Below are 114124 nucleotides of genomic sequence, written 5' to 3'. Positions count from 1 at the left end.
GGGGCCCGACTGCTGGGGCTGCGGATGGCCGTACGCGGGGCCGAAGCCCTGGCCCGGGTGCGGCTGGGCGGGCTGCTGCGGGTAGCCGTACGCGGGGGAGTGGGCCGGTGCGGGCGAGGCGGGGGGCGGGGCCGGGACCCCGGGCGCCGTGGGAAACGCGTGAACCGGGCGGTCCGCGGGAGACGCGGGAGAAGCAGGAGGGACGGGGGCGGTGGACGGTGTCGGGGGCGCGGCTGCCGCAGTGGCGGCAGCGGCGGCGGCCGGGGGCGCCTTGTCCAGTACGGGCCCGGGTCCGGGCGTGCCCTCGGGGTCCGCGGGGTCCTCGGGCTCCGCGGGGTCCTCGTAGTCCAGCAACCCGACGGCGTGGCGCCCGAGTTGGGCGATGAGTGCGCCGGGGAGCCAGGGTTCGGCGGTGTCGCCGTCGGCCAGGCGGTCCAGGATCGCGTCCGTCGTGGGACGGGCGGCCGGGTCCTTGTGCAGGCAGTCCCTGATCAGCTCGACGAGGTCCACGGGAACGCCGGTCAGGTCCGGGTCCTCCTGCGCGATCCGGAACATCTGGGCGTGCGCGCCGCTGTCGGAGGCGCCGAAGGGGAGCCGGCCGGTCGAGGCGTACGCCAGTACCGAGCCGAGACAGAAGATGTCGCACGCCGGGGTGACCCGTTCGCCCCGCACCTGCTCGGGCGCCATGAAACCGGGTGAGCCGATCAGGGCCCCGGTGCGGGTGACGCCGCCGTCGGTGACGGTGTGCAGGGCCCTGGCTATGCCGAAGTCGATGACGCGCGGCCCGTCGATCGTCAGCAGGACGTTGGAGGGCTTGAGGTCCCGGTGGACGATCCCGGCGGCGTGGATGTCCTGGAGGGCGTGCGCGAGGCCCGCGCCCAGGATGTGGACCGAGCGCTCGGGCAGGGGGCCGTACGCGTCGGACGGGATGCCCGGTGCGGGGCGGGACCGGCCGGTGACGGTGGCGTGGAGGGACGGCCCGGCGACGTAACCGGTCGCGACCCAGGGCACGTCCGCCTCCGTGTCCGCGTCCAGCACGGGGGCGGTCCAGGCGGAGCCGACCTGGCGGGCGGCCCGCACCTCGTGGCGGAACCGGTCGCGGAACTCCTGCCGGGCGGCCAGCTCGGGGCGGACGAGCTTCACCGCGACCGTGCGGCCGTTCGCCGACCTGGCGAGGAACACCTGCCCCATGCCGCCTTCGCCGAGCCGGGCGAGCAGTCGGTACGCACCGATGGCGCGCGGATCCTGTGGCGTCAGGCTCTGCATGGCGCTGGACGTCCTTCCCCCGGGGTCGAGCTGGTCTGAGCGGATGCCTGGCATGGCTCGCTCGATCATAGGGACCCACGCACGGCGCGGGCGGGACGGTTGCGGAGCGCGACTCCGTCCCGAAGCGTGTCCGGGACAGGTCCGGGACAACTTCCGCTGTTCTGGACCGAGTTGTTCCGCCCTATGGTCCGTCGACATGGACACCACACGGAGAACGATTCTGCGGGGGATGGCGGCGGCTCCGGTCGTCGCGGCGACGAGCGGGCTGCTGGTGCCGGGAGAGGCGGCGGCAGTGTCGGACGGGGTGACGGCGACGCCTGCCGAGCGCCCGATGGGCCTCACGTACGACGCGGCGCACTCCGCGCTGCTGGAGGAGTCGATCAGGGGGCTCCACGACAAGGAGAAGCTGGGCCGGATCGACGTGGCCGGCGTGCTGAGGGGGAAGCCGCAGCACGAGGGGCGGAACGGGGTTCTCCCTGGCTTGTGGCCCCGGTCGACGAGACGGCCCGACCGGGCGTTCCGGTGGAGCGGGAACGACAGGATCGCCAAGAGCCCGGAGTGGTGGCCCCAGGGCATCTCCACCGTCTATGACGCCACCGAGCAGCGGGGCCGGGACATCCTGCTGGTCTCCTGGTACCACGGGGTGGAGGACCACTCGGCGAACCGCGGCGGTCGCATAGCGATTATCGACCTGAGGGGGCGCACGCCGAAGTACTGGTACGCCCTGCTGGTGCTGCCGACCCGGAAGGCGGGCGGCCACAGCTTCGAGCCGCTGTACGGCCTGCACGCCGGGGGCCTGGCCTGGTACGGGACCAAGCTGTACGTCACCGAGAGCCGCACGGGTGCGCTCTACGTGTTCGACACCGCCGACATGTTCCCGATCAAGGGGGATGGGGCGAATCTCTGCGGCAAGGGCCCCGGAGGGGTCTTCCACGCGTTCGGGGCGCCGTACGCGATGCCGCTCAGGCGCGTCTACCGGGTGGACGCGCAGGGGCGGAAGCGGCTCAAGTTCTCCCAGGTATCGGTCGACCGGGACCCGGACCGCCCGTACCGGTCGCTCGTCGTGAACGAGTGGGAACCCGGCAAGGACCACGCGATCGTGGCCCGCTGGGACATCGGCCACAACAGCCCGTACCCGCGCATGGAGCCGGGCGCGGCGAGCGCGGTCTCGTCGGCCGTGTACCGCGTCGAGCGCGGGTCGAATCCGAAGAAGTCGGGGCTGCCGCAGGGGTACGGGATGCAGGGGGCGGTGAGTATCAGGGGCAGGCTCTACCTGTCGGTCAGCAGGGGGGAGCGGAACGGGTACTACAGCGGTGTGCGGCTCGATTCCAGGGGGGTCGGCACGGCGCGGAAGCTGTGGGAGCTGCCGAGGACGCCCGAGGACCTGAGCTACCAGGGGATCACCCGGAACACCGGACGGGTGTGGGGTCTCACCGAGGGCAGGGGGCAGCGCTTCGTGTTCGGGATGAGGGTGTCCCGGTAGCCCCGGTAGCCCCGGTAGCCCCGGTAGCCCCGGTAGCCCCGGTGGCCCCGGCGGTCACCCGGTCAGCCTCGGGTCTTTGGGCGGGGCGGCCTGCGGTTCGGCGAGGGTCTCCATGGCGGCGGACAGCCGTTCCAGGACCCGTACGGTCTCCGCGAACCGTTCCTCGCCCAGCTCGGCGGCGAGCCGGGCGGCGAGGTCGGCGTGGCCGGGGTCGATGCGCCGGACCGCGGCCCGCCCCTCGTCGGTGGGGCGCAGCAGCTTGGCGCGGCGGTGGGCGGGGTTGGGCACGTACTCGGCGAGGCCCTTGCCGACCAGCAGATCGGCGACGCGCTGCACGCTCTGCCGGGTGATGCCCATGGCGCGGGCGATCCCGGAGACGGGCAGGGGCTCGCGGAGCACGGCCCCGAGGACCTGCCACCAGGAGGCGGTGAGCCCGGCGGGCCCGGCCAACTGCTCGGAGACCGTGAGGAACTGGCCGTTCAGCCGGAAGACGCCGAGCGCGGTACGGCTCAGCAGCTCCTGGGCCGAGGGGACCCGGGGCGAGGACTCCCGCTCCGCCGGCTCCGGGCCCCGGTCCGTCGCTTCCCGGTCCACTGATTCCCGGCTCATGAGGCGGCGTTCAGGGTCTCGTAGGCGGTCGCGTCCGAGTCGTGGAACAGCCGGTACCAGGCGTCGAGCTTCTCGCCCCCGTACACGCCGAGCCGGGCGAGGACCTCGCGGGCGAACGCGACGGGCTCGGTCGGGCCGGCCGTGATGAGGTCGCCGTCGGTCACCGCGTCCGTCTCGACGTACCGCTCGCCCCCCTCGTACCCCGTGGCCGCGAGGTAGAAGGAGACCGCGCTCGTGTGCGCGCGGTCGTCGAGCAGTCCCTCGCGGGCCAGGCCCGCCGTCGCGCCGCAGATCGCGGCGACCGGCACCCCGGCGTCCAGGAAGCCGCGCGCCGTACGGGCGAAGGGGGCGAGCGAGTCGCCGGAGTCCCAGAGGCCGGCGCCGGGAAGCACCAGGAGCGCGCTGTCCCCGGGGCGCAGGTCCGCGAGCGCGAGATCGGGCAGGACGCGCATCCCGCCCATGGTGGTGACGGGATCGGTGGTGGGGCCGACCGTCCGCACGGTGAAGCCCGCCCGGGCGAGATGGGCGGTGGTGTGCCCCGTCTCCCAGTCGGCAAGGGTGTCGTACACGGCCAGGTGCACGGACCCGCGGGTGTCGTTCATGACGCCTCCTCCGGTGGACGCCCCGGCGGCACGGACCAGGTGCCGGCCGTCGTGAGCTGATGACAGCATGCTGTCAATTCGGCAGTGTGCTGTCAACCAATCGAGCGGTGCGGGGGAGGGCGCACGGGCGGGGTGCCCCTCGGAGTGCCGCCGGACCCCCGACACCCTGCCGACCCGGAAGGCCCCCACGTCATACAAGGTGGCCATGTCCGGCCGCTCCCCGCGCGACCTACGCTCGCCGCATGACCCCTCATGCCCCTCATGTCGACCCCGCCGCCGGCGCGGCCGTGAAGGCCGCCGACCGTGCGCACGTGTTCCACTCCTGGTCCGCCCAGGGCCTGATCGACCCGCTCGCCGTCGCCGGCGCCGAGGGGTCGTACTTCTGGGACTACGACGGCAACCGCTACCTGGACTTCACCAGCGGCCTCGTCTACACCAACATCGGCTACCAGCACCCCACCGTCGTCGCCGCGATCCAGGAGCAGGCGGGCAAGCTCGCCACCTTCGCCCCCGCGTTCGCGATCGAGGCACGGTCCGAGGCCGCCCGCCTCATCGCCGAGCGCACCCCCGGCGACCTGGACAAGATCTTCTTCACCAACGGCGGTGCCGAGGCCGTCGAGAACGCCGTCCGCATGGCCCGGCTGCACACCGGCCGCACGAAGGTGCTCTCCGCCTACCGCTCCTACCACGGCGCCACCTCCACCGCGATCAACCTGACCGGCGACCCGCGCCGCTGGCCGTCCGACAACGGCTCGGCGGGCGTCGTCCGCTTCTGGGCGCCGTTCCTCTACCGCTCGCCGTTCCACGCCCGGACCGAGGAGGAGGAGTGCGCCCGCGCGCTCCAGCACCTGGAGGACACCCTCGCCTTCGAGGGCGTCGCCAACGTCGCCGCGATCATCCTGGAGACCATCCCCGGCACGGCGGGCATCATGACGCCGCCGCCCGGCTACCTCGCGGGCGTGCGCGAGATCTGCGACCGGTACGGCATCGTCTTCATCCTCGACGAGGTGATGGCCGGATTCGGCCGTACCGGCAAGTGGTTCGCCGCCGACCACTTCGACGTGGTGCCGGACCTGATGACCTTCGCCAAGGGCGTCAACTCCGGTTACGTGCCGCTCGGCGGCGTCGCGATCTCGGCCGAGATCGCCGCGACGTTCGACACCCGCCCCTACCCGGGCGGACTGACCTACTCCGGCCACCCGCTGGCCTGCGCGGCGGCCGTCGCCACCATCCACGTGATGGAGGACGAGAAGGTCATCGAGAACGCCGCCCGCATCGGCGAGACGGTTCTCGGCCCCGGCCTGCGCGAACTCGCCGAGAACCACCCGTCGGTCGGCGAGGTGCGCGGCCTCGGCGCGTTCTGGGCGCTGGACCTGGTGCGCAACAAGGAGACCCGCGAACCGCTCGTCCCGTACAACGCCTCGGGCGAGGCCAACGCGCCGATGGCGGCCTTCGGCGCGGCGGCGAAGAAGAACGGCCTGTGGCCCTTCGTCAACATGAACCGCACGCACGCGGTTCCGGCCTGCAACATCACCGAGGCCGAGGCCAGGGAAGGGCTCGCGGCCCTCGACGCGGCGCTCTCGGTGGCCGACGAGCACACGGTGTGACCGGGGTGCGCGCGGCCCGGTAGCACGGCGCCCCTCCCCGCGTGGCGCGGCGCCCCTCCCACGCCCGGATCCCCTGCCCGGATCCGGGCACGGCGAGCCTGGCTTAAGGTGACCGGAGCCGAAGAACGGGGAGGGGCGCCATGGGCGCGAGCGGAGCTGTGACCCGCAGTACGCTGCGGCAACAGATCGCGGACGCGCTGAGTGACGAGGTGCTCGCCGGACGTCTGCGACAGGGACGGGAGTTCACCGTCAAGCAGATCGCCGAACAGTACGGCGTCTCGGCGACGCCGGTGCGCGAGGCGCTCTTCGACCTCTCCGCGCAGGGGCTGCTGGAGTCGGACCAGCACCGGGGCTTCCGGGTGCGCGAGTTCGGCGTCGCCGACTACCGGTCGATGGTCGAGGCCCGCACCCTGGTCATCGACGGCGTCATCCGCGACATCTTCTTCGCCCCGAGGCCCTCGGCGGCGCACGTGGCGGCGTACCGGGACTGCATGGTCTCCGTGCGCCGCCGGGCCCAGGAGGCGGCACGGGCGGCGCTGAGCGGCGACCTCGACATCCTCATCGGGTACGACCTGCGGTTCTGGCGCGAACTGGGCGCGATCGCGGGCAACCCGTACATCAACGACTTCCTGCACCGGCTGCGCGTCCAGGCATGGGTGTTCGCGGTGCCGTACCTGCGCCACGACGCACGCGCCAGGGACTGGCTCTGGAACCGGCACCCCGACCTGGTCGCGGCGATCACCGCCGGGGACCGCGACGGGGTGCGCGCGGTGATGGACGACTACAGCAGGCACGCGCTGACCTGGGCGGACCGGCTCGCGGCCGGTGAACTCGAACACCCTGGCCACGCCGCGCCCCCGGCCACGCACGAGCCGGGCGGCGGATCCGGCGGCGGGCCCGGCGGCGAACCGGCCGCACCGCGCCCCTGACGACGGGCCGGCCACGCCCCCGGGCGACGGGCCACTGTGCGCGGCGCGCCCCTCGCATTACGCTGTCCCGACCATCCCGAACATTCCGATGTGCACCCGTGGGAGAGCGAGACTTCGTGGCTTGTGACCTGTGGCTGGTCCCCCTCGTCGACGTGCTGTGCCACAGCCCCGACAACCCGTTCGCCGAAGAGATAGCCGTCTACGACAAGGCGTTGGGCGAGGCGGGACTGCCGCCCGTACCGGTGTACGCCTACATGCCGGGCCTGACGGGCGACGTCGCCCCGGTCGCGGGATTCGACTACGAGGCCCTGCACTTCCTGCGCCGCGCCTACCTGCTCCAGCTCAGCGGCCTCGCGGTCACGCCGGTCGACGAACTGGGCGGGGACTACGAGCAGTTGCTGGAGATGTTCGAGGCGACGGCCCAGCAGTCCCACCTGGTCTGGCACTACGACCACGCCGGGGCGTACGTCCCGCTGGACTTCGCCGCCCCGCTCTCCAACGACGACCTGCTCCAGGGCGGCGGCCCGCTCGGCTCCTCGCACGGACTGCTGCGGGAACTGCAGTACATCGCCCCGTCGATCGGCATCGACCCGGCGAACCCGCCGGCCGCCCCGCTGCCCCCGGCCGCGCCGACCGCCCTGGATGAACGGGCGGACCCGGCGCCGTACGAGGCCGGCCCGTTCGCCCGTGAACGGCACGTCTGGCTGGGCCTGCACGCGGCGGTCACCCGCAGCCTCGCCCAGGGCTCGATGATCATCTTCAGCTAGGGCGCGCCGCGCACTTCTCGTCATGCGTCGTGCGCCGTGCGCCGTGCGGCCCCGGTCCGGGAACGGGCCGGGGCCGAGGCGCGAACCGGGGCCGGGCCCCGGGCGGGTCTAGCGGGGGGACTCCGGGGGCCGCTGGCGCGGCATGTTCGGCCGGGTCATCGTCTGCAACGGGAACCGCCCCGGCAGCACGCCCTGATCCGCGCGCCCGCCGTTCCCGGCGGCCGAGGCGAGCGCCTGCATGCCCATCGGGGCGGGCCCGGCGCGGAACTCCACCATCCAGTCCGCGGTCTCGGTGCGCACCAGCTCCGTGACGTCCTCCGAGAACCGCCGCAGCACACCGAGGCACCGCTCGGCCGCCTCGCTGGCCGTCCCCTCGGTCGGGCCGAGCACCTCCCGCACGCACTCCGACGCCCAGTCGAACTGCAGCACCTGGAGGCGCCGTTGCACGGCCTGGGCGGTGGCGAGGTTCCTTATCCAGCCCGAGGTCAGGCCGAAGTACCGGTCGCACGCCATGCACGCCGCACCCAGCAGCAACGACAGATAGCCCCAGCCCGCAGCCCCGGCCAGCGCCCCGGTCAGGTCGAGCAGCGGCAGCGCGGCGCCCGCGACCGCCCCGAGCGCGGTGCCGATCCGCAGCGCCCTGGCCCCGCGCCGCTTCCATACCCGGTCGTTCAGATACCAGTCGGCGGTGCGCAGCGCGTCGGCCTCGACCCAGCGGTACAGCTCGTCGAGGCGGTCGGCGGGTTCGCCCCAGTCGCCGAGCGGAAACGGCGTACCGGTCAGATCCCTGACCCGGGCGTCCCGGTCGCGCCCGCCGGAGCCCGAGCCGGCCGGGCCGGGTTCGCTGCGGGACGGCCCCTCGGGCTGCATCTCCGGCTGGCTCACCGGGTACTCCTCTGTGTTCTGCGGGGCGGCGCCTGATGTGCGGCGGTGCGTTCCGGCGGTGGTCGTTCCGACGGCGGTGCGTTCCGACGGCGGGGCTCGTGGGTGCTGCGGGTGGTGCGGGACCGCCGTGCGGCACGCCTGCCGCTCTGCGGAGTGACCGAACGCCCCGAAACGTAACCTTGCGTGACGGTCTGTGTACTCGTACGTACCGATGCGCATGCCCTTCCTACCGCCGAATGGTGGGCCATGGGGTAGAAATCGCGGTATTCCCGGGTGCGCAGGGCCTGTGATCAGGTATAGGAGTCTTCCTGGCGTTGCCTGAAACTCACTCGAAAGAGTTGCCCGCCAGTGGGTAGGGCGCACGGCCCGGGGACCACGTAGGCTCGGCGTACCGAAACATTTTGTCGTCGAATTGCCAGGAGCAACCGTGATTCCCGGTGGTGGTCAGCCCAACATGCAGCAGCTGCTGCAGCAGGCCCAGAAGATGCAGCAGGACCTCGCCGCGGCCCAGGAGGAACTGGCCAGGACCGAGGTCGAGGGCCAGGCGGGCGGCGGTCTCGTGAAGGCGACCGTGACCGGTTCCGGCGAGCTCCGCAACCTGGTGATCGACCCGAAGGCCGTCGACCCGGAGGACACCGAGACGCTCGCGGACCTCGTCGTCGCCGCGGTCCAGGCGGCGAACGAGAACGCGCAGCAGCTCCAGCAGCAGAAGCTGGGCCCGCTCGCCCAGGGCCTGGGCGGCATGCCCGGCCTCCCCTTCTGACCCCCGGTCCCGGCCCCCGGGCCACCCGTCCGGACGGAACGACAGGGCAACAGAAGAGCAGAACGACCGAGCAGAAGCAGGACAGGAAAGGAAGGCGTTCCCGTTGTACGAAGGCGTGGTTCAGGACCTCATCGACGAGTTGGGCAGGCTGCCCGGCGTCGGTCCCAAGAGCGCCCAGCGGATCGCCTTCCACGTCCTGCAGGCCGAACCGACCGATGTGCGCCGCCTCGCCCACGCCCTCCTGGAGGTCAAGGACAAGGTGCGGTTCTGCACGGTCTGCGGCAACGTCGCCCAGCAGGAACAGTGCAACATCTGCCGCGACGCCCGCCGGGACCCGTCGGTGATCTGCGTGGTCGAGGAGCCGAAGGACGTCGTCGCGATCGAGCGGACCCGTGAGTTCCGCGGCCGGTACCACGTCCTGGGCGGCGCGATCAGCCCGATCGAGGGCGTCGGCCCGGACGACCTGCGCATCCGGGAGCTGCTCGCCCGGCTCGCCGACGGCTCGATCACGGAGCTGATCCTGGCCACCGACCCCAATCTGGAGGGCGAGGCCACCGCCACGTACCTGGCGCGGATGGTCAAGCCGATGGGTCTCCGCGTCACCAGACTGGCCAGCGGCCTGCCGGTGGGCGGCGACCTGGAGTATGCGGACGAGGTGACCCTGGGCCGCGCCTTCGAGGGGAGGCGGCTGCTCGATGTGTGACGTGCGTCCGATGTGTGACGCCTTCGTGTCGTCCGGTGTTCGGTCGATGACCGTTTTTGCGACTCACGACGGCTTTACGTTCAGCGCCGATATGTTCTACTCACCGTTCGCGACCGTGCCCACGGGAGGTCCCCTCGATGTCTGACGCCACGCTGAACTCCGTCACGCAGGACCCGGACGACTTCGCCGTCCAGATCGCCGACCAGATCAAGACGTTCATCGTCGCGGTCACCGAGGTGTCCAAGGTCGAGGAGCCCGAGGAGGCCGTCCCCGTCCTGCTGCTCCAGGTCTCCCAGCTCCTGCTGGCCGGCGGCCGGCTGGGCGCGTACGAGGACATCGTTCCCGACGAGCGCTACGAGCCGGACCTCGGCGCGGAGCCGGACGCCGACGGGCTGCGCGAGCGGTTCGCCGCCCTGCTGGAGCCGATCGACGTCTACTCCGAGGTCTTCGACCCGTACGAGCCCCGCAAGGCCCCCGTCCCGGCCCGGATCTCCGACGACCTGGCCGACCTGGTCACCGACCTGCGCCACGGCCTGGCCCACTACGAGGAGGACCGCACGACCGAGGCCCTGTGGTGGTGGCAGTTCTCCTACTTCTCCAACTGGGGCTCCACCGCCTCCGCCGCCCTGCGCGCCCTCCAGTCGCTGATCGCCCACATCCGCCTCAATCAGCCCCTCCAGGAGCTGGACGGCCTGGACACGGACTCGGAGACCCTCGACGACGACCTCGCCGAGGAGGCGGGCCGTGTGATGGCCGAGGAGATCGCGGGACCGCTGGGGCTGCGCCCGGTGCAGTAGCGGCGCGCCGCCGGACCGCCGGGTCCGACGGCGGGGCCTTCCCGCCATCCGCGCTCACCCCCCGTCGCACCGCAGGTCGCCCGCGCGCATGAAGCCCAGGGGTGCGCCGTCGTCGGTGCGCGAGACGCGCCACAGCTCGTCCGCGCCCCGGCGGGTGGCGTTCACCGCAATGCCCGGGTCCAGGTAGCCGACGATGTCGGTCCAGGGGTTCGCGCCCGCGTAGATCGGGGCGTCGGGGCGGGCGGCGGAGCAGGTGCCGCCCGCGTGGGCGGGGGACGCGGTCAGGGGAAGGGCGGCCAGGGCCAGGAGCACGGGAAGCGCGCGGAGCGGATTGCGCACGGTGGGGGCCTCCGAAGGGCGGATCATGGGGTTCCGGTCCACGCTAGAGGGGCGGGGCCGCCGGATCCGGGACCCGGCCCGCCGGGCGTGTGGGCTGGACCACATACGGGAGTGCGGGCCCGATCGGCGGGCAACAGACCCTGTGCGAGCGGCTTGGAACGAAACGCCGAAGATCACGTGTTGAGCGGAATATCTCACCATGTGGTATGGGCGGGGCGTTTTCGGGCTGCTCGTTAAACTGAGCCGACCGCAGTAACGGACTGAGCGAGGAGCGCACGTGGGCCTTGTCGTGCAGAAGTACGGAGGCTCCTCCGTAGCCGATGCCGAGGGCATCAAGCGCGTCGCCAAGCGAATCGTCGATGCCAAGAAGAGCGGCAACCAGGTGGTTGTCGTGGTGTCCGCGATGGGCGACACGACGGACGAGTTGATCGATCTCGCCGAGCAGGTATCGCCGATACCCGCGGGGCGTGAGTTCGACATGCTGCTGACCGCCGGGGAGCGGATCTCCATGGCCCTGCTGGCGATGGCGATCAAAAACCTGGGTCACGAGGCCCAGTCGTTCACCGGCAGCCAGGCGGGCGTCATCACCGACTCGGTCCACAACAAGGCGCGCATCATCGATGTGACGCCGGGCCGTATCCGTACGGCGCTGGACGAGGGGAACATCGCGATCGTCGCGGGGTTCCAGGGCGTGTCCCAGGACAAGAAGGACATCACCACCCTCGGCCGGGGCGGATCCGACACCACCGCGGTCGCGCTCGCCGCCGCGCTGGACGCCGAGGTCTGCGAGATCTACACCGATGTGGACGGGGTCTTCACCGCCGACCCGCGGGTCGTGAAGAAGGCCCGGAAGATCGACTGGATCTCCTTCGAGGACATGCTGGAGCTGGCCGCGTCCGGCTCCAAGGTGCTGCTGCACCGGTGCGTGGAGTACGCACGCCGCTACAACATCCCGATCCACGTCCGCTCCTCCTTCTCCGGACTGCGCGGAACCTGGGTCAGCAACGAGCCGCAAGGGGACCAGAAGGTGGAGCACGCGATCATCTCCGGAGTCGCCCATGACGTCTCCGAGGCCAAGATCACCGTCGTCGGCGTGCCCGACAAGCCGGGCGAGGCCGCCGCGATCTTCCGCACGATCGCGAACGCGGAGATCAACATCGACATGGTGGTGCAGAACGTCTCCGCCGCGTCGACCGGTCTGACCGACATCTCGTTCACCCTGCCCAAGGCCGAGGGTCGCAAGGCCATCGACGCCCTGGAGCGCAACCGCGGCGGCATCGGCTTCGAGTCGCTGCGCTACGACGACCAGATCGCGAAGATCTCCCTGGTCGGCGCCGGTATGAAGACCAACCCGGGGGTCACGGCGGGCTTCTTCGAGGCGCTGTCGGACGCCGGCGTGAACATCGAGCTGATCTCGACGTCCGAGATCCGCATCTCGGTGGTCACCCGTGCCGACGACGTCACCGAGGCCGTGCGCGCCGTGCACACCGCCTTCGGCCTGGACAGCGACTCCGACGAGGCCGTCGTCTACGGAGGCACCGGCCGATGACCGCGCGTCGCCCTTCGCTCGCGGTCGTCGGGGCGACCGGGGCGATCGGCGGCGTCATGCTCCAGATCCTTTCGCAGCACGCGGACGTCTGGGGCGAGGTGAAGCTGATCGCCTCGCCGCGCTCGGCCGGTCGCAAGCTGGTCGTGCGCGGCGAGGCGAGCGAGGTCCTCGAACTCTCCGAGGATGTCTTCGACGGCGTGGACGTGGCGCTGTTCCTGGTGCCGGACGACATCGCCGCGCGATGGGCGCCGATCGCCGCCGCCAAGGGCGCGGTCGTCGTCGACGACTCCGCCGCCTTCCGGCTGGACCCCGACGTCCCGCTGGTCGTGCCGGAGATCAACCCGCACGCCGTACGGATCAGGCCGCGCGGCATCGTCGCGAGCCCGAACTGCACCACGCTCTCGCTGATCGTCGCGATCGGCGCGCTGCACGCCGAGTTCGGGGTGCGGGAGCTGATCGTCTCCTCGTACCAGGCGGTGAGCGCGGCGGGCCGCGACGGCGTCGCCGCGCTGCGCGAACAGCTGACGGCGGTCGCCGGTACGGAACTGGGCACGAGGCCCGGGGACGTGCGCCGGGCGCTGGGCGACACGGGGAGCGGCCCCTTCGCCGCCCCGGTGGCCCTCAACGTGGTGCCCTGGGCGGGCACCGAGGTGGGGGACGGCTGGTCGTCGGAGGAACTGGCGATCCGCGAGGAGTGCCGCAAGATCCTGGACCTGCCGGCCCTACGGGTGGCGGCGACCTGTGTGTACGTGCCCGTCGTCGCGACGCACTCGATGTCCGTCCACGCCAGGTTCGAGAGCGAGATCGAGGTCGACCGGGCCCACGAGATCCTGGCGACGGCTCCGGGCGTGGTGCTGTACGACAATCCGGCGGCGGGGGACTTCCCGACGCCGTCCGACGTCGTCGGCACCGATCCGACCTGGGTCGGACGGGTGCGCAGGTCGATGGACGATCCCCGGTGCCTGGAGCTGTTCGTCTGCGGCGACAACCTCCGCAAGGGGGCGGCGCTGAACGTGGCGCAGATCGCCGAGTCGGTGGCCGCGGAGTTCCCCCGTGTCTGATCGAACCCGTTTTGTGGTTTCTGTGAACGCCCTGTGAGTAAGTTGAAGGTCTGAACATCTTGAGATGGGGTGCCGGGGTATCCGACGATGACCGTCCGGCCCGCTGCAACCGCCGGCCGGGGAATGCGCGTCTATGCGGTCATCTTCGGCGCGGCGGGGCGCTCATTCGGGGCACTTGGGGAAGAGCAGGTACGTATGAGGGCATGTCGCACAGCGCCGAACGAGGTGCCGCGCGCGTACAACCCTGACGGGGGGAAACGTGTCCAACTGGCGTGGCAGAGGTTCTCGATATCACAGTGGTGGGTCCCTTGCGGGGCGCTTCGGCGCGCCCGCTCCGACGGCCCCGCGCGCCCGGCGGCATGCCGGTGATCGCGCCCATGCCCGCCGCACGCCCCGCACGGTTGCCCTCGCAGCGCGAGGGCGCTGAGGAGAGCGTGGCTGCCGGAACCACGGTCGACCATCTCACCGAGACCTACCGCGCCCACTACCGGTCCCTGCTCGGGCTCGCGGCGCTGCTCCTGGACGACACGGCCTCGTGCGAGGACGTGGTGCAGGAGGCGTTCATCCGCGTCCACTCGGCGCGCAACCGGGTCCGGGACCCCGAGAAGACGCTCGCGTACCTGCGCCAGACGGTGGTCAACCTCTCGCGTTCCGCGCTGCGCCGCCGCATCCTCGGGCTGAAGCTGCTCTCCAAGCCGATGCCTGACATGGCGAGCGCCGAGGAGGGCGCGTACGACCAGCTGGAGCGGGACGCGCTGATCAAGGCGATGCGGGGGCTCCAGCGGCGGCAGCGGGAAGTGCTGGTGCTGCGCTACTTCGCGGACATGACGGAGGTGCAGGTGGCCGAGACGCTGGGGATATCCCTGGGCTCGGTCAAGGCCTACGGCTCCCGGGGGATCGCGGCGCTGCGCGTCGTGATGGAGGCTCAGGGATGAGCCGGAGCGACCGCACGTACGAGAACGGCCCGGGGCGTGAACAGCGCGACGGCGCCGGGCGTGAGCATCGGATTGACCGGACTGGAAACGGGATTGTGAACCACGACGGGCCGGAGAACGCCCTGCCTGCGAACCGGGACGCGGACGCCGACCCGGCCGGGTCGGCGGAGACCGCCGAAACCGGGACCACCAGGGCCGAAGCCGTGAACGCCGAGGACGGCGGGGACAGCGGGGACAGCGGGGACAGTGGTGAGGCCGGGGCCCTGGGAGCGGAAGCGGCTGCGGATGCGCCGGGTGCGTCCGATGCATCCGGTGTCTCCGATGCGTCCGATGCCTCCGACAACGCCGGGTCGACGGGGTCGGCCGGGACGGTCGGCTTCGGCAGTCTGAGCAGTCTCTTCGGTCCGGATTCCGGTTCGGGCGGCGCCCTGAACGGCGACGGGCTGAGCGGTGACGGGCTGAACGGCGGTGACGCGGAACTCGACGAGGTCGCGCTGCGCCGGATGCTGCACGGCGCCGTCCGGGACATCGAGCCCCGTGACGGCACGCTCGACCGGTTGCAGCGGGCGGTGCCCGTCCGGCGCGCCAAGCGGCGACAGGCCGTCGTCGGACTGGCCGCGGCGGCGCTGCTCATCGGCACCGCGGTGCCCGCCTTCGTCCACGTCGCGAACTCCGACGGTTCGAGCGCGGCCAACCCCGCGATAGCCGGGCACGGCGAGCAGGCGCAGGGCGGCAACGGCACCGAGGGCGGTTCGGAGCACGAGGGCAAGGACAGCGGCGGTCACACCGACGGGCGGACCAACGGCGACCCGGACCACCCCGAGAGCACCAGCAGCCCCGCCGACAGCCGGGGCCAGGGCGAGAACGGCAACCTGGCGGGCGGTACCGCGGACCCGGACCGCACCGAGGTGGCCGCCATGGCGGCCTGCGGACCGGGTCAGCTCGGGGTCGCATCGGCCGAGACCGGCGCGGCCGGGGCCGACGGCACGGTGTACGGCACCTTCCGCATCGCCAACGTCTCCGGCACGGAGTGCTCGGTCAACAACGGCGGCAGCGTGGGCTTCCAGACGATGGGCGCGGCCGACGAGACCAGGATCATGGTCGTCCACCACACCGCGGGTGACGCGGCCTCCGGGCTGCCCGACCCCTCGCAGGAGCAGCGGACGGTGCTGCTGAAGCCGTCCATGTCGTACGAGGTGAAGTTCGCCTGGGTGCCGAAGGAGACCTGCCCGACCGCCGGGGCCTCGCCGAGCCCGACACCGACCGAGGGCGGCGGGGGCGGCGCGGGCGGCGCCACGGTCTCCGGAGCCGGCAGCGGCGACGGGACGACGGACATGGACGCGCAGTTCCTCGGCGAGGACGGCGGCATCCAGGACGGCAGCGTCTCCGTGATGCACACGCCGGAGGCCGGGGCACCGGTCGCGGCGGCGACGATCCCCAACGCCTGCTCGGGCACGATCTACCGGACCGGGGTACTGGCCCCCGCGACGTGACGCGCACGCCCGAGCGGCGCATGTGACATGCGGGACGGGTGAGGGCCCGCCGGAATGATCCGGCGGGCCCTCACCCGTCCCACGCGCATGTGTACGTACCGGGGCGCCCCGGTACCGGACGGTTTCCGGCACCGGACTGCTCCGGGCTCAGACGGCTCCGCTGCCCACGGAGGGGCTGGCGTCCTCGTCCTTCTTCCCGCCGCCGTCGGTGGCAGTGACGGCGGCGGTACTGGTGCCGGTCCCGTCCGCCGTGCCCGCCCCGGTCTCCGGGACGAGGCCCAGGCGCAGGTCGCGCGCGGCCTCGGCCTCGCGGCGGACCAGGCGGAACCACATGAAGAGCACGAAGCCGGCGAAGACGAACCACTCACCGGTGTAACCGAGGTTCTGGAACGCCTTCAGGTCGAGCCCGGTGCCCTGCGCGGCGGCGGCCGGTACGGGGCGCAGCGCGCCGACCGCCCCGTCACCCGTGCCGGAGCCCGTGTCCTGGACCGTCACCCAGGCGTCGTAGACGTCGTACGGGACGAGGTTGATCAACGACGCGGCGCTGATGATGCCCAGCTGCCCGTCGGGGAGCCCGCCCCGCCCGTCGGCCCCCGCCGTGCCGGCGTTCTCGGACGCCTGGAGGTCGCCGGTCACCGTGACCCGGCCGGTCGGCGCGGCGGGCACGGGGGTGGTGCCGGGCTTGCCGGGCAGCCAGCCCCGTACCACCGGCAGGGCCTTGCCGGTGTCCGTGCGGAGCATGTTCAGGACGTAGAAGCCGCTCCTGTCGTCCAGCTCCCGCCCGGGCACCAGGAACTGATCGGCGTAGCGGCCGGTGGCGGTGGCGGGGCGGCCGGAGGTCACCTTGTCGACGGGCAGGAGGTCGTCGAGCGGCTCGGCGGCCCTCGTGCCGGGGGCGGGCTGCTCCGTGGCGGCGTCGTGCGTCTGCACGCGGTCCTCGAAGCGGCCGAGCTGCCAGGTGCCCATGAACACGCAGAACGGGATGGCCAGCACGACGAAGAGGTTGATCCCCCACCATCGCGGGGTCAGCAGGAACCGGTACACCCCTCCACGGTACGGTCCCCGCTCCGGCGGCCCGGCGCGGGGGCCGCCCGGCGGGCCGCCCGCGCCGCGCGGAGCCCCCTACTCGCCGGACGGAACCGGCTGCGGGGCCGACGGGGGAGCCGGCTGCGGGACCGGTCCGGGGGTCAGGTGGCGGCGGGCGAAGTCCAGCTCCAGGCGGACCTGCTTGATGCGCTCCTCCACGACGAGCGAGCCGTGCCCCGCGTCGTACCGGTACACCTCGTGCACCGCGTTCCGGTCCTTCAGCCGGTCCACGTAGTTCTCGACCTGACGGATCGGGCAGCGCGGGTCGTTGACACCGGCCGAGATGTACACGGGGGCCCGGACCTCGTCGACGTACGTCAGCGGGGACGAGGCCGCGAAACGCTCGGGCACCTCCTCCGGCGTGCCGCCCAGCAGCGTGCGGTCCATCGCCTTCAGGTCCTCCATCTCGTCGTGGTACGCCGTGACGTAGTCGGCGACGGGGACCGCGGCCAGGCCCAGCGCCCAGTCGTCCGGCTGCGTGCCGAGCCCGAGCAGGGTCAGGTAGCCGCCCCAGGAGCCACCGGCCAGGACCAGCTTCTCCGGGTCGGCGAGGCCGGACTTCACCGCCCACTCCCGGACCGCCGCGATGTCCTCCAGCTCGATCAGGCCCACCCGGTGCTTGAGCGCGTCCGTCCAGGCACGGCCGTACCCGGTGGAACCGCGGTAGTTGACCCGGACCACCGCGTAGCCGTGGTCCACCCAGGCGGCGGGGCCGGAGGCGAAGGCGTCGCTGTCGTGCCAGGTGGGGCCGCCGTGGATCTCGAAGACCGTCGGGAACGGGCCCTCGGCCGGGGCGGCGGGCCGCTGGACGAGCGCGTGGACGCGGCCGCCGGGCCCGTCCACCCACACGTCCTCCACCGGCACCGACCCCGGGGCCTTCGGACCGGGCGGATCGAGCACCACGGCACCCGAGGTGGACCTGATGACGGGCGGCTGCGCGGCCGAGGACCACAGGTACTCCACCGTGCCGTCGGGCCGGGCCGTGGCGCCCGACACCGAACCCGCCGGGGTCTCCACCCGGACGGGGGCGCCCGCGCCCGGCTCGTACCGCCACAGGTCGCTGCGGGCCTCGAAGCCGTGCACGACCAGCAGCGCGGAGGCGTCCGGATACCACTCGGCGCTCACGTCGCCGGGCAGGCCGAGCGCGAGGTCCGTCTCCTCGCCCGTCGTCGGGTCCCAGATCATCGGCTCCCAGCGGCCCCGCCGCTGATGCCCGACCAGCAGTCTGGTGTCCCCGGCCACGGGGGCGAAGCCCAGCACGGACAGGCCGAGCTCCTTGGTACCGCCCTCGGTGTCGTCCAGCTCGGCGACCGTCGTGCCGTCCGGCCGCACCACGCGCAGCGCGGAGTGCATCGCGTCGCCGTGCTCGGTGTGCTCCAGGACGATCAGCGTCCCGTCGTGGCTGAGGTCGCCGACGCCCGCCGACTCGCGGTGGCGGTAGATCTCCACGGGGGCGGCCCCGGGACGCACGAAATGGACCGTGGTGCCCTCCTCGTCGGTCGAGCGGCCGATCACCGCCGTGCCGTCCCGCCCGATCGCGAGCCCCGCGGGGTACGAGGGGGCGAGGCCGGGCACCGCCGGTTCGTCGCCCGACCCGGCCTCCCCGCCGTGGAACGGCCGGCGCATCCACACCCCGAACTCGTCCCCGTCGGTGTCGTCGAACCACCAGATCGACTCCCCGTCAGGGGTCAGCACCCCGTCCGTCGTGCCGTTCGGCCGGTCCGTCACCCGGCGCTGCTCGCCGGTGGCGCGGTCCCAGGCGTACAGCTCGTACGTGCCCGTGGCGTTGGAGACGAACAGCGCGCGGTCCGGCGCGTCCTCCGCCCAGTCGGGCAGCGACACCCGCGACGCCCGGAAACGCTGCTCCCACTCCGGCACGGAGGCGCTCTCCGGGGCGGCCGAGGCCGCGGGGGTGCTCTCCGGGGCGGTCTCCGGGGTGGAAGAGGCCGTCGTCGAACCAGTGATCTCAGTCATGCCCCCCATTCTGCGTCGGGCGCCGATAATTCGTTCGCTCCGTCCTCAGCCTGTGGATAACCTTCCCGCCATGCATGCACCGACCCCCGGCGACTGGCAAGAGGCGAACCGCGCGTTCTGGGACGAGCGGGTGCCGATCCACGTCGGCAGCGACTACTACGACCTCGCGGCCTTCCGCGCCGGGCAGGACGGCCTGCGCGACTTCGAACCCGCCGAGGTCGGGGACGTCGAGGGGAAGTCGCTGCTGCACCTCCAGTGCCACATCGGGGTCGACACCCTCTCCTGGGCGCGGCACGGCGCCGGGCCCGTCGTCGGCCTGGACCTCTCCGAACCGGCCGTCGAGACGGCGCGCGGCCTGGCCCGCGAGCTCGGATTCGACCAGGACCGGGCGGCGTTCGTCGTCGCGGACGTCCACGACGCCGCGGAAGCCGTCCCCGACACGTCGTACGACATCGTCTACACCGGGATCGGCGCACTGAACTGGCTGCCGGACATACGGCGCTGGGCCGAGGTGGCCGCGTCGCTCGTGGCGCCCGGGGGTTTCCTCTACCTCGTGGAGTTCCACCCGGTGACGGACTGCTTCGACGACGCCACGGGCACGAAGGTCGAGTACGACTACTTCACCCGCGACGCGTGGGTGGACGACACGCCGGGCACGTACGCGGACCGGGACGCTCCCACCGTCCACAACCGCACCGTCGAGTGGCAGCACCCGATCGGCGAGGTGGTGTCGGCGCTGGCCGCCGGCGGGCTGCGGATCGACTTCCTGAACGAGCACGACGTCTCGCTCGTCTCCCGCTTCGAGGCGCTGGAGCGGCAGGACGACGGCTACTACCGGTTCCCCGCCGGTCGGCCGCGCATCCCGCTGATGTACTCGCTCAAGGCGTCGAAGCCTGCCGGTTCCTGATGAAACGCCAGGTCGGGGCGATTGTCAGTGGTGGGGTACAGACTCGAACCATGACTACGACTGCCGAGCTGCGTGTCGCCGTGGAGACGTACTAGAGTGCGGCCGACTCCCGGGACTGGGACGCCTTCGCCGCCACGCTGGCCGACGACGTGCTGTACGACCTGCCGCAGACCCGGGAAAGGATCCGCGGCAAGGAGCGGTATCTGCGGTTCAACCGTGAGTACCCGGGGAGCTGGCAGGTCCGTGTCGAGCGGATCGTGGCCGACCGCGAGGGGCACCAGGCCGCCGCCCGGACGCTGGTGACGACCGACGCCGAGGAGTCGCACGCCATCCACTTCTTCACGTTCGACGGTGCGGGGCGGATCAACGGGATAACGGACTTCTGGCCCGAGGCGTACGAGCCCCCGGCGGGCCGCGATCACCTGGTGGAGCGGTACTGAGTCCGGGCTCCGGCATGTCCGGGGCCGGGGCCGCTCGGGGGCGGGACGGGTCCGGCCGGGGCGGGGGGTGTGCCCGGCCGGGTGTGCACGAGTGCGGCGGGCCCTCGGAGGTGATCCGTCGGCCCGCCGCCCCTGCACCCTCGTCGTCCGCGTCCTACGCGGCCGAGCGGAAGGCCGGAAGGTAACCACCGGACTGCCCGGCGGCCTTGGGGTGGTACGAGTTGTAGACCGGGAGGGTCACGCTGTGGAGCCACGCGCTGCCGGAGCACAGCTCGTGCCCGCTGAACTCGTCCACCACGCTGGAGTACGTGAACCCGGAGTTGGCCGCCTGCTTGGCGATGACGCCGTTCAGCACGTCGGACGCGTTGTTTATCGCCGACCGCTCCTTCTCGGAGAGACCCGCGATGCAGCTGCCGCTCAGCTGGTAGAAGCGCGGGTAGCCGAGCACCACGACGTGGGCCTGGGGAGCCCGCGACCGGATGGAGGTGTAGAGCGAACTCAGCTTGGACGGAAGCGAGTTCTGCGCCTGCGAGACGGCCGTGCCGACCCTGCTGAGGCAGGTGGCCTCGCCGGACAGCACGCAGGCCTGCATGACGTCGGCGAAGCCGACGTCGTTGCCGCCCGCGGTGACGCTGACCAGACCGGTGGAGGAGTTCAGTGCCCCCAGCTGGGTGCTTGCCACCGAGCTGGTCGTGGCGCCCGAACAGGCCACGAAGGCGAAGGAGGAGGGCGAGTTCGCAGCCGCCCAGAGGTAGGGGTAGGACTTGGTGCTGCGACGGCAGTCGCCGCTGTCGGACAGGTAGCTCCCCGCCCCGACACCGGACGAGTACGAGTCACCGAGAGCGACGTAACCGCTCGCGGCCGTCGAGTTCGCGAAGGCCGGCTGGGCAAAGCCCAGGGCGGCCACGGCGGCGAGCGCCAGGGTGGATGCGGACGCCCAGAATCTCCGTACCGACATGGCTGTCAGCCCTCCGAAGTGTGGGGGGTGGATGGGGGGTTGGGTTGAGCGCCATGTTTCTAGCAGCTGTCGGTACCAGCCGGTAATAGCCGCGGAAAAACTGGTCTGATATGCCCGAATGGCCGTTCGGCAGCCGAGCTCCGCGCGTAGATAAACCTCCGGGGGCGGTCCGAATGGACGTTATTCGGCCATGCGTTGGGGGTGCGCGGGAGCGGTGCGCGAGAGGCTCGCGGGTGGTGCGCGGACGGCGCGACGGGGGCGCGCTCCGTCGGGTGCGGCGGTTCGCGGGGGCTTCGCGAAGGGCCCGTCGGGGAGCCGGGGAGGCCGCGGAGGCGCGGTGGGCGCCGTGCCGGAATGGTGGCAAACGGTGCGGGGCGGCGGGGACGGGCGGCGCGGGTGGTTACGCGGAGTGATGTGCGGCGGGTGCGAGAGAGGCCGCGGGGGCGGGCGTGGCTCCGGGTGCGGGGGAGGGCGCGGGCGAGGGGCGGGGGGTTTCCTCAACGAAAAACGCCCTCCGCGGTGGCGTTCCCCTTGGGGGTGCCACCGCGGAGGGCGGTTGTCGTGTTGCCGGGAGGGTCAGTTGTGACCGAACCTCCGCTGCTTCCGGTGGGAGACCTGTTCTGAGATCGAGCGCACCGGGTCCGGGGTGGTGGTCGGCTGCGTCTGCTCCTTCGTCTCCGGAGTGGCGCTGCGTTCGTGGCCGCCGGTGCGGGCGCCGCGGTTCTGCCGACTCTGCTTCTTGCCCACGATCGTGCCTCCTGTTGCGGATCTCGGACGATGGGCCATGACCAGACTCGCACGCAGGTGGAAAAGGTGCATTTCGTGCCACGGTCGCCGAGTGCGGCTACTCCCGGGCCGTTCGGTCCGGAGCGCGGCGCACCGCCCGGTCCCTCCGGCCCGCGGGGTGGTGCGCCGCCCCGGCCGTCCGGTTCACGGGGCGGTGCGCCGTCCGGGGGCTCCGGTTCACGATGCGGGGCCGGCCGTGGCGTAGTCCGCGAGCGCCGGTTCGAGCAGGCCGAAGGCACGGTCCCCCTCCGTCGCGACGATCTCGGCGATCTCCGGATTGGTGAGGCCGGTGAGGGTGAGTTCCTGGACGCGCTGGAACAGGGTGCGCTGCACCGCGCCGAGCAGGGCCGCCGCCGTGCGCACGGTGATGTCGTCGGGGGCGGAGCCGGTGGTCTCGGCGAGGGCGGCGGCCAGCGCCTCCTCGCGCTGGTCGTGCATGCCGCGCAGGCAGGCGGAGAGGGTGGGGCTGTCGGCGATCATGCGTGAGAACTCCGGTCCCGCGAAGCCCTGGACCGGGTTCTGCGTCGCCACCGCGGCCCCGAAGTCCCGGCGCAGCGCGGAAAGGGCCGACTCGCCCTCCTCCCGGGAGGCCACGACGCGGGCCGAGCCGGCGATGAACGCCTCCTGGTGGTCGAGGGCCAGGTCCTCCTTGCGCGGGAAGTAGTTGGTCACCGTCTTCTTGGCCACGCGTGCCGCGACGGCGATCTCCGCGATGGTCGTCCGCTCGAAGCCCTGCTCGATGAAGAGCCTGGTCGCGTGGTCGGAGATCAGCTGCCGGGTCTCCCGCTTCTTGGTCTCCCGCAGGCCCGGTGCGCCCGGCGTTCCGGGGGGTGCCGCGGTGTCCGTCTTCGGTTCCATGTCGATGCTCATGGGGGAATCTTACCTCCGTAGCATTTTTATGTTGACACCCTGATGGGTCTCGTTCTAAGTTTACCTCCGTCGCAAGTTTCTCCCGATGGAAAGGAATGGTCATGCGAAAGACCGACCTCGTCACGCTCCTCGCGAACCAGGCGGCCGAGCAGGCCGGCCAGCCCGACAACAAGGGGAACCGTCGGTCCCGGTTCGCCGCCCCGCCCTCCGCCGGGCGCATCCCGGGCAACGCCCGCCCCATGCGCAACATCCCGCGCCGCCGCTCCTACTGACGCCCGGCCCCGCGCAGAGCCCCGGCCCCGCGCAGAGCTTCGTCCTCGCACGAAGCCCCGTCCCCGTACAGGCACCCGGCCCCGTACGGACCGTTCATCCCTCTCACGGACAGGAACCCGCCTTGCAGATCACCGCCACCACCGTCTCGCTCACCGTCGACGACGTCGCCGCGTCCCAGGACTTCTTCACCACGCACCTCGCCTACCAGGTGCAGGCGGCCGCCGACGGATTCGCCTCGCTCACCCGCCCGGACGCCGCCGCCGACATCGTCCTGCTGCAGCGCGGCACCGAGGTCCTGCCGGCCGACCAGCGCGACCGGCACGCCTCGGGCCTGATCCTCGCCCTCACCCTCACCGGCATCGAGGCGGAGGAGCAGCGGCTGCGCGCCGAGGGCGTCGAGATCACCATGCCGCTGCGCGAAGAGCCCTGGGGCGAGCGCCTGTTCCAGGTCGAGGACCCCAACGGGGTCGTCGTCCAGTTCGTCGAATGGGCCGATGCCGCGGCCACCGAAGCGGACGGGTCGTGAGGCCCGTCGGGGAGCGATCCCCGCAGCCGTACGGGGGTTCCGGCCCGTGCACCGGACCGGACCCCCGTACCGCGCCGAGCCCCGGCGCCCGGGTCGGCACGCTCCGCGGACCCTCCCGGAGCGTGCCGCCCGGACGGCATCGGCGGAGGTCACCTGGCCGGTGTGCGACCGGGGCCGGACAGTAGAGTTCGGCTGCGTCAGCCCCCGAGCACCGAGGTACCGGCCGTGACCCTCGCCCCACCCGAACCCCCCGCCCCACCTGCGGTGACCGTCGTAGGGATCGGCGCCGACGGCTGGCCGGGACTGTCCGGGCCGGCCCGCGAGGCGCTGACCGCCGCGCAGGTGCTGATCGGCGGCGGACGACAGCTCGACCTGCTCCCGCCGTCGTGCGCGGGACGCCGGGTGCCGTGGCCGTCACCGCTGAGACCCGCCGTCCCCGCTCTGCTCGCCGAGCACGCGGGCAGCAGGATCGCCGTCCTGGCCAGCGGCGACCCCATGTTCTACGGGATCGGCCGGGCCCTGACCGAAGTGCTGGGCGCCGCCGCGCTGAACGTCGTGCCGCACCCCTCGTCCGTGTCCTACGCCTGCGCCCGCGTCGGCTGGCCGCTGGAGGACACCGAGGTCGTCACCCTGGTCGGCCGCCCCACCGCCCGGCTGGCCGCCGCCCTCCACGACGGCCGACGGCTGCTGGTCCTCAGCGCGGACGCCACCACCCCCGCCGAAGTGGCCGCTCTGCTGCGCGAACGGGGCTTCGGCCCGAGCCGGCTGCGGGTGCTCGAACAGCTCGGCGGCATGGCCGAGTCCTGCGCGGAGGGCACCGCGGACCACTGGCCGCACCCGCCGGGCGACCCCCTGAACATCGTCGCGGTCGAATGCCGCCGCGCCCCCGGAGCCCTGCGCCTGGGCGCCGTACCCGGCCTGCCCGACGAGGCGTACGAGCACGACGGGCAGCTCACCAAGCGCCATGTGCGGGCCACCACCCTCGGCGTTCTCGCGCCCGCCCCCGGCGAACTCCTGTGGGACATCGGCGGCGGCTCGGGGTCCATCGCGATCGAGTGGATGCGGACCCACCCGTCCTGCCGTGCGATCTGCGTGGAACGCGATCCGGCACGGGCGGAACGCATCGCGCGCAACGCCGACCGCCTCGGGGTGCCCGCGCTGCGCGTCGTCACCGGCCGGGCCCCGGACGGACTGGCCGGACTGCCCGTGCCCGACGCCGTGTTCATCGGCGGCGGACTGACCGCGCCCGGCCTCCTCGACGCCTGCTGGGAGGCGCTGCCCGCCGACGGCCGGCTGGTCGCCAACACGGTCACGCTGGAGTCCGAGGCCCTGCTCGCCGGGGCGCACCGGCGGTACGGCGGCGAACTGGTCCGGCTCGCCGTCGCGCACGCCGTGCCGGTCGGCGGCTTCACCGGCTGGCGGCAGGCCATGCCGGTCACCCAGTGGTCCGTGCGCAGGACCTCGACCATTCCCGTCGCGGAACGCCCCGCACGGGTGTCCGCGGAAGATCCAGGAGACAACAGATGACCGTGTACTTCATCGGCGCGGGCCCGGGTGCGGCCGACCTGATCACGGTGCGCGGTGCCCGCACGCTCGCCGCCTGCGGGGTGTGCCTGTACGCGGGCAGCCTGGTGCCCCGCGAACTGCTCGCCGAATGCCCGCCGGACGCCCGCCTGGTGGACACCGCCCAGCTCGACATCGACCAGATCACCGCCGAACTGCTGGCCGCGCACGAGGCCGGCCAGGACGTGGCCCGGCTGCACTCGGGCGACCCGTCGGTGTTCAGCGCGGTCAACGAGCAGATGCGGCGGCTCGACGAGGCCGGGGTGCCCTACGAGGTGGTGCCGGGCGTTCCCGCGTTCGCGGCCGCCGCCGCGGCGCTCAAGCGGGAACTGACCGTGCCGACCGTCGGCCAGACCGTCATCCTCACCCGGATCGCCCAGCGCGCCACCGCCATGCCGGAGGGCGAGGACCTGGCCACGCTGGGCCGCAGCGGGGCGCTGATCGTGCTGCACCTCGCCGCCCGGTACGTGGACCGCGTCGTGGCGGAACTGCTGCCGCACTACGGGGCCGACTGCCCGGCCGCCGTCGTGGCGCTGGCCTCCCGCCCGGACGAACTGATCCTGCGCGGGACCCTCGACGACATCGCGGAGCAGGTGAAGTCGGCGGGAGTGATCCGTACCGCCGTCATCATGGTCGGCCGCACGCTCGGCGCCGAGCAGTTCCGCGACAGCCACCTCTACTCGCCGCACCGGGAACGGCACGTCTGCTGACGGACGGTCGGACGGCCCACCCGGCCGGTACGAGGGCCGGGGAGCCCTCCCCGTACCGGCCGGGCGGGCCGGGGAGTCCCCCGGCGGGGCATCAGCGCACGTCGCTGCGCCCGACGACCGTTCCCGCCCGGTCGATGCAGATGACGTCGACGGCCACCGGGGCGCCCCGCAGGACCGAGAGCGCCTGGTCCCGGGCCGCCACGGCCACCAGGTCCCCGAGCGGGACGCCCCGAGCCTGGCACGAACGGAGCGCGGCCAGCCCCGTGTTCGCGGTCGCCACCTCGGCCGCCAGCTCCTCGTCGGCGCCCCCGCGCCGGGCCAGTCCGGCCAGGAAGGGCTTGTCGACCTGGGACCGGGCCGAGTGCAGGTCGAGGTGGCCGGCGGCCAGCTTCGACAGCTTGGCGAACCCGCCGCAGACGGTGAGCCGGTCCACCGGATGACGGCGCACGTACTTGAGCACCGCGCCCGCGAAGTCGCCCATGTCCAGCAGCGCGATCTCCGGCAGGCCGTACTCGGCCACCACGGTCCGCTCCGAGGTGGAACCCGTGCAACCGGCCACATGGGTGTGCCCGGCGGCCCGGGCCACGTCCACGCCGCGCCGGATCGAGTCGATCCACGCCGAGCAGGAGTACGGCACCACCACGCCCGTCGTGCCCAGGATCGACAGGCCGCCCAGGATGCCGAGGCGCGGGTTCCAGGTGGAGCGGGCGAGCTCCTCGCCGTCGTCCACGGAGACGGTGACCTCGACGTCCCCCGAACCCCCGTGCTCCGCCGCGACCAGGGCGACGTGGTCGCGGATCATCTGCCGCGGGACGGGGTTGACCGCGGGCTCCCCGACATCGAGCGGCAGGCCGGGCAGGGTGACCGTGCCCACGCCCGGACCGGCCCGGAACACCACGCCCGCGCCCGGCCCCAGCCGCCGCACGGTGACCCGGACGAGGGCGCCGTGCGTCACGTCGGGATCGTCGCCCGCGTCCTTCACCACCCCGGCCGTCGCCCGGTCCGCCGCCAGCTCCTCCACCGCGAGCGCGAACGCGGGCGTCTGCCCCTTGGGCAGGGTGATCGTCACCGGGTCGGGGAAGTCACCGGTCAGCAGGGCCGTGTACGCGGCGGTGGCCGCCGCGGTCGCACAGGCACCGGTGGTCCAGCCGGGCCGCAGACCGGTGTGCTTCAGTTGGGCGCTGCGCCCGCCCTTCGCCTCACTCATGGATGGATCCGATGCACGTACTCGTTCTCGGCGGGACCACGGAGGCCCGCCGCCTCGCCGGACTGCTGGTGGGGACGGCCCCGGCCGGGGCCCGGGTGACCAGTTCGCTGGCCGGCCGGGTGGCCGGTCCGAGGCTTCCGCCGGGGGAGGTCCGCATCGGCGGTTTCGGCGGGGTCGACGGCCTCGCCGCGTGGCTGCGCACGCACCGGGTGGACGCGCTCATCGATGCCACCCATCCTTTCGCCGGGACGATCAGTTTCAACGCGGCCGCTGCCGCCGCCGCGACCCATGTTCCCCTGCTGGCGCTGCGCCGCCCCGGCTGGGTGCCCGGTGACGGCGACGACTGGCATCCGGTCGACTCGCTGGCCGGGGCCGCGGCGGCCCTGCCCGCGCTGGGGCGGCGGGTCTTCCTCACGACCGGGCGGATGGGGATCGCCGCCTTCGCCGGGTCGGACCCGCTGTGGTTCCTGATGCGCTCGGTGGACGCCCCCGACCCCGGAACCCCGTGTCCCGCGCGGATGGAGGTCCTGCTCGACCGGGGCCCGTTCACGCTCGATGGGGAACGCCGGCTGATCGACCGTCACCGCATCGACGTCCTCGTCACGAAGGACAGCGGGGGCGACGCCACGGCCCCCAAGCTCACCGCGGCCCGCGAGGCGGGCATCCCCGTGGTGGTGGTGCGCAGGCCGCCCGTGCCGCCGGGCGTGCCCGTGGTCGGGGCCCCGGAACCGGCCGTCGCCTGGCTGCGCGAACAGCCGGAAGTCCACTGGCCCTGACCGGCCGTCGTACGGGTACGGGTCCCGGCGGGCGGCCGGGACCCGTGCGTGCTCAGCCCTCCGGGTAGCGGCGGGGCGTCCAGACGATCTGGTCGCCCCCGTCGCCGCCGCGCCGCACCCACCGGGTCTGCGAGGAGCCGACGATCAGGATCGTCCGCATGTCCACCTCGGCGGGGTCGAGATCGGCCAGGCGCACCGTCCGTACGCTCTCGGCAGGCCCGCCCACGTCCCGGCCCAGGACCACGGGCGTGTCCGGCGAGCGGTGTTCGAGCAGCAGGTCGCGGGCCTTGCCGACCTGCCAGGTCCGGCTGCGCGAACCGGGGTTGTACAGTGCGAGCACCAGGTCCGCCGAGGCCGCCGCGCGCAGCCGCTCCGCGATCACCTCCCACGGCTTGAGCCGGTCGGAGAGCGATATCGTCGCGTAGTCGTGGCCCAGCGGCGCACCCGCCCGCGCGGCGGCGGCGTTGGCCGCCGTCACCCCCGGCAGCACCCGCACCGGCACCCGGGCGTACTCCTCCTGCGACGCCACTTCGAGGACGGCCGTCGCCATGGCGAAGACCCCCGGGTCGCCGCCGGACACCACGGCCACCCGCCGGCCGCGCCGGGCCAGGTCGAGGGCGAACTCGGCCCGCTCCGACTCGACCTTGTTGTCCGAGCCGTGCCGCACCTGCCCCGGACGGACCGGCACCCGGTCCAGATAGGTGGTGTAGCCGACCAGGTCGTCGGCGGCGGCCAGCGCCCCGCGGGTCTCGGGCGTCAGCCACAGCGGCCCGGCGGGCCCGGTGCCGACGACGACCACCTCGCCGCCGCCCGGCGCGTTCCCCGGACGGGGCGCGTCGACACTGCTCGGCAGGACCGCGACCGCGAAGTACGGCACCGACTCGGGGTCGACCCCGGCCAGTTCGGCCCGGCGCTCCCCGGCCATCGTGGCGCGTTCGACGTAACGCGCCTCCGGCAGCCGCCCGGACGCCTCGAAGGCCCGGCGCACGGCGGGGAAGGTGCGCCCCAGCTTCATGACCACGGCCGTGTCGGTGGCGGCGAGCCGGGCGGTCAGCTCCTCCTCCGGCAGGGTGCCGGGCAGGATCGTCAGCACCTCCTCGCCCTCCACGAGCGGGGTGCCGAGCCGGGCCGCGGCGGCGCTGACCGAGGTCACCCCAGGGATCACCTCGGTCGGGTAGCGGTCGGCGAGCCGCTTGTGCATGTGCATGTACGAGCCGTAGAAGAGCGGGTCGCCCTCGGCGAGCACCGCGACCGTGCGGCCGGCGTCCAGATGCTCCGCCAGCCGCGCCGCCGCCTGTGCGTAGAACTCCTCCATCGCGCCCCGGTAGCCGCCCGGGTGGTCCGTGGTCTCCGTCGTGACGGGGTAGACCAGCGGTTCCTCGATGTGGTCGGCGCGGATGTGCTCCGCCGCGATGGACCGGGCGATGGACCGCCCGTGCCGGGCGCTGTGGTACGCGACGACGTCCGCCCCGGCGATGACCTGCACCGCGCGCACGGTCATCAGGGCCGGGTCGCCGGGGCCGAGCCCGACCCCGTACAGCCGGCCGGTCCTCTGCTCGCTCACGGTCACTCCTCCTCGCTGGCGATGGCGTTGAGGGCGGCCGCGGCCATGGCGCTGCCGCCGCGCCGGCCGCGCACGATCAGGTGGTCCAGGGCGGACGGGTGGGCGGCCAGGGCGTCCTTGGACTCGGCCGCGCCGATGAAGCCGACGGGCACCCCGATGACGGCCGCCGGGCGGGGCGCGCCCTCCTCGATCATCTCCAGCAGCCGGAACAGGGCGGTCGGCGCGTTCCCGACGGCGACGACCGAACCCTCCAGCCGGTCGCGCCACAGCTCCAGGGCCGCGGCGCTGCGGGTGGTGCCCAGCTCCGCCGCGAGACCGGGCACCGCCGGGTCGGACAGGGTGCACACCACTTCGTTCGCCGCGGGCAGCCGCTTGCGGGTGACACCGCTGGCGACCATGGCCACGTCGCACAGGATGGGCGCACCGGCCCGCAGCGCGGCACGGGCACGGGCCACCACGTCCGGGCTGAAGGCGAGATCGCGTACGAGGTCGACCATGCCGCAGGCGTGGATCATGCGGACCGCGACCTGACTGACATCGGCGGGCAGACCGGACAGGTCCGCCTCTGCGCGGATGGTGGCGAAGGACTGGCGGTAGATCGCCGGTCCGTCCTTCTCGTACTCGTGCACGGCTTCTTCGCTCTCTTCAGGGGGTCATGGGTCGGGGAGTCACGGGTTACGGGGGCAGGAAGTCGTGGGGGCACGGGGGTGCGGAGCGGCCGGGTCCGGATGCCGCGACGTCGTCGGTCAGATGGGCAGGCCGCGCGTGCCACGGGCCGCCGCCACCACGGCGGCGAGCCTGTCGGAGCCACCTGAGCAGCAGCCGGAGCCACCTGAGTCGCCGGAGCCGTCCGAGCCGTCCGAGTCGCCGGAACGGCCCGATCCGCTGGAACGGCCCGATCCGCCGGGGCTCTCGGGACCCCCGGGGTTCTCGGGGCTCCCTGGGTTCTCTGGGTTCTTCGGGACGTCGTCCGGTACGGGGTTCCGGGCGGAGTCCCGTACGAGGGAGACCCGGTACCCGTCGGGGCCGGCGACGACGTCGACCCACTCGCCCCGGGGGTGCCCGCACCGGCGTTCGCACCCGGACCAGTACACCGGCAGGGCCCCCACCGGCCCCAGCGCGGCCGCCGCGTCGGCCCGCACGTCGGCCAGCGACTTCGCGCAGCCCGGCCGTCCGATGCAGGCGCCCACCCCGGTCCAGGGGGAGTCGGGGCCGGTGACGAGACCGGTGGCGGCCAGTCCGTCCAGCAGTTCCGGGGCCTGCGGCCGGGCCACCCCGGGGACGACGATCCCGCGCCACGGCGTCAGGCGCAGTTCGTCGCCGCCCCGGCGGGCCGTGTCCGTCAGCGTCCGCCACTGCCCGGCGGTGATGCGGCCCAGGGGCACGCCCACGGACAACGCGGCGGTGCCGTGGGGGGAGTTCACGATGCCCACCGCGGGGCCGGTGCGACCGGTGGGGCCCTGGACACCGTCGGGGACACGGGAGTCGGCAGTGGTACCGGTGGCGACGAGCCCCGCCCGGCGCAGTCGTTCGGCGACTTCGGCGTGGAGGCCCTCGGCCCCGCCGGGCAGGTCCGCCACCCGCCACGCGCCGTGGTCGCGCGTCCGTTCCAGGAACGTCCGGGCGGCGATGAGGGCGGCCTGCGGCGCCCGTTCGCCGGGTGTCCGGGTGGTGGCCCGCGCCGTGCCGATCCGCAGCAGCGCGGTCCCGTCCCGCTGTGCGACCAGGGTCACATCGGCGCCGAGCGCCGCCACGTCGCCGCGGCCGTCGTCGAGGGCGAAGAGGAACCGGCCGGACAGGCCCGCCGTCCCGTCGTCGGCGCACAGCAGCTCGTCCAGCCCGGACAGCCAGGGGCGGACGTCACCCGCCCCCGACCCGTCGAGGCCCGAGAGCGGCGACGCCACCACGTTGCGTATCCGCTCGTGGCGGGCGGAGGGCAGCAGTCCCGCCCCGCCCAGCCGGCGGGCCAACTCGGCGCCGCAGTCCGGGCCCAGGCCGCGCAGCTGCACGTTGCCGCGCGAAGTGAGATGCAACTCACCGTCGCCCAGCTCCTCGGCGGCCCTGCCCAGCACGTCCGCCTGCGCCGCGTCCAGCACACCACCGGGAACCCGGACCCGGGCCAGCGCGCCGTCGTCCGCGCCGTGCAGCCGCAGCGTGCCGGGGCAGGCGTCGTCACGGTCCCGGGGAGACGGGTCTCCCGGGGGCGGGGACGGAGCGACCGGCGAAGACATGGCGGCGAGCATACCGACCGCCCCATCGGAACCGTATGTCCCCCAATGGTTGGCCACCCCGCCCCGCCCGGTCCGCCCCGTCCGGCCCTTGCCCGGTCGGCGAACCACCCCGCCCCGGCCCGGCCCTCGCCCCGGTCGGCGAACAGCCGTCCCCGCCGGACGGGAACCACCCCCGGCCACCCGATTCCCGGCCTCCCGCCACCCGATTCCCGGCCTCACCGTCACCTGCTCTCCGGCCTCCCGCCACCCGCTCCCCGACCCCGGGTCATCGGTCGGCCGTACTATGCCCCGGGGGTGTTCGTGGTGCCCCGCCCCCGCGGCGGGGCACCACGAACACCCCCACCGACGGGCCATCCGGCACGTCGTCGCCACAGACGGCGACAGGGGAGGAAGTCCGGTGAGATTCCGGCACGGTCCCGCCACTGTGAGTCCGGCCCACCGGCCGGGCGAGTCAGGAACTCCCTTCCCCGAGCGCTCGGTCCGTGCCGAGCAGGGGAGACCCGTACCGACACCGCCCGGGGCGTGGACACCCCGAGGAAGGCCAGACGCCGCATGATCCTGCTCCTGTCGACGTCCGACACCGACCTGCTCAGCGCCCGCGCCTCGAACGGCCCGGTCCCCTACCGCTTCGCCAATCCCTCCCGGCTCCCGCTCCAGGACCTGCCGGAACTCCTGGAGGGCGCCGACCTGGTCGTCGTCCGCCTCCTCGGCGGGGTGCGCGCCTGGCAGGACGGCCTCGATCAAGTGCTCGCCACCGGACGCCCCGTGGTCGTCCTCACCGGTGAACAGGCCCCCGACGCCCAGCTGATGGCCGCCTCGACGGTGCCCATCGGCATCGCCGCCGAGGCCCACGCCTACCTGGCCCACGGCGGACCGGCCAACCTGGACCAGCTCGCCCGCTTCCTCTCCGACACCGTCCTGCTCACCGGCCACGGCTTCGCGCCGCCCGCCCCGGCCCCCGCCTGGGGACCGCTGGAGCGCACGCCCCGGCGCACGGACGGCCCGGCGGTCGCGGTCCTCTACTACCGCGCCCACCACATGAGCGGCAACACCGCGTTCGTCGACACCCTGTGCCGCGCCGTCGAGGACGCGGGCGGCCGGCCCATGCCGCTGTACGTGGCCTCGCTGCGCACCCCCGAACCCGAACTCGTCGAGGCCCTGCGCGACGCCGACGCGATCGTGACCACCGTGCTCGCCGCGGGCGGCACCCGGCCCGCCGAGGCGTCGGCCGGCGGCGACGACGAGTCCTGGGACGCGGGCGCCCTCACCGGCCTCGACGTGCCCGTGCTCCAGGCGCTCTGCCTCACCGGTTCGCGCGCCGACTGGGAGGGCAACGACGAAGGGGTCTCCCCGCTGGACGCCGCGAGCCAGATCGCCGTCCCCGAGTTCGACGGCCGCCTGATCACGGTGCCGTTCTCGTTCAAGGAGATCGACGCGGACGGCCTGCCGGTGTACGTCGCCGACTCCGAGCGCGCCGCCCGCGTCGCCGGGATCGCCGTGCGGCACGCCCGGCTGCGCCACATCCCGGCCGCCGAGAAGCGGATCGCGCTCGTCCTGTCCGCGTACCCGACCAAGCACTCCCGGATCGGCAACGCCGTCGGCCTCGACACCCCCGCCAGCGCCGTCGCCCTGCTGCGCCGCCTCCGGGCGGAGGGCTACGACTTCGGTGCGGAGGAGGTCCCCGGGCTCGCGTCGGGCGACGGCGACGAGCTGATCCGCGCGCTGATCGAGGCGGGCGGCCACGACCAGGAATGGCTCACCGAGGAGCAGCTGGCCCGCAACCCGGTCCGCATCCCGGCCGCCGACTACCGGCGCTGGTACGCGACCCTGCCGGCCGAGCTCCGCGAGGCCGTCGAGGAGCACTGGGGGCCCGCCCCCGGCGAGATGTTCGTCGACCGGTCCCGCAACCCGGAGGGCGACATCGTCCTCGCCGCCCTGCGCCGCGGCAACCTGCTGATCCTCATCCAGCCGCCGCGCGGCTTCGGCGAGAACCCGATCGCGATCTACCACGACCCGGACCTGCCGCCCTCGCACCACTACCTGGCCGCCTACCGCTGGATCGCCGCCCCGGCCGACGACAACGGCTTCGGCGCCGACGCGATGATCCACCTCGGCAAGCACGGCAACCTGGAATGGCTGCCCGGCAAGAACGCCGGGCTGTCCGCCGCCTGCGGCCCCGACGCCGCGCTCGGCGACATCCCGCTGATCTACCCGTTCCTGGTCAACGACCCGGGCGAGGGGACCCAGGCCAAGCGCCGCGTGCACGCCACCCTCGTCGACCACCTCGTGCCGCCGATGGCGCGCGCCGACAGCTACGGGGACATCGCCCGCCTCGAACAACTCCTGGACGAACACGCCCAGATCGCCGCGATGGACCCGGCGAAGCTCCCGGCGATCCGGGCCCAGATCTGGACCCTGATCCAGGCCGCGAAGCTCGATCACGACCTGGGCATCGAGGACCGTCCCGAGGACGAGGGCTTCGACGACTTCATCATGCATCTCGACGGCTGGCTCTGCGAGATCAAGGACGTCCAGATCCGCGACGGCCTGCACGTCCTGGGCGGCGCCCCCGCCGGTGCCGACCGGGTCAACCTGGTGCTCGCGATCCTGCGGGCCCGTCAGATCTGGGGCGGCACCGCCGCCCTGCCGGGACTGCGCGAGGCGCTCGGGCTCGACGAGTCCGCCGCGACCCGCGTCACCGCCGACGAGGCCGAGGAACGGGCCCGCGCCCTGGTCCAGGCGATGGAGGACGCCGACTGGTCCCCGGACGCCGTCGCCGGAGTGGCGGCCGGACACCCGCAGGCCGTCGCCGACATCCTCGCCTTCGCCGCCCGCGAGGTGGTGCCGAGGCTGGCCGCCACGACCGACGAGCTCGACCACGCGCTCCACGCGCTGAACGGCGGGTTCGTCCCCGCCGGACCCTCCGGCTCCCCGCTGCGCGGCCTGGTCAACGTGCTGCCGACCGGGCGCAACTTCTACTCCGTCGACCCCAAGGCGGTGCCCTCCCGGCTCGCCTGGGAGACCGGCCAGGCCCTCGCGGACTCGCTCCTGGAGCGCTACCGCGCCGACAACGGCGACTGGCCCACCTCGGTCGGCCTCTCGCTGTGGGGCACCAGCGCGATGCGCACCGCGGGCGACGACGTCGCCGAGGCCCTCGCGCTGCTCGGCGTCCGCCCGGTGTGGGACGACGCCTCGCGGCGCGTCACCGGCCTGGAGGCGATCCCGCCCGCCGAGCTCGGCCGCCCGCGCATCGACGTCACCCTTCGCATCAGCGGTTTCTTCCGTGACGCCTTCCCGCACACCATCGGCCTGCTCGACGACGCGGTCCGCCTCGTCGCCGCCCTGGACGAACCGGCCGAGCAGAACCACGTACGCGCCCACACCCAGGCCGACCTGGCGGCCCACGGCGACGAACGCCGCGCCACCACCCGCATCTTCGGCTCCCGCCCCGGCACGTACGGCGCCGGGCTGCTCCAGCTCATCGACTCCCGCGACTGGCGCACCGACGCGGACCTCGCCGAGGTCTACACGGTCTGGGGCGGCTACGCCTACGGGCGCGAACTGGACGGCCGCCCGGCCCGCGAGGAGATGGAGACCGCGTACAAGCGGATCGCGGTCGCGGCCAAGAACACCGACACCCGCGAGCACGACATCGCCGACTCGGACGACTACTTCCAGTACCACGGCGGCATGGTCGCCACCGTCCGGGCACTGCGCGGCACCGCCCCGGAGGCGTACATCGGCGACTCCACCCGCCCCGAGACGGTCCGCACCCGCACCCTGGTCGAGGAGACGTCCCGGGTCTTCCGCGCCCGGGTGGTGAACCCCAAGTGGATCGAGGCGATGCGGCGGCACGGCTACAAGGGCGCCTTCGAACTCGCCGCCACCGTCGACTACCTCTTCGGCTACGACGCGACGACGGGCGTGGTCGCCGACTGGATGTACGACAAGCTCACCGAGACGTACGTCCTGGACCCGACCAACCGCGAGTTCCTCCAGCAGGCCAACCCCTGGGCCCTGCACGGCATCGCGGAACGGCTCCTGGAGGCGGAGTCCCGCGGCATGTGGGCCGAGCCCGACCCGGAGATCCTCGCCGCCCTGCGCGAGGCGTACCTGGAGACGGAGGGCAACCTGGAGGGCGAGGACTGACCTCCGCATGCGCGCCCGGGGCAGCCCACTTCGCCGCGAACCCGGACGCCCCCGAGTACGACCTCCGCGTGCGCGCCCGGGGCCGCCCGTCCCGCCCGGACGGCCCCGGGCGCCCCGCCGGTGGGCGTACGCCGCAGTGCTCAGCCGGCGTTCCGCGCGCAGGCCGTCACCGCCGCGATCAGCCGGTGGTTCTCGGACGCGCCACCGCCCCCGCCGAACGAGAACCGCCGACGGGTGTAGCCGTAGGCGATCCCGCTGCCGGGATCGGCGAAGGCCTGCGCGCCGACCGCGCCGCTGTGCCCGAACGCGCGGGCGCCCAGCACCGGGTAGCGCACGCCCTGCGCCTCGAACCCGAGCAGGAAGTGCCCCGTCTCCCCGGTGACCAGGTCCGTTCCCGGCGTGTGCGGGGTGGTGAACTCCGCGAGCGCGTCCGGGCCCAGCAGTGGAGGCCGGCCGTCCACCTCGGAGATCGCCGCGGCGTAGAGCTTGGCGAGGCCGCGGGCGCTGCCGACGCTCCCGGACGAGGCGGGGCCCTGCGCCCGGACGGCCCGGGTGTTGGCGAACTCCGCCAGATCGGTGGGGGGTTCGGCGTGCAGGTTGAACGCGATGCCGGTGAGACCGCGCGGCGCCGGGGCCTGCCGCTCCGCCCGCGCCCGGAGGGCCGGCGGCAACGGTTGTACGGGCAGATAGCGCGGTTCCGCCGATTCGGGGAGCCCGAGGTGGAAGTCCAGTCCGTACGGTTCCCGGACCCGTTCGCGGTACAGCCGCTGGAGGCTCCGGCCCGTGGCCCGGCGCACGACCTCCCCGGTCAATGCGCCGATGGTGAAGGCGTGGTACCCGTACGCCTCCCCGGGCTCCCAGTAGGGGCGCGCGCCGGCCAGCCGCTCGGCCAGTGACCGGTCGTCGGCGAGCGTCGCGGTGCTCAGGCCCTCGTCGACGCCGATCAGCCCGGCACGGTGGGCGAGGAGATCTCGCAGGGTGAGTGCGCCCTTTCCCTCGGCCGCGAACTCGGGCCAGTGGTGCGCGACGGGCCGGTCCAGGTCCAGCACCCCGTCCTGCACCAGCAGCGCGACCACCAGATGGGCGGCGCCCTTGCCCGACGAGTACAGCGCGAACAGCGAGTCCCCGTCGACCCCGTCCCCCGTCCACAGGTCGACCACCTCCCGCCCGTGCAGGCGGACGGACAGCTGCGCGCTCAGCCCCGGTTCGTCGGCCGCGACGGCGTCGAAGGCCTCCCGCACCGCGGCGAACCCCTCGGCCACGGTGCCGGAACTCCCGGCTGACACAGGGTGGTCGAGCTGCTTCATGACGATTCGCTCCAGGGTGGCGAAGGCGTTCGGGCGCCATGAACTGTACGGTGCAGTTCAAGTGAACTCAACCGTACAGTGCAGTTCGCTGTTACGATGACGCCGATGAACGAACCCAGCACCCGGAACCGACCGTCGGGGGAGCGTGCCTCCCGCAAGCACACGGCGATCATCCGCGCGGCCCGCGAGCAGTTCCTCCAGCACGGCTTCGACGTCGGCGTCGACCGGATCGCCGCCGAGGCGGGCGTCTCCAAGGTGACCGTGTACAACCACTTCGGCAGCAAGGAGGGCCTGTTCGCCGAGGTGATCGGCGACGCCCTGGAACAGGCGCTGGGGGAGACCGCCCGGACGATGGGCCGTCGGCTCCAGGAGGACGACGGCATCCGCGAGATCCTGACCGCCACCGCCCGCGGCTGGGTGCAGGGCATCGCCCAGGAGGAGGTGCTGGCACTGCGCGCCCTGATCGCCGCCGAGGCCCGCCGCTTCCCCCAGCTGGGCCGCGCCTGGCGGGAACAGGGCCCCGAACGCTTCGCGGAACCGCTGGCCGCCGCCCTGCGCGCCTGCCCGGAGCTGGAGATCCCCGACATGGACGTGGCGATCATCCAGTTCTACGCCCTCGTGCTGTACCCCCACGTCGTCCACAGCACCTACGGCGACCGCCTGCCGCCGGCGCAGGCGGAGCAGCTGATCGAGCGGGGCGTGGACATGTTCCTGGAGTACTACCGGAACGGATAGGGAGGAAGCGCCACCCGCATGAAGGGGGAACCTTGCCGGCTCCGACGGGCGGCTGCCTCGGGCCCACAGGCTGACGGAAACCACTCAGGGGCCTGACCCGCTTTCGCGGATCAGGCCCCTGAACTGGTCTTACAGCTGTCGGGGTGGCGGGATTTGAACCCACGACCTCTTCGTCCCGAATGAGGTTCGGCCCAGTCCCTCACCACCCGCTCCGCCAACTTACCTGGTCGCAGCGTTGGTGCGCAGTGGGGGCGGGTGGTCTCACGAGGGCTCGGGCAGCAGGTCGGCTCCCAGGCGGCTCCCCGACCGGGTAGGTCGTCGGACGCGGGGCGACGGGGCGAGATCGAGTGCGCACTCTGACCTTGGGACCACCGACGCTTGGGCCTGTGAATGACTTCCGCCCCTGATGAAACGTTGTCAGCCACGCCACTCGAGCAGGACGAGAGTGGCGTCGTCAGAGGTGGCGTCGCCGCGTGCTCGCTTGAGCGTGTGGGACAGGTCCCGTGCCACCGCGCGGACGCTTCGGTCCGCCTTCTCCAGCTGGTTCACCCAGTCGATGAGCTGGTCCTCGCCGAACTGCTCCTGCCCGCTCTCGTGCTCCTCGACGAGGCCGTCGGTGAAGCAGAGGACGCGGTCCCCCGGTTCGAGCATCACACTGCTGACCTGTGGCTGGGCTCCTCCGAAGCCGACGGGGAGGGTGGTGGGGCTGTTCAGGCGGCCCATGACGCGGTGCTCGCGGATCAGGACGGGGGCGGGGTGTCCCGCGTTGACCCACTGGAGACGGCCGGTGGTCGTGTCGAGCCGCAGCATCTGCGCGGTGACGAAGTGGTCGGGGGCGAACTGTTCGGCGATGGCCCGGTCCATGAAGAGGTAGATCTCGGACAGTTCGACGCTGATGCGGCGGGCGTGCCGATACGCGCCGATGGCGACGGTGGCCATGGTGGCCGCGTCCAGGCCGTGGCCCATGGCGTCGATCATGGCGAGGTGGAGGGTGTCGCCGTTGAGGGCGTAGTCGAAGCTGTCGCCGGCCACGTCGTAGGCGGGCTCCAGGACTCCGGCGACGGCGACGCGCGGCATGGTCATGGTCAGCGGCGGCAGGAGCGACCACTGGATCTCCGCGGCGACGCTCATCGGCTCGCCGCGGCGGGTGCGGAAGAAGAGGTCGGTGAGGCGGTTCTTGGTCTGCAGCAGGTCGGCGACCAGTCCCGCGATCCTGCGCAGGAGACGGCGGTCGTCGTCGTCGACCGCGTCCAGGGTGACGGCCAGGACGCCGGCCTGGTCGCCGCCGTCGAGCAGCGGTACGTGGACGCGTACCCCGTCGGCCAGTGCCAGCTCGACCGGGAGCGACGTGAGGAAACACCTGCCGGCCTCCGAGCCGTCGATGGACAGCGGCTCGCCGCCCGTCAGCCCTTCCGCGAGCAGGGGAACGAGCCGCTGCTGTCCGTAGTCCTGAAGCAGGATCTGCGGGTCCATGCCCCCCAGCCGGCTCACCGTCTCGGCGACGACCAGCCCGACCCGGTCGGGTGGCAGCTCGTGCGCCCGGTCCAGGACCGTTCCCAGGAGTCCCTCCCCGAAGCTTTCCGAGCGATCCGGTTCGTCGAGCTGTCCGACGGTCATCCCGTTGCCTCCAACCGAGCGGCGATGACCTCGCCCCGCACCAGCGACATGGCCTCCAGGATGCTCCTCGGCGGCAGGTCACGCCACACATGGCCGTACCGCTGCCGCTCAAGGAGTGGCCCCGGTCAGGGCTCCTCGGGGTGATGGCCGTTGCCGGTGGGCGGTCTGCTGGTGGCGAGCCAGGTACGGGCGGGCCCGGCGGCGGTCTCGGTGTCGACGGTGAGGTGCAGCCGTGTGCCGCCGTCCGGCGCGGGGTAGCTGCGCTGTTCCGCCCCGGAGAAGCACCGGCGGATCACTTCGGCGACCGCACGGGCGGCCTCGGGTGTGGCGGAGACGATACGGATCTCGGCATAACCCCCCTGCGGCAGGGGCTCGTTCTCGGTGGGGTGCAAGACGGCGTGCTCCGTTCGGGACGAAGGCGAGAGGCCGGCGGGTGGGTTGTCCCTGGGGTCGGGTGCCCCACCCGCGGCCTTCGGCCGGAGGAGTGGTCTGGGGTCAGGGCCAGGTGCCCTCAGGTCGGCGACCGGCGATTCGCCCGAGAGGCCCAGGGTGGCTGTGACCGGGGGGACGGCTGAGGGAGGGGTAGGGGTCGCCGAAGCGGTAGGCCGCTATGCGTGCGTCGTGCCGGGCGTTCAGCCGGTGGATCAGGCGTGTGCCGAGCGCGATCAGAAACGCGCCGGCCAGGAGCGTGATCACGATCTCCATGTCGTCACCCGCATGTACCCCGGCAGGGGGATCATCCGCGCGCCGACGGGGTGCGCAGCTGGGTACGCCGCCGGGGGCGCCGACGGGTACGGCCGGAGCGCCGGGGCGGCCCCGCCATCGGTCTCCCAGGCGTCTTCGCTGCTCCGCGCCTCCCGCATACGGCGGCCGGTCGCGGCTTCGTCGGACATCAGCGAGCCCGCAGTGAGGGTGCTGCCGGGGAGGGCGGCGGCGGTCATCAGCCGGGTCGCGGAGGCGGCTTCGGTCTCCGGCGGAACCACGAGCAGGTCGCAGCGGCCGGTCGTGGAGGACAGCAGGATGATCTTGTCCGGGTCCTGCTCGATGAACCAGCCCACGTGCAGGACGTGGCCGGTGACGGCGGCCTTGTGTGGGACGACGGGCCAGTGGCCGGGGCTCACCAGGACGCGGGTGATGCGGCCCCAGCGTCCTTCGAGGGCGTCGGCCAGCGCCGGCAGCTCGGCTGCCAGGTCGCGTGAACGGGGCCACCAGGCGCCGTCGAGCCGACCGGCGAGGGTGGTCTTCGGGGTGAGCGACAAGCGGGCCGGAAGTCCTGGGGTGAGGGCGCGGTTCGCCGTCCTGTCGAGGGTGGTGGTCATCGCGCACCTGCCCCCGGGCTGCCCGTCGGCAGCCCGGTTTTTCGTGTTCCCCGGAAATGACACCTGCGTGGAAGCTGGTGCTCGAAGTACTTCCGGTACTTCCAGCGTACGTCCGCGCAGCCCGCTTCCCGCCTGATACGGGAAGATACTTCCCTTTCGCGCGAAGTAGTGTGTGGCGACGGGCGGACCCGCGGAAGCCGGGGTTACCGTGAGGTGACGGCACAGTCGCGCTGCCGGCGGCCCGCGGCCCCCACGGGTGCGGCCGTGGGGACCGCGGCCCCCTCACCCAGAGATGAGCGGATCCCTCATGGCCGACTCCGACATCCCGCCCCCGCCCCCGATGCTCCTGCCGGACGAGATCCACCGGGCGGTGCGCCCTGGCACGGCTCTGCTCCGGCTGGAGACGACGCACTCCCGGCAGGGCGTCCTCGACGGGGCGTGGTGGCCGCGCACGCGCGAGGTGGAGCAGGAGGTTCCCGCGCTGGTGTCCGTCCTGACCGAACACCTCGGGCCCATCACCCGGGTCGGCCTGGACGCGACCGCGTGGGACGGGATTCCGTCCCGGCTGATCGTCGACGACCGGGTCGTCCACCTCGACTCCTTCCCCGTCGGCGACGACACCGTCCTGATCACCCGCGGCGACAAGGACCACTTCGCGCTGATGGTGGTCCCGCCGGACACGGAAGCCGATGCCGCCCGCGCCGCCATGGCCCGCGCGGTCCACGCCGACAACATCACTCAGGCCACCGAGCTCCTCGTCGCCACGCCCCTCCCACCGACGACCGAGCAGGGCGGAGCGGCGTGAGGGGGACAGGGTGGGGAACTTCCAGGCGGTGAGGGTGGCCGTGGGGCGGACCTTCGCGGAGTGCGGTGGGTGGGGGCGCCGTTGTGGAGGGTGAGGCCCTCGTGCCAGGCCCGGGGGGCCGTCGATGCGGACGGCGAGGGAGCCGAAGAGCATGCCGGTGGTCAGCGCCATCGCCATCTCGGGGCCGGGCCGTGTCGAGCAGGGCGGCGCTCTCGCCGTGCCGCAGTTACACGGCGGAGGAGAGGCAGAAGTCGTGCCAGGTGCCGTTCTCGGCGGCGAAGGTGTCGGGAAGTCAGCCACCTACGAGTCTGGGAGGCACCTGGCCTGGGTCGGAGTCGCTGTTCATGAGATCGGGAGGCGCCCGGCTGCTCAGTCGTGACGGGCGAGCTTGACTGCTGAGACGAGCAGGATCACGGCCAGTGCGGGGATGAGCACCAGGTCGGGGAACACGCCGAGGAGCAGCCCGCCGAGCACCGCCCCGGCGATGGAGCCGGTGGCCATGACCGCCGTGAAGCGGAGGTGCGCGCCGAGGACGGAGAAGCTGCCGTCGCGGCTGTAGCGGGCGAACGCGACCAGCACGATCGTCAGGATCAGCAGCTCGCCGCCGGCCACTCCCATGATCGCGGCGACGACGCCGATGCCGAACCCGGCCGCAACTCCGGCGGGGATCTGGGCCCAGAGCGGCAGCGTGAGGGCGTCCAGGGTGGTGGTGTGGGTGACCACGAGCGCGGCGGCCATGAGGACCATCAGGGCCGCCAGCACCTTGTAGAGGGTGGCCGAGCGCATGCGAACCGCCCAGGACGCGCCGGCCCAGGCGCCGAGCAGGCTGCCGGCCAGCAGATTGACCGCGACGGGCCAGCGGGCGGCGACCTCGGCGGCCGGGACCGCCACCAGCCTGGCGGGCAGCGCGACCAGGACCATGACCAGGCTCATCGCCTTGTTCAGGATGACCGCCGAGAGCGCGGCGAATCCGAAGAGGCCGATCAGCAGCGGCAAGCGGAACTCGGCACCGCCCAGCCCGATCATCCCGCCCAGCACGCCGATGGCCGCTCCCGCACCGAACACCACAGGTGCCGAGTGCGTCGGCGCCGGCCGGAAGGAGCGGGAGGTCTGGTCCGCGCTCATGACGGGCATCCTCGCTGGTCGCCCGCCTCCGGCACTACTGCACGCCCCACCTTCGGGGCAAGACACCAGACGCCTGCACCTCACTCGTTCGGACCTCCGAGACCGGCTACGGCCCGCCTGCTCCGCTGCGCCGACGACGCCCGAGTGCTGTCTGGATCTCGTGAAGGTTCGGTGCCTGTCGCCACGAGGTTCCGTCAGTCGTCCCCGTCGTTCTGCTCTGGGCCGCGCGGAGTAATCAGGAGAATGCCTCCTGGCGGAAGGCGTTGCGAACGTCGGTCAGAGGCTGGCGGTCGCGGGTGTAGTAGAGCTTGTTGGTCAGCAGGGCCGCCCATCGGTCCTGGGCGGGGGAGATCCACATGCCGGTGCCGGTGAAGCCGTAGTGGACCCAGACGTCCTGCTCGCTGGTGGTGCCGGGGGCCGGGTGCCAGAACAGGCCGCGTTCCGGCTGGAGGCCCCCGGTCTGCACGGTGAGGGAGAGGGCGGTCCACTCGGCGCCGAAGCCGGCTGCGGTCGGGGCTGTGGTGGGGTTGAGCATGTAGCGGAGGAAGACGGCCAGGTCGTCGAGGACGGTGAAGGTGCCGGCGATGCCGCACACTCCGTCGAGGAGGCGGGCGGAGAAGTCGTGGGCGACGCCCTTGAGGTGAGTACCGGTGTCCTGGTCGAGTTCGGTGGGGGCGCATCGGGACGCGATACCGGCGGGCAGCGGGCCGAAGCAGGTGGTGTTCATGCCCAGCGGGTGCCAGGTTCTCTTCTCGCAGAGCTGGTCGAGGGGCCGGCCGGAGAGGTACTCGGCGAGGTAGCCGAGGATGAGGGCGGACCGGTCGGTGTACTCGACGGCCTCGCCGGGCGGCCGGTTGAGGGCCTCGTGCAGGACTCCGCGGCGGATGCCGGCGGGGTCGGTGCCGTAGAGGTTCTTCAGCTGGGCCCGGAGGGGGAGGCCAGCGGTGTGAGTCAGGAGCTGCCGGGCGGTCACGACCCCGAGCGGGTGGCCGGTCACCTCGTCCCAAAAGGTGCCGAGGGGGGCGTCGAGATTGAGGACGCCGTCCTCCCACAGAGCTCCGATGGAGGCCCAGACCGCGAGGATCTTGGTGAGGCTGGCGGCGTCGAAGACGGTGTCCGATCGCATCCTCACGTTCGGCTCGTCGGGGTCCAGGACGCCAGTAGTGCCCGTCGCCCGGACTCCACCGGCGTCGCCGACGGCCCATACCGCGCCCGGGTAGACCTTGTCGCGGACGCCTTCGCTCAGCAGGTGCTCGATGCGGTCGGTGCGGTACGGCATGGTCTCCCTCTTCGTGTGGGCATCCCAGCGGCCAGCGTAGTGAGCTGGTTCGGGCGGTCCGGGCAAGGCGTGCCGGTGGTCAGGCGAGCTGTTGGCCGAGGGTGGTCAGTTCTCGGGCGGTCTTCGACAGGGGATAGCGGCCGGCGTTGGCGTATCCGGCCTGTCGCAGAGCGGGCAGGAGGCCGGGTTCGGTCCGTAGGCGGTCCAGGTCCCGGGTGAGGGCGGTGGGGTGGGTGAAGTCGGTGGCCATACCGGAGCGGGCGAGGGCTTCGCTGAGGCCGGGGACGGGCTGGTAGAGGACGGGGAGGCCGCAGGCTTGGGCTTCCAGGGCGACCAGGCCCATGGCCTCCAGGGTCGTGGAGGGCATGACGAGCACGTCGTGCTCGGCGAACGTTTTCCACAGCTGGGGACGACGAAGCCAACCGAGATAGCGGGCCCTCACCCCGGCCCGTTGCAGCCGTGGGGCCAACGCGCGGAACTGGGCGCTGGGGGCGGCGATCGACAGCTCGACGCCTTGGAGTGGGGCGACGCTCCGGATGAGGGCCTCGATGCCCTTCTCAGCGGTCAGTCGGCCCGCGTACAGCAGGCGGAGGTGGCTCTTCGCCGGGCGGGTGGTACGGAGGGGTGGATGGCTGAGCAGCCGATCCGGAATGCCCCAGGGGATGTGGTTGATCTTGCGGCGGTCGGTCTGCGGGGCGAGCTTGAGGAGGTGGTCGGCCATGGCGCCGGTGGGGACGACGATGGCGTCGGCCGCCCGGGCGGTCGCCCGCAGGATCTGGAGCTGGTCGCGGTGGGCCTCGGCGAAGAGCAGGTCGGTGCCGTGGACGAGGGCGATGCGGGGGTGCGCGGGCAGGGCCCGGATCAGGGCGGGGGTGGCGCCGAAGGCGAGGTGGTGCAGGTGCAGGACGTCGATCTGGGAGGGGTTGATCGCAGCCGTCAAGGCTTGGCGGAGGTGAGCGACGTACCGATGGAAGGCAGGGCCCTCCAGGCACTTGCCGGTCGTGCTGAGCAGGTCGAGGCCGGGCGGTGTCCGGGGACGGGGTCCGGCCGGGGCGAGCATGAAGGCCCTGGCGGGGATGAGGGGTTCCTCGCCGGTGTAGAGATCGAGGAAGAGTTCGACGCTGCCACCGGGACTGCCAGCGGGCAGGTCCAGGAAGGTGGCGACCAGCGGATTCCGGTCAGGACTCACCGGCGGCCTCCGCCGATCTCCTCGTAGAGGCGGGAGATGTCGATGCCCTCGGTGGCCGCGTACTTCGCGGGCTGCTGCTGGTAGCTGGCCGGTGTGCCCTGCGCGGCAAGGAAGACCAGCTTGCCGAACGTCATGCCGGGATAGACGCGGACGGGCCGGGCGGCACGGATCTCCAGGGTCCAGCGGATGGCGTGGCCCTGGTGGCCGAGCGGGGCGGAGACGTGGACCCAGATGCCGAGGGCGCCGATGGTGCGGTCGCCGTTGAGCATCTGCGCGTACGTCTCCGAGCCGGTGCGCTCGTGGGTGACGCCGAGGTAGAGCAGGCCGGGCTGGAGGACCAGGCCGGTGGTGAGGATTTTCTGCTCGGTGTAGGTGGTGGGGACGGCGGCGTCGAGGTCGCCGGCGCAGACGCGGAGGGTGTCGCCGAGGCGCCAGTCGTAGGCGTTCGGGGAGACACGGGCGGGGTCGTACGGGTCGATGGTGATCTCGCCGGCGCGGACGGCGGCGCTGATGGCGGGGCCGGTGAGGATCACGAGACGACCACCCCGAGGCGGGCGGCGTCGCGCCAGTAACGCGAAGGCTGGGGGCCGTCGGCGGCCTGGTACTTGCCCGCGTACAGGTCGACGTCACCGGTGGAGACGAAGAACATGATTTGCCCGATCTTCATGCCCGCGTACACGCGCAGGGGACGGATCGGGGAGAGCATCAGCGTCCACTGGCCGTGGAAGCCGATGTCGCCGATCGGGGCCGTGATCTCGACGAATAGACCGAGCCTGCCGACGGAGGAGCGGCCGAACAGCAGCGGGACGAAGGTGTCGGAGCCGACCTGTTCGAGGGTGTGGCCGAGGTAGAGCTCACCGGGCTGGAGGACGTATCCGTTCTGACCGATCTCGACCGTGGTGGTCGGGTTCGGGTGGTGGGCGTCGATGACCGGAGCGGTGTAGGTCAGCAGGGTGGGGCCGAGGCGGACGTTGTAGCTGTTGGGGTTGACCTGGTCCGGCTCGAAGGGGCTGATCGTGAGGCGGCCGTCGCGGGCGGCGGCGGTGATCTCGGGGCCGGTGAGGATCATCGGGCGCCCTCCTCCTTCTCGGGCAGCGGGGTGGCGATGATGCGGCGGACGGCCTCGCCGAGGCGGAGGCCGGCCTGGTGGGTGCGTCCGCCGAGGTACGTGTCGGCGAGGTAGTCCGTGGTCAGTACAGACCGGACGCCCGGCGGCAAGGGCCCGGGGGAGACGGCCAGCGGGCCGGTCTGCTCGGTCAGGTGCGCGAGCAGGCCGTCGGGGTCCTGCGCGTGCCGGTCGGGCAGGAAGGCGTGGACGAGCTGGTTGTCGAACGGCTCGATGGCCAGCAGGTCCCCGAGCGTGAGGACATCGCCGAGGCGAATGGGCCGCAGGGCGGTGTCGTTGAGGATGACGGCGCCGGCGCCGAGGCCGGTGTGGAGCCGGGAGGCGATGTCCTTCAGGAGCTGGTGGCGGTCGAGGACGGTGTCGCGGTAGGGCTCGTTGACGGTGCCGAGGCGGGTGGCGAGCATCCGGCAGGTGGCGGTGATCTCCTCGTCCAAGGTGGCGAGGTAGTCCGGGACCGGCGTAGGGGCGGGGAAGAGGGCTGTACGGGCGGCCCAGCCGGAGCCGACGGGTTCGGCGGCGGCGTATCCGTCGGCCAGCTCGCGGCCCTTGACCACGAGGGTGTCTCCGACGTGCACCGGCCCGTAGGCGTCGCTGTGGCAGTGTCCGGCGAAGACGACGTCCACGAACGGGCAGGCGGCGGCGAGCTTGAGGTCCTCGTCGAAGCCGGAGTGGGACAGCACGATCCAGGAGTCCACGTGGTGGTGGTGCTCCAGCATCAGCTCGCGCAGCGCGGTCACAGGGTCGGTGACGCGGTGCTTCGCCCGCTGGTCGGCGGGGATGGTGCGGAACGCGCTGACGCCGATGACCGCGGTGACGGCGACCCGGCGGCCGTGTACGTCGACGACGCGGAGGCGGTTGAACAGCGGCTGTCCGGTGGTGGCGTCGACGGCGTTGGAGCAGATCGTCATCGCGCGTAGGCCAGGTTCGAGGTAGTGGGGCCAGCCGTGGTTGCCGGGCGCCAGCACGTCGTACAGCGTCGTCAGGATTTCCCGTTCGATGGCCCCCTTGCCCAGCCGGTAGTAGCCGGTGCCTTCGAAGAAGTCGCCGCAGTCGACGAGGAGCGAGTTCGCCTTGAGTTCGTGCAGGTGCGGCAGGAGCCTGTGGGCCTGGTCGAGGGCGGAGTGGAGGTCGGTGGTGGCCACGATCTGGCCGTACGTCCTGCTCATCGCGGTACGTCGGTGAGGTCGGCGCCGAGGGCGCGGAGCTTGGCGGGCAGGTCGGCGTGGCCGCGGCGCAGCTGGTCGAGGCCGCTGACGGTGGTGGCGCCCCGGGCACCGAGGCCGGCGATCAGGAGGGTGGAGCCGGTACGGATGTCGGTGGCCTTCACCGTCGTGCCGGTCAGGCGCTGGGGCCCGGTCAAGCGGCAGCGGGTGGGCGAGAGCTCTTCGATCACCGCTCCGAGCCGGGCGAGCTGCGGGAGGAGGTTGCCGTGGCGGCCGGGGTTGATGTCGTCGGCGAACATGTGGATGCCCGGCAGGGTGAGGGCCAGGGCCATCAGCGCGGGCTCGAAGTCGGCGTCCAGGCCGTCCGGGGTCAGCGAGGCGATCGCCCGAAGCGGCCGTCCGCTCACGGCGCGGGCCCGGTGGACGGTGATGGCGTCGGGGGCGAGGGTGACGGGGATCCCGGCCGAGTCCAGCAGGCCGGCCAGCGCCTTGAGGTCCGGCCCGTTGACGCCTTCGACGCGGCCCTCTCCGCCGGTGGCGGCGATCGCGCAGGCCAGTGTGCCCGCCTCGATCTTGTCGCCGGGGACCGTCCAGGCGACGGTTCCGGCCGGGACGCCCGGTGGCGGGGCCAGCGTGATCTTCTCGCTGTCGGCGTGGGCCGTCCATCCGGCGGACCGTAAGGCGGCGAGTACGCTCGTGGTCTCCGGGGACAGGTTGGGATTGCCCAGTTCCAGGCGGCTGCCGGCCACGACCGCCCGGCAGATCGCGGCGATGCTCGCTCCCCGCGAGCGGAACGGCAGCGTCAGGGCGACCCTGTCGCGGGGCTGATCGGCGGCCAGGACGCGGTACCCGGAATCGTCGACAAGGACGGTGTCGCCGAACGCCTCGTAGACGGTGAAGTGCAGCTCCATCCCGCGGTCACCGATCTGACAGCCGCCGGGCCAGGGAAGGGCCGTCTGCCCGTAGGCGGCAAGCAGCGGTGCCACCAGGTAGTAGGAGGCTCTGATCTGAGCGGCGTCCGTAAGGTCGGGTGCGGTGGCGGGATGCCCCTTGGGCGCCACGATCACGGTTCCCGGCTCGGCGACCGGGCGGGCGATGCGGTAGCCGGTCTGTTCCAGCAGGCCGAGCATCCTCTGGACGTCGGCGCTGGCCGGGACGCCGGACAGGCGGACTCCGCGGCCCAGGGACGCGGCGGCGGCCAGCAGCGGCAGCGCCGCGTTCTTCGAGCCGTCCACCCGGACTGTCCCGGCGAGCGGGCGGCCGGGGCGGACGGTGACGGTGTCGACGACTCTCGTACGGGCGGGGGCGAGATCCATCAGAACCTCCTGGTCGCGGGGCGGTATGGCTGGTCAGGGGCCGGTGGAGAGGTGCGGGGAGACGATGTCCGGCGCGGCCGCGGTCGCTCGGTGGACCGTGGCGTCGAGGAGCTGGGCAGCGTGGGAACGCAGCGTCCAGGTGGGCCCGGCCAGGCCGGCGAAGGCGAGGAACGTCAGGGCGATCCGGCCGCTGCGGTCCGCCCGCACGTGGGGTGGGGCGTGAGGGAAGCGATGACGGGCCCTGTTCACGAGGTCGCGCCGAGGGCGTTCTCGTGGGCGTCGAGGAGACGGCTGGTCTGCGCGTACAGCCGTTCCAGCTCGGCGGAGGTGAGGACGAGGGCTCCCTCGCGGGTCGAGCCGTCCTCGAAGTGGATCTCCACGGGCACCGAGCCCTGGCGGGCGCGCGGGTCGTAGACCGCGTCCCGGCCGGGCAGCAGCGTGGCGTGGGTGGCCTGCGCCGGCACCGGGCGCAGCGTCGTACCGTCCGCCGGCGCGGACCAGGCGGGGCCGCCGCCGGGCGGGCGCAGGTGGTAGGTGGTGGCGGAGTCCTCGCCGGGGAGGGTCACCACGACGCCGACCCGGCCGCTGCGGGCGGTGTCGGCGGCGAGGTCGCCGAGCTGAGGGAAGAAGGGAGCCGCTGTTCCTAACTCGGATCCCTGGGAGGGGAGATGGGCAGAGCGTCGTCCGGTCATGCCCCGAAGTTAGGGACGGACACAGCCCCGAATATGAGCCGGAGGAATACGACTCCTATCCGTCCAGGTGGAAGCGGTCGGACATGCGCCGCAACTTCTCTCGCGTGGCTGCACGTTCGGCGTGGACGATGCTGCGGAGGGTCGATCGGGCGATGGGGTGGTTCCGTACGAGCTGGGGTGCGATCCGTTCGGCGGTCTCCAGCTCGCCGAGTGCCTTGTCCCGGTTGCCGTCCCACAGCCACGCGCGAGCGATGTCCATGTGGTGGTGCCCCTGACGGGAGTTGGGCAGCGCGCCGACTAGCTCGGGGCTGGTGCGGCGGTTGATCTCCAGGGCCTTGCCCTGCTCGCCCATCTCTAGGGCCACGCTGATCGCGTGGATCTGCACGTTCCCGGCGGAGAACGTCAGCGAGTGCCGGTCGTACACCGGGGCCCCTGCGTACGCGTCCATCCGCTCGGCGGCGTCCTTCGCGTACCCGATCCGGTCCTCCGCCTCCGAGGCGCGGCCGGCACGGGCGGCGGAGACCGCGGCCCGGAGCTGGAGGGTTCCCCAGGCGCGTACGGCCAGCGGCTCGCCGTGCTCGTACGCCTGCTGCACCGATCCGATCGCCTTGTCCGAGAGCGTCAGCGCGTCCGACCAGTCGGCCGTCGCCCACATGTCCCAGACCCGCATCCAGTCCGCGACCGCAGGCAGCACCGGGTCCCCGGACAGACGAGCCGACCACGCGGCCCGCTCGCAGGCCATCGCCACCAGCTCGGGGTGGCCGAGGGAGTGGGCCGCGGTGTGCGCGAACTTGCAGCACACCGCGTAGATCGCGTACGCCTCCTCCCGCTCGTGCCCTTCCGACATCTCCGCAAGGGCCCGCGCCTCGCGAAACAGATCCGGTAGGACGCGGAGGATCGCCACGTTCGAGGCGGTGTCACGCAGCCGGTGCAGGCGGGTCACCTCACGCCACAGCTGCGAGGCTGACCTCGGCGTCCCGTCGAAGACCGGCGCGAGGTCGTAACGGCGCAGCTCACGCAGGATCGACGAGGCGGCGACCTGCCACTGGTTGTCCTCCGGGGAGCTGCTGTACGGGCGCCCGATTAGATCGTTCGGGTGGACGTGCAGCTCGGCGGCGATCTGGTTGAGCAGCCCGACCCGATCGAGCTCGATCAGACCCCGCTCCATCTTCGACACCCAGCCCTGCGACTTCCCCAGGGCCGTCGCCAAGTCCGCCTGCGGCATCCCCAGCCGCAGCCTCGCCCTGCGGACGCGCCGACCGATCTCCTCGGCTTCCTCCAGCATCAGGACACCTCCCAAGCTGCCGGGCGGCCTGGCTGATCACCAGGGCGTCCGTGCAGAGTTCGTCCCCAGCACGGTACCCAGACGGACGCGGGCCGCGAGAGCCTTGTGGAGATTCCCGCTAGGGCGTTCTCCGTCACGACGCCGGCTGACATCACGACCGAGAAGGCAGGAGTCCTGGGGGCCGACGTGTATGCGTCGGCCCCCAGAGCGCGGGAACGTCAGCCTCGGCCCAGCAGTTCGTCGATGAGGGCACGTGCCTCGGCTGTGAGGCCGTCGATGACCTCCTGGGCGTAGCGGGTGTCACGTCGGGCGGCGAGCTCCTGGACGGCGGGCCAGTTCGCCGTGATCTGTTCGATTGTCTGCTGCGCGTGGTGTACGGCCTCCTCCCAGCGGTCGACCGTGGCGATGGCGTCGTCGAGGGCGAGAACGCCTGCAGTCACTTGTTCGGCGAGGTCGGCGTCGTGCCGACGGAGTCGGTCGTAACGCTCCTGGAGAGCCTCGGCGTTGGCCTTGAGCCCGCAGGCGGTCTGGTAGGCGGAGTCAAGGCCGAGGGTGCCGGCGAGGGCCGGGGCATGCGTGAGGACGACGTTGGCAGCGGAGAGACGGCTGCGACTGAGCCCCTGGAGTTTGGCATGGGCCCGCATGGAGTGTCCCGAAACGGAACGCATGGCCATGGCGGTGATCATCGCCTGCTGGCCTTTGCTGATGTGCCGGCGGTACACGTTGCCGCTGTAGATCACGCGGATGGGGTCGTTGCCCGTGTAGGTGGTGAAACGGGGCTCGACGGCGGCGAGCTTGCAGGCGGCGAGACGGTTGCGGCCGTCGAGGAGGACGCCGTCGACATCGAGGACGATGTCCTCATGCTGGCACTCGGTCTTGATGGAATGGGCGAGGTCGAGCAGCTCGCCCTCGTTGAGCATCGGGAAGATGTCGGCGATGGGGTGGATCTTCAGGGTGTGCTCCTTGTCGGATGACGGGGTGGGGTTCAGCGCGTGCGGCGCTGATGGACGGTGTGGACGGGACGGTGGGGAGCCGACTGGGGTGCCGGGGCGCGGCTGGTGGTGCGCTGCGTCAGGTCGGCGAGGCGGTGCAGCCGCCAGGTCAGGACTTCGCTGACATTGGTGGCGGTGTCGAGTTCTCGCCCGGCGGCGGCTTCGACGAGGAGGGTTGTGGGGTTGTGGCCGGCGGTGCCGGCTTGGGCGAGGGTGGCTGCGAGGACGGGCCAGCCGGGCTCGGCGAGGATCTGGTCGGCTTGTTCCGGGAGCGCTCGGCGCACCGTCGCCACCTGCTGGCGACGAATCCACTCGGGCAGCTCGGTTCCTCGCCGGTGGGCCACGGCCAGCGGCTCGGCTGCCGTGGCCTGGTACGCGGTCCGGAGATGCTCGGCTGCCTGCCGTGCGGCCTCCGCCTGCTGGTTGTGGCCGCGGCTGCGGTGCCAGAGCTGCGCGGCAACGACCGCCAGCAGAACGGCGTCGATGACGGCTGCGAGGAGGGCTCCGTTCCTCGGGGCGGGCTCCCGCAGGATCGCCTTGACCGCCCGGCGTGTGGCCTGAGCCTGCTGGTGCTGGGCGCGGATGCGGGAGCGGCTGGCCCGCTCGAAGGCGGTGGCTGCCTGCAGGAGTCCGGGCCGCAGCGCCGGAGGGGCGGCGAGGGGCAGGATGTCGAGGGTTTCGGCGAGGACGACGATGTGCGCCTGCCCGGCCTCGTTCTCGCTGTGGTCGAGGAGCTCGGGCACCCGTTCGGTGGCCTGGGCGAGGCGACGCCAGGCACCGGACTCCGGCAGTGCCGCTGGACTGGTGTCGGTGGCGGTGAGGCGTTCGTGGATCTTGGGGTAGGACAGGTCGGGGGCGAGGGTGGAGCCGGAGTACCAGACGGGCTCGCCCTGGGCGTTGGTGTCGCCGGCGAGGGCGACCTTGTAACCGCGGATGTCTCCGGAGGGGAATCGCTGGATCTCCACGAGTGCCCCGGAGCCTTCGAGGATGCGGAAGTACTCCTCCGGTGTGGTGGCTGCTGCGAGAAGGGTTCGGGCGGTGGTGCGCAGGCGTTCGCGGGCGGTTGTGGCTCGGCCGGTCCGCTGGGCCTTCTCCTGTTCGGCGCGGGTGGGGCGCTTGGCGGCGGTGCGGTCGCCGCGCGGGACTTGGCGGAGCCCGTACTCCTTCTCGATGGCGACGAGTTCCTTGTCGGCACGCAGGAAGTCGTTCCAGTTGCGGGGCGGACGGAGGTCGCCTCGGACCTTGGTGGCGACGACGTGGATGTGGTCGTCGGCGTGGCGGACGGCGACCCAGCGGCAGGCGTCGGGGTCGCCGGCCGGGGCGATGCCGGTGGCGTCGAGGACGCGGCGGGCGATGGTGGCCCACTCGTCGTCGGTCAGGTGGCGGTCCTCGGGTGCGGCGCGGATCGAGCAGTGCCACACGTGGTTCTTCGGCGCCTTGTGGCCGGCCTGCTTGACCCGCAGATCAAGGACGTCGGCGAGCTGGGCGAGGGTGGCGGTGGGGTTGCGGCCGGGGTCGGGCACGAAGTCGTCCCACGCGGCGACGAGGTGGGGGTCGGTGTGTTCGTTGGCGCGGCCGGGCCCGTAGAGGTAGTTCAGGACGCCCCGGGTCTTGTGGCCGGGCTTGACGATGTTCGCGATCAATCAGGCCGCCCGGCGGTTTGTGGCGGCCACGATGGCGGCGGCGTCGACCTCCGTGACCGCCTCTTGGACCAAGGCCGCCAGCCGTCCGGCCTCGGCAAGCACAGCGGCGTCCATGGGGTGTGTCGTCCCGCCTTCGTTGAGGCGTTTGGCGATCTGGTTCGCGTTCGTGCCGACCCTGGAGACCTGCTTGCGCAGGGCGGCGTACTCGTCGATCAGGTCGTCGACGGGGGTGCGCTGCTCGGGCAGGGCGAGGTCGCCGTTCAGGTGGGCCATGACGATGGCGCCGACGAGGTGCGCGCCGGCCAGACCGAGTCGGCGGGCTTCGGCAAGGATTTCGGTCTTCTCGTCGGTGCTGTAGCGGACGTCGACACGCTCTTTTCGCTGTACGTCCTGGCGGGCGCGACGGCGGGCGACACGGCGCAGTGCGGCCTCGTCGGCGGCTCGCACGGCCCCTGTCCCCGGTGCGCCCTCGCGCCGGGGGCCCGCCTCCGCCACCCCCGGGGCGGAGGCTTCTGCGTGGGACCGGCCCTTGGACGGTCCAACGCCATACCTTGCTCCGCCCGGGGCTGAGGTGGTGGTCGGCTGCTGGACGGCGTACGGGGCGTTGGGGAGGGACTGTTCGTGCATGCGCGGGCTCTCTGATCAGGGGGATTGCGGAAGCGGTCTCGCCCCGGAGGGATTCCGGGACGAGCGTCTGGGGGAAGGGCTCTGGCCCTACACGGCGACCTTGATGGAGGACTGATCGCGCTCGGCCTGGAGCAGGGACTTGGCCTTCTCCAGGCGTTCGCGGCGGCCGGGCCGCAGGCCCTGCTCGCGTATGGCCGTTTCCATGTGACGGCGGGAGACGCGGCCGTCACGTCCTAGCGGAGCGGCACGTCCTATCTCGACCACCTGGTCCCACGTGGCCATCGGTCGCTGATCGCCACGTTTGGCGGTCGGCTTCCCGGACTGGGCCACTTGCTCGGGCGCCTCCTCGGGCTCCTCGGCCACGTCGTCGTCTGACGGCGGTTCCTTGGCGGCTGCTGCCGCGCCACCTTCCGAGGTGGTGGCCGCCGCCTCGATGTGGCGGCCTTCGTCGCGAGGCTCTGCGTGGGCGGGGCGGCGCTGGACGAGGAGGTAGAGGTGGACGGCGCCGGCGAGGGCGAGCGGGGCGATGGCGGAGATGACGCCGACGGTGATGTCGTCGAGGGCGAGCTCGCCCGGGCGGGTCTGCTGGTTGAGGCGGACGGCGTGCAGCACGTTGGCCCAGATGCTGGTGACGGTCGCGATGCCCACCAGGGCCGAGACGTACAGGCGGGGCTTCAGCGGCGCGCTGCGCAGGACGAGGAGGGCGCCGATGCCGATGGCAATGAAGCCGTCGATGACGAGGGGGAAGGCGTAGGTGAGCAGCCAGTGGATGTGGCTGGCCGCGGCCATCTGACGCAGGGCGTCGTAGGAGAGCGCGAAGGCGGCCAGGGCCAGGAGAGCTACGCCGACGCGGATGGCGAGTGCCAGGGGCGCTGGCACGGAGACGGCGGGGGTGGGCGGGATCAAGCGGCGTGCTCCAGGGGATGGGTACGGCCACCGGGGGCGTGGGTGGCCATGAGTGCTGGGACTCGTCCCACTCGTCCCGTCGCTGGTCAGGGCAGGTACGGGTGGGGCGGTGATGTCGAGTCGACTCGTTGCGGGTCGGTGACTCGTCCCCGCGCTGACCTGCGTGGGGACGGGTGGGACGAGTCGGGGAGGGTCAGGCGCCGGGTTCGACGGGGAGGGCGGGGGCTGCCTCGGGCGGGCAGTAGCGGGTCCAGGCGTCGGTGAACTGGGCGCGGGTGAAGCCCTTGGCCTGGTGGCCGCCGGGGAAGCGTCGGTTGGCCGACTTGATGCCGTAGTCCTGGAGCAGGATCTGCAGGCCGCGCGGGGTGAGCCCGTTGGGGCTGTGCTCGGCCCACGGTGCCTCGGGGTCGGCGTTGAGGATCTCCAGGAGGCGGCCGGTACGGATCGCCGGCTGGTCGCCCTCGGAGGCGAAGGCGCGGCGGATATCGGCGAGGATGCGGATCTTCAGCCCGCCGTCCTCGTCACGCCCGGCCTCGTAGTCCGTCATGGCAGTGCACGCGGTGCGGGCCAGGACGGGCCAGTGGCCGCCCGCGAGGTCGGCGACGCTGACCAGTGGCGCCCAGGTGTCGGCGGCGCGGTCCTCGACCGGCATCTTCGGCTCCAGGGCGAGCGCCTTCTCGCGTACGGAGGCCAGCCAGGCCGCCAGCCGGGTGCGGAGCTCGCGGACGGCCAGGTCGTCGCGGCCGTAGCGCCAGAAGCTGACCTTCTCGGTCTCGGCACGGCGGCGCATGCGGATGACGACCGACCGGTCCATGATCGTGTCGGGCAGGTCGCCGATGCCGGCGAGGGCGGCCATTGCGAAGGTGTCGAACTTGACCACCTCGTGGTTGGGGCCGGTGACGCGCAGGGTGGGCCGGTTGCGCTGGTGGCCGGCGTTGAGCAGGCCGCGCATCTCCTCGTTCTTCTCCGCGACCTTCGCGCTGCCGAAGATCGTGTCGACCTCGTCCACGAGCAGCGTGGGCGGGTCGCCCGCGCCGATCGACCGGAAGATCGCCGCAGCGGACGCGTTGACCGTGATCAGCGGTTCGTGGACGGCCTCGATCAGGACTTCGAGGAGCCGTGACTTCCCGCAGCGCTTGGCCGGTCCGACCACCGCGAGGCGGGGCGCATGCTGCCAGACCGTCTGTAGGTGGGTCGCCGCCGCCCACAGTGTGGTGGCGGTCAGGGCTTCGTCGCTCGGCATCACGACGTAGCGCCGGATGGCGTCCCGGAGCAGGTCCAGGACGTCTATGCCTTCGGGGTCCGCGGCGGGGGGCTGGCCGGGGATGGCGGTCGGCGGCCACTCGGCGGGAAGGGATGGCGTGTTCGGTGTGGCTTCGTCCATACTGGACATCGAGCTCCTCAATCTGCGGCCGTATGGGACGGCAATCCCGGCACTGCAGCTAGTCGTTCAGGGATGGGCGGCGTGAGGTTTGCGCTTTGAGCCCCTCGGTGTCGCAAGCACTGGGGGGCTTTTTGCATGTCTGGCTAGGTGCTGGCGTCTCCTGCGGGCAGCAGCGGTCCAGTACAACAACCATGCCATACGCATAGCAGCTATGCAAGCGGCAGGACATGGTGTACTGTTTAAACTGCTGCGAATTGCAGGGACATGCTGCGAGAGGAAGGAGGGGGTCAATGCCCGACGACGACGGCGAGGACGCATCCGAGGGCGTCCTGCTCAAGGGCGAGGACAACGCCGCCAAGAGGATCAAGGCCGAGCGCGAGCAGCGTGGCTGGAGCACCACCACGCTCTCCGACCGGCTTAACGAGGCCGGCTACGAGATGAATCCGTCGGCGGTGTGGCGGATCGAGAACGGCAAGCGCCGTATCAACCTCGACGAGGCAATCGGCTTCGCAGAGGTCTTCGGCGTCTCGCTGTCCAACCTCGTCGGCCCGCCGGGCCTGGCCGCCGCCGGCCGTGCCATGGAGCTGATCGACACGGTCGTGGCCGCCAACGCGGCCGCCCAGAGAGCCCAGCACGCGTACCGCCGGGCCAACGCCGAGCTCATCGCCTACCTCGACGAGCATCCGGACATCCGCGAGGCGGCCGACGTGATGGTCAGCAACGCCATCGCCGAGAACACCATGAAGATCAACCAGGAGGAGTTCGGCCTGCCGCCCCAGCCGTAGCCCGCCCTTCCGGCCGCCCTGGACCGCAAACCCCAGGATCCGGCCGCACCACACGCCCATCCCATCCCTGAACGACACCGGCCCGGCCGGGGTTGCCGCCCCACACGCCGAGGCCAGGAGAGGACCACGCTTGCGCCACGCCGCGATACCCCATGCCTACGTGCAGCCCCCGCACCCGGACACCGCCCCGCCACGCCTGTACCTCCCTGAGGACGTCGCCGCTGCGCTCGGCTGCTCCGCCTGGTGGGTCAAGGACCGCGCCCGCCGGCGACTGATCCCGCACACCAGGGTCGGCCGGTCCTACCGCTTCACCGGCGAACACCTCGCGGAGATCATCCGCATGCACGAAGCCCTGCCCGCCGTGCCTCAGCCGCCGACTCCGCCCGCCGTCTCCAAGGCGCCCCGTCTGGCCTCCCCGTCCACCCCACCCGTTCCCGTGACCCGGCTCCGAGCCAGGCCCCCGCGCCGGTCCGGCCAGGGCCTGTTCGGGACCGCCGCGTAGCGCGAGGGCACAAGGAGGGGAGAAACACATGGGATTCGCGGAGAAGCGCGGAAACTACTGGCGCGGCCGGTACAAGGTCGCGCCCGGCAAGCACCTCACGGTCGCCGACGACCAGGGCAGGACCATCAGGTTCGCCACCAAGGGTGAGGCCCAGCGCGCCGCGAGCGAGGCCGAGAACAAGTACCGGCGCGGCGACTGGCGCGACCCGGCCCTCGGCCAGGAGACGTTCGGCGAGTACGCGAGCCGCTGGTACGAGGCCCAGGACCTGGCCGCATCGACGATGCAGAACTACAAGCGCCACATCGAGGAGCACCTGCTCCCCGACTTCGAGGACAAGGCCCTGGTCGGCATCCTCCGCACGGACGTCGAGCTGTGGGAGAAGAAGGAGCGGGCCCTGTACGCGGCCTCCAGCGTCAAGACCTGGCGCTCGACGCTTCACCTGATCCTCGAAGACGCGATCGACGAGGGCCTGCTCACCTCCAACCCGGCCACCAGGCGGCGCGGGCGCGGCAAGCGCGCCGGCCGCTCACGCGACCGCGGACCGGAGAAGGTCATCACCGACGCACTCGGCATCCTGCTCACCGCCGAACGGGCCTCCCTGCTCTCCGGCCGCGACGACGAGTTCGTCGCCGTCGTGCACAAGGGCTACACCGGCGTGCGCTGGGCGGAACTGGTCGGCATGGAGACGGAGTTCGCCCGCCCCGGATCCTTCCGCGTCGAGTGGCAGCTGTACGAGCTGGACACCGGCGAGCTGGTGCGCGTCCCGCCCAAGGACGACAGCTACCGCACCCTCGACTCACCGGACTGGCTCTCCGCCCTGGTCGCCAGCCACATCGCCCGCACGAAGCCGACACCGTGTCCCTGCCACGGCAAGACCTACGTCTACCGAGGTCTAGGGGCTGCCCGTACCGGCGGCCACCAGGGGGCGAAGCTCACCGACGTCGCCCGCTGTGCCGGCGTCTCCACGGGCACGGTGTCCAACGTCCTCAACCACCCCGCCCGCGTCGCCGAGGCCACCCGGGCGAAGGTGGAGCAGGCCATCGCGGACCTCGGCTTCGTACGCGGCGGCACGGTCTCCGAGCATGCGCCCCACTGGCGCCGCAACGGCTTCGCCACCTGGCTCTTCACCCCGGCCGTCTCCGGCTGGTACCCGAAGAAGGCGCCCCAGGAGGCCCGCCCCGTCCCGCTCCTCGGCGAACCGTGGCCCGGCGTCCCCTCCCGGGGCCGCAACGCCACCGACCGGGCCGACGCCTGCTGGGTCCCCGTCGCCAAGGGCCTCACGCCCCACGGCCTGCGCCACACCCACCGGACGATGATGGAAGACCTCGGCACCGAGAAGGTCCTCATGGACGAACGCATGGGCCACATCGACGGCTCCGTCTCGGCCCGCTACGCCCACGTAACCCCCGGCATGCGCCGCCGCCTCATGGCCGGCCTGACCGAACAGTGGGAGGCGGCGCTCGACGCCCGTCTGGCCATGTGCCCGACGTCGCCAGTGCGCGTGCTCAACGACCTTCTGCGCACACGCCGGGACGCCCGCGAGCTGGTGCTACCAGGGTGACGCCCCATATGGGTGCCCCCACACGAACGTCGTGTGGGGGCACCCATGTTTCGTGGGCGCGTCAGGTCAGACTGCGAAGGCTTGGCCGCATACGAGACAGTGGTAGGGGCCTGACGTGTCTTCGGGAACCTTCACCGGCTCGTACGAGTGGCAGGGGGATGTCACGATGACCATGTCGTCAGGCTCGGTCAGCGGCGAAGGCACCCCGGGAGATTCCATGCCACCCTTGACGCTGACCTTCACGTACTTGCTGCGGGCCCCCTTGAAAGCGTTCTTCAGTTCGTCCTCCACCATCCGCACTGCGGCGGGAGCTATCGCGCCTTTGGTGTAGTCGAGCTGTTCCTGCGTCCACCAGGAGTCCAGCCCCGCCGGCTGCCCACAAAGAGGGCAGTAGTAGGCGGTGGGCGACGGCTGCTCCTCGGCCTCTTCATTCGCCGGTCCGTGGTGCCACTTGAACTGGCTGATGCAGTGGGGACACTCCCGACGCACGAAACCATCGTGGTCGAGAGGGAGGCTCATCGAAATCTCCATGTCAGGCCCCGTTCACGAACTCTTCGACCCTGATGGGCACCCCATCGGCGGTCTTGCCCGTCAGGACGACGTTGAAGTACGAGCTTGCGCCCATTCCCATGGAGCGGGCGCTCATTACGTGCACCGACTTACCGGCCGGCAACTTCGGCACCGGGAACTCACCCTCGTTGCGTGTGACCAGCTCGGCCTTCTCTTCGGCTTCCACATCAAGGTCGTAGACGTCCCCAGGGCCGTGGTTGGTGATCACGACCGTCCCCATCTTCCTCGAGCCGTTGTTGACGTATTGGGCACTCAGCCGAGGGACGCCGGCCGCTTGCGACGACGGCAGCTTCCGCCCCAGGGGAAGTCCGCCGCCCGGCGGCACTGGGGGAGTGAGGTCGCCGGCGTCATGCCAGTCCGTGCCAGTCAGGCGTACGGCGCACCCTGCTGTCTCCAGTCGGGTTGCGAGGTCCTGGCGCTTCTTCGTGGAGTTGTCGAGCCGGATCACATGCCGACCGTGAATGTCGCTGAAGGTCTTCACCTGGCCGAGTTCCACGATCACGGTGCGGTTCTCGTCCCGGCCCATGGCCATGCCCGCCTCGAACAGAACGTTAGGCCGGGGCTGCATCTGCGGGCTGCACTCGGGGTCGCCGGCGTACGTGAGGCTCTCGTGCAGGTAGGTGACGTCGTCGGGGGTCTGGAGGACGACCACTGCCTGCGCGTTCGAGAACGCCGTGTCCAGGACCTCGCCGATGTAGGGGGAGCCCTTGCCGGTCATCTGGATGGCCTCGGACCACTCGATGGGATCGAGGCCCAGCGCCCGCAGGAACTCGAAGAGCCCCTTGCGTGCGAGTTCGTTTCGTCCGTGGATCACGAACACCTTGCGAGGGTCTGCGCCGCCCTCGGCCACTCGGTCTGCCATGTCTTGCTCACCACTCACGGTCGAGGGAGAACTGTCCTCAGCGACGGTAGCGGCAGGCACTGACAACGAGGGGGCCCGATGCGGGGAGCCGGGATCCCGAGGTCGGCTCCCAAACGGCTCCCAAGCCGACCCCGGAAACCACTCAGGGGCCTGACCCGATTTCTCGGATCAGGCCCCTGACCTGGTCTTACGGCTGTCGGGGTGGCGGGATTTGAACCCACGACCTCTTCGTCCCGAACGAAGCGCGCTGCCAAGCTGCGCTACACCCCGATCGCCGCCGGTTTCCCGGCGACATCGATTACTTTAGCCCACCCGCGCCCGCAGACGAAATCCGGTTTTCGTGCCGCCGCGGGCGGGGGAGGGAACGGGGTCAGTCCCGGGCCGTCAGGGTCAGCAGGGTCGCCTCGGGCGGGCAGGCGAAGCGGACCGGGGTGTAGCGGTTGGTGCCGCAGCCCGCGGAGACGTGGAGGTAGGCGCGGTTTCCCCCGACGGAGTGGGTGGACAGGCCCTTGACCCGGTCCGTGTCCAGGTCGCAGTTGGTGACCAGGGCCCCGTAGAAGGGGATGCAGAGCTGGCCGCCGTGGGTGTGGCCGGCCAGGACCAGGGGGTAGCCGTCCCTGGTGAAGGCGTCCAGGGAGCGCAGGTAGGGGGCGTGGACCACGCCGATGGAGAGGTCGGCGCCCGTCTCGGGGCCGCCCGCCACCTCCGCGTAGCGGTCGCGCTTGATGTGCGGGTCGTCCAGGCCGGTGAAGGCGAGCTCCAGACCGTCGATCTTGAGGCGGCCCCGGGTGTTGGACAGGTTCAGCCAGCCCGCCTCGTCGAAGGTGTCGCGCATCGGCTCCCACGGGTTGTGGACGACGCCCACCGCGGGCGCGTTCCCGTTGAGGCCGTGCTTGCCCCGGGCCTTCTCCACCAGGTAGCGGGCGGGGTTGCGGAGCTTGGGGCCGTAGTAGTCGTTGGAGCCGAAGACGTACACGCCCGGGAACTCCATCAGCGGGCCGAGCGCGTCGAGCAGCTCGGGCACCGCCCCGGGGTCGGAGAGGTTGTCGCCGGTGTTCACGACGAGGTCCGGGCGCAGACCGGCCAGCGACTGCAGCCAGGCGCGCTTCTTGCGCTGCCCGCTCACCATGTGGATGTCGGAGACCTGGAGCACGCGCAACGGGCGTGCCCCCTGCGGGAGTACGGGGACGGCGACCCGTCGCAGCCGGAACGAGCGGGCCTCGAACCCGGCCGCGTAGGCGAGACCGGCCGCGCCGATCGCCGCGCCGACTGCCGTGACTTTCAGGGGTACTCCGTAGCGTGCGCGCATGCGCCCATCGTCGCAGACACCGCGCGGCGAGCAGAAAACCGGCGGGCGCGGGCTGCCCCGTACCTGCCACAATCAGCACATGACCACGCTCAAGTCCAAGCTCAAGGAAGACCTCACCTCCGCCATGAAGGCGCGTGACGAGCTGACCTCGTCCACGCTCCGGCTGACCCTCACCGCCATCACGAAGGAGGAGGTCAGCGGCAAGTCGGCGCGTGAGCTCTCCGACGACGAGGTGCAGAAGGTGATCGCCAGGGAGGCGAAGAAGCGCCGCGAGGCGGCCGAAGCCTTCGCCCAGGGCGGCCGGGCCGAGCAGGCCGAGCGTGAGAAGGCGGAGGGTGCGATCCTCGACGCGTACCTGCCCAAGCAGCTGAGCGACGACGAGCTGGGCGCGATCGTGTCCGCCGCCGTCGAGGAGGCCAGGGCCGCCGGGGCCGAGGGCCCGCGTGCGATGGGCGCCGTCATGAAGATCGTGAACCCGAAGGTCGCGGGGCGTGCCGACGGCGGCCGGGTGGCCGCCTCGGTGAAGAAGCTCCTCGCGGGCTGACCCGGGGCTCCGGCCCGCGCCCGCGGCCGGACGCCCCGATGCATGAGGCCCGGCGCATGACGCCGGCGCCCGGTCCCGCGTCCGTGCTCGCGCGGGGACGAACATGAGGGTGGGGCCCGGATCGACACCGATCCGGGCCCCACCCTCATTCATGTCGTGTACGGCTCAGGGGCCCTGCGTGCCGCCGTTGGTCCGGCCGCGGTGACCGCCGCCGTTGTTGCCGCCGATCAGGTCCGGCGAGATGGTGATGCCGGGGAACGGGGTCTTGTCACCGGGCTTCTTGCCGCCCGGACCCGGCCTGCCGCGGTCGTCGCCGCGGTCCTCCCGGTCGTCCTCGTCCTCCTTGTCCTTCGCGGGGTCGGGGATGTGGACGGTGTTGAAGGGGGGAGCGGCCACGCCGTTGAGGGCGCCCGTCATCGCGTCGCGCCAGATGGGCCCGGGGACCTGTCCGCCGTACACCTTGTCCTGGTACACGCCGCCGATCGTGATGCGTTCCATCTCGACGCTCTGGGACGGGCTGCCGACCCAGACCGCGCCGGACATGTTCGGCGTGTACCCGACGAACCAGGCGTTCTTGCGGGCGTCGGTCGTACCGGTCTTGCCCGCGTTGTCGCGGCTCTGGAGACCCGCCTCCTGACCGGTACCGGAGTCGACCACTCCGCGCAGCAGGGTGTTGATCGTGTCGGCCGTCGTCTGCGACATGGCCTGCGAGCAGGAGGTACGGGGCACGGGGAGCGAGCTGCCGTCCGCCTTCTTGACCGACAGGACGGCGACCGGCGTGCAGTACGTGCCGCGGTTGGCGAAGGCGGCGTACGCGCTCGCCATCGTCAGCGGCGACAGACCGTTGGAGCCGAGGGTCAGCGTCGACGGGTTCTGCGGCAGCTTGGTGCCGTCGCCCTGCACTATCCCCAGCTTGTCGGTCATCTTCGAGACCGGGCACATGCCGATGTCCTGGAGCATCTGCACGAAGTAGGTGTTGACCGACATCTCCATGGCCTCACGCAGCGCGTACGGGCCCTTCTCGGACTCGCTCTCGTTCTCCACGTGATACTTCGGCACGCCGTCGTTGACCCACGGCTTCCCGCAGGACTGCACGGTGTCCGGGTAGTCCATGTCGTACGGCGACGAGTAGACCTGGGTGGCCGGCTTGCCGCCCTCTATGGCGGCGGCGGCGAGGAACGGCTTGAACGTCGAACCGGTCGGGAAGCCGTAGTTCGAGCCGCCCATGCTCTTGTTGACCGAGTAGTTGTACTGCGTCTCGTCGGGCCCGAAGCCGTACGGCTTGGACTGGCCCATGCCCATGATCCGGCCGGTGCCCGGCTGGACCAGGGTGACGGCCGTCGCGACCTTGTCCTTCTTGTAGACGTGGCTCTTGATCGAGGCCTGCACCGACTGCTGGGACTGCGGGTCGAGCGTCGTCCTGATCGTCAGGCCGCCCTGGTTCCAGATCTTGGCCCGGTCCTCCTTGGTCTTGCCGAAGACCGGGTCGTTGAGGAAGACCTGGCGCACGTAGTCGCAGAAGAAGCCCGCGCCGTTGACGGCGGTGATGCAGCCGTTCTGCGGCTTCTTGACCTTCAGCTTGATCGGGTTCGCCTTCGCCTTGTCGGCCTCGGCCTGCGAGATGTTCCCGACGGCCGCCATGCGCTGGAGCACGGTGTTGCGGCGCTTGGTCGCCTCGGCCGCGTCGTTGACCGGGTCGTAGCGGCTCGGCGACTGCACGAGGCCGGCCAGCAGTGCGGCCTCCTCCAGGGTCAGGTCCTTCGCCCGCTTGGAGAAGTAGCGCTGGGAGGCGGCCTCGATGCCGTACGCCTGCTGGCCGAAGAAGGTGATGTTGAGGTAGTTCTCCAGGATCTTCTTCTTGCCGAGCTCCTCCTCGACCTGGATCGCGTACTTCAGCTCCTGGATCTTGCGGCCCATGGTCTGCTGGGTGGCCTGCGCGACCTTGTCCGGGTCGTCGCCCGCCTCCTCGACGAAGACGTTCTTCACGTACTGCTGGGTGAGGGTCGAGGCGCCCTGCGCGGTCCCGCCCGCCTGCACGTTGCGGTTCAGCGCGCGCAGGATGCCCTTGAGGTCGATCGCCCCGTGCTTGTAGAAGCGGGCGTCCTCGATCGCCACGATCGCCTGCTGCATGTACGGCGAGATGTCCTTCAGGGGGACCACCGTGCGGTCGCGCGAGTACACCGAGGCGATCGTGCCGCCCTTGCTGTCCAGGATCGTGGTGCGCTGGCTCAGCGGCGGGGTCTTGAGGTTGGCCGGGATCTCGTCGAATCCCTCGACCGTCCCCTTGGTGGCGAGCCCCAGTGCTCCGGCGGCCGGCAGCGCGATGCCCGCGAGCACGACTCCGGAGAGCGCGGCGACACCGAGGAACTTGGCGGCCTGCTGGGTCGTCGAGAGACCCCCGCCCGAGCGCTTCTTTGGCATGGGGGCAGCCTACGTTCTCATTCGCCGGACACACGTATATGCCTTGGCCTAAGCTGCTCTCAACTGTCACAGCAGTCCGGTCCCGCATCAACCCCCGTGCACGACCCGGCCACGAACCAAGGCGTTCCCGAATTCGCCTCGTGTGTCATTGAACGTCCGTTGTGATCCAGGTGAACTGTCCCTATTTCGCCGGGATGGTCGCGCATGTCCTCACCTCACTCCCCTGGGTGATCTGCCGCATACGCATAGTCCGTTCGGGCCATCCAAGATTGGGCCCGAAGGGGGTGTTGTGCTGTCGCCACCTTCCGTAACGTCCTCAACTGGCAGCGGTGAATATGCCGCTGTCGCCGTGGGGGAGCCTCGATTCGGGAGAGGACGGCGCCGTGATGGGCTGGGTAACCGACTGGAGTGCGCAGGCAGCCTGCCGCACTACCGATCCGGATGAACTGTTCGTACAAGGAGCAGCGCAGAACAGAGCCAAGGCGGTGTGCACCGGATGCCCGGTGCGGACCGAGTGCCTGGCCGACGCGCTGGACAATCGCGTCGAGTTCGGCGTGTGGGGCGGAATGACCGAGCGGGAGCGTCGCGCGCTGTTGCGCAGGCGGCCCACCGTCACGTCCTGGCGCCGGTTGCTGGAGACCGCGCGCAGCGAGTACGAGCAGTCCGCGGGCATCCTGCCCGTGGCGATCGGACTGGACGACGACGAACTGCACGAGAGGTACGCCGCGGTGGGATAGCGCGAACGAACGACCGGGCAGCTCAGGCCGGGGCGGAACCGGTCGTGAGCCGGTGCCCGATGGCCCGAAGGCCTTCGAGATCATGTACATCACCGGGCAGTGCGGCCACTTCGGTCACGGCGACCTCGGGGTGCATCGCGGTGAAGCGGTCGCGTGTGCGCTGTTCGCGCGCGACCACCTGCATCCGCTCGGCGTGCAGACGCAGCAGGCCGGCGGTCAGCTGATCGACGTGGTCCGTGGCGCTCGCGTGGTCCTCGTGGTCGGTGTGCTCGGGAGGATCGGGAGTGGTGTCGGGGGCGGCGACGGCTTCGGGCGGGGCGTCCGACCGGTCGGACGGCTCACGAAGTCCAGCCTTCCCGGTCGTCTGATCCACAATGCCGACCCCGTCAAGATTTTCTGCGGCGGCCAGGGCGTGCTCGGCCGAGAGCCGGGCGGCTTCGCTGCCGTGGACGCGGTTGAGCACCAGGCCGGCCAGCGGCATGTCCTCCGCGGCGAGCCGCTCCACGAAGTAGGCGGCTTCGCGCAACGCGTCCCGCTCGGGGGTCGCGACCACGAGGAATGCCGTGCCGGGTGCCTGGAGCAGGGTGTACGTGGCATCGGCCCGGGTCCGGAAGCCGCCGAACATGGTGTCCATCGCCGCGACGAAGGTCTGTACGTCACGCAGGAGTTGACCGCCGAGCAGCTTGCCGAGGGTGCCGGTCATCATCGACATGCCCACGTTCAGGAACTTCATGCCGGCCCGGCCGCCCATCTTCGCCGGGGCCATCAGCACCTTGATGAACTTTCCGTCCAGGAAGGAACCGAGCCGCTTCGGCGCGTCCAGGAAGTCCAGCGCGGAGCGCGACGGCGGGGTGTCGACGATGATCAGGTCCCACTCGTCGCGGGCGCGAAGCTGTCCGAGCTTCTCCATCGCCATGTACTCCTGCGTGCCCGCGAAACCGGCCGACAGGGACTGGTAGAAGGGGTTCTCCAGGATCGCGCGGGCCCGCTCGGCGTCCGTGTGCGCCTCGACGACCTCGTCGAAGGTCCGCTTCATGTCGAGCATCATGGCGTGCAGCTCCCCGCCGCCCTCGCTCTCGATGCCCGGGACCCGGCGCGGGATGTTGTCCAGCGAGTCGATGCCCATGGACTGGGCGAGCCTGCGGGCCGGGTCGATGGTGAGGACGACGACCTTGCGGCCGCGCTCGGCCGCCCGTACGCCCAGTGCCGCGGCGGTCGTGGTCTTGCCGACGCCGCCCGAGCCGCAGCACACGACGATCCGGATGGCGGGGTCGTCGAGCAGCGCGTCGGCGTCCAGCGCGGGTGCGGACAGCGGGGACGGCGGGGGCGGGGCGGTGGCCGCGGAGGAAGTCCGGGTCGCGGAGGAGCCCCGGGCCGCGGACGTGGTCGGCTTCCGGACCGCGGATGTGGCCGCGTCCGGTCCCGTGCGCTGTGTCATGTACCCACCCCTTGTCCCGCCCCTTGTCCCGTCCCCTCACCCACGCCCTGCTTGCGGAGTTCGGTCGCCAGGTCGTAGAGACCGGCCGAGTCGATGCCCTCGCCGATCAACGGGAGTTCGTACCCCGGCAGTTCCAGGCCAGCGAGCACCGCGCGCTGCTCGCGCTCCAGCTCGACCCGCTGGGCGTGCTCGGCGGCCTGCTCGACCAGGGGGCGCACCAGTGCCGCGGAGCCCGTCACCCCGGCCCGGGTCAGGGCCTTGGCGATCTCCTTGCGGCGGCCGCCCGAGGCGGTGCGCAGGGCCTCCTCGTCCAGCAGGTGCGGCCGCACCATGTTCACGATGACCCGGCCCACCCCGAGCCCGGCGGCCCGCAGCTCCGCGATGCCGTCCGCGGTCTCCTGCACCGGCATCTCCTCCAGGAGCGTCACCAGATGGACCTCGGTCTCGGGCGACTTGAGCACCCGCATCACGGCCTGGGCCTGATTGTGTATCGGGCCGATCCGGGCCAGCCCGGCCACCTCGTCGTTCACGTTGAGGAAGCGGGTGATGCGTCCGGTGGGCGGGGCGTCCATGATCACGTGGTCGTAGACGTACCGGTTCTGCTTGTCCTTGCGGCGGACGGCCTCGCAGGCCTTGCCGGTCAGCAGCACGTCCCGCACGCCGGGCGCGATGGTGGTGGCGAAGTCGATGGCGCCGAGTTTCTTGAGCGCCCGGCCCGCGCTGCCGAGCTTGTAGAACATCTGGAGGTAGTCGAGGAGCGCGCGCTCGGCGTCGATCGCGAGGGCGTACACCTCGCCGCCGCCCGGCGCGACGGCGATCTTGCGCTCCTCGTACGGAAGGGAATCCGTCTCGAAGAGCTGGGCGATGCCCTGCCTGCCCTCGACCTCCACGAGGAGGGTGCGCCTGCCCTCGGCCGCGAGGGCGAGCGCGAGGGCGGCGGCGACCGTGGTCTTACCGGTACCGCCCTTGCCGCTGACGACCTGGAACCTGCTCACGTATTCGAGCCTAACCAGTCACACCGCGGGCTACGCACGAGGCTGCGCGTGCCGGTAATCACGCAGGCACTACAGTCGGGCCATGACCAAGTGGGAATACGCGACCGTGCCCCTTCTCGTGCACGCGACCAAGCAGATTCTGGACACCTGGGGCGAGGACGGCTGGGAGCTGGTCCAGGTCGTTCCCGGCCCGAACAACCCCGAGCAGCTCGTGGCCTACCTGAAGCGGGAGAAGGCGTAGTGGCGGGCGCAGTCGAGGCGAGGCTCGCCGAGCTCGGGCTGACGCTGCCGGCCGTCGTCCCGCCGCTGGCCTCGTACCAGCCGGCCGTGCAGTCGGGGGTGTACGTGTACACGTCCGGCCAGCTGCCGATGGTGGACGGCAAGCTTCCGGTAACCGGCAAGGTGGGGGCGGAGGTCACGCCCGAGGAGGCCAAGGAACTGGCGCGGACCTGTGCCCTCAACGCGCTGGCCGCGGTGAAGTCCGTCGCGGGCGACCTGGACCGGATCGCCCGGATCGTGAAGGTCGTGGGCTTCGTGGCGTCGGCGTCCGACTTCACCGGGCAGCCCGCCGTGATCAACGGCGCCAGCGAGCTGCTGGGCGAGGTGCTGGGCGACAAGGGCGTCCACGCGCGCAGCGCTGTGGGCGTCGCGGTGCTGCCGCTGGACGCGCCGGTGGAGGTCGAGGTCCAGGTCGAGCTGGTCGGGGCCTGAGCCGTACGCCTGAGCCGGGCCGGGGCTGCCCGCCCGGGATCCCGTGGGCTCGCCGAGCCCGCTGGGCCCGTTGATCCCGTTGATCCCGTCCGGTCATGACGACCGGGCGGGATCAGCTGTGTACAGGGGCGCCTGCCGGGAGCGGATCAGTGCACCTCTCGAACATCGGCGCGGTTCCGGATAGCCTCCGGCCATGTCCAATGGTCAGTGGTACCCACCGGAATGGCCCGACCGGATCCGGGCACTCGCCGCAGGCGAGCTGAGCGCCGCGACCCCGAAGCGGGCCGCCACCGTGATGCTGCTCCGGAATCCCGCCGTCGGCACCGGGGGCGGTCCCGCCGTCCACATGCTGCGCCGCCGCGCCTCCATGGCTTTTGCCGGCGGGGCGTACGCCTATCCGGGTGGCGGGGTGGACCCGCGCGACGACGACCGGCTCGTCGCCTGGGCCGGACCCGGGCTGGACATCTGGGCCGACCGGCTCGGCGTCGGTACGCAGGCCGAGGCCCAGGCCATCGTCTGCGCGGCGGTGCGCGAGACGTACGAGGAGGCGGGCGTCCTGCTCGCGGGGCCGGGCGCGGACACGGTGGTCGGCGACATCACCGGCGCGGACTGGGAGGCCGACCGGCAGGCGCTGGTCGCCCGGGAGCTGTCCTTCGCCGAGTTCCTGGACCGGCGCGGCCTGGTGCTGCGTTCCGACCTGCTGGGCGCCTGGGCGCGCTGGATCACCCCCGAGTTCGAGCCCCGTCGCTACGACACCTGGTTCTTCGTCGCCGCGCTCCCCGAGGGCCAGCGCACCCGCAACGCCTCCACGGAGGCCGATCGCACGGTGTGGATCGCTCCCGGCGAGGCCGCCGACGGATACGACCGGGGCGAGCTGCTGATGATGCCGCCGACCGTGTCGACGCTGCGGGCGCTGAGGCCGTACGGGACGGTCGCGGAGGTCCTGAAGGCGGCGGACTCCCAGGACCTCACCCCCGTACTCGCACGGGCGAGGCTGGAGGGTGACGAGTTGGTGCTGAGCTGGCCGGGACACGACGAGTTCACCAAGCACATCCCGGGCAGGGCGGACGGCGGCGGGGCCGGTTCGGGTTCCGCCTCCGGCGAGGATGCCGGTTCCGGTTCCGCTTCGGGTGCGGAGGCCGGTGCGGGGGGTGGGTCCATATGAGCGATGCGGCAGCGCTGCCCGGACAGCCGCGCGGCGCGGTCCTGTCCGGCCCCGCCACCACCCGTGCCGTCAACGTCCTCGCGCCCAACGCCTCGCCGATGACGCTGGACGGCACCAACACCTGGATCGTCGCCGAGCCCGGCTCCGATCTCGCGGTCGTCATCGACCCGGGCCCGCTGGACGACGCGCACCTGCGGGCCGTCATGGAGACCGCCGAGCGGGCGGGCCGCCGGATCGCGCTCACCCTCCTCACCCACGGGCACCCCGACCACGCGGAGGGCGCGGCGCGCTTCGCCGAGCTGACCCGGACGAAGGTGCGCGCCCTGGACCCGGCGCTGCGCCTCGGCGACGAGGGGCTGACCGCGGGCGACGTGGTCACCACCGGAGGGCTGGAACTGCGGGTCGTGCCCACCCCGGGGCACACCGCGGACTCGCTCTCCTTCCACCTGCCGGCCGACCGGGCCGTGCTGACGGGCGACACGATCCTCGGCAGGGGCACCACGGTCGTCGCGCATCCGGACGGGCGGCTCGGCGACTACCTCGACTCGTTGCGGCGGCTGCGCTCGCTGACTGTCGACGACGGCGTGCACACGGTGCTGCCGGGGCACGGACCGGTGCTGGACGACGCGCAGGGCGCGGTCGAGTTCTACCTCGCGCACCGGGCGCACCGGCTGGCCCAGGTGGAGACGGCGGTCGAGGCCGGGCACCGTACGGCGTCGCAGGTGGTGGCGCACGTGTACGCGGACGTGGACCGGTCCCTGTGGCCCGCCGCGGAGCTCTCGGTACTGGCCCAGCTGGAGTACCTGGGCGAGCACGGGCTGATCGAGACGGCGTGAGGCCCCGCCGGGCGGCGGGGCCTCACGTACGGAGTCGACACGACCGGCGTCCGCCCGGGGCGTGCCCGAGGTCCGTCCGGCGCGGTCCGGGTCGGTCCGGACCGATCAGGCCAGGTCCTGGTCCGGGCCCGTGCCCGGCGGGACCGGGCGGTGGGACCGGTCAGCGGGACCGCTTCGCCAGGCGCTCCACGTCCAGCAGGATCACGGCGCGCGCCTCCAGGCGCAGCCAGCCGCGTCCGGCGAAGTCGGCGAGGGCCTTGTTGACCGTCTCGCGGGAGGCGCCGACCAGCTGGGCCAGCTCTTCCTGGGTCAGGTCGTGGACGACGTGGATGCCTTCCTCCGACTGGACGCCGAAGCGGCGCGACAGGTCGAGGAGGGCGCGGGCGACACGGCCCGGAACGTCCGAGAAGACCAGGTCGGACATCTGGTCGTTGGTCTTGCGCAGGCGGCGGGCGATGGCGCGCAGCAGGGCCGCGGCCACCTCGGGGCGGGCGTTCAGCCAGGGCTGGAGGTCGCCGTGCCCGAGGCCGAGGAGCTTGACCTCGGTCAGCGCGGTCGCGGTGGCGGTGCGGGGGCCCGGGTCGAAGAGGGACAGCTCGCCGATCAGCTCGCCGGGGCCGAGGACCGCCAGCATGTTCTCGCGCCCGTCGGGGGAGGTGCGGTGGAGCTTCACCTTGCCCTCGGTGACCACGTAGAGGCGGTCGCCCGGGTCGCCCTCGTGGAAGAGCGCGTCGCCGCGTGCGAGGGTCACCTCACTCATCGAGGCGCGGAGCTCCGCGGCCTGCTCGTCATCGAGCGCCGCGAAAAGCGGGGCGCGCCGCAGAACGTCGTCCACGAGTTCTCTCCTTGTCGGCCTGTTCCGGGAACCGTGGTCCCCATCATGCAGGACGGTAAAACAGTGCGATCAATCACAAACCAGTTTGACGCACGGACGTGCCGAATCGTGCGGCAGGGGGCCGATCGGGGGCGGATGTGCGGTGACCGGGGCGGATGTCGGTACGTGGCTCTAGGCTGGTCGGGTGTCCAAGTCGCCGGTGAGAGCGCAGGCCAAGGGGGCTGATGGGGTGTCGGAAGGCCGTGATTCCGCTGTGGGCGAACAGGGCGTGAATCGTTCGGAACGGGGTGTGATCCGCCCTGGGAAGGCGACAAAGGGCGCCAAGGAGGAGGTTGTGTCGAAATCGGCCTCCAAAGGGGAGAAGGCGCCGAAACCCGCCGCTAAGGGGAATAAGGCGCAGAAATCTTCCGCCAAGGGGGCGGGGCGGAAGCCGGAATCGCGCCTGGCGATGGTCCGCCGTGCCCGCAGGATCAACCGTGAGCTGGCCGAGCTCTACCCGTACGCCCATCCCGAGCTGGACTTCAGGAACCCCTTCGAGCTCCTCGTCGCCACGGTGCTGTCCGCCCAGACCACCGATCTGAGGGTCAACCAGACCACTCCCGCGCTCTTCGCCGCCTACCCCACCCCCGAGGACATGGCCGCGGCCGTCCCGGAGGAGCTGGAGGAGATCATCCGGCCGACCGGTTTCTTCCGGGCCAAGGCCAAGTCGCTGATAGGGCTCTCCGCGGCGCTCCGGGACGACTTCGGCGGCGAGGTGCCGGGCCGGCTCGCCGACCTCGTCACGCTTCCGGGTGTCGGCCGCAAGACCGCCAACGTTGTCCTGGGCAATGCTTTCGGTGTTCCGGGAATCACTGTGGACACCCATTTCGGGCGCCTCGTACGGCGTTGGAAGTGGACGGAGCAGGAGGACCCGGAGAAGGTCGAGGCGGAGATCTGCGCGATCTTTCCCAAGAGCGAGTGGACGATGCTCTCGCACCGCGTCATCTTCCACGGCCGTCGCATCTGCCACGCCCGCAAGCCCGCCTGCGGTGCCTGTCCGATCGCCCCGCTCTGTCCCGCGTACGGGGAGGGCGAGACCGACCCGGAGAAGGCCAGGAAGCTGCTGAAGTACGAGATGGGCGGTCGGCCGGGCCAGCGGCTGAGCCCACCGGCGGACTACCCGGGCAGACCCGCACCGGCTCCGGGGGCCGACTGATACGCGGCGCCCGTCACGGCGCCGCTGCGGAACGAAACGCGTGACCACAGGCGTTGTGAGACGAGGGGTGCTCATGAGGACGCACGAACAGAGCAAGGAACAGAGCGAGGAAGCGACAACCGGGCCCGCCGTATCCGCCGTACCCGCCGCGGGAAACCGTTCCCCGAACGGTCCCGCGGCCGGCACGGGGGCCGGCACCGCCGCCACGGCCGCCGCGCCCGGCGCCGGTCATGGCACCGGGGTCGCCGTCACGGCCGATGGCCTGCCCACCTGGCTCGGCCCCGTGGCCGACGCCGCACGGACCGTCGAGCCCGACCAGCTCAGCAGCTTCCTGCCGCCCGAGAACGGGGCCGGTCGGCAGTCCGCCGTGCTCGTGCTCTTCGGCGAGGGCGGGCACGGCCCCGAGCTGCTCCTCATGGAGCGGTCCGGAAGCCTGCGCTCCCACGCGGGGCAGCCGTCCTTCCCGGGCGGTTCCCTGGACCCGGAGGACGGCGACCCGGCGACGACGGGACCGCTCAGAGCCGCGCTGCGGGAGGCCCAGGAGGAGACCGGCCTCGATCCGCGCGGGGTCCAGCTCTTCGGCGTGCTGCCCCGGCTCTACATCCCGGTGAGCGGCTTCGTCGTGACACCGGTCCTCGGCTGGTGGCACTCGCCGAGCCCGGTCGGTGTCGTCGATCCGGGTGAGACGGCCCGCGTCTTCACCGTCCCCGTGGCGGATCTCACGGATCCGGCGAATCGTGCGACCGCGGTCCATCCGAGCGGTCACCGGGGCCCGGCATTTCTGGTCGAATCCGCCTTGGTCTGGGGTTTCACCGCCGGAGTGATCGACCGGATTCTGCACTTCGCGGGCTGGGAGCGCCCCTGGGACACCACCAGGCAGGTGCCGCTCGACTGGCGCGCATGACAGGCTGACTCCCGTGCTGACCCGTCCGGCCCGGTCCGGACCCAGCCGAAGGAATGGGCCCGGTGACGAATCTGCGAGGCTATAGACGGTGAACGTGCTGGACATCCTGCTGCTGGCCGCCGCCGTGTGGTTCGCGGTCATCGGCTACAGACAGGGGTTCGTCGTCGGCATCCTGTCGGTGATCGGGTTCCTGGGCGGCGGTCTCGTCGCCGTCTACCTGCTGCCGGTCCTGTGGGACCAGCTGACGGACGGCTCCGAGGTCTCGTCCTCGGCGGCCGTCGTGGCCGTCGTCATCGTGATCGTCTGTGCCTCGGTGGGGCAGGCGTTCACCACCCACCTCGGCAACAAACTCCGCCGGTACATCACGTGGTCGCCCGCGCGCGCCCTCGACGCGACCGGCGGCGCCCTGGTCAACGTCGTCGCGATGCTGCTGGTCGCCTGGCTGATCGGCTCCGCGCTGGCCGGTACCTCGCTGCCGACGCTGGGCAAGGAGGTCCGCAGCTCATCGGTCCTGCTCGGGGTCTCCCGGGTGATGCCCGCGCAGGCGTCCACCTGGTTCACGGACTTCTCCTCCGTCCTCGCGCAGAACGGCTTCCCACAGGTCTTCAGCCCGTTCGCCAACGAGCCGATCACCGAGGTCCGGCCCCCGGACCCGGCGCTGATGAACAGCCCCGTCGCGGCCCGCGCCAAGAAGTCCATCGTCAAGGTCGTCGGCACGGCCCCGAGCTGCGGCAAGGTCCTCGAAGGCACCGGCTTCGTCTTCTCCGACCGCCGGGTGATGACCAACGCCCACGTCGTCGGCGGCGTCGACGAGCCGACCGTCCAGATCGGCGGCCAGGGCCGGCTGTACGACGCCAAGGTCGTCCTGTACGACTGGCGGCGGGACATCGCCGTGCTCGACGTGCCGGACCTCGACGCGAAGCCGCTGAAGTTCACCGACGGCGACGGCGACGCCCGCACGGGGAACGACGCCATCGTCGCGGGCTTCCCGGAGAACGGCTCGTACGACGTCCGGTCCGCGCGCGTCCGGGGCCGCATAGACGCCGACGGCCCGGACATCTACCACCGGGGCACCGTCCGGCGCGACGTGTACTCGCTCTACGCGACCGTCCGTCAGGGCAACTCCGGCGGGCCGCTGCTGACGCCCGACGGCAAGGTGTACGGAGTCGTCTTCGCGAAGTCGCTCGACGACCCCGACACCGGTTACGCGCTGACGGCCGACGAGATCCGCCAGGACATCGAGCGCGGCCGTTCCGCCAACCAGCAGGTCGACAGCCAGGGGTGCGCCCTGTAGCCGTTCGTCACGGCGAGGCCCCGCGGCAGCGGCGCCGCGGTGAAGTGGTCGAGCGGCGAAGCGGCCTAGCGGTGAAGCAGCCGAGTGGTGAAGCAGCCGCGGTGAAGTGGTCGCGGTGAAGTGGTCGCGGTGAAGTTTCGTGATGATGCCCCGCCCCGCCCGTCCGGTGAACGGTCACCGGACGGTCAGGACGGGGCGGGGATCATCCGCGTGGATGGCGCAACCGCGCCGAGACCCAACGGGCCCTGCGGCGCAGAATGCGCGGGATTCCGAGCCGGGGATCATGCGGAGCATGCATATCGTGCACCCGGCCCCGGGGGCCGTCCCCCTCATGAGTGCTCGGACCAGCCGTGGCGGTCGAGCGGCGGTTGCGTGCTGCGTCACCGAAGTCGTGCGTCCAGCCCATACCCGGACGTCTGCCCGTGCCTCATGGTCGGTAACCGCCCATCCGTCAGCCAATTGGCCTATGCGCCGGGCAATTGGCTGTCCGTCGGACAAGTGTGCGCACAAGGTTACCGATCGGGCTCGGAATCCTTGAGCCAGTTGATGAGTTCGGCCGAGAAGCCGACCGGGTCCTCCTCGTGGGGGAAGTGCCCCAGACCGTCGAAAAGTCGCCAGCGGTACGGCGCCTCGACGTACTCGCCGGACCCCGCCGCGCTGCGCGTCCGGATCGCCGGATCGAGTGAACCGTGCAGGTGCAGCGTGGGTACCCGTACCGGTCGCTTCATCCGGCGGTTGAACTGGATCCCGTCCGGACGGGCCAGGGAGCGCACCATCCAGCGGTAGGGCTCTATCGAGCAGTGCGCCGTCGACGGGATGCACATCGCGTGCCGGTAGACGTCCAGCGTCGCGTCGTCGGGGAACTCCGGGGTGCGGGGGCCCGCCCATTCGTGGATCAGCCGGCCGACCAACGCCGCGTCGTCCGCGACGAGCTGACGCTCCGGCACCCAGGGGCGCTGGAAGCCCCAGACGTGCGAACCCGCCCGGGTCTGGGCGAAGTCGGAGAGCATCGAGGAGCGCCAGCGGCGCGGGTGCGGCATCGAGGAGACCACGAGGCGGCGCACCAGCTTCGGCCGCATCACCGCGGCCGTCCAGGCGAGGTAGCCGCCCATGTCGTGGCCGACCAGCGCCGCGTCCGGTTCGCCGAGCGAGCGGATCACGCCGGTGACGTCGAGCGCCAGGTTGGCGGGGTCGTAACCCCGCGGTGTGCGGTCGCTGCCGCCGACGCCGCGCAGGTCCATCGCGACGGCACGGAAACCGGCGTCGGCGAGTGCAGTGAGCTGGTGGCGCCAGGTCCACCAGAACTGCGGGAAGCCGTGCAGCAACAGCACCAGCGGTCCCTCGCCGAGCTCGGCGATGTGGAAACGGGCGCCGTTGGCCGCCACGTCCCGGTGGGTCCACGGCCCGTCGATCCGCACGGGGCCACCGGGCAGGACCGGGCCGGGAGCGGTGGGCGAGGCGGCCGCGCCGGAGGAGGAGAGGGAGACGGGGCGCAGGGACGATCCGGACGAGCCCGGTCCGTCCACAGGCGCCGAACCGCCGCCGATGTCGGGACCCGGACCGCCCTCCGTACCAGGAACACCGGCCTGGGCCGAAGAACCGTCCGTACCCGGGCCCGGGTCCGCACCCGGACCCGAGTCGAGGTTCGGGCCCGAGCCTGAATCCGGGCCCGAGCCTGAATCCGGGCCCAGGTCCGGACCCGAGTCCGAGGAGCCGTCCGGGCTGGAAGAACCGTGCGGGCCGGGACGGCCGACCGTACTCGCCGGGCCGGCTGAATCTTCCGGACCTACTGGACCCACGGGGCTCAGTGGGCCGAATGCGCTGGAATCGGGGACCGTCATGTGGACGAGCGTGCCACAGCGGACGCCCTGTCCTGGACCGGCGCCTTCTCCATGGCCCGGTCGGCCAGCGTGCTGCCGACGGCGGCCGGGCGGCTCGTTCCCGTCGCGACCTCATGACGCGGATGCGGCTTGACGCCCTGCAGCACGGCCGCCGTCTGCTTCGCCGAGGCGATGGACTTCTGCGGCGGCTTCACCTTCTTGAACTTGGCGACGGCGAACAGCGCGAGCAGCAGGCCCAGGATCACGAAGGCGCTGCCCACGATCAGGAACGACCAGGCCAGCCCGAGCCCCAGGTTGTGGATGCCGTACGCCGCCGCGAAACTCAGCACCGGGATCGCGAACAGCACCAGCACGCCCGCGATGATGAACGCCACACTGCCGATGACGCCGCGCTTGACGTCCTGTCGTACCTCCGCCTTGGCCAGGGCGATCTCGTCGTGCACCAGTGCGGACATCTCGGCCGTCGCCGCGGCGACCAGTTGTCCGAGACTGCGGTCGGCACCGCCCGCGTTGTTGCCGGGGTCGCTCATCCCTGACTCCCTCTCCAGTCCTGCTGCTCAACACATCTGGTGTCAGATCATGCCGGACTGTCCGGCTCGTTGCGCGCTGCCCCCGCCAGTTCGGCAAGGCGGCGGTGTTCGGCCGCCTTCCTCTCGTGTATCGCGGCCATCCGCAGGTGATACTCCGGGTCGCCCTGCTCGTAGATGTCGGGCACCCCGTCCTCGTCCTCGTCGCGCTCCTCCGCCTCGTGCAGTGCCCGGTACCTGCGGACCCGGAGCTTGAGCAGTACGGCGGAGAACACCGCGGCCATCAGCGAACCGATCAGCACCGCGGCCTTGATCTCGTTGATCGTTTCCTTGTCACCGGCGAAGGCCAGCTCGCCGATGAGCAGCGAGACGGTGAAGCCGATCCCGGCGAGCGAGGCGACCGCGAAGACGTCCGCCCAGGCCAGCTCCTTGTTCAGCTCCGCCTTGGTGAAACGGGTGGCCAGCCACGTACCGCCGAAGATGCCCAGCGTCTTGCCGACGACGAGCCCCAGGACGACGCCGAGTGTCTCGGGCCGGCCGAAGACGTTCGCCAGCGCACTGCCGGAGAGGGAGACCCCGGCCGAGAAGAGCGCGAACATCGGAACGGCGAAACCGGCCGACAGCGGGCGGACGAGGTGCTCGATGTGCTCGCCGGGGGACTCGCTCTCGCCCTCCCGCCGGGCACAGCGGAGCATCAGGCCCATGGCGACACCGGCGATCGTGGCGTGGACGCCGCTGTTGTACATCAGGCCCCAGATGACCAGGGCGAGCGGTACGTAGATGTACCAGCCGCGCACGTTCTTGCGCAGTAGCAGGTAGAAGACGGCGAGGCCGGCGAAGGCACCGCCGAGGGCCAGGAAGTTGATCTGCTCGGTGAAGAAGACCGCGATGATCAGGATCGCGAAGAGGTCGTCGACGACGGCGAGGGTCAGCAGGAAGGCGCGCAGTGCGTTCGGCAGCGAGGTGCCGATGACGGCGAGCACGGCGAGCGCGAAGGCGATGTCGGTGGCGGTGGGTACGGCCCAGCCGTCCGTCGAGCCTCCGCCGACCACGTTCACCAGGGTGTAGACGAGGGCCGGAACCGCCATTCCGCACAGCGCGGCGACGACCGGGAGGGCGGCCGCCTTGGGGTCGCGCAGTTCGCCCGCGACCAGTTCCCGCTTGAGTTCGACGCCCGCGACGAAGAAGAAGATCGCGAGCAGCCCGTCCGCCGCCCAGTGCTCCATGGAGAGGTTGAGGCCCAGCGACGCCGGTCCGAAGTGGAAGTCGCTGACGGCCTCGTAACTGGAACCGAAGATGTTCGCCCACAGCAGGGCGGCTATCGCGGCGACGAGCAGGATGACGCCGCCGACGGTCTCGGTGCGCAGGGCGTTCGTGAGGTAGTTCCGCTCGGGCAGGGACAGGCGGCCGAGCAGGGTACGGCGGGGCGACGGGGGTGCGGGGGTGGGCGCGGCCACGAGTGAGGACCTCCGGGTCGGTACGGCAGCGATGGCATGGCTGATGCACTTGCCGACCAGACTTCCCGGCACACCCTGGGGTTTCTCTATGCGTCTTGTTCCGCTTTTCCTGCTCGCTCGGCTCTGTTTACGCAGCAACCACTTTACCCGGGGTGTGCGCGGGACTCTATGCGGTGATCTTCACCCTAAATGCCCGAGGGGCGTCCGGCGCGTTGCCGGACGCCCCTCGGGGACGTACAAAACCGCAGGTGAAGGCGATTGCGGGCGCCTGTCGCCGTCGGTCCTTCGCCGCTGTCAGTCCTCGGAGGAGGTGGACGGCAGCTGGTTCTGGATGAGGTCCATCACCGAGGAGTCGGTGAGCGTCGTCACGTCACCCAGCTCGCGGTTCTCGGCGACGTCGCGCAGCAGACGGCGCATGATCTTGCCGGAGCGGGTCTTCGGCAGCTCGGCGACGGGCAGGATCCGCTTCGGCTTGGCGATCGGGCCGAGCGTGGCCCCGACATGGTTGCGCAGCTCGGCGACGAGCCCGTCGGAGGCCTCGGCCGTACCGCGCAGTATCACGAAGGCGACGATGGCCTGGCCGGTCGTCTCGTCGGCGGCACCGACCACGGCGGCCTCGGCGACCGACGGGTGCGACACGAGCGCCGACTCGACCTCGGTGGTCGAGATGTTGTGCCCGGACACGAGCATCACGTCGTCGACCCGGCCGAGCAGCCAGATGTCGCCGTCCTCGTCCTTCTTGGCGCCGTCGCCCGCGAAGTACTTGCCCTCGAAGCGCGACCAGTAGGTGTCGATGAAGCGCTGGTCGTCGCCCCAGATGGTGCGGAGCATCGACGGCCACGGCTCGGTGAGGACGAGGTAGCCGCCCCCGCCGTTCGGAACCTCGTTGGCCTCGTCGTCGACGACGGTGGCCGAGATCCCGGGCAGGGCGCGCTGGGCGCTGCCCGGCTTGGTGGCCGTCACGCCCGGCAGCGGGGAGATCATCATGGCGCCGGTTTCGGTCTGCCACCAGGTGTCCACGATCGGGCACTTGTCGGCGCCGATGTGCTTGCGGTACCACATCCACGCCTCGGGGTTGATCGGCTCACCGACCGAACCGAGGACCCGGAGACTGCTCAGGTCGAACTTGGCGGGGATGTCGTCACCCCACTTCATGAACGTCCGGATCGCGGTCGGCGCGGTGTAGAGGATCGTGACGCCGTACTTCTGCACGATCTCCCAGAACCGCCCCTGGTGCGGGGTGTCGGGCGTGCCCTCGTACATGACCTGGGTCGCGCCGTTGGCCAGCGGGCCGTAGACGATGTACGAGTGGCCGGTCACCCAGCCGATGTCGGCGGTGCACCAGAAGACGTCGGACTCCGGCTTGAGGTCGAAGACCGCGCTGTGGGTGTAGGCCGCCTGCGTGAGGTAGCCGCCGGAGGTGTGCAGGATGCCCTTCGGCTTACCCGTGGTGCCGGAGGTGTAGAGGATGAAGAGCGGCTGCTCCGCCTCGAAGGCCTCGGGGGTGTGCTCGGCGGACTGCCGGGCGGTGATCTCGTGCCACCAGACGTCGCGGCCCTCGGTCCACGCGGTGTCCTGGCCGGTGCGCCGCACCACGAGGACGTGCTCGACACCGTCGATGCGGGAGACCGCGTCGTCCACGGCGGGCTTGAGCGCGGACGGCTTGCCGCGCCGGTAGCCACCGTCGGCGGTGATGACGACCTTGGCGTCCGCGTCCTGGATGCGGGCGGCGATGGCGTCGGCGGAGAAGCCGCCGAAGACCACCGAGTGGGCGGCGCCGATGCGGGCGCAGGCCAGCATCGCGATGGCCGCCTCGGGGATCATCGGCAGGTAGACCGCGACCCGGTCGCCCTTGCCGACGCCGAGCTCGGTGAGCGCGTTGGCGGCGCGGGAGACCTCGTCCTTGAGCTGGGCGTAGGTGATGGCGCGGCCGTCGCCGGGCTCGCCCTCGAAGTGGATGGCGACCCGGTCGCCGTTGCCGGCCTCGACGTGACGGTCCACGCAGTTGTACGCGACGTTGAGCTTGCCGTCCGCGAACCACTTCGCGAAGGGCGGGTTGCTCCAGTCGAGCGTCTCGGTCGGCTCCGTGGCCCAGGTCAGGCGCCGGGCCTGCTCGGCCCAGAAGCCCAGCCGGTCCGCTTCGGCCTGCTCGTACGCCTCCGCTTTGACGTTGGCATTGGCGGCCAGATCGGCAGGCGGTGCGAACCGCCGCTCCTCCTTGAGCAGGTTGGCCAGGCTTTCGTTGCTCACGACATCTCCCATTCCCAGGGTGTCCGTTGTGTCCCGGGCATAGCTCATCAGGCCGGGGGCCGGGTGACAAGTGTCTGCCGGGAATTGGTTTAGACCTGTGTCTCGTGTATGGAGACCGTCCCGCATCCGCGCGCGGCGCGAGCGGTGCGGTGCATGATCACGCAATACGGAACGGAGCCGGGCATTGCGGTGCCATGCGGTGCAGAACGACGCGGATCTGCGCGGAGGCGGGACCACAAGGTCTCACGGACCGGGGGTGAATCCGGTTCAGACGCCGGTGTGTTCCAGCGGGCCCGGACCGGTATCGGAAGGACCACCCGGAACGGTGGGTGACGTGATGGCGGATGACGCGGCAGTGGGCGACGTGATGACGGGCGAGGCAGTCACGGGCGAGGCGGTCACGGGCGGGATGGTGATGGGGGCGGTGGAGCACACGGGTCTGCGGGAGTCGGTGGCCTCGGGGCCCACGGGGTCGAAGACCTCGTCCAGGGCCAGCCCGCTGCTCGCCTCCTCGGCCAGCAGATACGCCTGCGCCTCGCCCACATGGAAGTACATCCCGTGCAACTGGAGCGTTCCGTCGGCGAGCCGCCGGGCCACTGCTTCGTAGGACCTCAGATGGTCCAACTGCTGAACCACATTGGTGAGGCACAGCTGTTCGAGCGCATCGGTCGGAAGCCGTCCGGAGATCCGGGCCCAGGCGTGATTCCGGGACGCCATCCTGCGGAGGCTCGGCAGCCCGTGTCTCAGCCACCGCCACAGCGCCGTGGGGGGAGCGTCCCGGTCCGGTTCGCCGCCGAGGAGGGCCTGCATCGCACCGCAGCCGGAGTGCCCGCAGACAGTGATGGACTCGACCTTCAGCACGTCCACCGCGTACTCGATCGCGGCGCCCACCGAATCGTCCCCCGACTCGGTGTCCGGCAGGGGCACCAGATTGCCGATGTTCCGCACGGTGAACAGATCTCCCGGGCCGCTCGCCGTGATCATGCTGGTGACCAGCCGGGAGTCGGCACAGGTGATGAAGAGCTGGGACGGGCGCTGCCCCTCAAGGGCCAGCCTGGCCAGCTCGCCGCGCACCAACGGGGCCGTGTTGCGCTGGAACGAACTCAGACCACTGACCAGCCGGTTGCCCCCCGTCCTGCGCGGCGTACCACCGACCGGGGTGCCGTCGCCCGAAGCGCCGTCGACCCGGACGCCATCGGCCGAGGTGTCATGGGTCGGAGTGCTGCCGGTCAGGGCGCCTTCGGTCGGAGCGCCGTCGGTCGGGGTGCTGGGCGCGGTGGTGCGTGGGGTGCCCGGGGCGAACACCGGGGCGGTGGACGGAACAGTGGGTGAGCCGGTGGACGAGCCGAGGGGAAAGCCGTCTGTTCGGCTGCGGAGGCCGTACGGGGTGTGGTCTGCCGGGGCGTCGGCTGCGGCGAGGCCGGCGAGGTTGGTGGGGGCAATGGGGGTAGTGGGTCCGACGGGGCCTGGGGTGCTGTCGAGCGCACTGCCGGGGGAGGCGTTCCAGCCAGTGTCGGCATCGTGCGCAGGAGCCGTGCCGGTGCCGAGGGTGGGGATGGGGACGGGGCCCGGGCCGGAGAGTGCCCCGGCAAAGGGGGTTTCGGCGAAGGGCGTGCCGGTGCCATGGCGGAGTACGGGCATGCGGTCGGGCTCGTCGTGACAGTGATGGTTGCGCCACGGTGTCCACGGGCGGCAACAGGAGTGTGCCGCAGAGGCCGGCTCGGCGATCCGGCCACCGGACCTTCCGGTGAACACGACCCTGCCGCCATGGGCGGTCTGGGCGTTGCTCCAGTCCTGGATCGTCTCGTACGCCGCATGGTCCATGAAGAAGCCGTCCAACTCGACGACGGCGTCGCCACCCTGGGGCAGCTGGCCGAGCGTCCGGCTGAGCCGGGGCACCGCGAGGAACGTCAACTGCCCGCGTACGACGACCAGATGCTGTCCGCCCTGGTCGATCACCGTGATCCGGGTCCGGCCCAACCGGTGCATCGCCACGGCCACGGCCACGGCGATGCCGATCGCCACTCCCTTGAGCACCCCGAAGAGCAGGACACCGGTGATCGTCGCCCCGTACACCAGGAACTCGCGGTGCTTGTGGACATTGCGGATGTGGGCGAGATTCACCATCTGGATGCCGACCATCATCACCAGCGCGGCGAGTGCCGCCAGCGGGATCCACTCCAGCACGGTGACGAGCAGCACGGTGGCGAGCAGCATCCAGACTCCGTGCAGCACGGTGGAGGCACGCCCCCTGGCCCCGGCGCGCACATTCGCCGAGCTGCGCACCGCGCCGCCGGACACCGCCAGCCCGCCCACCAGCCCGGACAGTGCGTTGGCGATGCCCTGGGCCCGTAGTTCGCGGTCGAGGTCGGAACGTTTGAGGGGCGGCACGGGAAGGCCGGTCGAGCCGGGCGGCGCGCCCCGGTCCGATGCCGACGCCGCAGGCTCCGTGGGCGTGGGCGGCGTCGGTGAGCCGGTGCCGGCCCGGGGGGCCGCTCGTTCGGCGGCGCGGCCGGCTGACAGCTTGTCCACGGCGACCGCGGCGAGCAACGACTCCAGACTGGCCACCAGCATCACCGTGAACACCGCGGTGGCCAGGGCCAGTACGGGCCCGTGCGGCATCTCCGGGAAGGCGTGCGACCGCCAGGAGGGCAGGTCGACGCGGGCGATCCCGGGTGCGGCGAGGGCGGCCACAGTCGTGGCGGTCACCACGGCGGCGAGGGCGGCCGGGATTTTTCGTACCGCTCGGCCGCCCCGTCCCGGAAGTCTCGGCCACAGGACCAGGACGGCGATGGTCAGTACGCCGATCAACGGGGCGGCGGGGGCGACCCTGCTCAACTGGTCCGGCAGGGAAAGCACGTTGGCCACTGCTGAGCTCTGCGGCGATCCGCCGAGCACGATGTGCAACTGGGCGAGCGCGATGGCCACGCCGATTCCGGCGAGGGTGCCGTGCACGATGGCGGGGCTGACGGCGAGGGCGCTGCGTGCTGCCCGGATCGAACCCAGCAGGATCTGCAGCAGTCCGGCACCGATGGTGATCGCGCAGGTGGTGCGCCAGCCGTAGAGGTGGATCAACTCGGCTGTCACCACGGTCAGTCCGGCGGACGGGCCGCTGACCTGGAGAGGGGTGCCGCCGAGCAGTCCGGCGACGATGCCGCCGATGGCGGCGGAGATGAGCCCTGCCTGGAGCGGGGCGTCCATGGCGACGGCAAGGCCGAGCGACATGGGAACGGCGAGCAGGAAGACGGTGATCGAGGCGGACAGATCGGATCCCGCGATGTGGAACCGCCTTTTGGGGGGCGGCTGCGGCGGGCTGTGCGGTCGTTTGACTCCCGAGGCGCGCGATGGGCGCGAGCTGCGGGATGTGCGGTTATGACGAGTGGGGACGCAAGCAGACATGTTCCCGTCTCCTCCGGGGCAGCGCGGTCGCGGAATGTGGGACGCGGCCGTGGGTCACGGCGTGCAGCGGCGGGATTTCTCAACTCTCGGTAAATGGATCGTAATGGAGAGTAAAGATTCATGTCCATGGTTGGGATCAAATAGACGATTTACGCACCCGTTCAGGTGAATAAGTAGCTTTTCATATGGCCTGTCGTACTGATTTTGATGGGCCACATGCGACCTTGGCCGCGCCGTGTCGGCACTTTCAGTGCAAATCACTTGCAAGGAAGAGGGTGGGCGGATGATGGCCGCCACGAAGAAGGTCGCCACGAGGAGAGCCGTCACGAGTAGGGCTGCCGGGGCGAGGACCGCCCGGCGGGTCGCCCTGGGCGTCACGGTCGTTGCGCTGACCGCGGGAGTGGCCGGCTGTTCCTCCGGCCCGGACGTCGGCGCCGCCGGCCCGGGAGCCGCGAAGCGCGCCCCGGGAGCGGAGAAGGCCCCCGAGGCGAAGAAGAGGGCCCCCGAGGCTCCGCCCAAGAGTGTGTTCCGGCTCATCGGCGACGGGTCCACCGCTTTCACCGGCAGCCAGCCGAAGCAGCCCGTGCCCGAACGCCTGGCGCCAGGTCAGAAGCCCCCGCAGTTCGTGGTGTTCTCCTGGGACGGTGCGGGCGAGGACAGCCAGAAACTGTTCTCGCACTTCCGTGAGGTGGGCAAGAAGTACCACGCGAACATGACGTACTTCCTCAGCGGCGTGTACCTGCTGCCGGAGGACAAGCGGGAGCTCTACGACCCGCCGAAGCACAACGCCGGCAGCTCCGACATCGGCTTCAACGACACCGAGGGAATCCGGAACACCATCGCTCAGGTGCGTGGCGCCTGGGAGGACGGCGACGAGATCGGCACCCACTTCAACGGCCACTTCTGCGGCCCGGAGGGCGGCGTCGGCACCTGGTCCGTCGAGCAGTGGAAGAGCGAGATCAGCCAGGCCAAGTCCTTCGTGAAGAGCTGGAAGAGCAACGCGCCCGGCCTGGAGGAGGAGAAGCCGCTCCCCTTCGACTACGACAAGGAACTCGTCGGCGGCCGCACCCCCTGCCTGGAGGGGCAGAAGAACATGGTGGCCGCGGCTCGGACGATGGGCTTCCGCTACGACTCCAGCGGGGTCAACAACCAGGTCTGGCCGAAGAGGAAGGACGGCGTCTGGGACCTGTCGATGCAGCTCGTCCCCGTGCCGGGCCGCGAGTTCGAGACCCTCTCGATGGACTACAACTTCATGTTCAACCAGTCCGGTACGACGCAGGGAGACCCGGACCAGCACGAGTATTGGGGCAACCAGATGCGCGACGGCCTGCTCCAGGCCTTCGACCGCTCCTACGACGGCAACCGCGCCCCGCTGATCATCGGCAACCACTTCGAGTCGTGGAACGGCGGTACCTACATGCGCGCCGTCGAGGAGACCATCGCGACCGTCTGCACCAAGGAAGAGGTGCGCTGCGTGTCCTTCCGGCAGCTGGCCGACTGGCTGGACGCGCAGGACCCGGCGACGTTGGAGAAGCTCGGCACGCTCGGTGTCGGCCAGGCGCCCGAGCGGGGCTGGTCCGCTCTCCTCGGTGGAACGTCGTCCTCCAGGGCCGACGGCGCGGCCGGGGCCGCCCGTACGGAGGCCCGCCCGGACGAGAGCTGAGCGAACCCGCCGACGGGCCGGCCGAACCGCGCGGACTTCGACGCGTCCGGCGCCCCGTACGCCGGACGTGTCCGGGTGACGGAGCCGCGCGTCGGGCGCCGGACGGGGCGGAACACCGATCCCGGCCGGCGCCCGAGCGGACACCCGGAGGCGACACGGAACGCGACAGGACCTCGGCGGGGGAGCCGGCCAGGGCCGGCCCGGGAACCGGCCTCCCGGGCCGGCCCGGGAGGCCGGTGGCTCAGGCGGGCTGGGCGGCGCCGTCCTGCGCGTACCGCTCGTCGAGAACGAAGGAGGGGTCGACCTGGGCGGCCAGATCGGCCCCCGTCTTCTCGTTGCCCCAGCTCTCCGCGTTCTTCAGGTGGAAGTGCACCATCTGCCGTGTGTAACGCTCCCAGTCCCGCTGCCCGTACGAGTCCTCCGCCGCGTTCTGCAGAGCCTGCAGCGCCATCCGGTTGTCGGCCTCCAGCAGTTCGAAACGGGAGGGGCGCCCCTTCTCCATGGCCCGCACCCAGTCGGAGTGCCCGACACTGACCAGCAGGTCGTCGCCCACCTCGGCGCGCAGGAAGTCCAGGTCGTCCTCGCCCTGCACCTTGTTGCCGATCACCTTCAACGCGACCCCGAAGTCCCGCGCGTACTCCTTGTACTGGCGGTAGACGGAGACGCCCTTGCGGGTCGGTTCGGCGACCAGGAACGTCATGTCGAAGCGGGTGAACATCCCCGAGGCGAAGGAGTCCGAACCCGCCGTCATGTCGACGACGACGTACTCGTCGGGGCCGTCGACGAGGTGGTTGAGGCAGAGCTCGACCGCGCCGACCTTGGAGTGGTAGCAGGCGACCCCCAGATCCGACTCGGTGAACGGCCCGGTGGCCATCAACCGGATCTCCCCGTCGTCGAGCCGCACCGTACGGGCGCACGCGTCGTAGATCGGGTTGTCCTCGCGGATCCGCAACAGCCGCGACCCCTCGCCGGGCGGAGTCGTCTTGATCATCGTCTCGGCGGAGGCGATCCTCGGGTTGCTGCCGCGCAGGTACTCCTTGATCAGGGGCAGGTGGGCGCCCATGGCGGGCAGCGCCGCGGCCTCCTGGTCGTCCAGGCCGAGCGCGGCCCCGAGGTGCTGGTTGATGTCGGCGTCCACCGCGACGACGTGGGCTTCATTGGCGGCGAGGTGGCGGATGAAGAGCGAGGACAGCGTGGTCTTGCCGCTGCCGCCCTTCCCTACGAAAGCGATCTTCATGTTCACCTAGGGTAGCGGTGCAATTGCTTTCCGCTGTCACACTTCGTGAAGAAGGCCACTCCCCGGCGGTATCGGCGCAGAGGGCGCGTAGCCTCGCTACTTATGAGTACGACTGCCTCTGATCCGCTCGCCGCCCTGGGGTCCTTGCCGGGGGTCGCCGACGCGGTGGACTCCGTACGCAAGGCCGTCGACCGGGTCTACGGTCACCGTGTCATGCGGCGTCGCAGCAACGAGGTCACCGCCGAAGCGGCCCTGCGCGGCGCTCGCGGCTCGGCGGCGCTGTCGGGCGCCGACTGGAGCCTGGAAGAGGTGCGCCGACGCACCGACTTCAGCGGCGACGACGAGGCGCGGGTGATCGGCGCGGCCCTTCGGCTGACCGCCGAAGCGGGTCAACTCCTTTCCATCTGGCGGCAGTCGCCGCTTCGGGTGCTGGCCCGGCTGCACTTGGTCGCCGCCGGCGGCGTGGAGCCCGAGGATTCCATCGGCCGTCCGAGGCTCGCGGGCGAGCCCGTGGACGAACCGCTGGTCGAAGCGCCGCTGCCGGACGCCGACGAGGTGGCCGGACGACTGGAGGGACTCTCCGGGCTGATCCTCTCCGGGACTTCGGCGCCCGCACTGGTGACGGCGGCGGTCGTGCATGGTGAACTGCTGGCCCTGCGCCCCTTCGGCTCGTACAACGGGCTCGTCGCGCGGACCGCCGAACGGATCGTGCTGATCGGGAGCGGGCTCGACCCCAAGTCGATCTGCCCGGCCGAGGTGGGCCACGCCGAACAGGGGCGGGCGGCGTACCTCGCGGCGTTCGAGGGCTATCTGTCGGGTACGCCGGACGGGATGGCGGCCTGGATCGCCCACTGCGGGCGCTCCGTGGAACTGGGCGTCCGGGAGTCGACGGCGGTGTGCGAGGCGTTGCAGCGGGGTGCGGCGTAAAAAGGGAGCCGGAGCGGCGTGACGCCGTGAGTCCATGGGGCCCGGCTTCGTGGACCTCGAACCCGTGGGCTCGTGAGGTCGCGCAGTCACGGATTCGTGGGGTCATGGGTTCGTGAGGGTGGTGGGCCCGATGGGCGGCACGCGCGGCGGAATGGACAACTCCATCGGTGAGGTCCCGGGGTGGGACCTCGTCGAGCGAGGTCCGATGTCATGACTCCGCCGGGGTGAAAGCACCGAAGTGTCTTCACGGCGGTGACTTCCGGGAGCGGCTTCACCGCGCCGACTTCATCACCCCGGAAAAGGGTTGCGGCGGTACCGTCCTCGGTACCGCCGCTGGCATGTCTACCCAGTTACCATGCGTCCTCGATATGTGCCCATCAGGGAGGGTTCTTTGCCCTGTCCCTGGTGCGGCTGGCCCGTAATCGACGGGTCGACGTCGCGTGGGTGCTCGGTTTTCATGCTTCGGTCCGTGGGGCCTTCTCTGCGTTACTGGTAATCCTCTCGGATGTCCTTGGTCTCGCGGGCCGTTGAGTCCTTTGTACTCCAGAGGTGGTGCGAACGGTAGTGCTGGCCACACTTCTTTACTTTTAGGTTCAATTACGGGCGAGTCGGGTAATTCGTTCCGGGTGATCCGGAATGCGGATCACCCGGAACGTCCGGTCGGTGCGCCGGCCCCCGCAGCCGGCTACGCGATCGGCCCTGGGATCGGCCCCGCGGGGCGCCCGGTCGCGGGACTCGGTGGCGGGAGCCGGTGGTATGCGCGCCGGGGCCGCCGGGACGGGGATCGTCAGGCCGAGGCCGTGGCACCCCGGCGGCGGGACGTGTACCAGACCAGCCCCGCCGTCACGGCGGCCGCACCCACTGCCGCGGCGACCAGTGCCGGGCGTGGTGGCATCGAGAATGCGGGCAGGCGTTGCTTGAGGCGGACCGGTCGGTTGAAGACGAGAATCGGCCACTCGCGAAGGGTTGCTTCGCGCCGTAGCGCGCGGTCCGGATTGACCGCGTGCGGGTGGCCGACCGACTCCAGCATCGGTACGTCGGTGGCGGAGTCGCTGTAGGCGTAGCAGCGCGAGAGGTCGTACCCCTCCGACACCGCGAGGCTCCTGATCGCCTCGGCCTTGGTCGGGCCGTACGCGTAGTACTCCACCTCACCGGTGAAGCAGCCGTCGTCGCCGACCACCATTCGGGTGGCGACGACCCGGTCGGCGCCGAGCATCTCGCCGATGGGTTCGACGACCTCTGCGCCCGAGGTCGAGACGATCACCACGTCGCGCCCGGCGGTGTGATGCTCCTCGATGAGCGTCGCCGCTTCGTCGTAGATGATGGGGTCGATCAGATCGTGCAGGGTCTCGGCGACGATTTCTCTCACCTGCTGGACGTTCCAGCCCTTGCAGAGTGCGGAGAGATATTCTCGCATCCGTTCCATCTGATCGTGATCTGCGCCCCCGGCAAGGAACACGAACTGTGCGTACGCAGTGCGCAGTACGGCACGGCGGTTGATCAGTCCGCCTTGGTAGAAGGACTTGCTGAAGGCCAGTGTCGAAGACTTCGCAATGACCGTCTTGTCCAGGTCAAAGAAGGCTGCTGTGCGCGGCAAGAAGCGGTTTTCCACAAGGCAGAGCATAGGGGCCGACCATTCGGCGTAAACTCCGGCGCGTGGGTTTGCCTGAGAGGGCTCTCGGGTACACCATGGAAGTCACGGATCGTTCGCGACCGTGCTAACCCGGTCCGGCTCCTCCCCCCCCCGAGTCGGCCGTGGGGACGACCCCCGCTCTCCCCCCCGGCGGGGGTCGTCGCATGTCCGGGTGCGTTTCTTCCATTCGGAATCAAGCATTCCGCCTCCATTTCGGCCGTGACGGCTTGCCTCTCGCTCCGCCCCCATCACCCTGACTCGTCACGTTGTGTAGCGGAAGGGGTGCGCTGCGAAAGTCGCCGGTATGGGTGACGAAGTTATTCACAAGGGCGGAGTTGTCCCCAGCTTTTGAGCAAGATCCACATCTTTTCCCGAAGCGCTGCACGGTGATTCCTGCCGCGAAGTCCGCGGATTGCGGAATCGCCGGTCCCGGAACGATCCGGGATCACCGCGAACCGCGATGAGGGTGCAGTGGGAAGGGAGTGGAGATCTTGGCCGGGTCCATCGCGTGGGATCGTCCGCCGGCCGCCGGAGCACGGCGGGGCGGGCCACTGATCGTGACCGAGGACGTGGAACTGCTCGATGATCTGTTGCGGCTGTGCGCGGCAGCCGGGGCGGAACCGGAAGTCCATCACTCGCTGCCCGAGAACAGGGGCGGCTGGGAACAGCCCCCGATGGTTCTCGTGGGCGATGACGCCGCCGGGCGGTGCCGCGGGGCGGCGCGCAGACAGGGCGTGATGCTTGTCGGCCGGGAGCAGGACGACCCGGACGTCTGGCGCCGTGCGGTGGAGATCGGGGCCGAATACGTACTGAGGCTGCCCGATTCGGAGGGGTGGCTGGTCGACCAGATCGCCAATGCGGTGGAAGGCGTGGGCCGGTCGGCGCTCACCGTGGGGGTGATCGGCGGGCGGGGCGGATCCGGCGCGTCCACACTGGCCTGCGCCCTCGCGGTGACCGCCGCCAGGGCGGGCCGACGGACGATGCTGATCGACGGTGATCCGCTCGGCGGAGGCATCGACGTGCTGCTCGGAGGCGAACGGGCCGAAGGGATGCGATGGCCGGATTTCGCCCATTCGAAGGGTCGGGTCGGCGGAGGCGCGCTGGAGGAGTCGCTGCCCGCGTTGCACGGGCTGCGGGTGCTCAGCTGGGGCCGTGACGACTGGGTGGTCGTCCCGCCCCGGGCCATGCAGGCCGTACTGGCCGCCGCCCGCAGGCTCGGCGGGGTGGTCGTCGTCGATCTGCCCCGCCGGGTCGACGAGTCGGTGGCCGAGGCGCTTGCCCAGCTGGATCTGGGGCTGCTGGTGGTGCCGGGGGAACTCCGCGCGGTAGCGGCGGCGAAGCGGGTGGCGTCGATGGCCGGGATGGTCCTGGACGATCTGCGGGTCGTGGCCCGCGGCCCGTACGCGGCGGGCCTCGACGAGCGGTGGGTGGCACAGGCACTGGGGCTGCCGCTCATCGGTGAACTGCCGTTCGATGCCGGACTGTTGGCCGATCAGGACAGCGGATCCCCGCCGGGCGGAAGCGCTCGCGGCCCACTGGCCAGGTTCTGTGCGGCGTTCTGGGAGCGGGCGCTCGCCACGGAGAGTGCGGCGGGACGCACCGGTGGAGGCGTGTCGTGACGGAGACGCTGCTCGACGCCGTACGGCAACGGCTGGCGCAGAGTGGTACGGCACCGACCCCGGCCGGGGTGGCGGCCGCGTTACGGGCCCAGGGGCGGCTGCTCGGGGACGCCGAAGTGCTCGGCGCGGCCGAGGAGTTGCGCGGCGAGCTGGTCGGGACCGGGGTGCTGGAGCCGCTGCTCGCCGATCCGATGGTGACGGACGTACTGGTCTCCGCTCCGGACCGGGTGTGGGTGGACCGGGGCGGTGGGCTCGAACTGACCGGGGTGACCTTCACGGACGCCGCCGCGGTGCGCAGGCTGGCGCAGCGGCTGGCCGCCGTGGCGGGGCGGCGGCTGGACGACGCCCGCCCCTGGGTGGACGCCCGGCTGCCGGACGGCACCCGTATGCATGCCGTGCTGCCACCGGTGTCGGTCGGCTCGACGTGTCTGTCGCTGCGGGTGGTGCGGCCCAGGGCCTTCTCGCTGACGGAACTGGTCGCGGCGGGGACCGTGCCGCCCGGCGGTGACCGGGTGCTGCGGGCCCTGGTGGAGGCCCGCGTCTCGTACCTGATCAGCGGAGGGACGGGCGCGGGGAAGACGACCCTTCTGTCGAGTCTGCTGGGCGCGGTCGGGGAGCGCGAGCGAATCGTGCTCGCCGAGGACTCGGCGGAGCTGCGGCCGGACCATCCGCATGTGGTGCGCCTGGAGTCACGTCCCGCCAACCAGGAAGGGGCGGGACGGGTGACGCTCCGGGACCTGGTGCGGCAGGCGCTGCGCATGAGGCCCGACCGGCTGGTGGTCGGAGAGGTCCGCGGTGCCGAGGTCACGGAACTCCTGGCCGCCCTCAACACGGGCCATGAAGGCGGTTGCGGGACGGTCCACGCCAACGCGGCCGAGCACGTGCCGGCCCGTCTCGAAGCGCTGGGGACGGCGGCGGGGCTGGAGCGGACGGCGCTCCACAGCCAGCTGGCGGCAGCCCTGTCGGTGGTGGTCCACCTCGTGCGCGACCGGGCCGGGCAGCGGCGGATCGCCGAGGTGCACGTCCTGGAGCGGGACGCGGCGGGGCTGGTGGTGACCGTGCCCGCCCTGCGCTGGGGCGCCGACGGTTTCGTACGGGAACGGGGCTGGGAACGGCTGCACTCGCTGATCGGAGGCGAGCCGTGAGCGGCGGCGGTGCGCCGACGGGGTCGGTGACGGGCGTGGCCTGCGCGGCTGCTCTGTGTGCCGGAGCGGCGGCCTGGCTGGTGGTGGCACGGGACCACGGGCGGCAGAGGGCGCGGGTGCTGTTCGTCGACGGGCCGGTCCGCTCGCCGCTGCGCGTGTGGTGGGAGCGGGCCGGAGCACGGCTGCTGGAGTGCTTGCGGGAGCGGAGGGAATGGCTCTGCCTCCCGGTGGCGCTGATCGTCGCCGTGCCGGGGGCGTCCGTGCTGCCGTTGCTCGCCGGGGCGGCGGCGGTGCCGCTGGTACGCCGGTGGCTGCGCGGGCGGTCCCGGAGACAGGAGCGGGAACGCCGCGAGGCGGGGGTGGTGGCGCTGTGCGGCGCGGTCGTGGGCGAGCTGCGGGCCGGGCGCGAGCCGGGGCAGGCGCTGCTGGCCGCGGTCCGGGAAACGGGGGTGCTGGGGGCGGCGGAGGCCGGTGTGTCGGCTGCGGCCCGGTTCGGCGGTGATGTACCGGCGGCGCTCGGGCAGGCGGCGCGGGAGCCCGGCCTGGACGGGCTCGCCGGAGTGGCGGCCTGCTGGCGGGTGGCGGTGGACGGCGGGGCCGGGCTCGCGGCGGGCCTGGACCGGCTGGAGGGAGCGCTGCGGGCCGAGCGGCGCAGACGGGAGGAGTTGCGGGCCCGGCTGGCGGGAGCCTGGTCGACGGTCGCCGTACTGGCCCTGCTTCCGGTGCTGGGGCTGGGCCTGGGAGCGGCGCTCGGGGCCGACCCCCTGCGGGTGCTCCTCCACACCCCGGCCGGGCTGGCCTGTGTGGTGGTGGGCGGGCTGCTGGAGGCCGCGGGGCTCTGGTGGGCCGGCCGGATCGTACGGGCGGGGGAGACGGCATGAGCGGAATCATCGGTGGGGCCGGGTTCGGGGCGGCGGTGTGCGCGGCTCTCGGCACGGCGGCCTTCTGGTCGGCCCTTGCCCTGGCAGGAACGAGGCGGAAGCGGGCGGGGCGCCGCCGGGGCGCGGTGCTGCTGGCGCTTCCCCCGGAGAGACGCCGACGCGGGCGCACGGTCTCCCACGACCGGGTGAAGGAGTGGACCGCGCCGCTGGCGGCCGCGGTGACGGGCTGGGCCCTGATCAGTGGCCCGCTGGGGTGTGCGGCAGGGCTGGCAGGGGGTTACGGCGTCTGGCGGTGGCAGCGGGCCCGCAAGGGACACGAGCAGCGGGACGAGAAGGAGCAGCAGGCGCGGGCCGCACGCCAACTCCCGCTGGCGTCCGACCTGCTGGCGGCCTGTGTCTCTGCCGGTGCCGGGCCGGGAGAGGCGGCCGAAGCGGTGGGGGAGTCGCTCGGCGGGCCGGTCGGCACGAGCCTGGCGCAGGCGGCCGCGGAGATCCGTCTCGGCGGCGAACCCGCGGCGGCCTGGGGGAGGTTCGGCGAGATCCCGGGTGCGGACGCACTGGCCCGCTGCCTGGACCGGGCGGGCTCGACCGGGGCTCCGGCGGCCGAACCGGTGGCGAGGCTGGCCGAGGCGATGCGGGCGGAACGGGCGAGCGCTGCCGTGGCGCGCGCACAGCGCGCGGGCGTACTGATCACCGGCCCGGTCGGACTCTGCTTCCTGCCCGCCTTCCTGGCGGTGGGCGTGGCCCCGGTGGTGATGGGCCTGGCGACCGGACTGCTGCACACCAGGTGACCCGAAAGATCGGGCGCCTGAATTTTTCCTACGAGGACGAGCGATCAGCGGGGGTTGAAATGGCACGGCGAATCAGGGACTGGGCACGTGGCGTGGCACGCCGGGTCCGGTCGGACAACGGAATGACGACATCCGAATACGCGGTGGGAACGATCGCGGCCTGCGCGTTCGCGGCGGTGCTCTACAAGGTGGTCACCAGCCAGCCGGTCATGTCCGCACTGCAGTCACTGCTGAAGGAAGCGCTCGATGCGAAGTTCTGAGCGTGGCCGCGGGCGACGACCCGCCGGGTGCCGTTCCCGGGGCGCGGACGGAAGAGCAGGGGAGGGGCGGGACCGGGGCGCGGTGACGGCCGAAGCGGCCATGGCGGTTCCGGTGCTGGTGGTGTTCGCCCTGACGCTGGTCTGGGCGCTGATGGCGGCCTCCGCCCAGATCCGGTGCGTGGACGCGGCGAGAGCCGGGGCAAGGGCCGCGGCCCGCTCCGAACCGGAGGCCCAGGCGCTGGATGTCGCCCGGTCGGCGGCCCCCGAAGGGGCCGAGATCGTGATGGGGCGGACCGGGGAACTGTGGCGGGTGCGGGTCGAGGCGTCGGCACCGGGCCCCGGCCCGCTGGCCCTGACGCTCCGCGCGGAGGCGGCGGCACTGGCCGAGGACACGGTGGGGGCGGAGCAGTGACCGGTGTACGGGAACGGGCGAGGGGCGGCGACAGGAGCAGCGGGGGCGGTGGAAGGACGGCGGGCGGCAACGGGAGCAGCGGGGGTGGCGGAAGGACGGCGGGCGGGGACAGGGGACTGGCGACGGTGTGGGTGGCGATGACCACGGCCACGTTGTGCGCGGTGTTCGCGGTGGTGCTGGCGATCGGGCAGGTGGTGGTCGTCCGGCATCGGGCTGGCGGTGCGGCGGACCTGGCGGCCCTGGCCGCGGCGGACCGGGCCCTGCAAGGACCCGGGACGGCCTGCGGGACCGCGGAGAAGGTGGCCGAGGCGCAGGGGGCGGTGCTGGTGCGGTGCGTGGTGGACGGGGAGGTCGCCGATGTGACGGCCCGGGTGGGATTCGGGCCGTACGGGGCGGAGGTCAGGTCCCGGGCCGGTCCTCCGACCGCCGCTCCGGCTCCTGCCTCGGCTCCGGCTCCTGCCTCGATCCCGAGGAGGCCGGCTCCGCCCCGGGTTTCTGCCCCTGCCCCGATCCCGAAGGGGCCGGCTGCGGGGTACCCGGCTCTTCGGGGGGCTGCGGGGCGGAGCGGAGGAGTTCCGTGAGGAGACGCACGGCGCCGCGCTTGTGCAGCGGTTCGTTGCCGTTGCCGCACTTGGGGGACTGGATGCAGGAGGGGCAGCCCGCCTCGCACTCGCAGGACGCGATGGCCCGGCGGGTCGCGGTCAGCCAGGCCCGGGCGGTGTGGAAGGCCCGCTCGGCGAATCCGGCGCCGCCCGGGTGGCCGTCGTACACGAAGACCGTGGGCAGCAGGGTGTCCGGATGCAGCGGCACGGAGACGCCACCGATGTCCCACCGGTCGCAGGTGGCGAACAGCGGCAGCATCCCGATCGACGCGTGCTCCGCGGCGTGCAGGGCCCCGCCCAGGATCTCCGGATTGACCCGGGCGGCGTCGAGCTGGTCCTCGGTGACCGTCCACCACACGGCCCGGGTGCGCAGGGTGCGGGGCGGCAGGTCCAGTTTGGTCTCGCCGAGGACCTCGCCGGTGATCAGTTTGCGACGCAGGAAGGAGACGACCTGGTTGGTCACCTCGACGGAGCCGTAACAGAGCCGTCCGTCACCCCAGGGGATCTCGGTGTCGGTCTCCAGGACGGCGATGGAGGTGGTGTCGCGTGCGGTGGTCGAGTACGGCGGGACGGCCTCCTCGACCAGGGCCACCGAGTCCTCCAGGTCCAGCTTCCGGACCAGGTAGGTGCGTCCCTGGTGGAGGTGGACGGCACCTTCGTGGACAGCGGTGTGCGCGGCCGATTCGTCGACGGTGCCCAGGAGCCGGCCGGTGCCCTCCTCGACGATCTGGACGGGGCGCCCGCCCTCGCCGCGGATGTCGGTGAGGTCGACGGCGCGCTCGCGGCGGGTCCAGTGCCATCCCGTCGTCCGTCTGCGCAGCAGCTTCGCCGCTTCCAGCTGCGGCAGCAGTTCGGCCACGGCGGGGCCGAAGAGGTCCAGGTCGGGCCGGGTGAGGGGGAGCTCGGCCGCGGCGGCGCACAGATGGGGGGCGAGGACATACGGGTTGTCCGGATCGAGGACGGTCGACTCCACCGGCTGCTGGAACAGCGCCTCGGGGTGGTGGACGAGGAAGGTGTCCAGCGGGTCGTCGCGGGCCACCAGGACGGCCAGGGCGCCCTGGCCGGCGCGCCCGGCCCGACCGGCCTGCTGCCACAGCGAGGCCCTGGTGCCGGGGTAGCCGGCGATGACGACGGCGTCCAGCCCGGAGACGTCCACGCCGAGTTCCAGGGCGGTGGTGGCGGCCAGGCCGAGCAGCTGTCCGGAGTGCAGGGCGCGTTCCAGGGCGCGGCGCTCCTCGGGGAGGTAGCCCCCGCGGTAGGCGGCGACCCGGTCCGGCAGGGAGCGGTCCACCTCGGCGAGGCGTTCCTTGGCGATGACGGAGATCAGCTCGGCGCCGCGCCGGGAGCGCACGAAGGCGACCGAGCGGACGCCCTGGACGGTCAGATCGGTGAGGAGGTCGGCGGTCTCGGCGGTGGCGGTACGGCGTACGGGCGCGCCCTTCTCGCCGTGCAGCTCGGTCAGGGGCGGCTCCCACAGGGCGAAGACGAGTTCGCCGCGGGGCGAGGCGTCGTCGGCGATCTCCGTGACCCGGAGGCCGGTGAGGCGGCCCGCGGCGACGGAGGGCTCCGCCGCCGTGGCGGAGGCGAGGAGGAAGACCGGATCCGCGCCGTAGCGGGCGCACAGCCGGCGGAGGCGGCGCACCACCTGGGCGACGTGGGAGCCGAAGACGCCGCGGTAGGTGTGGCACTCGTCGATGACGACGAAGCGCAGGGCGCGCAGGAAGGAGGACCAGCGTGGATGGGACGGGAGTATGCCGCGGTGCAGCATGTCGGGGTTGGTCAGGACGTAGTTGGCGTACTGGCGCACCCATTCGCGTTCCTCGACCGGGGTGTCGCCGTCGTAGACCGCGGGTCTGACGGCGTTGCCGAGCGGTGCCGCGAGTTCCTTCACCGCCCGCCTCTGGTCGGCGGCCAGGGCCTTGGTGGGGGCCAGGTACAGGGCGGTGGAGCCGCGGCCGTTCGGGGCCTCGGAGCCGTCGAGCAGGGTGCTGAGGACGGGGGCGAGGTAGGCGAGCGACTTGCCGGACGCGGTGCCGGTGGCGATGACCACGGATTCGCCGTCCAGGGCGTGCTCGGCGGCTGCCGCCTGGTGCGCCCACGGATGATCGATTCCGGCCTTCCGGATCGCGGCGACGACTTCCGGCCGGATGCGATCGGGCCAGATGGCATGGGTTCCCGCGCGCGGGGGCAAGTGCTCCGTATGAGTGATGCGCGCGGACCGGCCCGCCACTGCGGCGAGTCGGTCGAGGACCATGTCGGGAGAGGGGCTGGAGTCCTCGTTCCCGGGCGGTCGGCTGGGGCGGTGATTCTTGGCCATCGGCATCGAGTGTGTCACTGGCGTGACGGACAATGGCCCCAAGGCGTCGTGCATGCCTGCTGGTAAGTGATTGAATGCCATCGCGGCTGGCGATCCGTTCCCCGGCTCCGCCGGGGAGACCGAGGGGCGACCGCTCGATAGCAAGGTGCTGGAGGATCCGTGGACCTGTCCTTGTCGACTCGCAATGTGTCCGGCCCTGGTGGCGACCGTACGGTCGTCGAGGTCGGTGGCGAGATTGATGTGTATACCGCGCCCAAGCTGCGCGAGCAGTTGGTCGAGTTGGTGAATGACGGCAGTTACCACCTGGTCGTCGACATGGAAGGCGTCGACTTCCTCGACTCCACCGGTCTCGGCGTGCTGGTGGGCGGCCTGAAGCGTGTCCGGGCCCACGAGGGCTCGCTGCGCCTGGTCTGCAACCAGGAGCGCATTCTCAAGATCTTCCGGATCACCGGTCTGACCAAGGTGTTCCCGATCCACACCACGGTCGACGAGGCCGTCGCGGCCACCGACTGACGTCCGGTTCCGCCGTTCGGACCGGCCGAGGGGCCGGTCCGGCGCGGATCGGCGCACGGGCCGGATGCCGGGCCCCGGCGGGCGGACCGTCCGACGCGGACGGGCTTCGCCGTCGGGTGGCAGGGTCGCCGTGTACGGGCCCGCCGGGCGGTCGTGCGGCTTCCCTGCCGGGCGGTCGTGTGGTTGGCCGGATATGTGACTCATCGGCCGGGTACGGGTGAGCGGGTGGCCGGGAAACCGGCGCCGGGAGCCCTGAACGGGCGAAGGGGCCGGAACGATCCGGTGCCTCGGTACGGGGCCGGGTGTCCGGGCGATGGCCGGAGGTCTTCCGGCCGGGCTTTCGGTGTCCGGACGGCCGGCCGGGTTGTCCGGGGCGTCCGAGTGGCTGTCGGCCGGGGTTCGTCGATCGGGTCGGCTGCCCGCCGGGCGGTCGGGCCGTCCGTCTGCCGGACGGGTGATCGTGTCGCCGGTGACCTGTGTGGCTGTCCGCCGGTCGGGTCATCGCCCGGCCGGGTCTTCGGCCGACGCCCGGCCGACCGGTGGTCGGGCGGATGCCGGGCGGTCGGCGGCTCGCCGTTCGGCAGGTGGTGGCCGGATCTTCCGCCCCGGGGTTTGTGGGTCGGCGCGGACCGGTGTGTGATGGTCGGTGGCGGCCTGTCGGCCGGGCCGCACGTCCGGCGCCCGGTCGGCCCGGAAGCGGGCCGGTCACCGGGTGGACGTCCGTGGGCGTCCGTCGTTGGTGGATGTCTGTCGTCGGCCGGTGGCCGTACGTCGGCGGTCCGGTTCGTCCGGCGGTCGACGGACGGGGCGGCCGGTCGTCGATCCCTGCAGGTTCCGGCAAAGAAGTTGTTCCTGCAGGTTCCGGAAGAAGAGCAGGGGCGCCGGGCAGCGGGCCCGGGACCCTGGGATGCACGCCCGTACGTCTGAGGGGGATCGCATGGCCACCGTTGAACTCCGCTTCAGCGCCCAGCCCGAACACGTCAGGACGGCCCGCCTCGTGGCCGCCGCCGTGGCACGCCGGGCGGGTATCGACGAAGCCGTGCTCGACGAGGTCAGACTCGCTGTCGGCGAGGCCTGCAGCCGCGCCGTCGGGCTGCACCGCAGCCATGGCATCACCGCTCCTGTCACCGTCGCCCTGATCGAGGAGGAGAAGTCCTTCGCCGTGGAGGTCGGCGACGAGGTGCCGGGGCCGGGCGCCGAGCCCACCCTGGGCGGGCGGGCCGGGGCGTCCGAGGCGCATGGCGCCACGTCCGGCGCGGGGCTCGACGAACCGGACCACGAGAGCGACGCGGACGGCGAGGACCAGATGGGGCTCGCGGTCATCAGCGGCCTCGTCGACGACGTGGAGGTCCGGTCGGGGATCAACGGCGGAGTGATCCGCATGACCTGGCCGAAGGCGCCCGTGGACGCCCTTCCCTGAAGACACGGAGGCCGTAGGGGCGCGGGGGGACGCAGGGGCGCGGAGGCGCGAGAGGTGCTCCGCTGAGCTTCCCGGAAGCGTGCCCCGGGGCACCGAACCACCGTCTCCGTCGGGGCGGTCCGCCCGCCGGGACGCGACCCGACTCCTCGTCCGGACCATTTCTCGTTTCTCGATCCGCCATTTGAGGCCCTGCTGAGCAGGGCCTTTATTCATTTCGACGTGATCGACGACCTCGGAAAATGTGCCTGCCCCATTACTGCATTCGGGTCGACCTCGTGTCCCGATCATTTAATGACCGGCCGGTTGCGGGCAATCGGATTTGCCTCGCACTGTTTTGATCGGCTCCCGCTCCTTACAATTCGTCCACGACTTGAGCGCTGAGCATCAAGGAGGACGCATGGCGGAGATCCTCAACCCACCACTGACAGGACCGGCGCAAGATTCCGTATTCTCCGGCTCCTTTGGTTCACCCGATTCCCTGGCCGCCGCGGTGCTCACCGACGGCAATCGGGTGATCGTGGTCGTCGTCGCGGCCGTGGCCGTCGCCGCCCTGGTGGTGGCCCGGTTGCTGGTGCGCCAGGTGCTGGCGGCCGGTGAGGGCACCGAGCGCATGAAAGAGATCGCGGCCGCCGTCCAGGAAGGTGCGAACGCCTATCTGGCCCGGCAGTTGCGCACCGTGGGCGTATTTGCCGTCGTGGTCTTCTTCCTCCTGTTGCTGCTGCCGGCCGACAACTGGTCGCAGCGCGTGGGACGCTCGTTGTTCTTCCTCGTCGGCGCGCTTTTCTCGGCGGCCACCGGATACATCGGTATGCGGCTCGCCGTGCGCAGTAATGTCCGTGTGGCTGCTGCTGCGCGTGAGGCGACACCCGCGGAGGGGGAACCGGAAAAAGATCTCACCGCTGTTTCGCACAAGGCGATGAAGATCGCTTTTCGTACCGGTGGTGTGGTCGGCATGATCACCGTGGGGCTCGGGCTGCTCGGCGCCTCCTGCGTCGTACTCGTCTATGCCGCCGACGCCCCGAAGGTGCTGGAGGGCTTCGGCCTCGGGGCCGCGCTGATCGCCATGTTCATGAGGGTCGGTGGCGGGATCTTCACCAAGGCGGCGGACGTCGGTGCCGACCTCGTGGGCAAGGTCGAGCAGGGCATCCCGGAGGACGACCCGCGCAACGCGGCCACCATCGCCGACAACGTGGGCGACAACGTCGGTGACTGCGCGGGCATGGCGGCCGACCTCTTCGAGTCGTACGCCGTGACGCTCGTCGCCGCGCTGATCCTGGGCAAGGCGGCCTTCGGCGACTCGGGGCTGGCCTTTCCGCTGATCGTCCCGGCGATCGGGGTGATCACCGCGATGATCGGGATCTTCGCGGTCGCCCCGCGCCGCGCCGACCGCAGCGGAATGACCGCCATCAACCGCGGGTTCTTCGTCTCCGCGGTGATCTCGCTGGTGCTGGTGGCCGCGGCCGTCTTCGCCTACCTGCCCTCCTCGTACGCGGAGCTGGACGGGGTCGGCGACAGCTCGATCACCTCGCACGGGGGCGACCCGCGGCTCCTCGCGCTGGTCGCCGTCGCCATCGGCATCGTGCTGGCGGCCCTGATCCAGCAGCTGACCGGTTACTTCACCGAGACCGGCCGGCGCCCCGTCCAGGACATCGGCAAGTCCTCGCTGACCGGACCGGCCACCGTCGTGCTCGCCGGCATCTCCATCGGGCTGGAGTCCGCCGTCTACACGGCGCTGCTGATCGGACTCGGCGTCTACGGGGCGTTCCTGCTCGGCGGTACGTCGATCATGCTGGCGCTCTTCGCGGTGGCCCTGGCGGGGACCGGGCTGCTCACCACCGTCGGCGTCATCGTCGCCATGGACACCTTCGGGCCGGTCTCGGACAACGCGCAGGGCATCGCCGAGATGTCGGGCGACGTCACGGGGGCCGGCGCACAGGTCCTCACCGACCTCGACGCCGTCGGCAACACCACGAAGGCCATCACCAAAGGCATCGCCATCGCCACCGCGGTCCTGGCGGCGTCGGCGCTCTTTGGCTCGTACCGCGACGCGATCGCCACGGCGGTCGACGACGTGGGGGCCGGAGCGGGGGAGATGACACTCAGCCTGGACATCTCGCAGCCGAACAACCTGGTGGGCCTGATCCTCGGAGCCGCGGTCGTCTTCCTCTTCTCCGGGCTCGCGATCAACGCGGTGTCGCGGTCCGCCGGAGCGGTGGTCTACGAGGTGCGGCGGCAGTTCCGCGAGCACCCGGGGATCATGGAGCACGGCGAGCGGCCCGAGTACGGGCGCGTCGTCGACATCTGCACCAAGGACGCCCTGCGTGAGCTCGCCACGCCCGGCCTGCTCGCCGTCCTGGCGCCGATCGCCGTCGGGTTCACGTTCGGTGTCGGGGCGCTCGGCTCGTACCTCGCGGGCGCCATCGGGACGGGCACCCTGATGGCGGTCTTCCTCGCCAACTCCGGCGGGGCGTGGGACAACGCCAAGAAACTCGTCGAGGACGGTCATCACGGCGGCAAGGGCAGCGAGGCCCATGCCGCGACCGTCATCGGCGACACGGTCGGCGACCCGTTCAAGGACACGGCGGGTCCGGCGATCAACCCCCTGCTCAAGGTGATGAACCTGGTCGCGCTGCTCATCGCCCCGGCGGTGGTGCAGTTCAGCTACGGGCAGGACGCGAGCGCCGGTGTGCGGGCCCTGGTGGCGGCGATCGCCGTCGCGGTCGTCGTCGGGGCGGTCTACGTCTCCAAGCGGCGAGGGATCGCCGTGGAGGACGGGGAGGGCCCCGGCGGCGGGGACCGGTCCTCGGGGGCGCAGGGGCAGGCAGCCGTCTCGTGAGGCGGCGGGGGAGCGGACGGAGGAGCAGGCGGCGAAAGGTGCTGCGAAGAGGGTGGGCCGGGGGCGTCCGACGGATCCCGGGTCAATGACCGGGCGGGCGGCGCGTCCTGATGTGCCGTCCGCTTCTTCGTCCGCTCCGTCTTCCGTTCCTCGGTCCGTCTCTTCGTTCGCTCCGCCTTCCGTTCCCCGGCCCGCTTCCCCGGCCCGCTTCTCCGCCCGCTTCTTTCTCCGTTGTTTCTCCGGTCGCCCTTCCGTCCGTTCCTCCGCCCCTGCCCGGTCGTTCGTCCGGCCGCATCACGGCGGGGGCATCGCAGACCGGTTCAGGCCGTCGAATCCGTAATCCGTTCGAGTGGTTGCTCGTTCAGGCGTTCCCGGGTTCCGGGGGCTGTGTGGGTGAGTTGTATCTCCCTCATTTCCCTTGGTGCAAATGGCTGCAAAAGGCCATCCACCGGACGTCCGGCTCGCGGAAGGGGGGCGCCCGCCGTGTAAGTTCCGGGGCCGAGAGCCTTGGAAGGGACCAAACCGGTGAACAAGAAGCTAGCGGCCGCACTGTCCGGCGGTGCGGTACTGGTGATCGCGCTGTCGGGCTGCAGCAGCGACGACGACAAGAGCGAGAAGGTGAACGCCTGGGCCAAGCAGGTCTGCGACCAGGTCCAGCCCCAGCTCCAGAAGATCGCGAACGCGAACGCCGCCATCCAGCAGCAGACCGCCGACAACAGCAAGCCCGTCGACGTGCAGCGCACCGACTCGGCCGCCTTCCAGCAGATCTCGCAGGCGTACAAGGCGCTGGGCGCGGCCGTCGAGTCGGCCGGTCCGCCGCCGGTCGACGGCGGCGAGACCACGCAGAAGGAGGCCGTTAAGGAACTCAACGCCTCCTCCGCGGCGTACGCGAACCTGCAGAAGAAGGTCGACGCCCTGGAGACGAAGGACCAGGCGAAGTTCGCCGACGGGCTCAAGGGCATCGCGGACGAACTGAACAAGATCAGCACCAGCGGTGACGAGGCGTTGAAGAAGCTCCAGTCCGGCGAGGTCGGCACCGCGATGGCCAAGCAGAAGGGCTGTCAGAAGCCGACGGCCTCGACGCCGCCGAAGTCCTCCACCGAGCCGTCCACCCCCACGTCCCCGTCCGGGTCGCCCAGCAAGAAGGCGTGACCCGGACGGCGGGCGCGGCCCCACCGGGACGCGGAACCGGCTGTGCGGACGGCCCGGCTGCCCCGATGGGCGCCGGGCCGCTGCCGTTGTCGGCGGGAGCGGCCACAATGGGTGGGTGAGTACGACCAGCCTCCCCGCGCCCGACCGTTCGCCCCTGCTCCGCGAAGCCCTGCTCGCCGCCGACTTCACCGCCGACGGGCTCCTCGACCTGCTCGGCGCACCCGCCTATGCCGCGCTCGCCCGCAGCGAGACGGTTCCGGCGCTGCGCGCCACCCGGGGCGGCTCCCCGCTCGACACGCTGGTCCGGCTCTTCCTGCTCCAGCACCCGGTGCCGTACGAGCGGGCCCGTGCGGCGCTGCCGCTGGCCGAGTGCGTCGAGGACGGCTGGGTGACCCGTACCGGCGACGAGGTGCGGGCCGCGGTCGACGTGCGGCCGTACGGCGGGCCCGAGGGGCAGGACTGGTACATCGTCTCGGACCTGGGCTGCGCGGTCGGCGGTGCGGGCGGCATCGGCTCGCGCGAGGAGGGTGTGGTCCTCGGCGTCGGCGGGGCGTCCACCACGCTCGCCGGGATCACCGTCCGTACGCCTGTCGCCTCCGCGCTCGACGTCGGTACGGGATCGGGCATCCAGGCACTGCACGCCTCGCAGCACGCCACCCGGGTCACGGCCACCGACGTCAACCCCCGGGCGCTGGAGTTCACCCGGCTGACGCTCGCGCTGTCCGGCGCCGCCCCGGCCGAACTGCGCGAGGGCTCCCTCTACGAACCGGTGGGCACGGAGACGTACGACCTGATCGTCTCCAACCCGCCGTTCGTCATCTCGCCCGGTGCCCGGCTCACCTACCGCGACGGCGGGATGGGCGGCGACGACCTGTGCCGGACGCTGGTGCAGCGGACGGGCGACCGGCTGAACGAGGGCGGGTACGCCCACTTCCTGGCCAACTGGCAGCACGTCGAGGGCGAGGAGTGGCAGAGCCGGGTCGGCTCCTGGGTCCCGCACGGCTGCGACGCCTGGATCGTGCAGCGCGAGGTCCAGGACGTCACGCAGTACGCGGAGCTGTGGCTGCGCGACGGCGGCGACCACCGTACGGACCCCGCCGAGTACGCCGCGCGGTACGACGCCTGGCTGGACGAGTTCGAGGCCCGCAAGACCAAGGGTGTCGGCTTCGGCTGGATCACCCTGCGCAGGTCCGCCGCGGCCGCCGCCGGGAATCCGTCCGTCGTGATCGAGGAGTGGCCGCACGCGGTGGAGCAGCCGCTCGGACCGGCCGTCGAGGCCCACTTCGCCCGCCAGGACTACCTCCGCGAGCAGGACGACGCCGCGCTCCTGGCCGGGCACTTCACCCTGGCCGCCGAGGTGGTGCAGGAACAGGTGGGGCTGCCGGGCGCGGAGGACCCCGAGCACGTGGTGCTCCGTCAGAACCGGGGCATGCGGCGCGCGACGAAGGTCGACGCCGTCGGCGCGGGCTTCGCGGGCGTGTGCGACGGGACGCTGCCGGCGGGCCGGATCCTGGACGCGATCGCCCAGTTGATGAACGAGGACCCGGTGCTGCTGCGCGACCGGACCCCGCAGGCGATCCGGCTGCTGGTGGAGGAGGGCTTCCTGGAGCCGGTGCCGCCGTCGGCGGGATGAGCACGTGAATCCGGTTCCGGTTTCCGGTCGTCGGGCCCGGGGCGCCGGACCGCGGGGCCGTCCGTCCGCCGGACGGCCGGGCCGCCGGAGTCGGCGGCCCGGCGGGCTCCGTTCCCGTTCGGGCCCGTGCCGTCGTGCGCGTGGACCCCTGCCGGCGTAGGTGACGAGCCGCCCCGGCGGTGGCGGGCGCGGGCCGATCGCCGCCCGCGCCTTGCCGGGGGCGCGGATTCCGGTTGGTTCCGGCCGACGCGCGGCCCGGGGCGCGTGACCGGGGCACCCGGCGGTGCGTACCGGGATGGTCCGGTGGTGCGGGCCGGGGCACCCGGCGGTGCGTACCGGGATGGTCCGGTGGTGCGGGCCGGGGCACCCGGCGGTGCGCGACCGGGGCGCCGGGTGGTGTGGACCGGGGTGGTCCGGTGGTGCGTGCCAGGGCGGACCGGTGGTGCGAGCCGGGGTGGTCCGGTGGTGTGGGTCGGCGCGGCGAATCCGGGGATTCACCCGGGGTTCGCGTCGGTGACGCCCGGGAGTGGCAGCCTCCCTCTGGCCGGACGGCGCGGCCCCGGCCGGGTGCGGAAACCCGGACACGGGGCCCGGACGTCCAGATACGGGACAGGGAGGCGTACGGACATGGAGAGCGGACCCGCGGTCTTCGCCGGAACGGCGTTCGCGCTGTTCGGAGCCGCACTGCTGCTGTGGACGGGGGCGCGCGTGCTGCATCGCGCGCCGGTCGCGCACGGCGTGAGCCCCGTGGCCTCCGCCGCTCTCGCCACCGTGTTCGGCGTACTCTTTCTCGCTCTCGGTGTGTGGTGCTTCACCCGGGCCTGATCCACTCCTGCCCGGCGTCGGGCAGGGAGCGCGGGGCGCGACGGACCGTGGCGGGGAACACGCCCGGGTCGTCCACATCTCACCCCCGGTGCCCGTAACGCCGTCACCGCGCCCCGAAACCCGCAGGCAGTGGCCGTGCGCACGGTGGACGGGGTGGTCCGGGCGGCAGGAATGGCGGAAGTCGGGTTACCGTTCGAGTGGCCGTTGCGGGCTTTTGCCGTTTGACACGGGGGCGGGTTGTACCGTCACACTCCGCAGCGACAGCACCGTGGGCAGCGTCATCGCGCTGTCCGGATGTCCACCGAGCGTCGACCGGAGAGAAGAGCGAAGTTGTCCCCGACCAGCGAGACCGCACAGGGCGGCCGCCGACTCGTCATCGTCGAGTCGCCTGCCAAGGCGAAGACGATCAAGGGCTACCTCGGCCCCGGATACGTGGTCGAGGCGAGCGTCGGGCACATCCGCGATCTGCCGAACGGCGCCGCAGAGGTCCCGGACGAGTACACCGGTGAGGTCCGCCGGCTCGGCGTCGACGTCGAGCACGACTTCCAGCCCGTCTACGTCGTCAACGCGGACAAGAAAGCCCAGGTCAGGAAGCTGAAGCAGCTTCTTGCCGAGTCCGATGAACTCTTCCTCGCCACCGATGAGGACCGCGAGGGCGAAGCCATCGCGTGGCACCTGCAGGAAGTCCTGAAGCCCAAGGTCCCGGTCCACCGGATGGTCTTCCACGAGATCACCAAGGACGCGATCCGGGCCGCCGTCGCCAACCCGCGCGAGCTCAACCAGCGCATGGTCGACGCCCAGGAGACCCGCCGCATCCTCGACCGGCTCTACGGCTACGAGGTCTCGCCGGTCCTGTGGAAGAAGGTCATGCCGCGCCTGTCGGCCGGCCGCGTCCAGTCCGTGGCGACCCGGCTCGTCGTCGAGCGGGAGCGCGAGCGCATCGCCTTCCGCTCCGCCGAGTACTGGGACCTCACCGGAACCTTCGCCACCGGCCGTGCCGGTGACTCCTCCGACCCCTCGACGCTCGCCGCCCGGCTCAGCACGGTCGACGGCCGCCGCGTCGCACAGGGCCGTGACTTCGGTCCGGACGGGCAGCTGAAGCCCGGCTCCGGCCAGGTGCTGCACCTGGACGAGGCGAACGCCCGCGCCCTGGCCGCCGCGCTCGCCGACACCGCGTTCACCGTGCGGTCCGTCGAGTCGAAGCCGTACCGCCGCTCCCCGTACGCCCCGTTCCGGACGACGACCCTCCAGCAGGAGGCGAGCCGGAAGCTGGGCTTCGGGGCCAAGGCCACCATGCAGGTCGCGCAGAAGCTGTACGAGAACGGCTTCATCACCTATATGCGTACCGACTCCACGACTCTCTCGGACACCGCGGTCACCGCCGCCCGGGCCCAGGTCACCCAGCTCTACGGCGCCGACTACCTGCCGGACAAGCCGCGCACGTACGCCGGGAAGGTAAAGAACGCACAGGAGGCGCACGAGGCGATCCGTCCCTCCGGCGACCGCTTCCGCACCCCCGCGGAGACCGGCCTCACCGGCGACCAGTTCCGGCTGTACGAACTGATCTGGAAGCGGACCGTCGCCTCCCAGATGAAGGACGCGGTCGGCAACTCCGTCACCGTCAAGATCGGCGGCCGGGCGGGCGACGGCCGGGACGCCGAGTTCTCCGCGTCCGGCAAGACGATCACCTTCCACGGCTTCATGAAGGCGTACGTCGAGGGCGCCGACGACCCGAACGCCGAGCTCGACGACCGCGAGCGGCGCCTGCCGCAGGTCGCCGAGGGCGACGCGCTGTCCGCCGAGGAGATCTCGGCCGACGGCCACGCCACCAAGCCGCCGGCCCGCTACACCGAGGCCTCGCTGGTCAAGGAGCTGGAGGAGCGCGAGATCGGCCGCCCGTCGACGTACGCGTCGATCATCGGCACGATCCTGGACCGCGGCTACGTCTTCAAGAAGGGCACGGCGCTCGTCCCGTCGTTCCTCTCCTTCGCCGTCGTCAACCTGCTGGAGAAGCACTTCGGCCGGCTCGTCGACTACGACTTCACCGCGAAGATGGAGGACGACCTCGACCGCATCGCGCGCGGCGAGGCCCAGTCCGTCCCGTGGCTGAAGCGCTTCTACTTCGGCGCCGGTGACGACCTGGCCGGCGCGGGCTCGGCCTCCGACGCGGGCAACGGCGACGGCGACCACCTCGGCGGTCTGAAGGAGCTCGTCACCGACCTCGGCGCGATCGACGCGCGCGAGATCTCCTCCTTCCCCGTCGGCAACGACATCAAGCTGCGGGTCGGCCGCTACGGGCCGTACATCGAGCGCGGCGAGAAGGACGCGGAGGGCCACCAGCGCGCGGACGTGCCGGAGGACCTGGCGCCCGACGAGCTCTCGGTCGAGTACGCGGAGGAGCTGCTGGCCAAGCCCAGCGGTGCCTTCGAGCTCGGTGCGGACCCGGTCACCGGGCACCAGATCATCGCGAAGGACGGGCGTTACGGCCCGTACGTCACCGAGGTGCTGCCCGAGGGCACCCCGAAGACCGGCAAGAACGCGGTGAAGCCGCGGACCGCCTCGCTCTTCAAGTCCATGTCCCTGGACACGGTGACGCTGGCCGACGCGCTCCGGCTGATGTCGCTGCCGCGCGTCGTCGGCGAGGACGCCGAGGGCGTCGAGATCACCGCGCAGAACGGCCGCTACGGCCCGTACCTGAAGAAGGGCACGGACTCGCGGTCGCTCACCACCGAGGAGCAGCTCTTCGACATCACGCTCGAAGAGGCCCTCGCGATCTACGCCCAGCCCAAGCAGCGCGGCCGGGCCGCCGCCAAGCCGCCGCTGAAGGAACTGGGCACGGACCCGGTGAGCGGGGCCCCGGTCGTGGTCAAGGACGGCCGGTTCGGTCCGTACGTCACCGACGGCGAGACGAACGCGACGCTGCGCACCGGCGATAGCGTCGAGGCCATCACGCCGGAGCGCGGCTACGAGCTGCTCGCCGAGAAGCGTGCCAAGGGGCCCGCCAAGAAGAAGACGGCGAAGAAGGCCCCGGCCAAGAAGACGGCCGCGAAGAAGACGACCGCCAAGAAGACCACGGCGGCCGCCAAGAAGACGGCGGCGAAGAAGACCACGACCGCGAAGAAGACCACGACGGCCAAGAAGGCGACGGCCGCGAAGAAGACGACGGCTGCGGCGTCCGCGGAGGACTGAGGCCGCGGTTCCGGGCCCGGGGGTTCGCGAGGGCCCGGGGCCGGGGCGGCCGTACGCGTACGGCCGGACACCGCGGGCGCGTCGGCCGGGTGCGCGGGGCGAGTACGTCAATGGAGGGGCCGGGGAGACCCGGCCCCTCCGGCGTCCGTACCGGCACCCGCGCACATCGGGCCGGGCGGACGGAAAGCACAGGCCGGGGGCGGGGCGCACCGGGTGAACCGCGCACGCCGGAACTGCTCGGGCGCCCGTATGTTCGGACGGGGCCTCCGGGGACCCCATGGCTCCGGATAGGCTGGGCGGATGACGCGAGCCGAGCAGCCAACGGTCGTGAGCCCCACCTCCGACACACTTGCCGCAGACTCACGCGAGCGCGCCGTACGAGCCCTGTTGCGTGTTCCCCCGCTGAAGCGGTTGTGGAGCGCACAGCTCGTCGGCGGTATCGGCGATGCACTCGCCCTTCTCGTGCTGGTGCTGATGTCGCTGCAAGCGGCGGTCCTGGAGGGCTCATTCGGGACCGGGTACCGGGGGGCGGCCTTCGCCGTCGCCGCGGTGTTCGGTGCCCGGATCCTTGCCACCCTCCTCTTCGGGGCCGTACTCCTGGGGCCGTTGACGACACTCACCGCGCCCGGCGGACCGCTGGACCGGCGGTGGCTGATGATCGGCACGGACGGGCTGCGGCTCGCGCTGCTGGTCGTCGCGCCGCTGTGGATCGACTGGATGCCCGACCGGGCGCTCATGATGATCCTCATCACCGTCTTCGTGACCGGCGCCGCCGAACGTCTGTGGACGGTCGCCAAGGACGGCGCGGCCCCCGCGCTGCTGCCCGCCCCGCCCATCGAGGGCGCCGCCGTGCGCCCGCTGCCCGACCACCTCGACGCACTGCGCCGGCTCTCCGTCCGCACCGACTTCGCCGCGATCCCCGTGGCCGCGGCCGTCCTGCTGGTCGCCACGCTCATCGGCAACCTGCTGGGCTCGGGCCTGGAGTGGTTCTCGATCCACCAGGCGGCCCTCGGCTCGTACATCGCCGCCGGGCTCTTCTCGGCCTCGATCTCCGTCCTGTACTTCCTGGAGCTGCCCGGCACGCAGACGCCCCGCCCGCGCTCGCCGCTGGAGGGCCTGCGCCGCCCGTCGACCGGCAACGGACCCGACAAGGGCCGCACCGGGGCCGTCCCGCTGGTCGTCGCCGCCTCGGCCACGGTCGCCGGGGCCATCGCCGCCGCTGCCGCCGTCGCTGTGCTGCACGCCGCCGACCTGGGCGGCGGACCCGCCACCTTCGCCCTGCTGATCCTCGGCCTGACCGGTGCCACCGGCGCCGGCATCCGCACCGCCGGGAAGGTCCTGCCGACCCTGTCGCGGCGCCGGCTGCTCGCACTGGCCATCGCCACCACCGGCATCGCGCTCCTCGCGATGGGCCTCGTGCCGGACACGGCGACCGTGCTGATGATCGCGGTGCTCGCCGGGTACGCGGCCGGGGTCGCCGCCCACACCGGTCACGTCCTGGTCGACCAGGAGACCGAGGAGACCCGCCGGGCCAGGACCACCGAACACCTCCAGGCCGTCGCACGGGTCCTCATCGCGCTCGGCGCGCTCGGCGGTCCGCTGCTGGCCGCCGGGATCGGCACCCACCGGCTGACCGCCGGGGACTTCGTCTTCGCCCACGGCGGGGCGGCCTTCACCCTGATGCTGATCGGCGCGCTGCTGCTGCCCGTCGCCGCGATCGTGCTCGCGAAGACGGACGACCGCTCCGGCGTGCCGCTGCGCCGCGACCTGCGCGAGGCGCTGCGCGGCGGCGACCCGGCCGTCGCCCCCGCCGCGAACGGGTTCTTCATCGCCCTGGAGGGCGGTGACGGCGCCGGCAAGTCCACCCAGGTCGAGGCGCTCGCCGAGTGGATCCGGGCCAAGGGCCACGAGGTCGTCGTCACCCGGGAGCCGGGGGCGACCCCGGTCGGCAAGCGGCTGCGCTCGATCCTGCTCGACGTGTCGTCGGCGGGGCTCTCCAACCGGGCCGAGGCACTGCTGTACGCCGCCGACCGGGCCGAGCACATCGACTCGCTCGTCCGTCCGGCGCTGGAGCGCGGCGCGATCGTCATCTCCGACCGCTACACCGACTCGTCCGTCGCCTACCAGGGCGCCGGCCGCGACCTGTCCCCGACCGAGATCGCCCGGATCTCACGCTGGGCGACGAGCGGACTCGTACCGCATCTGACGGTGCTGCTGGACGTGGACCCGGAGACGGCGCGGGAACGGTTCACCGAGGCGCCCGACCGGCTGGAGTCCGAGCCGCCGGAGTTCCACGCCCGAGTGCGGTCCGGTTTCCTGACGCTGGCCGCGGCCGACCCGACCCGCTACCTGGTGGTGGACGCGGGCCAGGACCCGGAGGCCGTCACCACGGTCGTACGCCACCGGCTCGACCAGCTCCTCCCGCTCTCCGAGGCCGAGATCAAGGCCCAGGAGGAGGCGCGCCGGGCGGCCGAGGAGGAGGCCAGGCGCAAGGCCGAGGAAGAGGCGGCGCGCAAGGCCGAGGAGGAGCGGCTGGAGCGCGAGCGGCAGGCGCAGCTGGCCAAGCTCCGTGCCGAGGAGGAGGAGCGCAAGGCCCGCGAGCTGGAGGAGGCGCGCCGCCGCGAGGCCGAACGCCAGGCGGAGGAGGCCCGGCAGCGGGCCGAGGAAGCCCGTCGCGTCGCCGAGGAGGAGCGGGTCCGCCGCGAGGCCGAGGAGGCGGCCCGGGAGGCCGAACAGGCCCGGCTGCGCCGTCAGGCCGAGGAGGAGGCGCGGCTGCGCAAGGAGGCCGAGGCGCTGCGGCTGGAGAAGCAGCGCAAGGCCGAGGAGGCGCTGCTGAGGGCCGAGGAGGCGCGCAGGCAGGCCGAGGCCGAGGCCGCCGAGGCGGCGGAACGGGCCAGGGCGGAGGCCGCCGCGGCAGCCTCCGTGCCGGAGAACGAGATCACGGTCCCGACGCCGATCGTCAACCCGAACGACGTGACGCAGCAGGTGCCCTCGCCGGCCACCCCGTCCACGCGTTCCGACGAGGCCGAGACGGCGATGCTCCCCAAGATCGACGACCGGCCCGGTGCGCCGGGCGCCGCGGACGAGACTGCGGTCCTTCCGCCGGTCCGGGACGCCGCGCAGGCGCGCGAGACGCGGTCGGCGCGGCCGGAGGACCGGGTTCCGCAGGGCATCTTCCGTGACGAGCGCCCGGCGGGCTCCGCCCCGGAGGGCGAGAACGAGCGCACCCGCGAGCTCCCGCAGATCGGCGACCCGCAGGCGGCGCAGGGCCGGTGGGAGAACGAGGAGCGCAGCCGGCGGCCCCGCCCCGACTGGGCCGAGGAGACCCCGCTGGACGACCTGCCGACGCTGGCGGACGAGCTGCTGGGCGACCGCCGCGACCTCGACGACGGGGACCAGGGCCGCTCCGGCAGGGGCCGCCGCCCGCGCCGCTGACGGAACGGACGGACGGCGACGGGACGACCGGGTGGGGCAGTCGTGACGGGTGAGACCGTCGGGCTGCCCCACCCGTCCGTTCGGGACGCCCGGTCGGCAGGGGCCGGGGCCGGGCGGCTGGTCGGGCTGGTCGGGCGTACGGTCCGCGGGGCGGGGCGTACGGTCCGGTCGGGGGCGGTCCGGGCATACGGTCTCGGGCCGAAGGCCCGGGCGGTCCGGTCCGGGCGGCCCGGTCGGGGCTCTCTGCCGGGATTGTCAGACCCGTCCCCCACAATGGATGCCGGATCATGGAAGCCGGACCGGAGACCGCCGCGCCGGGCGGCGGCCCCGGCCGGGCGGACGGCGACACCACGGCCGCGCGGCCGTACCGCACGAGAGCCGCGCGGCGCACACCATCGGAAGGGCGGTGACCCATGACCGTGTGGGACGACCTGGTCGGGCAGGACCGTGTGCAGGAACAGCTCGCGGCCGCCGCCCGGGACGCCGATGCGCTGGTCACCGCCGACGGGGCGGGGGAGTCGGTGTCCCCGGGGTCGAAGATGACCCACGCCTGGCTGTTCACCGGACCGCCGGGCTCCGGCCGCGCCACCGCGGCCCGCGCCTTCGCCGCCGCCCTCCAGTGCACCAGCCCCGACCGCGCCCTGGGCGGCGCACCGGGCTGCGGCTTCTGCGACGGCTGCCACACCAGCCTGATCGGCACGCACGCCGACGTCGAGGTGGTCCGTACGGACCTGCTCTCCATCGGTGTGAAGGAGACCCGTGAGCTGGTCCGCCGCGCCCAGCTCTCGCCGGCCGTCGGCCGCTGGCAGGTCATCGTCCTGGAGGACGCCGACCGGCTCACCGAGGGCGCGGGGAACGTCCTGCTGAAGGCGGTCGAGGAGCCCGCGCCCCGCACGGTGTGGCTGCTCTGCGCGCCTTCCCTGGAGGACGTGCTGCCCACCATCCGTTCCCGGTGCCGCCACCTCACGCTGCGCACGCCCCCGGTCGACGCGGTGGCCGACGTCCTGATCCGGCGCGACGGCATCGATCCGGAGCGGGCCGCGTCCGCCGCGCGGGCCACCCAGGGGCACATCGACCGGGCCCGTCGCCTCGCCACCGACGAGCGGGCCCGGTCGCGCCGCGCCGCCGTGCTCAAGCTCCCGCTGCGGGTCGAGGACATCGGGGGCTGCCTCAAGGCC

The 114124-nt window shown here is 72.0% G+C and carries 98 protein-coding genes, 1 tRNA gene, 2 pseudogenes and 1 riboswitch (2 of these 102 cut by a window edge); of the genes and pseudogenes, 51 read left to right on the top strand and 50 right to left on the bottom strand.

Annotation, left to right across the window (positions count from 1 at the left end; genetic code table 11):
• Positions 1-1266: the 5' portion of a protein kinase gene (locus ABZZ04_RS09790; protein ID WP_356931657.1), read on the bottom strand. It extends 711 nt beyond the left edge of the window; 1266 of the gene's 1977 nt are visible here — the first part of the coding sequence; it begins with the start codon at positions 1264-1266; its stop codon lies off the left edge, out of view.
• A 196-nt stretch (positions 1267-1462) separates the two neighbouring features.
• Between ABZZ04_RS09790 and ABZZ04_RS09785 the strand changes: the two genes are divergently transcribed.
• On the top strand, positions 1463-2749 hold the full coding sequence (locus tag ABZZ04_RS09785; protein ID WP_356931656.1) for a hypothetical protein: 1287 nt from the start codon (positions 1463-1465) through the stop codon (positions 2747-2749).
• Between the two features lie 54 nt (positions 2750-2803).
• On the opposite strand, the gene ABZZ04_RS09780 is transcribed toward ABZZ04_RS09785, so the two are convergent.
• On the bottom strand, positions 2804-3358 hold the full coding sequence (locus ABZZ04_RS09780) for a MarR family transcriptional regulator (RefSeq protein ID WP_356931655.1): 555 nt from the start codon (positions 3356-3358) through the stop codon (positions 2804-2806).
• Positions 3355-3960 (bottom strand): DJ-1/PfpI family protein, encoded by a 606-nt coding sequence (locus ABZZ04_RS09775; protein ID WP_356931654.1) that lies wholly within the window; start codon positions 3958-3960, stop codon positions 3355-3357. Before ABZZ04_RS09775 ends, ABZZ04_RS09780 begins: the two co-directional genes overlap by 4 nt.
• A 242-nt stretch (positions 3961-4202) precedes the next feature.
• On the opposite strand from ABZZ04_RS09775, the gene ABZZ04_RS09770 reads away from it, so the two are divergent.
• The 3 genes from ABZZ04_RS09770 to ABZZ04_RS09760 all read left to right on the top strand — a co-directional run bounded on the left by ABZZ04_RS09770 (position 4203) and on the right by ABZZ04_RS09760 (position 7263).
• Positions 4203-5567: an aspartate aminotransferase family protein gene (locus tag ABZZ04_RS09770; protein WP_356931653.1), complete on the top strand. Its 1365-nt coding sequence runs from the start codon at positions 4203-4205 to the stop codon at positions 5565-5567.
• Between the two features lie 140 nt (positions 5568-5707).
• Positions 5708-6496: a GntR family transcriptional regulator gene (locus ABZZ04_RS09765; protein ID WP_356931652.1), complete on the top strand. Its 789-nt coding sequence runs from the start codon at positions 5708-5710 to the stop codon at positions 6494-6496.
• 116 nt (positions 6497-6612) lie between these two features.
• Positions 6613-7263 carry a hypothetical protein gene (locus tag ABZZ04_RS09760; RefSeq protein WP_356931651.1) on the top strand — a complete coding sequence of 217 codons (651 nt, stop codon included), beginning with the start codon at positions 6613-6615 and terminating at the stop codon, positions 7261-7263.
• A 108-nt stretch (positions 7264-7371) separates the two neighbouring features.
• Here ABZZ04_RS09760 and ABZZ04_RS09755 read toward each other — a convergent pair whose 3' ends face one another.
• Positions 7372-8148, bottom strand: coding sequence for an SLATT domain-containing protein (locus tag ABZZ04_RS09755; RefSeq protein WP_356931650.1), 777 nt, complete (start codon positions 8146-8148; stop codon positions 7372-7374).
• Between the two features lie 427 nt (positions 8149-8575).
• Here ABZZ04_RS09755 and ABZZ04_RS09750 point away from each other — a divergent pair, with 427 nt between their 5' ends.
• The 3 genes from ABZZ04_RS09750 (at position 8576) to ABZZ04_RS09740 (ending at position 10411) form a co-directional block, all read left to right on the top strand.
• Positions 8576-8911, top strand: a complete 336-nt coding sequence (locus tag ABZZ04_RS09750; RefSeq protein ID WP_072487886.1) for a YbaB/EbfC family nucleoid-associated protein — start codon at positions 8576-8578, stop codon at positions 8909-8911.
• 103 nt (positions 8912-9014) lie between these two features.
• The gene (recR, locus tag ABZZ04_RS09745) at positions 9015-9614 is read left to right on the top strand and encodes a recombination mediator RecR (protein WP_356931649.1); all 600 of its coding nucleotides are present in this window, start codon (positions 9015-9017) and stop codon (positions 9612-9614) included.
• Between the two features lie 137 nt (positions 9615-9751).
• Positions 9752-10411: a DUF5063 domain-containing protein gene (locus ABZZ04_RS09740; protein WP_356931648.1), complete on the top strand. Its 660-nt coding sequence runs from the start codon at positions 9752-9754 to the stop codon at positions 10409-10411.
• 54 nt (positions 10412-10465) lie between these two features.
• Here the strand turns inward: ABZZ04_RS09740 and ABZZ04_RS09735 are convergent, their stop codons facing one another.
• A complete protein-coding gene (locus ABZZ04_RS09735) occupies positions 10466-10777 on the bottom strand; it encodes a hypothetical protein (protein WP_356931647.1) in 312 nt (103 codons plus the stop codon).
• 250 nt (positions 10778-11027) lie between these two features.
• Here ABZZ04_RS09735 and ABZZ04_RS09730 point away from each other — a divergent pair, with 250 nt between their 5' ends.
• The 4 genes from ABZZ04_RS09730 (at position 11028) to ABZZ04_RS09715 (ending at position 15788) form a co-directional block, all read left to right on the top strand.
• On the top strand, positions 11028-12299 hold the full coding sequence (locus ABZZ04_RS09730) for an aspartate kinase (RefSeq protein WP_283852484.1): 1272 nt from the start codon (positions 11028-11030) through the stop codon (positions 12297-12299).
• The gene (locus tag ABZZ04_RS09725; protein ID WP_356931646.1) at positions 12296-13360 is read left to right on the top strand and encodes an aspartate-semialdehyde dehydrogenase; all 1065 of its coding nucleotides are present in this window, start codon (positions 12296-12298) and stop codon (positions 13358-13360) included. Before ABZZ04_RS09730 ends, ABZZ04_RS09725 begins: the two co-directional genes overlap by 4 nt.
• Before the next feature lie 359 nt (positions 13361-13719).
• On the top strand, positions 13720-14295 hold the full coding sequence (locus tag ABZZ04_RS09720) for a SigE family RNA polymerase sigma factor (RefSeq protein WP_148840622.1): 576 nt from the start codon (positions 13720-13722) through the stop codon (positions 14293-14295).
• Between the two features lie 95 nt (positions 14296-14390).
• Positions 14391-15788: a hypothetical protein gene (locus ABZZ04_RS09715; protein ID WP_356931645.1), complete on the top strand. Its 1398-nt coding sequence runs from the start codon at positions 14391-14393 to the stop codon at positions 15786-15788.
• A 147-nt stretch (positions 15789-15935) separates the two neighbouring features.
• On the opposite strand, the gene ABZZ04_RS09710 is transcribed toward ABZZ04_RS09715, so the two are convergent.
• A complete protein-coding gene (locus tag ABZZ04_RS09710) occupies positions 15936-16832 on the bottom strand; it encodes an SURF1 family protein (protein WP_356931644.1) in 897 nt (298 codons plus the stop codon).
• A gap of 78 nt (positions 16833-16910) precedes the next feature.
• Entirely contained in the window at positions 16911-18857 is a 1947-nt protein-coding gene (locus ABZZ04_RS09705) for a prolyl oligopeptidase family serine peptidase (RefSeq protein WP_356931643.1), read from the bottom strand.
• Positions 18858-18918: 61 nt separating this feature from the next.
• Between ABZZ04_RS09705 and ABZZ04_RS09700 the strand changes: the two genes are divergently transcribed.
• Together ABZZ04_RS09700 and ABZZ04_RS09695 are read left to right on the top strand one after the other, a co-directional pair.
• On the top strand, positions 18919-19755 hold the full coding sequence (locus ABZZ04_RS09700; protein WP_356931642.1) for a class I SAM-dependent methyltransferase: 837 nt from the start codon (positions 18919-18921) through the stop codon (positions 19753-19755).
• A gap of 80 nt (positions 19756-19835) precedes the next feature.
• Positions 19836-20195: pseudogene (locus ABZZ04_RS09695) on the top strand (nuclear transport factor 2 family protein).
• 154 nt (positions 20196-20349) lie between these two features.
• Here the strand turns inward: ABZZ04_RS09695 and ABZZ04_RS09690 are convergent.
• From ABZZ04_RS09690 to ABZZ04_RS09680, 3 genes are all read right to left on the bottom strand, one after another.
• On the bottom strand, positions 20350-21153 hold the full coding sequence (locus ABZZ04_RS09690; RefSeq protein WP_356931641.1) for an SGNH/GDSL hydrolase family protein: 804 nt from the start codon (positions 21151-21153) through the stop codon (positions 20350-20352).
• Between the two features lie 576 nt (positions 21154-21729).
• The gene (locus tag ABZZ04_RS09685; RefSeq protein WP_262375552.1) at positions 21730-21900 is read right to left on the bottom strand and encodes a hypothetical protein; all 171 of its coding nucleotides are present in this window, start codon (positions 21898-21900) and stop codon (positions 21730-21732) included.
• A 216-nt stretch (positions 21901-22116) separates the two neighbouring features.
• Positions 22117-22797 carry a helix-turn-helix domain-containing protein gene (locus tag ABZZ04_RS09680; protein ID WP_356931772.1) on the bottom strand — a complete coding sequence of 227 codons (681 nt, stop codon included), beginning with the start codon at positions 22795-22797 and terminating at the stop codon, positions 22117-22119.
• Positions 22798-22910: 113 nt separating this feature from the next.
• On the opposite strand from ABZZ04_RS09680, the gene ABZZ04_RS09675 reads away from it, so the two are divergent.
• From ABZZ04_RS09675 to cobM, 4 genes are all read left to right on the top strand, one after another.
• Positions 22911-23081 carry a hypothetical protein gene (locus ABZZ04_RS09675; RefSeq protein WP_356931640.1) on the top strand — a complete coding sequence of 57 codons (171 nt, stop codon included), beginning with the start codon at positions 22911-22913 and terminating at the stop codon, positions 23079-23081.
• 122 nt (positions 23082-23203) lie between these two features.
• Complete coding sequence (locus tag ABZZ04_RS09670; protein ID WP_356931639.1) at positions 23204-23608, top strand: VOC family protein; 405 nt, start codon at positions 23204-23206, stop codon at positions 23606-23608.
• A 225-nt stretch (positions 23609-23833) separates the two neighbouring features.
• On the top strand, positions 23834-25135 hold the full coding sequence (gene cbiE, locus ABZZ04_RS09665) for a precorrin-6y C5,15-methyltransferase (decarboxylating) subunit CbiE (RefSeq protein WP_356931638.1): 1302 nt from the start codon (positions 23834-23836) through the stop codon (positions 25133-25135).
• Positions 25132-25881 (top strand): precorrin-4 C(11)-methyltransferase, encoded by a 750-nt coding sequence (gene cobM / locus ABZZ04_RS09660; RefSeq protein WP_356931637.1) that lies wholly within the window; start codon positions 25132-25134, stop codon positions 25879-25881. Before cbiE ends, cobM begins: the two co-directional genes overlap by 4 nt.
• A gap of 91 nt (positions 25882-25972) precedes the next feature.
• On the opposite strand, the gene ABZZ04_RS09655 is transcribed toward cobM, so the two are convergent.
• Positions 25973-27088: a cobalt-precorrin-5B (C(1))-methyltransferase gene (locus ABZZ04_RS09655; RefSeq protein ID WP_356931636.1), complete on the bottom strand. Its 1116-nt coding sequence runs from the start codon at positions 27086-27088 to the stop codon at positions 25973-25975.
• Positions 27089-27099: 11 nt separating this feature from the next.
• On the opposite strand from ABZZ04_RS09655, the gene ABZZ04_RS09650 reads away from it, so the two are divergent.
• A complete protein-coding gene (locus tag ABZZ04_RS09650) occupies positions 27100-27864 on the top strand; it encodes a cobalt-precorrin-6A reductase (protein ID WP_356931635.1) in 765 nt (254 codons plus the stop codon).
• Between the two features lie 52 nt (positions 27865-27916).
• Here ABZZ04_RS09650 and ABZZ04_RS09645 read toward each other — a convergent pair whose 3' ends face one another.
• From ABZZ04_RS09645 to cobG, 3 genes are all read right to left on the bottom strand, one after another.
• Positions 27917-29434 (bottom strand): precorrin-2 C(20)-methyltransferase, encoded by a 1518-nt coding sequence (locus ABZZ04_RS09645; RefSeq protein ID WP_356931634.1) that lies wholly within the window; start codon positions 29432-29434, stop codon positions 27917-27919.
• Positions 29431-30057, bottom strand: coding sequence for a precorrin-8X methylmutase (locus tag ABZZ04_RS09640; RefSeq protein ID WP_148836855.1), 627 nt, complete (start codon positions 30055-30057; stop codon positions 29431-29433). The genes ABZZ04_RS09645 and ABZZ04_RS09640 overlap by 4 nt, the downstream gene beginning before the upstream one ends.
• Before the next feature lie 117 nt (positions 30058-30174).
• Complete coding sequence (cobG, locus tag ABZZ04_RS09635; protein WP_356931633.1) at positions 30175-31671, bottom strand: precorrin-3B synthase; 1497 nt, start codon at positions 31669-31671, stop codon at positions 30175-30177.
• A gap of 374 nt (positions 31672-32045) precedes the next feature.
• Positions 32046-32120, top strand: a riboswitch (cobalamin riboswitch).
• Positions 32121-32211: 91 nt separating this feature from the next.
• On the opposite strand from cobG, the gene cobN reads away from it, so the two are divergent.
• A complete protein-coding gene (cobN, locus tag ABZZ04_RS09630) occupies positions 32212-35808 on the top strand; it encodes a cobaltochelatase subunit CobN (protein ID WP_356931632.1) in 3597 nt (1198 codons plus the stop codon).
• A 140-nt stretch (positions 35809-35948) separates the two neighbouring features.
• Here the strand turns inward: cobN and ABZZ04_RS09625 are convergent, their stop codons facing one another.
• The gene (locus tag ABZZ04_RS09625; protein WP_356931631.1) at positions 35949-37115 is read right to left on the bottom strand and encodes a serine hydrolase domain-containing protein; all 1167 of its coding nucleotides are present in this window, start codon (positions 37113-37115) and stop codon (positions 35949-35951) included.
• A 105-nt stretch (positions 37116-37220) separates the two neighbouring features.
• On the opposite strand from ABZZ04_RS09625, the gene ABZZ04_RS09620 reads away from it, so the two are divergent.
• The gene (locus ABZZ04_RS09620) at positions 37221-37850 is read left to right on the top strand and encodes a TetR/AcrR family transcriptional regulator (RefSeq protein ID WP_356931630.1); all 630 of its coding nucleotides are present in this window, start codon (positions 37221-37223) and stop codon (positions 37848-37850) included.
• Between the two features lie 417 nt (positions 37851-38267).
• Here the strand turns inward: ABZZ04_RS09620 and ABZZ04_RS09615 are convergent, their stop codons facing one another.
• The 3 genes from ABZZ04_RS09615 to ABZZ04_RS09605 form a co-directional block, all read right to left on the bottom strand.
• Entirely contained in the window at positions 38268-39467 is a 1200-nt protein-coding gene (locus ABZZ04_RS09615; protein ID WP_356931629.1) for a PP2C family protein-serine/threonine phosphatase, read from the bottom strand.
• A 125-nt stretch (positions 39468-39592) separates the two neighbouring features.
• Complete coding sequence (locus ABZZ04_RS09610; RefSeq protein WP_356931628.1) at positions 39593-39859, bottom strand: hypothetical protein; 267 nt, start codon at positions 39857-39859, stop codon at positions 39593-39595.
• A 300-nt stretch (positions 39860-40159) separates the two neighbouring features.
• Positions 40160-40786 carry a DUF5994 family protein gene (locus ABZZ04_RS09605; protein ID WP_356931627.1) on the bottom strand — a complete coding sequence of 209 codons (627 nt, stop codon included), beginning with the start codon at positions 40784-40786 and terminating at the stop codon, positions 40160-40162.
• Between the two features lie 307 nt (positions 40787-41093).
• Between ABZZ04_RS09605 and ABZZ04_RS09600 the strand changes: the two genes are divergently transcribed.
• Positions 41094-41591 (top strand): DUF5994 family protein, encoded by a 498-nt coding sequence (locus ABZZ04_RS09600; RefSeq protein WP_356931626.1) that lies wholly within the window; start codon positions 41094-41096, stop codon positions 41589-41591.
• Positions 41592-41960: 369 nt separating this feature from the next.
• Here ABZZ04_RS09600 and ABZZ04_RS09595 read toward each other — a convergent pair whose 3' ends face one another.
• From ABZZ04_RS09595 to ABZZ04_RS09525, 15 genes are all read right to left on the bottom strand, one after another.
• Positions 41961-42716 (bottom strand): sulfite exporter TauE/SafE family protein, encoded by a 756-nt coding sequence (locus ABZZ04_RS09595; protein ID WP_356931625.1) that lies wholly within the window; start codon positions 42714-42716, stop codon positions 41961-41963.
• Between the two features lie 235 nt (positions 42717-42951).
• On the bottom strand, positions 42952-43995 hold the full coding sequence (locus ABZZ04_RS09590) for a serine hydrolase domain-containing protein (protein ID WP_356931624.1): 1044 nt from the start codon (positions 43993-43995) through the stop codon (positions 42952-42954).
• A gap of 79 nt (positions 43996-44074) precedes the next feature.
• The gene (locus tag ABZZ04_RS09585) at positions 44075-45184 is read right to left on the bottom strand and encodes a glycosyltransferase family 4 protein (protein ID WP_356931623.1); all 1110 of its coding nucleotides are present in this window, start codon (positions 45182-45184) and stop codon (positions 44075-44077) included.
• Positions 45181-45717, bottom strand: coding sequence for a deoxycytidine triphosphate deaminase (locus tag ABZZ04_RS09580; protein WP_356931622.1), 537 nt, complete (start codon positions 45715-45717; stop codon positions 45181-45183). Before ABZZ04_RS09580 ends, ABZZ04_RS09585 begins: the two co-directional genes overlap by 4 nt.
• Positions 45714-46253, bottom strand: coding sequence for a dCTP deaminase (gene dcd, locus ABZZ04_RS09575; RefSeq protein ID WP_356931621.1), 540 nt, complete (start codon positions 46251-46253; stop codon positions 45714-45716). The genes ABZZ04_RS09580 and dcd overlap by 4 nt, the downstream gene beginning before the upstream one ends.
• Positions 46250-47476, bottom strand: a complete 1227-nt coding sequence (locus ABZZ04_RS09570; protein WP_356931620.1) for a metallophosphoesterase — start codon at positions 47474-47476, stop codon at positions 46250-46252. Before ABZZ04_RS09570 ends, dcd begins: the two co-directional genes overlap by 4 nt.
• Positions 47473-48789, bottom strand: a complete 1317-nt coding sequence (locus tag ABZZ04_RS09565; protein WP_356931619.1) for a UDP-N-acetylglucosamine 1-carboxyvinyltransferase — start codon at positions 48787-48789, stop codon at positions 47473-47475. Before ABZZ04_RS09565 ends, ABZZ04_RS09570 begins: the two co-directional genes overlap by 4 nt.
• A gap of 33 nt (positions 48790-48822) precedes the next feature.
• Positions 48823-48996 carry a hypothetical protein gene (locus ABZZ04_RS09560; RefSeq protein WP_356931618.1) on the bottom strand — a complete coding sequence of 58 codons (174 nt, stop codon included), beginning with the start codon at positions 48994-48996 and terminating at the stop codon, positions 48823-48825.
• Between the two features lie 38 nt (positions 48997-49034).
• Positions 49035-49481, bottom strand: coding sequence for a hypothetical protein (locus tag ABZZ04_RS09555; protein WP_356931617.1), 447 nt, complete (start codon positions 49479-49481; stop codon positions 49035-49037).
• Between the two features lie 55 nt (positions 49482-49536).
• Positions 49537-50766, bottom strand: a complete 1230-nt coding sequence (locus ABZZ04_RS09550; protein WP_356931616.1) for a helix-turn-helix transcriptional regulator — start codon at positions 50764-50766, stop codon at positions 49537-49539.
• 218 nt (positions 50767-50984) lie between these two features.
• Positions 50985-51686 carry a plasmid replication/partition related protein gene (locus tag ABZZ04_RS09545; protein ID WP_356931615.1) on the bottom strand — a complete coding sequence of 234 codons (702 nt, stop codon included), beginning with the start codon at positions 51684-51686 and terminating at the stop codon, positions 50985-50987.
• A 65-nt stretch (positions 51687-51751) separates the two neighbouring features.
• On the bottom strand, positions 51752-53401 hold the full coding sequence (locus tag ABZZ04_RS09540; protein WP_356931614.1) for a mobilization protein: 1650 nt from the start codon (positions 53399-53401) through the stop codon (positions 51752-51754).
• Complete coding sequence (gene mobC, locus ABZZ04_RS09535; RefSeq protein WP_356931613.1) at positions 53402-53848, bottom strand: plasmid mobilization relaxosome protein MobC; 447 nt, start codon at positions 53846-53848, stop codon at positions 53402-53404.
• Between the two features lie 267 nt (positions 53849-54115).
• A complete protein-coding gene (locus ABZZ04_RS09530) occupies positions 54116-54934 on the bottom strand; it encodes a DUF2637 domain-containing protein (protein ID WP_356931612.1) in 819 nt (272 codons plus the stop codon).
• Positions 54935-55127: 193 nt separating this feature from the next.
• Positions 55128-56318 (bottom strand): DUF3631 domain-containing protein, encoded by a 1191-nt coding sequence (locus ABZZ04_RS09525; protein ID WP_356931771.1) that lies wholly within the window; start codon positions 56316-56318, stop codon positions 55128-55130.
• A 290-nt stretch (positions 56319-56608) separates the two neighbouring features.
• Between ABZZ04_RS09525 and ABZZ04_RS09520 the strand changes: the two genes are divergently transcribed.
• The 3 genes from ABZZ04_RS09520 (at position 56609) to ABZZ04_RS09510 (ending at position 59166) form a co-directional block, all read left to right on the top strand.
• Positions 56609-57103: a helix-turn-helix transcriptional regulator gene (locus ABZZ04_RS09520; protein ID WP_356931611.1), complete on the top strand. Its 495-nt coding sequence runs from the start codon at positions 56609-56611 to the stop codon at positions 57101-57103.
• Between the two features lie 130 nt (positions 57104-57233).
• On the top strand, positions 57234-57605 hold the full coding sequence (locus ABZZ04_RS09515) for a helix-turn-helix domain-containing protein (protein ID WP_356931610.1): 372 nt from the start codon (positions 57234-57236) through the stop codon (positions 57603-57605).
• A 28-nt stretch (positions 57606-57633) separates the two neighbouring features.
• Complete coding sequence (locus ABZZ04_RS09510; protein WP_356931609.1) at positions 57634-59166, top strand: LacI family DNA-binding transcriptional regulator; 1533 nt, start codon at positions 57634-57636, stop codon at positions 59164-59166.
• Positions 59167-59232: 66 nt separating this feature from the next.
• Here the strand turns inward: ABZZ04_RS09510 and ABZZ04_RS09505 are convergent, their stop codons facing one another.
• From ABZZ04_RS09505 to ABZZ04_RS09490, 4 genes are all read right to left on the bottom strand, one after another.
• Positions 59233-59697: a hypothetical protein gene (locus ABZZ04_RS09505; RefSeq protein ID WP_356931608.1), complete on the bottom strand. Its 465-nt coding sequence runs from the start codon at positions 59695-59697 to the stop codon at positions 59233-59235.
• 1 nt (position 59698) lies between these two features.
• Complete coding sequence (locus ABZZ04_RS09500; RefSeq protein WP_356931607.1) at positions 59699-60598, bottom strand: nucleotide-binding protein; 900 nt, start codon at positions 60596-60598, stop codon at positions 59699-59701.
• A 196-nt stretch (positions 60599-60794) separates the two neighbouring features.
• Positions 60795-60868: transfer RNA gene (locus ABZZ04_RS09495), tRNA-Pro, on the bottom strand.
• Between the two features lie 100 nt (positions 60869-60968).
• Positions 60969-61907 (bottom strand): metallophosphoesterase, encoded by a 939-nt coding sequence (locus tag ABZZ04_RS09490; protein ID WP_356931606.1) that lies wholly within the window; start codon positions 61905-61907, stop codon positions 60969-60971.
• Positions 61908-61986: 79 nt separating this feature from the next.
• Here ABZZ04_RS09490 and ABZZ04_RS09485 point away from each other — a divergent pair, with 79 nt between their 5' ends.
• Positions 61987-62451, top strand: a complete 465-nt coding sequence (locus tag ABZZ04_RS09485) for a GatB/YqeY domain-containing protein (protein ID WP_148836850.1) — start codon at positions 61987-61989, stop codon at positions 62449-62451.
• 165 nt (positions 62452-62616) lie between these two features.
• Here the strand turns inward: ABZZ04_RS09485 and ABZZ04_RS09480 are convergent, their stop codons facing one another.
• Positions 62617-64872 carry a transglycosylase domain-containing protein gene (locus ABZZ04_RS09480; RefSeq protein ID WP_356931605.1) on the bottom strand — a complete coding sequence of 752 codons (2256 nt, stop codon included), beginning with the start codon at positions 64870-64872 and terminating at the stop codon, positions 62617-62619.
• Between the two features lie 386 nt (positions 64873-65258).
• On the opposite strand from ABZZ04_RS09480, the gene ABZZ04_RS09475 reads away from it, so the two are divergent.
• Positions 65259-65609 (top strand): WhiB family transcriptional regulator, encoded by a 351-nt coding sequence (locus ABZZ04_RS09475; protein WP_187438703.1) that lies wholly within the window; start codon positions 65259-65261, stop codon positions 65607-65609.
• Positions 65610-65631: 22 nt separating this feature from the next.
• Here ABZZ04_RS09475 and ABZZ04_RS09470 read toward each other — a convergent pair whose 3' ends face one another.
• Both ABZZ04_RS09470 and ABZZ04_RS09465 read right to left on the bottom strand, forming a co-directional pair.
• Positions 65632-67047, bottom strand: a complete 1416-nt coding sequence (locus ABZZ04_RS09470) for an ArsA family ATPase (RefSeq protein WP_356931604.1) — start codon at positions 67045-67047, stop codon at positions 65632-65634.
• Positions 67044-68042 carry an ArsA-related P-loop ATPase gene (locus tag ABZZ04_RS09465; RefSeq protein ID WP_356931603.1) on the bottom strand — a complete coding sequence of 333 codons (999 nt, stop codon included), beginning with the start codon at positions 68040-68042 and terminating at the stop codon, positions 67044-67046. The genes ABZZ04_RS09470 and ABZZ04_RS09465 overlap by 4 nt, the downstream gene beginning before the upstream one ends.
• A gap of 82 nt (positions 68043-68124) precedes the next feature.
• On the opposite strand from ABZZ04_RS09465, the gene ABZZ04_RS09460 reads away from it, so the two are divergent.
• The 4 genes from ABZZ04_RS09460 (at position 68125) to ABZZ04_RS09445 (ending at position 70754) form a co-directional block, all read left to right on the top strand.
• Positions 68125-68283, top strand: a complete 159-nt coding sequence (locus ABZZ04_RS09460) for a DUF4177 domain-containing protein (RefSeq protein ID WP_003967454.1) — start codon at positions 68125-68127, stop codon at positions 68281-68283.
• Positions 68283-68753, top strand: coding sequence for a RidA family protein (locus ABZZ04_RS09455; protein WP_356931602.1), 471 nt, complete (start codon positions 68283-68285; stop codon positions 68751-68753). The genes ABZZ04_RS09460 and ABZZ04_RS09455 overlap by 1 nt, the downstream gene beginning before the upstream one ends.
• Positions 68754-68946: 193 nt before the next feature.
• Positions 68947-69918 (top strand): NUDIX hydrolase, encoded by a 972-nt coding sequence (locus tag ABZZ04_RS09450; protein WP_356931601.1) that lies wholly within the window; start codon positions 68947-68949, stop codon positions 69916-69918.
• Positions 69915-70754 (top strand): MBL fold metallo-hydrolase, encoded by an 840-nt coding sequence (locus ABZZ04_RS09445; protein WP_356931600.1) that lies wholly within the window; start codon positions 69915-69917, stop codon positions 70752-70754. Before ABZZ04_RS09450 ends, ABZZ04_RS09445 begins: the two co-directional genes overlap by 4 nt.
• Positions 70755-70914: 160 nt before the next feature.
• Here the strand turns inward: ABZZ04_RS09445 and ABZZ04_RS09440 are convergent, their stop codons facing one another.
• Positions 70915-71589 (bottom strand): Crp/Fnr family transcriptional regulator, encoded by a 675-nt coding sequence (locus ABZZ04_RS09440; RefSeq protein ID WP_148840632.1) that lies wholly within the window; start codon positions 71587-71589, stop codon positions 70915-70917.
• A 289-nt stretch (positions 71590-71878) separates the two neighbouring features.
• Here ABZZ04_RS09440 and nth point away from each other — a divergent pair, with 289 nt between their 5' ends.
• The 3 genes from nth (at position 71879) to ABZZ04_RS09425 (ending at position 74982) form a co-directional block, all read left to right on the top strand.
• Positions 71879-72784 carry an endonuclease III gene (gene nth / locus ABZZ04_RS09435; RefSeq protein WP_356931770.1) on the top strand — a complete coding sequence of 302 codons (906 nt, stop codon included), beginning with the start codon at positions 71879-71881 and terminating at the stop codon, positions 72782-72784.
• A gap of 73 nt (positions 72785-72857) precedes the next feature.
• Complete coding sequence (locus tag ABZZ04_RS09430; protein ID WP_356931599.1) at positions 72858-73688, top strand: CoA pyrophosphatase; 831 nt, start codon at positions 72858-72860, stop codon at positions 73686-73688.
• An 88-nt stretch (positions 73689-73776) separates the two neighbouring features.
• Entirely contained in the window at positions 73777-74982 is a 1206-nt protein-coding gene (locus ABZZ04_RS09425) for a MarP family serine protease (RefSeq protein ID WP_356931598.1), read from the top strand.
• 202 nt (positions 74983-75184) lie between these two features.
• Here the strand turns inward: ABZZ04_RS09425 and ABZZ04_RS09420 are convergent, their stop codons facing one another.
• The 6 genes from ABZZ04_RS09420 to ABZZ04_RS09395 form a co-directional block, all read right to left on the bottom strand.
• A complete protein-coding gene (locus tag ABZZ04_RS09420; protein WP_356931597.1) occupies positions 75185-75388 on the bottom strand; it encodes a hypothetical protein in 204 nt (67 codons plus the stop codon).
• Between the two features lie 106 nt (positions 75389-75494).
• The gene (locus ABZZ04_RS09415) at positions 75495-76415 is read right to left on the bottom strand and encodes an alpha/beta hydrolase (RefSeq protein WP_356931769.1); all 921 of its coding nucleotides are present in this window, start codon (positions 76413-76415) and stop codon (positions 75495-75497) included.
• Positions 76416-76819: 404 nt separating this feature from the next.
• Entirely contained in the window at positions 76820-77353 is a 534-nt protein-coding gene (locus ABZZ04_RS09410) for a phage holin family protein (protein ID WP_356931596.1), read from the bottom strand.
• A gap of 47 nt (positions 77354-77400) precedes the next feature.
• A complete protein-coding gene (gene nhaA, locus ABZZ04_RS09405; RefSeq protein ID WP_356931595.1) occupies positions 77401-78807 on the bottom strand; it encodes a Na+/H+ antiporter NhaA in 1407 nt (468 codons plus the stop codon).
• A 294-nt stretch (positions 78808-79101) separates the two neighbouring features.
• Entirely contained in the window at positions 79102-81069 is a 1968-nt protein-coding gene (gene acs / locus ABZZ04_RS09400) for an acetate--CoA ligase (protein ID WP_356931594.1), read from the bottom strand.
• A 255-nt stretch (positions 81070-81324) separates the two neighbouring features.
• Positions 81325-84456: a SulP family inorganic anion transporter gene (locus ABZZ04_RS09395; RefSeq protein ID WP_356931593.1), complete on the bottom strand. Its 3132-nt coding sequence runs from the start codon at positions 84454-84456 to the stop codon at positions 81325-81327.
• Positions 84457-84739: 283 nt separating this feature from the next.
• Here ABZZ04_RS09395 and ABZZ04_RS09390 point away from each other — a divergent pair, with 283 nt between their 5' ends.
• Positions 84740-86119, top strand: a complete 1380-nt coding sequence (locus ABZZ04_RS09390; RefSeq protein ID WP_356931592.1) for a hypothetical protein — start codon at positions 84740-84742, stop codon at positions 86117-86119.
• Between the two features lie 241 nt (positions 86120-86360).
• Here ABZZ04_RS09390 and ABZZ04_RS09385 read toward each other — a convergent pair whose 3' ends face one another.
• A complete protein-coding gene (locus ABZZ04_RS09385) occupies positions 86361-87356 on the bottom strand; it encodes an ATP-binding protein (RefSeq protein WP_356931591.1) in 996 nt (331 codons plus the stop codon).
• Positions 87357-87458: 102 nt separating this feature from the next.
• Here ABZZ04_RS09385 and ABZZ04_RS09380 point away from each other — a divergent pair, with 102 nt between their 5' ends.
• A complete protein-coding gene (locus ABZZ04_RS09380) occupies positions 87459-88283 on the top strand; it encodes an oxidoreductase (protein WP_356931590.1) in 825 nt (274 codons plus the stop codon).
• Between the two features lie 787 nt (positions 88284-89070).
• Here the strand turns inward: ABZZ04_RS09380 and ABZZ04_RS09375 are convergent.
• On the bottom strand, positions 89071-89907 hold the full coding sequence (locus ABZZ04_RS09375) for an HAD-IB family hydrolase (RefSeq protein ID WP_148840640.1): 837 nt from the start codon (positions 89905-89907) through the stop codon (positions 89071-89073).
• Between the two features lie 500 nt (positions 89908-90407).
• Here ABZZ04_RS09375 and ssd point away from each other — a divergent pair, with 500 nt between their 5' ends.
• The 7 genes and pseudogenes from ssd to ABZZ04_RS09340 all read left to right on the top strand — a co-directional run.
• The gene (gene ssd / locus ABZZ04_RS09370; RefSeq protein WP_356931589.1) at positions 90408-91535 is read left to right on the top strand and encodes a septum site-determining protein Ssd; all 1128 of its coding nucleotides are present in this window, start codon (positions 90408-90410) and stop codon (positions 91533-91535) included.
• A complete protein-coding gene (locus tag ABZZ04_RS09365; RefSeq protein ID WP_356931588.1) occupies positions 91532-92680 on the top strand; it encodes a TadA family conjugal transfer-associated ATPase in 1149 nt (382 codons plus the stop codon). Before ssd ends, ABZZ04_RS09365 begins: the two co-directional genes overlap by 4 nt.
• Entirely contained in the window at positions 92677-93561 is an 885-nt protein-coding gene (locus tag ABZZ04_RS09360; protein ID WP_356931587.1) for a type II secretion system F family protein, read from the top strand. The genes ABZZ04_RS09365 and ABZZ04_RS09360 overlap by 4 nt, the downstream gene beginning before the upstream one ends.
• A complete protein-coding gene (locus ABZZ04_RS09355; RefSeq protein WP_356931586.1) occupies positions 93558-94352 on the top strand; it encodes a type II secretion system F family protein in 795 nt (264 codons plus the stop codon). Before ABZZ04_RS09360 ends, ABZZ04_RS09355 begins: the two co-directional genes overlap by 4 nt.
• Positions 94353-94411: 59 nt before the next feature.
• On the top strand, positions 94412-94612 hold the full coding sequence (locus tag ABZZ04_RS09350) for a DUF4244 domain-containing protein (protein ID WP_187438947.1): 201 nt from the start codon (positions 94412-94414) through the stop codon (positions 94610-94612).
• Complete coding sequence (locus ABZZ04_RS09345) at positions 94599-95024, top strand: TadE family type IV pilus minor pilin (protein ID WP_356931585.1); 426 nt, start codon at positions 94599-94601, stop codon at positions 95022-95024. The genes ABZZ04_RS09350 and ABZZ04_RS09345 overlap by 14 nt, the downstream gene beginning before the upstream one ends.
• 116 nt (positions 95025-95140) lie before the next feature.
• Positions 95141-95446, top strand: a pseudogene (locus tag ABZZ04_RS09340) (Rv3654c family TadE-like protein); the annotation flags it as partial.
• Here ABZZ04_RS09340 and ABZZ04_RS09335 read toward each other — a convergent pair.
• Positions 95424-98024: a DEAD/DEAH box helicase gene (locus ABZZ04_RS09335; protein ID WP_356931584.1), complete on the bottom strand. Its 2601-nt coding sequence runs from the start codon at positions 98022-98024 to the stop codon at positions 95424-95426. The pseudogene ABZZ04_RS09340 and the gene ABZZ04_RS09335 sit on opposite strands and share 23 nt — an antisense overlap.
• Before the next feature lie 78 nt (positions 98025-98102).
• Here ABZZ04_RS09335 and ABZZ04_RS09330 point away from each other — a divergent pair, with 78 nt between their 5' ends.
• The 9 genes from ABZZ04_RS09330 to ABZZ04_RS09290 all read left to right on the top strand — a co-directional run.
• Positions 98103-98456, top strand: coding sequence for an STAS domain-containing protein (locus ABZZ04_RS09330; RefSeq protein ID WP_003967428.1), 354 nt, complete (start codon positions 98103-98105; stop codon positions 98454-98456).
• Between the two features lie 937 nt (positions 98457-99393).
• Entirely contained in the window at positions 99394-99876 is a 483-nt protein-coding gene (locus ABZZ04_RS09325) for an ATP-binding protein (RefSeq protein WP_356931583.1), read from the top strand.
• 397 nt (positions 99877-100273) lie between these two features.
• A complete protein-coding gene (locus ABZZ04_RS09320; RefSeq protein ID WP_356931582.1) occupies positions 100274-102712 on the top strand; it encodes a sodium-translocating pyrophosphatase in 2439 nt (812 codons plus the stop codon).
• A gap of 525 nt (positions 102713-103237) precedes the next feature.
• Positions 103238-103864 (top strand): small secreted protein, encoded by a 627-nt coding sequence (locus tag ABZZ04_RS09315; RefSeq protein WP_356931581.1) that lies wholly within the window; start codon positions 103238-103240, stop codon positions 103862-103864.
• A gap of 115 nt (positions 103865-103979) precedes the next feature.
• On the top strand, positions 103980-105497 hold the full coding sequence (locus tag ABZZ04_RS09310) for a class I SAM-dependent methyltransferase (protein ID WP_356931580.1): 1518 nt from the start codon (positions 103980-103982) through the stop codon (positions 105495-105497).
• Between the two features lie 627 nt (positions 105498-106124).
• Entirely contained in the window at positions 106125-106322 is a 198-nt protein-coding gene (locus tag ABZZ04_RS09305; protein WP_356931579.1) for a hypothetical protein, read from the top strand.
• Positions 106323-106652: 330 nt separating this feature from the next.
• Positions 106653-109511, top strand: coding sequence for a type I DNA topoisomerase (gene topA, locus ABZZ04_RS09300; RefSeq protein ID WP_356931578.1), 2859 nt, complete (start codon positions 106653-106655; stop codon positions 109509-109511).
• Between the two features lie 300 nt (positions 109512-109811).
• Entirely contained in the window at positions 109812-112946 is a 3135-nt protein-coding gene (gene tmk / locus ABZZ04_RS09295; protein WP_356931577.1) for a dTMP kinase, read from the top strand.
• Between the two features lie 413 nt (positions 112947-113359).
• On the top strand, positions 113360-114124 hold the 5' portion of the coding sequence (locus ABZZ04_RS09290) for a DNA polymerase III subunit delta' (RefSeq protein ID WP_356931576.1). 441 nt of this gene lie beyond the right edge of the window; 765 of the gene's 1206 nt are visible here — the first part of the coding sequence; the start codon lies at positions 113360-113362; the stop codon falls past the right edge of the window.

The sequence above is a fragment of the Streptomyces sp. NPDC006435 genome (assembly GCF_040612315.1).
GTDB lineage: Bacteria > Actinomycetota > Actinomycetes > Streptomycetales > Streptomycetaceae > Streptomyces.
The sequence above is the reverse complement of the archived record's forward strand: the minus strand, read 5'-3'. Positions and strand labels throughout refer to the sequence as shown.

What these genes read in the sequence shown, in the direction of transcription:
- ABZZ04_RS09785 (WP_356931656.1), top strand. Translation starts at nt 1,463, where the DNA reads ATGGACACCACACGGAGAACGATTCTGCGGGGGATGGCGGCGGCTCCG.
- ABZZ04_RS09780 (WP_356931655.1), bottom strand. Translation starts at nt 3,358, where the DNA reads ATGAGCCGGGAATCAGTGGACCGGGAAGCGACGGACCGGGGCCCGGAG.
- ABZZ04_RS09775 (WP_356931654.1), bottom strand. Translation starts at nt 3,960, where the DNA reads ATGAACGACACCCGCGGGTCCGTGCACCTGGCCGTGTACGACACCCTT.
- ABZZ04_RS09770 (WP_356931653.1), top strand. Translation starts at nt 4,203, where the DNA reads ATGACCCCTCATGCCCCTCATGTCGACCCCGCCGCCGGCGCGGCCGTG.
- ABZZ04_RS09765 (WP_356931652.1), top strand. Translation starts at nt 5,708, where the DNA reads ATGGGCGCGAGCGGAGCTGTGACCCGCAGTACGCTGCGGCAACAGATC.
- ABZZ04_RS09740 (WP_356931648.1), top strand. Translation starts at nt 9,752, where the DNA reads ATGTCTGACGCCACGCTGAACTCCGTCACGCAGGACCCGGACGACTTC.
- ABZZ04_RS09735 (WP_356931647.1), bottom strand. Translation starts at nt 10,777, where the DNA reads ATGATCCGCCCTTCGGAGGCCCCCACCGTGCGCAATCCGCTCCGCGCG.
- ABZZ04_RS09725 (WP_356931646.1), top strand. Translation starts at nt 12,296, where the DNA reads ATGACCGCGCGTCGCCCTTCGCTCGCGGTCGTCGGGGCGACCGGGGCG.
- ABZZ04_RS09720 (WP_148840622.1), top strand. Translation starts at nt 13,720, where the DNA reads ATGCCGGTGATCGCGCCCATGCCCGCCGCACGCCCCGCACGGTTGCCC.
- ABZZ04_RS09705 (WP_356931643.1), bottom strand. Translation starts at nt 18,857, where the DNA reads ATGGGGGGCATGACTGAGATCACTGGTTCGACGACGGCCTCTTCCACC.
- ABZZ04_RS09700 (WP_356931642.1), top strand. Translation starts at nt 18,919, where the DNA reads ATGCATGCACCGACCCCCGGCGACTGGCAAGAGGCGAACCGCGCGTTC.
- ABZZ04_RS09690 (WP_356931641.1), bottom strand. Translation starts at nt 21,153, where the DNA reads ATGTCGGTACGGAGATTCTGGGCGTCCGCATCCACCCTGGCGCTCGCC.
- ABZZ04_RS09680 (WP_356931772.1), bottom strand. Translation starts at nt 22,797, where the DNA reads ATGGAACCGAAGACGGACACCGCGGCACCCCCCGGAACGCCGGGCGCA.
- ABZZ04_RS09675 (WP_356931640.1), top strand. Translation starts at nt 22,911, where the DNA reads ATGCGAAAGACCGACCTCGTCACGCTCCTCGCGAACCAGGCGGCCGAG.
- cobM (WP_356931637.1), top strand. Translation starts at nt 25,132, where the DNA reads ATGACCGTGTACTTCATCGGCGCGGGCCCGGGTGCGGCCGACCTGATC.
- ABZZ04_RS09655 (WP_356931636.1), bottom strand. Translation starts at nt 27,088, where the DNA reads ATGAGTGAGGCGAAGGGCGGGCGCAGCGCCCAACTGAAGCACACCGGT.
- ABZZ04_RS09650 (WP_356931635.1), top strand. Translation starts at nt 27,100, where the DNA reads ATGCACGTACTCGTTCTCGGCGGGACCACGGAGGCCCGCCGCCTCGCC.
- cobG (WP_356931633.1), bottom strand. Translation starts at nt 31,671, where the DNA reads ATGCTCGCCGCCATGTCTTCGCCGGTCGCTCCGTCCCCGCCCCCGGGA.
- cobN (WP_356931632.1), top strand. Translation starts at nt 32,212, where the DNA reads ATGATCCTGCTCCTGTCGACGTCCGACACCGACCTGCTCAGCGCCCGC.
- ABZZ04_RS09625 (WP_356931631.1), bottom strand. Translation starts at nt 37,115, where the DNA reads ATGAAGCAGCTCGACCACCCTGTGTCAGCCGGGAGTTCCGGCACCGTG.
- ABZZ04_RS09620 (WP_356931630.1), top strand. Translation starts at nt 37,221, where the DNA reads ATGAACGAACCCAGCACCCGGAACCGACCGTCGGGGGAGCGTGCCTCC.
- ABZZ04_RS09615 (WP_356931629.1), bottom strand. Translation starts at nt 39,467, where the DNA reads ATGACCGTCGGACAGCTCGACGAACCGGATCGCTCGGAAAGCTTCGGG.
- ABZZ04_RS09605 (WP_356931627.1), bottom strand. Translation starts at nt 40,786, where the DNA reads ATGACCACCACCCTCGACAGGACGGCGAACCGCGCCCTCACCCCAGGA.
- ABZZ04_RS09600 (WP_356931626.1), top strand. Translation starts at nt 41,094, where the DNA reads ATGGCCGACTCCGACATCCCGCCCCCGCCCCCGATGCTCCTGCCGGAC.
- ABZZ04_RS09595 (WP_356931625.1), bottom strand. Translation starts at nt 42,716, where the DNA reads ATGAGCGCGGACCAGACCTCCCGCTCCTTCCGGCCGGCGCCGACGCAC.
- ABZZ04_RS09590 (WP_356931624.1), bottom strand. Translation starts at nt 43,995, where the DNA reads ATGCCGTACCGCACCGACCGCATCGAGCACCTGCTGAGCGAAGGCGTC.
- dcd (WP_356931621.1), bottom strand. Translation starts at nt 46,253, where the DNA reads ATGATCCTCACCGGCCCCGAGATCACCGCCGCCGCCCGCGACGGCCGC.
- ABZZ04_RS09570 (WP_356931620.1), bottom strand. Translation starts at nt 47,476, where the DNA reads ATGAGCAGGACGTACGGCCAGATCGTGGCCACCACCGACCTCCACTCC.
- ABZZ04_RS09565 (WP_356931619.1), bottom strand. Translation starts at nt 48,789, where the DNA reads ATGGATCTCGCCCCCGCCCGTACGAGAGTCGTCGACACCGTCACCGTC.
- ABZZ04_RS09555 (WP_356931617.1), bottom strand. Translation starts at nt 49,481, where the DNA reads ATGACCGGACGACGCTCTGCCCATCTCCCCTCCCAGGGATCCGAGTTA.
- ABZZ04_RS09550 (WP_356931616.1), bottom strand. Translation starts at nt 50,766, where the DNA reads ATGCTGGAGGAAGCCGAGGAGATCGGTCGGCGCGTCCGCAGGGCGAGG.
- ABZZ04_RS09545 (WP_356931615.1), bottom strand. Translation starts at nt 51,686, where the DNA reads ATGCTCAACGAGGGCGAGCTGCTCGACCTCGCCCATTCCATCAAGACC.
- ABZZ04_RS09525 (WP_356931771.1), bottom strand. Translation starts at nt 56,318, where the DNA reads ATGGACGAAGCCACACCGAACACGCCATCCCTTCCCGCCGAGTGGCCG.
- ABZZ04_RS09520 (WP_356931611.1), top strand. Translation starts at nt 56,609, where the DNA reads ATGCCCGACGACGACGGCGAGGACGCATCCGAGGGCGTCCTGCTCAAG.
- ABZZ04_RS09510 (WP_356931609.1), top strand. Translation starts at nt 57,634, where the DNA reads ATGGGATTCGCGGAGAAGCGCGGAAACTACTGGCGCGGCCGGTACAAG.
- ABZZ04_RS09505 (WP_356931608.1), bottom strand. Translation starts at nt 59,697, where the DNA reads ATGGAGATTTCGATGAGCCTCCCTCTCGACCACGATGGTTTCGTGCGT.
- ABZZ04_RS09500 (WP_356931607.1), bottom strand. Translation starts at nt 60,598, where the DNA reads ATGGCAGACCGAGTGGCCGAGGGCGGCGCAGACCCTCGCAAGGTGTTC.
- ABZZ04_RS09490 (WP_356931606.1), bottom strand. Translation starts at nt 61,907, where the DNA reads ATGCGCGCACGCTACGGAGTACCCCTGAAAGTCACGGCAGTCGGCGCG.
- ABZZ04_RS09485 (WP_148836850.1), top strand. Translation starts at nt 61,987, where the DNA reads ATGACCACGCTCAAGTCCAAGCTCAAGGAAGACCTCACCTCCGCCATG.
- ABZZ04_RS09480 (WP_356931605.1), bottom strand. Translation starts at nt 64,872, where the DNA reads ATGCCAAAGAAGCGCTCGGGCGGGGGTCTCTCGACGACCCAGCAGGCC.
- ABZZ04_RS09475 (WP_187438703.1), top strand. Translation starts at nt 65,259, where the DNA reads ATGGGCTGGGTAACCGACTGGAGTGCGCAGGCAGCCTGCCGCACTACC.
- ABZZ04_RS09470 (WP_356931604.1), bottom strand. Translation starts at nt 67,047, where the DNA reads ATGACACAGCGCACGGGACCGGACGCGGCCACATCCGCGGTCCGGAAG.
- ABZZ04_RS09460 (WP_003967454.1), top strand. Translation starts at nt 68,125, where the DNA reads ATGACCAAGTGGGAATACGCGACCGTGCCCCTTCTCGTGCACGCGACC.
- ABZZ04_RS09450 (WP_356931601.1), top strand. Translation starts at nt 68,947, where the DNA reads ATGTCCAATGGTCAGTGGTACCCACCGGAATGGCCCGACCGGATCCGG.
- ABZZ04_RS09445 (WP_356931600.1), top strand. Translation starts at nt 69,915, where the DNA reads ATGAGCGATGCGGCAGCGCTGCCCGGACAGCCGCGCGGCGCGGTCCTG.
- ABZZ04_RS09430 (WP_356931599.1), top strand. Translation starts at nt 72,858, where the DNA reads ATGAGGACGCACGAACAGAGCAAGGAACAGAGCGAGGAAGCGACAACC.
- ABZZ04_RS09420 (WP_356931597.1), bottom strand. Translation starts at nt 75,388, where the DNA reads ATGGGCTGGACGCACGACTTCGGTGACGCAGCACGCAACCGCCGCTCG.
- ABZZ04_RS09410 (WP_356931596.1), bottom strand. Translation starts at nt 77,353, where the DNA reads ATGAGCGACCCCGGCAACAACGCGGGCGGTGCCGACCGCAGTCTCGGA.
- acs (WP_356931594.1), bottom strand. Translation starts at nt 81,069, where the DNA reads ATGGGAGATGTCGTGAGCAACGAAAGCCTGGCCAACCTGCTCAAGGAG.
- ABZZ04_RS09395 (WP_356931593.1), bottom strand. Translation starts at nt 84,456, where the DNA reads ATGTCTGCTTGCGTCCCCACTCGTCATAACCGCACATCCCGCAGCTCG.
- ABZZ04_RS09390 (WP_356931592.1), top strand. Translation starts at nt 84,740, where the DNA reads ATGATGGCCGCCACGAAGAAGGTCGCCACGAGGAGAGCCGTCACGAGT.
- ABZZ04_RS09385 (WP_356931591.1), bottom strand. Translation starts at nt 87,356, where the DNA reads ATGAAGATCGCTTTCGTAGGGAAGGGCGGCAGCGGCAAGACCACGCTG.
- ABZZ04_RS09380 (WP_356931590.1), top strand. Translation starts at nt 87,459, where the DNA reads ATGAGTACGACTGCCTCTGATCCGCTCGCCGCCCTGGGGTCCTTGCCG.
- ABZZ04_RS09375 (WP_148840640.1), bottom strand. Translation starts at nt 89,907, where the DNA reads ATGCTCTGCCTTGTGGAAAACCGCTTCTTGCCGCGCACAGCAGCCTTC.
- ABZZ04_RS09355 (WP_356931586.1), top strand. Translation starts at nt 93,558, where the DNA reads ATGAGCGGAATCATCGGTGGGGCCGGGTTCGGGGCGGCGGTGTGCGCG.
- ABZZ04_RS09350 (WP_187438947.1), top strand. Translation starts at nt 94,412, where the DNA reads ATGGCACGGCGAATCAGGGACTGGGCACGTGGCGTGGCACGCCGGGTC.
- ABZZ04_RS09345 (WP_356931585.1), top strand. Translation starts at nt 94,599, where the DNA reads ATGCGAAGTTCTGAGCGTGGCCGCGGGCGACGACCCGCCGGGTGCCGT.
- ABZZ04_RS09335 (WP_356931584.1), bottom strand. Translation starts at nt 98,024, where the DNA reads ATGGCATTCAATCACTTACCAGCAGGCATGCACGACGCCTTGGGGCCA.
- ABZZ04_RS09325 (WP_356931583.1), top strand. Translation starts at nt 99,394, where the DNA reads ATGGCCACCGTTGAACTCCGCTTCAGCGCCCAGCCCGAACACGTCAGG.
- ABZZ04_RS09320 (WP_356931582.1), top strand. Translation starts at nt 100,274, where the DNA reads ATGGCGGAGATCCTCAACCCACCACTGACAGGACCGGCGCAAGATTCC.
- ABZZ04_RS09305 (WP_356931579.1), top strand. Translation starts at nt 106,125, where the DNA reads ATGGAGAGCGGACCCGCGGTCTTCGCCGGAACGGCGTTCGCGCTGTTC.
- tmk (WP_356931577.1), top strand. Translation starts at nt 109,812, where the DNA reads ATGACGCGAGCCGAGCAGCCAACGGTCGTGAGCCCCACCTCCGACACA.